The sequence below is a fragment of the Acinetobacter sp. YH12131 genome (genome assembly GCF_013418635.1).
GTDB classification, from domain to species: Bacteria; Pseudomonadota; Gammaproteobacteria; order Pseudomonadales; family Moraxellaceae; genus Acinetobacter; species Acinetobacter towneri.
The window spans coordinates 1-92,500 of record NZ_VPBQ01000012.1 but is presented as its reverse complement, the minus strand read 5'-3'; the positions used below and the strand labels follow the sequence as shown (position 1 = coordinate 92,500).

Genomic DNA, 92,500 nt, shown 5'->3' with positions numbered 1-92,500 from the left:
TCTCCAGTCAGTGCTTGTCCTGACTGGAGTTGTTTTAAGGCTGTTTCAAAATCAAATGTAGTTGCCATAATGCATCATTCCTGTTTTTAACAGTTTAAGGAAATGACACAGTTTTTTGAACACTACCTAGCTACAGGTAGGCTTGCTCATAGGACCAAACTTAGTCATTAAACAGTATAGTTTTGAAAACCAACTCATCTTGAGCTACATAATCTATGTTGATGAAATTTTTGATCTTCTATTTAGGTCTATAACTATAACTTTTATCGTATCAATACTAGGCCAATCCTTGGCAATTCCCTGCCAATATCTATCCAAAGCATCTTCAAGATCTTCTAAGTTGGTTAACTCTCCATTAATCTCCCATTTCTTATTCTTATTGCAATTTTGAGCAACCAACAAAAAAACTCCGCAGCCTGCACTAATTTCACGTAAATAATCACCAACTAGCTGATTTCTTAGACGTTCACATAAATCGGGACCGCTCCATCCTTTATCAAGAAGTTTTAATTCTATTGGTACAGGGGAAACCACATTATTATTTTCAAATCGAATATCTGTACGCTGAGCATTAGCTAGTTCGTTTTCTTGACTAATGACATACTTATGATTTGATTCCTGTCGTAACCACCCTGCGATTAAATTTCTAACAACCGTTTCACCCTGAGCTAATTTCCATACCTGATACGGGCTATCATCACCATTTTCTAGCCAATCCTTTAACTTCAAAATTTTTAAAAGTGCTAAGTCGAATAACATTTTATGAGACGTTGGAATAATATTTCGTGAGTTTTCTAACTCCAATACATTATCCAATTTAAATGGTTCTATATCTCCACAAGTCACAGCAATATGCGTAGCTAATTGGTTGAGCCATGACTTACGATTTAGGTCAACTTCAAGACTTTCTAGCTCTTTCAGAGCATAATAACTTTCAGAAGTTGGAGTATTTTGTAAAAGCTTAAAAAGCTGGTCTCTAGCATCTTGAGCATGATCTCTTAAGCCCGGACTATAAACACCAGTACCAGCTCTATGTATATCTTCTTCGTATTTTATATATCTATTAATCAATGAATACAGTGCTTTCAGATTCTTTATTTTTTTATACTCATCTTTACCGGCTCTACCATTAATCGAATCTCTTTCGCCTAATAAATGACATATAAATATTTGAGCAGCATACTTCCTATCTTCTAGGTCTAAACTGTTCAACCAAACTGCTAAATCATTGATACCAACTTCAGGGTTACTATCTACCAATAAAGCAAACCACCATGCCTTATCTCTGACACTTTTTGCTTCATTAATTTGCCTGTTAGCTAATTCAAAATAACTCTCTCTCTCCAACTCAGAATTTAATAGAATTTGTAATAAATACTTAACTGTATCATGATGGATATTTTTAGTATTACTGACTAACCATTGGTAAATTTTTGGTGCAATAGCATCATGAATCCATGGGGCATAAAAGAGAAGATCATGAACAATATGATTATAATTCTCCTTATTATCTGTGCTTGATTGCTGAAGCTCCCAATTTACCTCCTTCATGACTGCATCAATTACGTCATTAGGGAAAGCTTGATACATTTTCTCAAGCCATGTTGGAAAACCATTGAGTTCCCAATTTAGATAACGTAATGCATGTGACACTTCATCTCTAGTCAGATTGTGAGGAAAATTTTGTTCTTCGCTTGCTTCTATTTCTAGTCCAGCAAGACCAAAAATGACAGCATAAGGAGTAGAATTTTTTTCGATCTCCTCTTCAGAATATAAAGAAGGCTTATAAATTCTCCAAAATTTTATAGCTGATTCACGATATGCAGATGAAACCTCTTCTCCAAATTCTGGTGTCAGTTGCTTCCAATCTGCATAACCATCTCGTTTCGATGAAATCTCAGGATTTTTAAATTCTTGCATTAGCCAACAGATATCGTTAGTTAAATGTCCTTCAAGATAGTTAGAAGATGTGAAAAGGCGCTGTGGATCATGTTGTAAAGATTGCATCCATTGCTTTCTAGCAGTTGTTCGTTCAATTAATTCATTATCTATTTCAGTTTTTCTGTCTTGTTCCTCACGTTCATACTTTAAAACATCCTCATTTATAAATGGACTCACTAATTCCTTGAGTCGATTAGTAAGCACACTATTTCCCTCGATGGCTTGTTGTAGATTTCCAAACATCCAGCTAGGCTTATTCTCTCTTGTATAAATGTAATAAGCTCTGTTCAAAACAATAAGTTTCTCTGCATCTGTCTGCTTTAGAGGAATAAATTGGAGTAACCTTTCAAAATTTGCACTATCAAATTGCCAAAATTGACCATAATAACAATATTGCCAATCATCAGTTAATTCCTCATTTTTGCTCTGCTTATGATCTTTGCGCGCTATTTCTATTGTTTTGTAATAGAGTGCCTCATTTAACTCTTTCCACTGTGGAATTAATTTACTTAAATTATTTTTCTCTTCATTTTCATCATAATCGTTATAGTGAATTAATCGCTGTCCTTGTACTAATAGTTCAAGTACTGAAGTTTCCAACATGAATTGGCTACGCAATAGAATCAATTGCTCAATAATCTTGTAAGCTAACTTTAAACACCCACCATATTTCTCAGAAATTTTACAATTTTTCTTATCAATATAAGGCTGTATATGCAGAAGTCCAATTAACCCTAATAAAAAATCAAATTTTAACTGCTCATTACACTTTTCTATTAATTTTTGTAAAGCTCTACTCAGCCCACTATATTCATATTTCTGATATGTTTCTGAATTTTTCAATGAATCAATTACTAGACTTATAAATTCTACATCCGGTTGATCAATTTCACTAACTAGCTCTACTATGAGTCTACGCTCTAATATTTCTCCACTAGCATTCAAAGCCTTCCAAAGCTGCTTTCTTTGTTGTTCTGATCCACATGACATGACAGCTCTAGTTGCTATACGTCTAGCATACATACCATTAACTTGATCTAAAGCTATATCTATTAATGCAGGAACACATTTATCAAGTTGACCTTGCCAAACCATACGACCTAAAAAGAATATAGCATCCTCATTAGCTGAATATTTTTGTATAAGTTCCAGAACATTTTCTTCTAAATCTTTGTTTGATATTTTAGCTATTGAGTCATTATCCCTTACAGTTCTGTTATCTAAGTTATTTGTTATTCTTTCTACAAAATTTACAAATATTTTTTTTCTAGTATCAAGCGTTAACTGCGAAGGGTCTCCACCTTCAAAAGCGATTTCAGGTTGGTTCTTCAAAACATGATCACATGTTTGTTGATCTTCTAAAATTATCCAAGGTAGAACACATCTTAACGTGGGTGTTACTATTCTTTCCCCAAATTGTTCTCTAAAGAATAGAGATTCTATTTCCAATCGATTATCGCCTCTCAGCAATTTTATAAACCATTGAGCTGCTAAAAACTCCCTAATATCCCTATGTCTAAAACGAACTGCGTCATAGACAATATCATTAAAAATGCCACAGCCTAATAAAGCGAGAATTTCTTCACGAGTCCAGTCTGGGAGAATTTCAATTGGATCTATATTGTCAATATTCAGATGCGAGTTAGGTACATTAATGTTAGCTTTACGAGTCAATATTACTGCAGCAGCTAAACGTTGAGCTCCTTCTTGAAGTTTTTCTAGAGGTATATTTAAAGCTCTTCTACTTGTAGCATGTCTATCAGTTAGTCTTTGTTGAATATTATGCTTAATTATCTCAGTTCTAGAGCCTAAGACACTGTCTTTTCGCCATTTATCAATAATATTATCCAAATCAAAAGGTCTTTCTGCCAATCCAAGAAGATCATACCTTTCAATCTGATTAAGAAGACTTGGAATGTTCTCAACTGATCTAATTTCACAAAAAAATTTAATATCATCAAGATTCAAAGGAGAAAGAGAAAAAACTTTTAGCGCACTTTTTACTTTTTCTTCCTTATTAGATTCATCCTGATTATCTGTAATCCCGTAATATAACTCTTTATCTAAAAAGTTTTCATCACTTTCAAATCCCCAACTATAAGGACGACTCGAAATATAAATATGACATCTACGTGCAGCGGGCTTAACTTTCTTTGCAAATTTTCTAATTGCTTTCTCAAATTGTTTTGGATCCTTTAAACGTGCTTCATCTACCGAATCTAAAAAAAACCATGCTGGATCAGCAGAGTCGAGCCATTCATCAAGCAGAGATTCGTCTCCTACTTCAAATGCATCTACAAATTCACTATCAATATCTTCAATTCTGATAAAAAAAGAGAATTTACCTTGTGCTTGAATCCTTTTTGCACATTCTTCAAATTCTTTTGTTTTTCCTGCGCCTGCTTCGGCCAAAATTACACATCTATACTCAGCTAACAAGTCATCCCATGTTTTTTCTTCACCATATACTGTAGTCAACGAATAATCCAAGTTAGCTACATCTAGATTTTGTTTAGGTGTTATTGGGGAAAATTTACGGTTTAGTTGAATATATTGATTCATAATTTATTCAGAAATTATTCTTAAATTATCAGTAGTATACCTATTACTGTGAAAATTTTGATAAAGCCTGCTAGTTTTTGATTTAATTTCTCGACACTATTAAAAGAATTCTTATTCAAAATTCAGCTATAAAATTTTAAGCAATTTTTTCCTCAATTTTATACTTTTGGAATTGTCATTTTTTTTCTTTTGCTAAGCTCCTCTTCAAGCAATCTTGCTTAACTATAAAAAGAAGGAGTAGACAGACAATGTCTATTGCAAAACTTTATCGGGTGAAAGATCTCGTAAACTATCCAGCACGTGCTGGTAAGGTCTATGTAGACCGTTCTGGTCGCACACGAACTCTCTCCCATCGTAATGCAACCACTGGCTTACTCAACATTTCTGAGTCTATGCTTTGGAAGCTCATAAAACGTGGAGACTTTCCTGCTCCGACCTATATTACTGCAAGCATGCCAACATGGTCGGAAGATCAAATTAATCAATGGATAGCAAGCAAAAATAGAGCTGTGTAGCGACTATTTTATTTCCTTAAAGCCTGTCTCATGACAGGCTTAAATCTTTTTGGAATAGCGTTGTTTCAATCTTTCTATCATTTAAAAGGTCATACAAATAATCCGCCCATTTCTGCATCATTTCTCTGCGATCATCTAAGAACCGTGTCCTATTGTAAGCTGTACCGTTAGGATCTTTGACTCTATGGGCTAACTGATGCTCAATATGCTCTGCTGGTTGCTTAAAAATCTCAGCCAATAGTGTTCTTGCTGTAGCACGTGAACCATGTGCCGTATGCTTTCCTGCAAAGCCGATTCGCTCTAGTGCTTTATTCATTGTATTTTCTGAAATAAACCCTTTTCCCTCTCGTCCAACAAAAATATATTCGTTTTCTGGATAGAGATTAATAATGGAATCAAGTAGCTCAATTGCTTGACTTGAGAGTGGAACAATATGGTCTTGTTTAGTTTTACTCGCAATAAACTTTAGACAATGATTTTCTCGATCATAATGGGATTTTTTAAGTTGGCGAATCTCACCAGGTCGTTGGAAAATGAGCAGAGAGAGTTTTATTGCAATTTGGGTAGTAATTAAACTTCTAGGATGTAATTCACCGTAGCCCCATACAGCCTTAACAAGTAAAGCTAACTCACGTGGTTCAACAATTGCAGCATGATTTTTCTTTGGTGGTGATGGGAGTTCAATATCCTCAATCGGATTATAAGTAATGAGTTTTCTTTTTCGAGCAAATTTAAAGATTTGATTTAAGTCTGACTTTAACCTTTTTGCAACAGCGTATGCTTTCCTCTCGAGAATAGGCTGAAATACTCGATCTTCTAGCACCTCCAAAGTTAATTGATCAAAGGTTAAGTTTGCTATGTATGGTAGGACATCATGATTTAAACGACGAATCGTTTCACTATCTTCTTTCTTTTCTATCGCTCTTTTCTCAAGCCACTTTCCTGCGATCACTTGGAAAGTATGATCTAACTCATGCTTACGTTGATGTTTATGTTGTAAACGTTGTGCAGCAGGATCGATCCCCCTTTGAATAAGCACTTTGTATTCATCTCGAACTTTACGAGCTTCTTCCAAAGACATCTCAGGGTACGTAACAAGTGACATTTCATTACGCTTGCTCGTATATGGGCGAGTGTAATTAAATATCCAATACCGACTCCCATTCGAATCAACACGAAAGTATAGATTTCCGCCATCCCCTATTTTTATACTCTTTTGCGGATCAGCCTTAAGTTTTTTAATTTGTAATGCTGTGAGCTTATTTTGAGTACGTGCCATTATAAAAACCACGCAAAAAAAAATGTAGTAAGCTTTAACTTACTACATTTCTTACTACTTTATAACTGTCGATTTACGTCAAGTGTCAACGTGCGTCGTATCGTTATATTCCAACTTTAACCAATATAATCAATCGCTTATATTGCGTTAAGCAATGTTGGACAGTATTGTTTGGCGGAAGCGGTGAGATTCGAACTCACGGAGGACTCGCGCCCTCGTCGGTTTTCAAGACCGGTGCATTAAACCGCTCTGCCACGCTTCCATGTGGGCCATGATACGAAGCTTTTGATTTGATGACAAGTAAAAAATACCACTCAAGCACTCAAGTGAATATTGTTTCACCAAATCAGCGCTAAAGTTCATCAAAACAACAGCATAGCCACCTCACTTTTTAAAGTTTAGCAGCCAATTCAGCCCCTTCACGAATCGCACGTTTTGCATCTAACTCTGCAGCAAGCTTCGCCCCACCAATAATATGATAGTTAGCCAAAGTATTTTCATCTGCCGCAGGCATTAAATCTTTAACCGATTCCTGCCCTGCACAGACTACAATGCTATCTACACGTAACAATTGGTCTTGACCTGCCATTTCAATCCACAAGCCTTCATTGCTGATGGCTTTATATTGCACACCACGTAGCATACGCACCGCATGTTTTTTCAACTGTGCACGATGTACCCATCCTGAAGTTTTACCCAAACCTGCACCTAAAGCTGTCGTCTTACGTTGCAATAAATAAATTTCACGGACTGGGGGATGAACTTCTGGAGCAAGCATACCACCTTCAGTCACATAGTTAGGATTCGGATCGACTCCCCACTCACGCTGCCAATCTGCCAAAGGCTGCGGTTGTGGCTGATGTTCAGGTTTCAGTAAAAACTCCGACACATCAAAACCGATACCGCCTGCACCAATCACAGCGACTTTTTGTCCAACAGGTGCACCACGTAATACTTCTGCATAAGACAATACTTGCGGTGCATCGCTGCCTTCAATTTTTAAAGCACGTGGTACTACACCTGTTGCAATGACCACTTCATCAAAACCTTCACGTTCGAGTTGCTCGCGGTTGACTTTGGTATTTAAACGCAAATCGACCCCAGTTTTTTCAATTTGCACTTTAAAGTAGCGAATGGTTTCGTGAAATTCTTCTTTGCCCGGCACGACTTTTGCCAAGTTGAATTGACCGCCCACTTCGTTGCTGGCTTCAAATAAAGTCACATGGTGCCCACGACTAGCAGCAACTGTAGCAGCAGACATTCCCGCAACACCACCACCGACAACTGCAATACGCTTCGGTTGCTTGGTTTTTTCATAGACCAATTCAGTTTCATAGGCTGCACGCGGATTGACCAAACAAGTCGCACGCTGATTTTTAAAGGTATGATCTAAACACGCTTGGTTACAGGCAATACAGGTGTTAATTTCATTGACACGATTGGTCGCAGTTTTATTGACCCAAAACGCATCTGCCAACAATGGTCGTGCCATTTGAATCATATCAGCTTTACCCGCTGCCAATATTTCTTCTGCAGTATCAGGCATATTAATACGGTTGGATGCAATTACAGGAATCTCAACGTGTTTTTTCACTTCTGCGGTGTAATCAACAAAAGCTGCGCGTGGCACAGAAGTCACGATGGTTGGAATGCGCGCTTCATGCCAGCCAATCCCTGTATTGAGCAAGTTCACACCCGCATGCTCTAAGGCTTTGGCAACGGTAATCACTTCGTGCATGGTATTGCCATCGTGGACTAAATCCAGCATCGACAAGCGGAAGCAGATAATAAATTTTTCACCCACTTCGGCGCGAATGGCTTTGACTACTTCTAAAGCAAAACGCATACGGTTTTCAATCGTACCGCCCCATTGGTCTTCACGCTGATTCACATGACGGCTTAAAAACTGATTCAGTAAATAGCCTTCCGAACCCATAATTTCGACACCATCGTAGCCTGCCATTTTGGCTAAACTAGCTGTTTTCGCATAATCTTCAATGGTATTTAAAATTTGTCTTTCACTCATTTTACGTGGTTTAAATGGTGAAATTGGAGATTTAATCGGACTTGCAGACACCACAAATGGTTGATAACCATAGCGTCCTGAATGCAGAATTTGCATTAAAATTTTCGCACCATGCTTATGTACGGCATGTGTCACTAATCGATGTGGTGCAACATCGCCCAATGTATTCATAGTACCGCCCGCAGGCAATAACCAGCCTTGACGGTTAGGTGAAATACCACCTGTAATAATTAAACCCACGCCACCTTTGGCACGTTCGCCAAAATAAGCAGCCAGTTTTGGATAATTATAAAAACGATCTTCCAAACCCGTGTGCATTGAACCCATCACGACACGGTTTTTAATGGTGGTAAATCCTAAATGTAATGGTTTTAGAATATTTGCATAGCGAGTTGTCATGATGAGTCCTTATATAATGAGCTTTGCAACTTGTTGCATGAATACTTTAACCGATTTTTATAAACTGTTTATGACTCTAAAGTTCGACTGTGTGGCGCAAACGTCAATTTATAGGGTCTGTTGACACTTCTTCTATGTTTGCGACGTGAGAGATATATCTCGCAAGGTTTTTTAGCTGATATAAGGCATGAGGCAGGAAATTTAATCATTCTAAATGACTGACTCATAACGCAATAGCAGCAAAAAATATGCTTGTCCCCTTGCGCAGCAAACAAAGCAGTGCTTTGTTCTTGCTCATGTGGCTAAAACTTTCTCAGATTGCGTTATGAAACTTGGCAATAGACCCTAACTATTCTTGATATAAACTTGATATAAAACCGCCCAAAAGTAAAAGTGATTTTATTCTGCACCATCCCAATTGCAGGTTTTGATCTTCAACATCTATACCAAGTTTGCCATTTCTAAATGAAAATTTAAGCCTGAACCTGATTTTTTTATCAAATGCGCTTTTTTAACGAAAACAAGCATTTTAAAGAGTGCTATAATTTGCAGTTTAGAATTCTCCTTGGCCACCAAATGTGGTGCCTATTTTAAAAAAGTTAGGACTAGCAATGACTGATAATGCAACTATCTTGCAGAATGTACCAGTAGGCAAAAAAGTCGGTATCGCCTTTTCTGGTGGTCTAGATACTTCAGCTGCTTTATTGTGGATGAAGCAAAAAGGCGCTGAACCATATGCGTATACCGCAAACTTGGGTCAGCCAGATGAAGATGACTATGATGCCATTCCAAAGAAAGCCGAAGAATACGGTGCGGTAAAAGCAGTCTTGGTTGACTGCCGTATGCAGTTGGCTTTGGAAGGTATTGCTGCCATCCAATGTGGTGCATTCCATATCAGCACAGGCGGTATACCTTACTTTAACACCACCCCGCTTGGTCGTGCAGTAACAGGTACAATGCTAGTGACTGCCATGAAAGAAGATGACGTAAACATCTGGGGTGATGGTTCAACCTATAAAGGTAACGATATTGAGCGTTTCTATCGTTATGGTTTATTGACTAATCCTGCGCTTAAAATTTATAAGCCGTGGTTAGACCAAACCTTTATTGATGAATTAGGCGGTCGTGCGGAAATGTCACAATTCCTTATCGACAATGGTTTTGACTATAAAATGTCAAAAGAAAAAGCTTATTCAACTGACTCAAACATGCTAGGTGCAACACACGAAGCGAAAGACCTTGAGTACCTAGATGCTGGCATCAAAATCGTTGATCCAATCATGGGCGTGGCGTTCTGGAAAGATGACGTTGAAGTTAAAGCCGAAGAAGTGTCGGTTACCTTTGAAGAAGGTATGCCAGTTGCATTAAACGGTCAGCGTTTTGAAAACCCTGTTGAGTTGATTCTTGAAGCGAACCGTATTGGTGGTCGTCATGGTTTGGGGATGTCTGACCAAATCGAAAACCGTATTATTGAAGCAAAATCTCGCGGTATTTATGAAGCACCAGGCATGGCGTTATTGCACATTGCTTATGAGCGTTTGGTTACGGGTATTCACAACGAAGATACTATTGAACAATACCGCATTAACGGTTTACGTTTAGGTCGTTTATTGTATCAAGGTCGTTGGTTCGATTCTCAAGCGTTAATGTTACGTGAAACTGCGCAGCGTTGGGTGGCTAAAGCAATTACTGGTACAGTGACTTTAGAATTACGTCGTGGTAATGACTATACCATTATGAACACTGAATCTCCGAACCTCACTTATGAAGCTGAGCGTTTAACTATGGAGAAAGGTGATTCAATGTTTACGCCAATGGATCGTATTGGTCAGTTAACTATGCGTAACCTAGACATTACCGATACACGCGCTAAATTGGGTCTTTATACCAATTCTGGCTTATTGTCGATTGGTTCAGGTTCTGCAGTGCCACAATTGAAAGACAAAAACAAATAATCACTTGGTGATGATTTTGTGAAATCGAAAGCCGCTCAAATTGAGCGGCTTTTTTATGTTTGTTTAAACATGAGGACTAAACAATTCATACTAAATGAAAGCTGCAATAGAAAAATTTACAGCACTTCTTCCACCTGCAAAGTGTGGTAATAAATTTGATTACGTCCCAACTGTTTCGCACGGTACAAGGCTTGGTCTGCACGTTGTAAGAAATCGCTTTTAAAAATGTCCGCCTCACCTTTATAGACGGTAAAGCCCAAACTGATGGTGACATTACTGTCAACCAAAGATTGACTATGTGGAATCGCTAAACGCTCAACCGCTTTAAAAATATTGGAAGCCACAGCATACGCACCATGCGCATCGGTTTCTGGCAATAACACCACAAATTCTTCACCACCATAACGCGCAACAAAATCCATGTGACGAATTGAGTCTTTAATGGATTTGGCAATCGCTGAAATGACTTCATCTCCCTTTTGATGCCCATAATGATCGTTATATTTTTTAAAAAAATCGACATCGATAAAAAGTAAAGACAATGGCACTTCATCATGCCGTGCCTGTTCGAAATAGCTGTCCAGCATTTCATCAAAAGTACGTCTGTTGGATACTTTAGTCAGCGCGTCATGCTGACTTAAATGCAACAATTCTTCAGCATGAATACGGTTAATTTTTTCACTAAGTCGGGCATGGTGCATGACCAAAAAAATCATCCGCTCACGGGTACACAGCATTTTACTGATTAAAAAACCCACTACCGTACTGCCAACCAACACCCGCCCCATCACCATCACATCAATTGGAATATACAAGGTTAATAGCATAATCATGGCAACCACAGCCGCCATTAACCCAGTCAGCAGCATGTGAAACGGCTTCACCCCCGTCAGTACAAAACCCATAATATAAATCATGCTGATGATCATCATGGCTTGGTGTCTAAACACTTCGGTATGCACCGTCATGGTCAGCCAGGTCATCGACACAATGGCCCAAAAAATCATAGCCATGGCGGCATAGGCATAATACGGGCGTAAAATTTTATAATGGGCAAAAAAGAACAGGGTCAGTAAGCAAAACGCGCCATTGACCAAGCCTAGTAAAGAGTGGATAAAATCGTGTTTAAAAAAATTACGATCAATAATCCAATAATCCCCAGTAATCATCAGCACGGTGATAATAAAGTAGATGAGTACGCCCGACCAAAAATATTGGTTAATGTTGTGCCGAGCTTGTTCAAGATGCTGTTGCCAAAACTCAACTTCCAGTTGTTTCGGAAAAACCTGCCCCGCACGTTTACGTTGACGTTTAATCAACTCTTCATTTTTTTCTTTGTCGTACTGTAGCTTGGCTAACTTATATTTGTATTCCATGGATGCTTTAAATTCCATTTAATCACGATTGTTGCACAGCAAAACTGTAACAACCTGAATATAATTTTTTTAGTGGTTTAAAAATAACACAATGTCGAAACAATTAATTCAGGCATTTCTATTTTTTATGGCTTTCGACGTTACCATTTTAACATTTATAGATTATCATCTGTTTTATTTTTCAGACTGGCAGCGCCTTGAATACGATTACTCTTATCCAGCCAGATGACTGGCATGCTCATTTACGTGATGGTTTAGCACTACAACGTACTGTTCCCGATCTTGCCAAGCAATTTTCACGCGCAATTTGTATGCCTAACCTTGTTCCACCAGTAAAAACGGTAGAAGAAGCGGAAGCGTATCGTGAACGCATCATGGCACACGTCCCTGAAGGTGTAAATTTTGATCCGCGTATGGTGTTGTATTTTACCGATCAAACCTCTCCCGAAGAAGTCAAGAAAATTAAAGCCTCTGCGCATGTGAATGCCATTAAACTTTACCCTGCTGGCGCGACCACCAATTCAGACAATGGGGTGAGCGACATTCGTAAAGTATATGCGGTGATTGAGCAACTTGAAGAACAACAAGTGCCATTATTACTGCACGGCGAAGTCACGCACAATCATGTCGATATTTTTGACCGTGAAAAACGTTTCTTAGATGAAGTGCTTTCACCATTATTACAACAATTTCCAAACTTAAAATTGGTGCTTGAACACATTACGACCTCTGAAGCAGCGCAATTTGTTTTAGAACAAGGCCGTAATGTCGCAGCAACCATTACCCCGCAACATTTATTATTTAACCGTAATGATATGTTGGTAGGTGGCGTAAAACCGCATTTCTATTGTTTGCCTATTTTAAAGCGTCAAACCCATCAACAAACTTTATTGGAAGTTGCGACTAGCGGAAATCCTAAGTTTTTCTTAGGGACAGATAGCGCACCGCACTCAAAAAATGCCAAAGAAAATGCATGTGGCTGTGCAGGCTGCTATAGTGCGCCTACGGCAATTGAGCTTTATGCACAAGCTTTTGATCAAGTTGGACGTATTGACCGCTTAGAAGGCTTTGCAAGCTTCTTTGGTGCAGATTTTTATGGTTTGCCGCGTAATACCAACACCATTACTTTGGTGAAAGAAGAGCAAATCATTCCAACCAGTTTAGACTACTTGGATGGTGAACAAATTATTCCGTTATATGCGGGTAAAACCATTCAATGGAGAAAAGTGTGACAGATACAACTTTGCCCGTGATGGGGCAACGTTTTCGTGGTTTTTTGCCTGTGGTGGTTGATGTGGAAACCGCAGGCTTTAATGCCCAAACCGATGCTTTGTTGGAAATTGCTGCCATTCCAATTATTTATGATGCGGATGGCAAATTTGTACCAGGTGAAGCGTATCATGCGCATATCAACCCGTTTGAAGGGGCAAATTTAGACCGTCGTTCGTTGGACTTTATTGGGATTGATCCTTTCAACCCTATGCGTATGGCTATGGCTGAAGATGAAAAAACCGCATTAAAACGGATTTTCAAATCAGTCAATGAAGTGCGTCGCCAACAGAATTGTACCCATGCCATTTTGGTCGGTCACAATGCGCATTTCGATTTAGGCTTTGTACAAGCAGCCATTGCCCGCACAGGCACGAAAAACCAAAACCCATTCCACAGCTTTTCAGTGTTTGATACAGTGACTTTAAGTGCGGTGATGTTTGGTCAAACGGTGCTGGCAAAATCATGCATTCAGGCAGGTATTGAGTTTGATGGCAAAGAAGCTCATTCAGCTTTATACGATACGCAAAAAACTGCAGAGCTGTTTTGTTTTATTCTAAATAAACTTGCGCCGCACATGGTAGAGAACTTACTCAACACAGATCAATAATACGATTTGTACTCGAACATTGAGATGTTTACAGGATGACAGACTGCGTTTGTCGTCCTGTTTTCTTTTTAGTGTTGTGGTTTTGATTCGTGCTTTTCAACCACAAGACTGAGCATCAAAATGATTTTTACTGCGAATCAGCTTTTATGCATGCAGTCTTTTGAGCTGGCTTTGGTTATAATGGCAATATTCCAATTTGTGTTATTGATTCTGCCATGTTGAAAAAAATTGTCTTGGTTTTGGTCATTCTCGCGCCTTCTGCGTTGTATCTTTATATTGTGAATCGTGAGCCTGCTCAACCTAAACCAAGCACTCAACCCGCAGCCACACAAACAACAACCACTGAAAAGCAATATCAAACCCCTGATCATTAAAATGATGCACCGTATTCAAATTTACATGCACTGATTTATTTTTAAAGATGTATTATTTTTTAAGCAAATAACAAATAGTGCGGCAGTTTTTTTAGATTCAGGTTTGACACTGTCGCTAAAAATTCATAATATACGCATCACCTCGCAACGTCCCTATCGTCTAGAGGCCTAGGACATCGCCCTTTCACGGCGGTAACCGGGGTTCGAATCCCCGTAGGGACGCCATTTATCGTGCTATACGATCATTTCTAATCCAAATTTATTATTTCAAGATTGCAGATTTGTAGTTTTTCTCTACAATACTTCGCTTCATTTCATTTTTTCTCCTATCACTTATGCCGTCATCGAATCATCAAAATGATGCTGTGCATCAAGGCAATACTATGCCTTTAAAACGTGCGATGAGCACTCGACATTTGGTTATGATTTCACTGGGCGGTGCTATTGGCACAGGTCTATTTTTAGGCTCAGGTGAAGTCATTGCACAAACAGGCCCCGTTGGCGCCATCATCGCTTATATTTTTGGTGGTTTAATTGCCTATATGGTGATGCTGTGTTTGGGCGAGCTTGCCGTACACATGCCTGTTTCAGGTTCATTTGGGGCATACGCCAAACAATATATTGGACCTGGCACGGGCTATACCATCACTTGGTTATATTGGCTCACGTGGTCGGTCACTTTAGGCACAGAATTTACCGCCGCTGCGTTGCTAATGCAGGAATGGTTCCCGCATATTTCCATGTGGATTTGGACACTGATTTTTGGTGGCGTTGTATTTGGTTTGAATATGATTTCCACGCGCTTGTTTGCAGAATCTGAGTTTTGGCTATCTTTGGTCAAAGTCGTGACTGTCATTGCCTTTATCGTTTTGGGTTTAATGGCAATTTTAGGTGCTGTGTCTTATCAAGGTTATACCTCTGCACCTTTATTTAGCAATTTAACCGCACAAGGTTGGTTTCCTGAAGGGCTATTCCCTATTTTTGCCACCATGTTAATTGTTAATTTCGCCTTTTCAGGTACAGAGTTGATTGGTGTTGCCGCAGGTGAAACCAAAGACCCTGCCAAAAACGTGCCTAAAGCAATCAATACCGCAATTTTCCGTCTGTTGATTTTCTTTGTAGGTACCATTGTGGTGATTAGTGCCTTGCTACCACATCAGGCTGCAGGTTTGGCTGCAGAAGGTGTAAGCAGCAGTCCTTTTGTAACGGTGTTTAATCAGATTGGTATTCCTTATGCGGAAGATATTATTCGTTTTGTGATTATCACAGCGTTACTCTCTGCAGCGAACTCAGGTTTATTTGCAGCTTCACGAATGATGTGGTCGCTCTCACACCAAAAGCAATTACCACAGATTTTTTCTAAGGTGAATGCGCGTGGTATTCCTTATATTGCAGTCATGGTCACCATGCTCGGTGCAATGCCAGGTTTATTGTCTGAACAATTTGCGCCTGAAACCATCTTTAAAAACCTCTTGGGTGTGGCTGCATTTACCATGGTCGTGGTCTGGATGAGCATTTGTTTAAGCCAGTTTAACTTCCGTCGCCAATGGTATAAACAAGGTAAAACCGTGCAGGACTTAGGTTTTGCTGCACCGCTATTTCCAATAGTGCCTATTTTAGGTTTTGTGTTCTGTTTTATTACTTGCTTAAGTATGGTGTTTGACCCTGAAATGCTGGCAGGTTTTATTGGCTGTATGATTTTTATTGTGTTGTGCTATCTCAGTTATTACATGATTTATCACAAAAAATCATAATGCTTTTTTAGCGATGATGTAAAACAATAGGGGCGATCTTCGGATTGCCTTGTTTTTTGAGTTGTGTTGATTAGCAATGAATACTGCAAAATACAAAGAAAATCATGCTGCTCTAATAAATGTGTCCATTTAAAAATAACTTGAAAAGCATGATTTTTACCGCTTCAAACGTATCACGACAGCAGAATAGTTTTAATTTTATTCAGTTGAACATTTTTTTCAGAATTATTGCAGAAAAGCGTTTGACACCCCCCCTTATACGCCCTATTATACGCCCACCTCTGAAACGTCCCTATCGTCTAGAGGCCTAGGACATCGCCCTTTCACGGCGGTAACCGGGGTTCGAATCCCCGTAGGGACGCCAATTTCAGAAGTAGATATTTTTTTAAGTCCCTATCGTCTAGAGGCCTAGGACATCGCCCTTTCACGGCGGTAACCGGGGTTCGAATCCCCGTAGGGACGCCATATTCTCAACAACTGCATTGGTTGTTACATGGTTTAAAAATATAAACTTCTATTTGTCCCTATCGTCTAGAGGCCTAGGACATCGCCCTTTCACGGCGGTAACCGGGGTTCGAATCCCCGTAGGGACGCCATATTCGAGATGTTTACATCTCAACAAAAAGCCCAATCAATATGACTTGGGCTTTTTGCTATCTAACGCATTAGTTTTATATTTCAATCTGTGCGGACTGATTCAAAAACCATAGTTTAAGCTTTGAATCCGTCCACTGAGGTTTGAAAAATACGAATCAAGCTGATTTACGTGAGTTGACCTGTCCTTTAATCACCGCAGTTAAATTGCCTTTTAAATATTTGAAAAAGACTTTTAAAGGCGAGAGTTTTGGGTTTGGACGCTTGCCTTGTGCAATTGCTTTGAACTGCGCGGCATACCAAATAATTTCCATAATTGCCATTTTATCAATCATCGGGATACCAGTTTTAATTTTATCGACCCCGTAACGTACATCTTGACCCGCCAACAAACGGTTGGCTAAATCGGTTTCTACCGCAAATGGTCGGGCGATCCCAATAAAGTCACATGCACCACTGTCCAAAGCAGCATTCATGGCAACTACCGTTCTAAAACCACCTGTCACCATTAAGTGGCATTTCACCTGACTGCGAATCAATTCCGCAAAAGATAAAAAATAGGCTTCACGGGCAATGGTACTTGGTTTACGTTTATCAGCTTTAGAGCCTGCCATCGCGGGTGCTTCATAAGTACCACCTGAAATTTCAATCATATCTATACCTGCTTCATCCATGGCTTTAAACACGCTAATCACTTCTTCTTCAGTGATGCCGCCACGTTGAAAATCTGCAGAGTTTAGTTTGACTGATACAATAAAATTGTCTGAGGTCGCTGCACGTACCGCTTGATAAATTTGCATCAAAAAGCGCATACGGTTTTCAATATTGCCGCCCCATTGGTCTTGGCGTTTATTGGTCAGTGGCGATAAAAACTGGCTGATCAAATAGCCATGCGCACCATGCAGTTGAATCCCTTCAAAGCCCGCTTGCTCACAAATCTGTGCAGCTTTGGCAAAACGCTGAATAATATCGAGGATTTCATCTTCATGTAGTTCACGTGGTGTACCAAAACTCAAAGCTAAACTTGGACTAAAAGGCACAGCCGAAGGTGCAACCGTTTCTTTATTCAAACCTTTCGGACATTGCCGCCCAGGATGTGACAACTGTACCAATTGCACCATGCCATAACGTTTACCAACTTCTGCCCACTGTTTGAGCTTTTCTATATCTCGGTCTGATTCAATTCCCACAACACCCGGTTCATTTTTGGCACGTAAATCGACCATTACGTTGCCAGTGATGGCACAGCCCAAACCACCTTTTGCCCATGCTTCATATAGACCTAAATGCAGGCTATTCGGCTGCCCTGCCGTGTTGGCAAGCGCCTCACTCATCGCGCCTTTAATGATGCGATTTTTAAACATGGTATTACGAATCTGAATTGTTTCGGCAAGATGGCTCATACACTGTTCCGTATTGTGTTTTATTGGTCTTTTTTACTCTAAAGATTTTTCGGAACAGGTCAATGCCATTTTGACAAATCTTATTGTCAAAATGGTAAAACAAGTCAGCCAGCCGAAATAGCTGTTTAAAAATATTGAAGGTTTAATACTCACTGGCAGCAATCAATTGACGGGTATATTCTGTTTGCGGATGGCTAAATAACTGTACAGTATCTTGAAATTCCATGACTTTCGCTTGATGCAGCACCAACACTTTTTGACACAGTGCTTTCACCACTTGCAAATCGTGGCTAATAAACAAATAGCTCATCTGTTCTTGCTGCTGCAAACGGCGTAACAGCTGCACGACAGCACGTTGCGTGGTACGGTCTAAGGCAGAAGTCGGCTCATCCATAATTAACAGTTTAGGACGCAGCACCAACGCGCGTGCTAATGCAATCCGTTGTCGTTGCCCACCCGACAATTCATGCGGATAGCGTTGTTTAAAACTCACAGGCAATTCCACTTTGCTTAGAGCTTCATCAATGCGCTGGATGATTTCAGGCTTGGACAATTGTTGCAATGCCAAACCCTCACCAATGGTTTGCTCCACATTTAAACGTGGATTTAAGCTGCTAAACGGGTCTTGAAATACAATTTGAAACTGCTGACGTAAGGGACGCAATTGGCGTTCATTCAGTTGATTCAGATCTTGCCCAAGTAGTTCAATTTTTCCCTCACTTTCAATCAATCGTGCAATTGCAAGTGCCAATGAACTTTTACCCGAACCACTTTCACCGACAATACCAATAGATTGACCTTGCGGAAGTTGCAAGCTTAACGGCTCAACCGCAACCACATAATCTTTAACCCGATTCAGCAAGCCTTGTTTAATCGGGAATTTCACAGCAACCTGCTCCAACTCCAAAATGGTCGGCAACTCATCAACCTGCAAAGCTTCACCAAAATCATGATTCAACAAGTTTTGGGTATAGGCTTGCTGCGGTCTATTAAAAATATCTGCCACACTGCCCTGTTCTTCGACCCGCCCCTGATTCATTACAATTACCCGATCTGCATAGTGTTTGACTAAATTCAAATCGTGGCTGATCAAAATCATGGCCATATTACGACGCACTTGCAGGCTTTTTAATAAATCCAAAATCTGCGCCTGCAAAGTCACATCTAAAGCCGTAGTTGGTTCATCAGCAATTAAAATATCGGGATCGAGTGCCAACGCCATTGCGATCATCACTCGCTGACGTTGCCCCCCAGATAATTCATGTGGATAACGCTTTAGTTTTTCTTCAGGCTGTGGAATGCCGACATCTGCAAGTAATTGCAGCACCCGAGCACGCGTTTTTTCTTTGCTCCAACCTTGGAGTAATAAACTTTCACCAATAATTTTTTCCACTCGATGCAACGGATTTAAAGCCGTCATTGGTTCCTGAAAAATCATGGCAATTTTTTGACCACGAACTTGTCGCAATTGTTGCGGTTTAAGGCGAAGTAAATCTTGTTCTGCAAAGACTGCCTGACCTTGCACCTGTAAATGTTCGGGCAATAAACCCAGCAATGCCAAACTACTAATAGATTTTCCAGAACCACTTTCACCAACCAAAGCAATGGTTTCGCCTGCATGCAGCTCAAAGTTTAATTCGTGCAATAAAACCTGTTGCTGCTGAATACGCAGATGACTGACTGTTAGCAATACTGCAGGCTGTGATGCAGTTGAAGAATTAACGTCTTGGATCGAATGCATCACGGGTCGCCTCCCCAATATAAATTAACAAGGACAGCACAATTGCTAAGGTAAAAAAGCCTGACAATGCCAACCACGGTGCATTTAAATTATTTTTACCTTGTAACAACAACTCCCCTAAAGATGCTGCATCGGGCGATAAGCCGTAACCTAAAAAATCCAGTGCGGTTAAAGCTGTAATATTGGCGGTTAGCATAAATGGCAACTGCGACAAACTCGAACTCATGGCATTGGGTAAAATATGCCGAAACATAATGGTACGATCGGTTACGCCTAAACTTCGCGCTGCACGGACATAGTCAAAATTTCGGGCGCGTAAAAATTCTGCTCGAACCAAGCCGACCAGTGTCGTCCAGCCAAATAACAGCATAATCACAAATAGCCAATACACACTTGGGGTAAACATGCTGACCAAAATCATCACCATGAACAGCATCGGTAAACCACCCCACACCTCTAAAACGCGCTGACCAATTAAATCGACCCAGCCGCCATAGTAGCCCTGAATTGCCCCGACCAAAATGCCCAAAGCTGCCGATGCAAAAGTCAATGCAAAGCCAAATAACAACGATACACGCAAGCCATATAAAATTCGCGCCAACACATCGCGCCCTTGGTCATCTGTACCTAGCCAATTTTGTGCAGTTGGTGCAGAAGGTACAGGAACGGCCAAATCTAAATTCGGGGTCTGGTAAGAAAACTCAATGAGCGGCCAAACTGCCCATCCTCGGTCTGCAATCAGTTGTTGCACCACTGGGTCTTTATAATCTGCTTCGGTTTCAAATACACCGCCAAAGGTCGTTTCAGGATAAGCCTTGAACACTGGCAGATATAAAGATTGCTCATATTTGACCAATAACGGTTTATCATTGGCAATCAGTTCTGCCGCCAAAGACAACACAAAAATAATGATAAAGACAATGAAACAACCCAAACCCAATTTATTCTGTTTAAAACGCTGCACACGCGCCTGCATGATCGGTGACATTATTTTGCCCCTCGCGATTCAAAACTAATACGTGGGTCAATCACCTGATATAACACATCGCTGATTAAGCGTAGAATTAAGCCCAATAAGGTAAAAATAAACAAAGTGCCAAAAATTACAGGATAATCACGCTGTACAATCGCCTCAAAACCAAGCAGGCCTAATCCATCTAAATTAAAAATAATTTCGATGAATAAATTCCCAACAAAGAAAATACTCACCAACGCTTCGGGTAAACCTGCAATCACAATCAGCATGGCATTACGAAACACATGCCCATATAACACACGCGATTCAGTAAGACCTTTAGAACGTGCCGCCAACACATATTGTTTGTTTAATTCTTCCATAAATGAATATTTGGTCAGATAGGTCAGCCCTGCAAAACCACCAATCACCATCGCCAATAAAGGCAAAGTCATGTGCCAAAAATAATCGGTGATTTTTCCCCACAGACTCAATTGAGCAAAGTTTTCAGACACCAAACCCTGTAAAGGAAACCACTGAAAATATGAACCGCCTGCAAAAAATACAATCAGTAAAATAGCAAAGGCAAACGCAGGAATGGCATAGCCAATCGCCAACAAAATAGAAGTGGCTTTATCAAACAACAAGCCATGCTGACGGGCTTTTTTAATGCCTAAAGGAATAGAAATTAAATAAATCAGCAAGGTGCTCCATAAACCTAAAGATAGCGATACAGGTAATTTTTCCCATAACAATTGGGTCACAGGTTTATCTTTAAAAAAGCTGGTGCCAAAATCGAACTGCACATAGCTGGTGAGCATTTGCCAAAAGCGTTCATGTGCAGGTTTATCGAATCCATATTGCGCTTCGATTTTTGCGACCATTTCATCACTTAAACCTTTAGCACCTTGATAATTGCTGCTATTGGAGGTTGCAGCAGTTTCACCGCCTGTCGCCCCCATGCCCTGAAAGGCTTCGGCTTGCTGAATCGCCTGTTCGACTGGACCGCCCGGTGCAATTTGAATCACCACAAAGTTAATCAATAAAATGAAAAACAAGGTTGGAATAATCAGGAGCAATCTTTTGAGTATGTATGTGCCCATGTACTTACCTTTTGGCAATGTTCTGGTTTATCGCAAACACTGTCATGCTTGAGTTTTAAAATCGTTATTGTTGACGTAAATAATGTGCAACTTTCTTGGCTTGGGCAGCATCACTCCACCAATAATCAATTCCTGCCGATAGTTTAGGTTTGATGGCGGGCTGACGATACATATTCCAATAGGCATACCAGTTTTCACCTTTGCCATAGGTTGGAATTTGATAATACCCCGCACGCAATAAACGATCCAAAACTTTGGTACGCACAATCAATTGTTCACGATTAGGCGCACGAATCAACTGTTGTACCACTTCATCAATTACTGGGTTTTTAATGCCTGCGTAATTATAGTTTCCTGGTTGATCTGCGGCAGCACTACTCCAAAGCTGTGCTTGCTCATTGCCTGGACTTAAAGATTGCGGCATGACACTGGTGGTCATATCAAAATCGGCACGGCGCATGCGTTCAATATATTGCGGCACATCGACATGCCGAATATTTACCGTAACGCCCAGACGTTTCATATTGCGCACAAAAGGCACTAATGTGCGTTGCAAACCATCCTGATGAATTAAAAATTCAATTTGAATGGCTTTGCCTTTGGCATCGACCAATTTACCTTGCTGAAAACGATAACCCGCTTTCAAAAGCAATTCACGGGCTTTAAGCAAGCCGTTACGGTTAAAGCCACTGGCATCAGTCACAGGATACTGCCAATTTTGCAATACGCCTTGGCGTTGAATAGGATGCAGCTTGGCCAAATAGGGTTTTAAAACAGACAATTCTGCGGCTGAAGGTGTGCCTTTGGCTTCTAATTCACTGTTAGAAAAATAACTTTGCAAACGGCGATATTGCCCATAGAACAAGGCTTTGTTTTGCCATTCAAAATCATAAGCGTAGGTTAAAGCCTGCCTAAAACGAATATCCTGAAACGCATGTCTGCGGGTATTAAAAACAAAACTTTGGGTCGGAATTGGGTTTTGGTGCTGAAATTTATGCTTGACCACCATGCCCGCATTCACAGCAGGAAAACGATATTCAGTGACCCATTTTCGTGCGGTATATTCTTCATGCAACGTGTATTGCCCCGACTTAAACCCTTCGAAGGCAATATCCAGATTGCGATAATAAACATACTTCAGGCGGTCAAAATTATAGCGCCCTTTATTTACGGGTAAATCTTTGCCCCAATAATTTGGATTACGCTTATAAGTAATGCTGCGCCCTGCATCAATCCGCTCAATAAGATACGGCCCTGAACCTAAAATCGGTTCTAGTGTGATGCGGGTAAAGTCACGCTTTTGCCAGTCTTTTTTAGAATAGATTGGCATTTGCGACAAAATCAGCGGCATTTCTGCATTGTTAGTGGATTTAAAACTGACTTTAACCTGATGCTTAGACAAGACCGTGGTTTTATCTAAATCGGATAAATACATTTGCAAACCTGGATTAGACTTGGTCTGAAAAGCATCAAAACTGAATTTCACATCATCTGCTGTAACTGGGCTGCCATCACTAAATTTAGCTTTAGGATTTAAATGAAAAATGACAAATGCAGTTTGCTTGGGGTCATAGCTGACTTTTTCTGCCAATAAGGGATACATCACCCCCGGCTCATCTAAAGAACTGCTCATGAGTGAATCGAATATAAAACTCACCCCATCGGTTGAGCTGCCCTTGCCATTCATGTCATTTAAATTATCAAAAGTGCCATTACTGGCACGAATTAAATCGCCACCTTTGGGCGCTTGCGGGTTGGCATAAGGCATAGCCGAGCGCCCCACATACTGAGGCTGGCTATGTACGGCAATATAGGGCGTGGTTTGTAACGCAGCCCATCCAAACTGCGGCAAGACCACACAACCTAAAATACAGCCCAGATATTGATGTGTCTTTTTTATGGCAAATGACATGCACACAGCTCCTTGTGCAGTATTCCTGAGGATGCCGTCAAAACATGACATCCTCAGGATTAAACTTTACAGATTCGGGACTTTAATCACATCGCCAATACGCAATTGAGTATTTGGCTGCATATCATTTAAATCTGCCAATGCTTTGGTGTCGATGCCATAACGACTGGATAAGCCAATCAGCGTATCCCCACGTTTCACTTTATATTCAGTTACGGTTTTGGGAACTTGAATATTTTGTCCAATGCGTAAACCTGAACGTGGCGTTAAGTTATTTAAACTCGCCAATTCTGCAACCGACACACCCACACGGCTGGCAATCGAATTTAAAGACTCACCACTTTTAACGGTATAAGTTTCGGTGGCTTTACTACTGCTGCTTTTCGCAGCACTTACGACCTCTGTTTTTACTTCATTTTTTGCAGCGCTGGCATCGACTTTTAAGCGTTGTCCAATGCGGACATTGGCAGTACGTGAAAGGTCATTCAGCTCTGCCAAATAATTCAATTGCAATTTATATTGGCGCGCAATACTGCTTAAAGTTTCCCCTGCTTTGACCACGTGAATATCATTGGTGGTTTCAGCCACAGCTTCAACTTGGGCTTTTTTCTCAGGAACATCACCCGTGAGTTTAAGAATTTGTCCTGCTCTTAAACCACTGTTACGGCTTAGATTGTTTAAGTCTGCAATATAGTCTTGGCTGAGATTATATTTTGTCGAAATCGCCGATAAGGTATCGCCACGTTGTACCGTATAACGCTCAGGCACATTGACACCTGCAGGCACTTTGAGGGTTTGACCAATGCGCACACCGCTTTGCGTGCTTATATTATTTAAACTGGCGAGCTCTGCCAAAGAAATTTTGGCTTGGTTGGCAATGCTCGATAAAGTATCACCACGCTGTACTTGGTAGTTTTCAGTCGGATAGTTTGGCTCTGCTGCTTTTGTTTCTGACTTACTGGCTTCAGCTTTGCTCGCTTCCGTTTTTTGTGCAGTCACTTCATTTACAGGCACATTAATGCGTTGCCCAACCAATAAGCTACTGTTCGCGTTTAAACCTGGAGTTAAATCAGCCAATTCCTGATTTGACAAGGCATAACGGTCTGCAATCAGTTTTAAGTATTCGCCACGCTTCACTACGTAAGTTTTGGTTGCGATTTTTGCAGCCTGTTCTGCGGCTTTTTTGTCGGCTTCTGCTTTGGCTTTAGATGCAGCCGTTTCTTTTAAACTTAGACGCTGCCCTACAAATAAGCCACTGGTGGTGCTTAAGTTATTAAAATCTGCCAATTGTTTTACAGTTAAACCAAACTGACTGGCGACACCTGTTAAGGTATCATTGGCTTGCACCACGTATTGCTCAGGCATGGTTTTTGGCTTAGCAGGCTCTGCCTGTACTTGTGGCTTGGCGTCGTATAAATAAATACTGGTGCCCACATACAAAGTTGCATCTGGAGCAATTTGGTTCCACTTGGCAATATCACGCCAGTTCAAGCCATTTTTCATGGCAATACTGGCCAAGGTGTCCCCCGCTAACACGGTGTACGTGGTACGTTTGCCTTTTGGTGGTACGACCACCACTTCAGACTCCGTACGCACATAATTCTTACCTTGGTTACGCTTTGCTTCTTCTGAATCTAGGCGCGTATTTTCTGCCACACTTTTCGGGTAAGCAAAACCTTTGGTTAATTCTTTACCTTGCTGCTCTGCAACAGACAGACTGGTTTGAATAGCGGTCAGCTTAATTTTTCCATCGTATGGATCAACAATTTCAGTGCCTTGAGGCGCAATTTGTTTTAACTCAGCCACAAGTTGTTCTTGTTCTGCTTTAGAAGCCACAGGCTGCAACACTTCTTCTACAGTTTTATTGCTACCTTCTGCCTGCACTGCTGCAAGAATTTGCTCACGCTCAGTATTGGAAATTGGTGGTTCAATCCGCACAGGCTGAATATTGGCAGCAGGTGTAACAGCAACAGGAATTCGCGGCGCACTTGGAATATCGCTACCCGCAGCAAATGCTGCCAAAGCGTCCGAACCTTGTGGCGTACGTGACAAACGTGTAGGCGTAGTCGTTGCTGGTTTTGAAACACTGGCTGTAGTCGATGCTGTGCTTGGTGTAGTGGTAGTTGTGACTGCCGTAGAGGCAGCAGGCTTGCCTATAGTCGTTCTGGTTGTTGTACTGGTCGTTAACGCAGGTGGCTCAGATTTAGATGGTGTAATGGTCACACCAGAAGATGAAAACGATGGTGTGTTGCTGCTATTGCTTGCCCATAAACCGCCACCACCTTGTAGTTTTTTCAATCGTGCATCGACTGTTGGGCTTAAATCTGCAGGAATCAAAATACGCATTGGACTTTGGGTGTCAATCCGATCCCCACGATGTCCAGGGTTAAGCGAATACAGTTCGGCACGGCTGAGACCGGTAATATTGGCCACATCATTTAAATTCACCGCGCCTACATTAATTTCACGGAAGTGTGGACGGTTGGCAATTGGGGGTAAAGACACGCCATAAGCATGCGGGCTTTTAATAATTTGTGCTACCGCCAAGAAACGCGGCACATAGTTCATGGTTTCTTGCGGCAGTTTTAAAGACCAATAATCGGTTGGTAAACCTGCAGCTTTATTGCGGTTAATGGCTTGTTGAATACGACCCGGGCCTGCGTTATAAGCCGCCAATGCCAATTCCCAAGAACCAAACTGATTATACAAACTGCCCAAAAACTCATAGGCAGCACGAGTCGACTCCACGACATCTCGGCGACCATCGTACATCGAAGTTTGTTTTAAGCCGTAAATACGCCCTGTACTTGGAATGAACTGCCATAAACCTGCGGCAGCTGCGCTACTGGTTGCTGCAGGGTCATAGGAACTTTCAATCACAGGTAACAACGCCAATTCAGTTGGCATACCACGACGTTCAGCTTCTTTAACCGTGTGATACAAATAACGTGACGCACGCGCACTTAAACGATCCAAATACGGTTGACGTGAAATAAACCAGCCTCGCTGCGCTTCAATACGTGGGTTCCAATGGTTTAAATCCATTTTGAAACCAACGGTCATACGCTTCCAGACATCACCGTGTTTTAAAATTAATAAACGGTCACCTTCTACCGCGCGCATATCGGTTGCAGAGAGTAAATCTTCCAGACCATCTAAAGTACTGGCATCTAAATAACCCGAACCGACCTGACTTGAAGTGAGTGGCTTGCTCGCACCCTGCGTCGAGCTACAGCCCGTCATCAAGCCAAGGGCAGCCAATGCTGAACCTAAAACTGTAATTTTTAAAAATGAAGGTAAAGTCGGCTGCCACATGCGCGTGGTTGGTTTATACATAAAAAAATCCAAACAACTCGTATATAAATTATTTTTTAGACTTGCCATTGTAGTAGAGCTAGACAACGACACAAGGCATTAATTTAGCGCGTTTCGTCTATAAATGTTACAAGAAATTAAAAAATAGACAGGATTTACACGTCTAAACCGAATTTGCGATATACAATAGCTTTTCATTTTGATTTATTTTGCACAACCTGCGGATCTGATTTATGTCTCAAACAATCACTTTATATGTTGATGGTGCTTGTCGTGGTAATCCTGGCTTGGGTGGCTGGGGTGCGTATATTGTTACCGAACAAGAAGAACATAAATTATATGGTGGCGAAGCTCAAACCACCAATAACCGTATGGAATTGACTGCAGCGATTGAAGGCATTTTATTTTGCCCAATGGATGCCAAGCTGATTATTTGGACTGACTCCAATTACGTCAAACAAGGCATTACCGAGTGGATTCACGGCTGGAAAAAGAAAAACTGGAAAGATGTCAAAAACCCTGACCTTTGGCAAAAATTAGATGCGGTCTGTCAAGGTCGTGAAATTGAATGGCACTGGATTAAAGGTCACGCAGGACATGCAGGTAATGAAATGGCAGATCAACTCGCCAATGTGGGTGCAGATCAAGTCAGCAAAATGTTAAAAACCGCAGACTCAAACCCAACCCTCAATGCAACCTTAATCACATCGGCAGTAGACATAGCAGAACATGATAAAAAAAAAGCGGAATCTGACTGGTTGCTCGATGACCCGTTTGGTTTTGATTTAATGGGCGATGATGCCGAGGTTGAAACAGAAGATATGCAAAATACGCTTCAGGAAGCTCATCAGGCAACCGACACGGAACTCGAAATCAGCGCATCTGTTCATGTCATTGAAGCAGAAACCAACGTGCCTGCAACTGAATCAACCATTACAGATGAAACTGAAACAGAAAAAACCAATCCATCAGCTCGCGTTGACGCAGTGAACACAACTCAATTGCATCCGCATATTGTGGTCACCCCTGCCACAATGGAGCTACACGGCCCGCGCCAACTGATTCTAGATACTGAAACCACAGGTTTTTACTATCAAGATGGTGACCGAATTATTGAAGTCGGTGCGCTGGAAATGATTAACCGTAAACTCACGGGCAGTTCCATCCACATTTATATTCAGCCTGAAAAACTGGTCGGTGAATCAGAAAACATTCACGGTATTTCAGATGAGTTCTTAAAAGACAAACCCAAGTTTGCCGAAATTGCCGATGTGCTGTATCAATATCTTAAAGGTGCAGAAATTATTGCGCATAACGCCACCTTCGATATGAACTTCTTAGATATGGAGTTCAGTCGTGCGGGGTTGGGCAATTTGTCCGAAGTATGCGAAGTGACCGACTCACTGCTCATGGCAAAAAGTAAGCATCCTGGGCAAAAAAACTCACTCGATGCGCTCGTCAGACGCTATGAAATTCCTGCGCGTGACCGTACGTTCCACGGCGCATTACTAGATGCTGAAATTCTAGCCGATGTTTACTTGGCAATGACTGGCGGACAAGTCGCCTTTGATATGGATGCTCTGTCTGCAAGCGAAGAACAGCAACGTCAAAGTGATCGTTTAAGTATTGATATTGATCTTGCTGTGATTCTGCCATCAGAAGAAGAATTGGCTGCACATGAGAATTGGGTCAAACAATTTGAAGAAAAACACGGTAAACCTTGCTTTTTTGCCAAATAAAATCTACGAGTTTTGTAATTTTATGTATTTAAAGATTTGCCAGTTCAGTTATAGTTAAAGCAAATAGGACTTTGTGTATTTTGCAAAGAACCAACAAACAGATAAAACACTAGGAAAGGTGCAGATCCATGTCTTACCAAACCTCTATACATTTTGATCCAACTGCCTTACTGATAATAAAAAATGAGGTTGATAATTCTATCAAACTGGTTGAATCCGCAGTAAGCACCTTAGCAGAAGATCAAACTTTGCCTTTTGGGATTGATGATGCACTGAATCAGTTTGAACAGTGTGCTCAGGTTTTAGCCTTAATTGATATGGAAAGCTTGGCAAAAATTGCGCAATACTCAGCAGAGCTGATGCGTAAAATTATGGGGAATCCAAGCAATATCAACACGCTGGAAGTCATTGCACTTAGCGAAGGCACCACCATGCTCAAGCGTTATATTGAGTTTATTTGCCTACGTGAAGTTAAAATTCCACAATTCCTACTCGACACTTTAAACCGTTTAGAATTGGCATTGGGTAAACCATTGACTCAAGAAGGTCAGCATATTGAAACTTTATTGGACTGCATCACTCCAAGTTTCCAATTGCCGCAAGTGCCTTCTTTAGAAAAGTCGGCTTATGTGCATCGCTTATATAAACTGTCATTACATAAGCTGCTCAAGCAAGAAGAATCTGCCATGGATCTTCAAGCGATTAAACTGGTAGGAACGTATTTGGCAGGTTTGGCAGAACAACATCCGAGTCAGCAATATTGGGGCTTAGTACACGTTGCCTTTAACCATATTGATAACTTGTTGTTGAATGAGCCACGTTTGCGTACTTTTATTAGTATTGAGCACAATATGCGTCAATACTTTGCTACGCCAGAAAGCTTTACCGCCAGCTTGTCTGATCTTGCGAATGTGTTGAGCCTGTGTATTAGTCAAGAAGATGAAATTTCTCAACATATTCGCAGTCAAATGAATATTGGTGAAGACTTACTCACCGACATGCAGCTCCAAGTATTCAGCCGTCATTTATATGGTCCAGATTTTGACACCATGCATACCATTAGCGATTTGGTCACCACAGAAATGACACAAATTCGCAATGATATTGAATACAACTATCAAAACATGAGTCCTGAAAAAACGCTGGAATTACAAGGCAAATTAACAGAGTTAGCAAACTTGTTTAAAGTCTTGAACTTAAATGAAGCGCATTTGGACTTACAACGCCAAGCTGAATCATTAAGCCGTCCTGAATTACTCAAAGATGAAAACTTTGCCCAGCAATTAATGAACGTGATTTTATCGGCCATGAACTCAATCGGTGTGCTTGAACGTCACCACACCTCTAGCCGTTTGCAGTTACGTGTGAATAACATGAACATTTCGCTAGATCGTTTAGATGAAGCACACGAAGCCTTGCTGACTGAAACCAAGTTACTGATTGACTTAATCACGCAAACACTGACACAGCACCTACAAACTCAAAGTGTTGCAGATTTAGAGCATACTTCAGCGCAAATTCGTGAAGTTGCAGGGGCAATGTTGTTCTTGAATGCTGAAAGTGGTCAAAAAGCACTGAAAGTATCTGCAGATTTTGTGCATGCACAAGTCGAAGCAGGACAAAACTTAACTGCTGAACAAGTCAACAATATCTTAGATACGCTTGCCAGTGCAGACATGCTGATTGACAATTTAAAGAACAAACAACCTGTTCTACAAAGCATGTTTAAGGTAGCATTGGACAGTAGTGAAAAATTGAAAACTGTAGCCTAATGACTGAACTCTCACTTGCATATATTTTTCAGCAACAACAACTTTTGGTCGATGAAAACTTCCAATTACCACGTGTGGAAAAGTTGGCAAGTGATTTAAGTTTTAGCTCGGGTGATCAAGTGATTGCCCGAGATCTGCTTGAAGATGAATCCATTCCTGAAGGCTTTCAACTGGTGCCTATCCGACAACTTTTACAAGTCTGGAACACCCAACAGTTTGAACAAGCCAGCCGTGCTATTCAGTTACTCGAATGGCGTCGCAACCACAAATTCTGCAGCCATTGCGGTCATAAAACCGAAGTCCATGCGACTCAATATGCCATGGTCTGCCCGGCTTGTGGCTATCACCAATATCCGCGCGTAAATCCATGTGTCATTACCGTGATTACTCGTGGTGAAGATGAAGTCTTATTGGCGCGTAATGCACGCAATAAACTGCCCATTTACGGTTTAATCGCAGGCTTTGTTGAAGTGGGTGAAACACTCGAAGAAGCAGTACGTCGTGAAACTTTTGAAGAAGTTGGCGTACAACTTAAAAATATTCAGTATCTTGCCAGCCAGCCGTGGCCTTTTCCAAGTAACTTAATGATCGCCTTTAAAGCTGAATATGCAGGCGGTGAAATTCAGTTACAGGAAGAAGAAATTCGTGATGCACAGTTCTTTAAGTTTGATCAACTGCCTGATATTCCATTTAAAGGCAGTATCGCCCATGCCATGATTATGCATGTGACCCAAGGCACGCCTGTGGCAGATGACACCAAAGCTTGGCTATAAGTCTAATTCGCAATCTTGCATTTAAAAAACCGTTGCACCCCATAAGCTGCAACGGTTTTTTTAATTACCATTTTCCACAGAAGATCAATCAACATCACGCATCTTTAAGTGCCTGATCTAAAGCTCGCATAATTTGGCGTTTGGTCGCAAAGAAACGACTAAACAAACTCGACACCGATGCCATAACACTGACATGCCCTGTTTTTGGAATGACAATAATTTCACTATGATTGCCATATTTCTTTAATACGTGGTCGAAGTCTGTGGCATTACTTGCCCCCACAATTTGATCTTTTTCTGCCACCAATAAATAGTGTTTGACTGAATTCGGCTCCACAAAATAATACGGCATCACATCCTGATACGGCACCTCTTGATCAAAGGCATCGGCACATAGCGGATCATCCTTATAATCAAAATGATAAGGCCCTGCCAAACCAATAATCGCACGAATGTGATCTTTACAGCTTAAAGCATAGGGCTGGGGATGGTACAACAAGGACATCACATTAAATGCCCCAGCCGAATGTCCCATCAATACCACCTGTGCCGTAGAAATACCCAGTTTGTGTTGCTGCTGAGTCAAGTAATTCAGTGCAAGAGTTAAATCATCAATATAGGTGGGAAAAATATGCTGTGGCGCGAGTTGATAGTTCATCACCGCAACATCAAAGCCTTCTTTTGCAAAAGCTTCGCCCACAAAACGATAATCCTGCTTATCGCCACGTGACCATGCCCCACCATGCACAAACACCATGAGTGGACACTGCGGGCGTGGTGTTATGGTGCGGTACAAATCCAAACGATGCCGTGCGCGTAAACCATATGCAATATTGCTTTGAACGGTATAACCCTGACGTGGCGTTAAACGGTTCAGCGCATAGCTGCCCAAATCATACAGGCGAAATTCTTCATAAATACGTTTCGCCTGTTCTAAAGTTTTATTCAGTTGTTTAAACCAGTGTTCCACATTATTGAACATGTGTCGGTTCAACCTGATCTGGGTCAATCGCGACTGGCGTTTGTGTTTCAGGCGCAACCATTGGGCTGACAAAGTTCGCATTGTTGCTCGGTTGTAGCTCAATATTATCAATCAGGGTAATAATTTTAGTGACATTGCCCACTTGTTGTAGCACTTGGTTTAAATCCTGCAATTCTGCATTGTTTAAACGTCCCATCACATACAACACACCATCTTCGGTATGAATACGCACTTTGCTGTCTGACACCACAGGTGCTTTCATAATCAAACCACGGGTATTTGCAGTAACCGTGGTGTCCTGCATAATGGTGCTATAGCTGATTTGATTACCCACTGTAATATAATTGTGGATGGTTTTTACATCACTCATGGCACGCACATTGTCTTCTGCCAACTGTTTTAAATGCGCGTCAGGCACTTGCCCTGTCAACAACACATTGCCATGAAAACTTTCTATATTGACACGTGATTGTTTAAAACGTGAATCCAGTTTATATAAATTAATTTTTGCAGTACGTTCAATAGAGTTATCTATAAACACTTGCCCAAGTGAGCGTGCACCACTTTCTGTACCCACTGGCGCAGTGCCTGTGCCACTTGAAATAAAACTTGCACAACCCGATAAACTTGCTGCACACAGCAAGGTCACTGCAATACGCTTGAACACTCAGCAAGACTCCTATTATTTTCTTTCAATTCTGGCTTGTGCTGTGCATTTCATCCTTAGATTTGCACGATCAACAATACACCGACTGATGCTTTTGCTTTAAATTTCACTCAAAGATTAATCAAGTCTGCATCAAAAGTAAAAGCATTTTCAATCCATTGCAAATCATACGGGAATTTGGAAAAGTCTTGCTGTACTGTTTTTGCAAATTGCTGAGAAAAATCAAAGCAAATCACATCAAAACGACAATAATATTCTGAATAGTGTGGATATTCTGTTAAAAACTGCAGAGCGGTTTTCATAATTTTACGCTGCTTGGATGCAGACACCACTTCATAGGCTTTGCCATAGCCAGTTTGCGAACGCGCTTTAACTTCTACAAAAATCAGTTGTTCTGCTTGAATAAAAATACCATCTATTTCACCAAAAACACTGTGATAATTCTGCTTCAGCTTTCGCCAGCCGTGTTGTTGTAAATAGTGCCAAGCCGTCTGCTCTGCCCATGTGCCGATACTTTGCTGCAGTGTTTTTTGATTCATGCTATATCCAATTTTTTATTTTGTTATGGTGCTCAATCTTAGTATTCGCTGAAGTGCGATGACGTGAGTTTCACACGTCAGACTGCAATTCAGGTAGAATAAGCGCTTGGTCTGTAACTTGTATCAGACGCAAGCCAATACTGCTGTTGTTTCGTGTTCCATCATTTTTATTTTAGTTTGCTATTTCCCACGGAGAAAACTCAATGAGTGCCCAGTTATTTGTTGTTGCTACCCCAATTGGTCACTTAGATGATATGAGCTACCGTTCAATTGATGTGCTCAAATCGGTCAGCCTAATTGCCGCTGAAGATACCCGCACCTCTGCACAATTAATGAAACATTTTAATATTTCAACTCCGCTTACAGCCTGCCATGAACACAACGAAAGCAACAAGATTGATATTTTAGTCCAAAAATTACTCAATGGCGAAGATATTGCGCTCATTAGCGATGCAGGTACACCACTGATTAGCGACCCAGGTTTTAAACTGGTTCGTGCAGCACAAGCCAATGGTATTCGTGTGATTCCTGTGCCGGGTGCATGTGCAGCCATTGCAGCGCTCAGTGCGGTTGGCTTACCAAGTGATCGCTTTAGTTTTCAGGGATTTCTCGCTTCTAAACAGTCACAGCGATTACAACAACTTGAAAAGCTAAAAGATGAAACCCAAACCCTGATTTTTTATGAAGCACCACATCGAATTTTAGATTCAGTCAAAGATATGGCTGCCGTGTTTGGTGCAGATCGCCCTGTTGGCTTTGCCCGTGAAATCACCAAAACCTTTGAAACCATTAAAAAAATGACTTTAGGTGAATTGGCTGAATTTATCGCAGCAGATCATCATCAACAAAAAGGTGAAATTGTATTGGTGGTGGGGGGAGCGAGCGAAGAAAAAGACATGGAACAAGAAAAATTAGATCAATTATTGCAGCGTTTGTTGCAAGATTTATCGGTAAAAGCAGCATCACAATTGGCGGCTGATCTAACAGGGATTAAAAAGAAAATTGCCTATCAACGTGCGTTGGAATTAAGCCAAGCAGCTGAATAAGCCGATTGAGCAATAACAGTGATGACGATCATCGCGCATAAAAAAAAGCATCACCCTTTATACAAGGTGATGCTTTTTTATGTTGAAGGTATAAGCATTAGAGCAGCCTGCATAGTAAGCATCCCGCCCTAACTCACTCAACAGTTCAACGAATAAATTCAATCAACAAGTTCAGCAAGCACGTTCAACAGATTAGTCGCGCGCAGACTCATCTGGTGGCACTTCGGTAATTTTTCCGCCACGCGCCAAGAATGCAGCCACTTCATCTTCCAATGCCTGACGCTGTTTTAGTTTGGCAGTTACAGTGAGAGTTTCTGCTTCTGCAAGATCACCATCTACAGCACCTTCTTCTGATTCTGCTGCACCTTTTTCAGCCGCTTTCGCTTCATCTTCGTCTACAGTTGAATCTTCTACATCATCGTAATCGTTCATGTCCGTCATCTTAATCTCCCCACAAATGACTTCAATTTAGTCCAAGTGAAAACTGGTTATGAATTACGATGAAATTTAGCAATCTCTTGGCCTTTCGCATAGAGTCTAGATTAAAAAAAACGTATCTTTTTTAACCAAATTCGTAATCAGGTATGTATGACCGTACAAAAAACGACTGTTTTGCTTTAAACCGCGTAGCGTGTGTCTTTAAGCAGGCTTAATCCACTGGCTTGTGACATAAAGGCATCTTTTAACGCAGGCAGCTGCTCCACCTGTTTTAAACCAAAGTTACGTGCCCACACCACAGGGAATAAAGTGGTGGTTTCCATCCAGCCAATCGCAGACATACTATGCATCATGGCATCATTTTGTCCTTTACGACGATGCTCGTAACGCTTTAAAGTTTGCTCATGCGCCCAAACACCACGTTTGAAATCATGCAACAACACATCGCACAGTACGGCTGCATCCAGACAACCAATATTCACGCCCTGCCCTGCAAGCGGATGAATTACATGCGCGGCATCACCAATAAGTGCCAAACCATCTTGCACATAACGCTGCGCTGCACGTGCTTTCAGTGGGAAAATAGCACGTGGGGTTGCCTCTAAGACTTCCCCAAGCATGTGATGACTTTCACGAGTCAAAAGTTGGGTAAAGTCGTCATCATTCAGTTTGGCATATTCTTCGGCATAGTCATCAGGCAAAGTCCAAACAATCGACTGCCAATGCCCTTCCTGCTCGGCGTGTAAACTTGCCATCGGTAAATAGGCCAAAGGACCAGTTTCTAAGAAAATTTGACGTGCAACATGCTGATGCGGCTGCGCAGTACGAATTGCACAGGTTAGACCTGCCTGACGATAATCCAACACATCAAAATCAATAAAGGCTTGTTCGCGCACAAAGGAGTTAGCACCATCTGCGCCAATGACTAGCTTAGTCTGTAATTGTGTACCATCGGCCAAATAAATGTGCCAAACGCCAACACCACGCTCTAAACGGGTCACTTTGACTTGCGTTCGATAATCTTGCACTTGTTGCAACATTTGCTGCTGAATCGCTAGATTTAAAATGCTTGGCTCGACCATTGAACCCAGAGCCTGCTCAATAGCGGGTGTACGTTCGTTACTTGCCCCAAAGTTAATTTCGCCATAGCCATTTTTATTCCAAACCTGCATGCCGCTATACGGCATATGTCGCGCCAGTTTAGACCAGACATTGACTGTTTTTAACAGGTGGATGGTGGCCTGACTTAAAGCCAATACACGCGGATTGGCAACTGCAAGGGTTTTCTCTGCATCTAAAATAGGTGCGGCATCTAAAACTGTAGCCTGCACACCCCCTTGTGCCAATAAAAGTGCAGTTAAGCCTCCCACCAAGCCGCCACCAATAATGACGACATCTAACACTTGCGTTTGTTGATTTGCTGTGATCATGCTTTTAACCCCATGGCATAATTGGCGACCAAAGGTTTAATGCCTGGAATGGTATCAAACGCGACTAAGCCTGTATTACGCATAAATTTCAGGATTGGGTTTTGATTGCTAAATCCACGTACCACGCTGTCACAGAATTTAATGACTCGCTGTTGATCTTTCAAACGCGATTGTTCATAGTCACGCAGCATTGCAGCATCGCCTAAATCTGCTGACTGTGCCGCCTGTTCGGTGAGATAACGCAATAATACGTAAGCATCTCGCATACACAAGTTAAAGCCCTGCCCTGCGACTGGGTGAATGGTATGCGCTGCATTACCCATCAGTACAACGCGACCAACCGCCTGTTTTTCTGCTAAAACTTGTGACAATGGAAAACTAAAACGACGTCCTGTTTTTTCAAATTTTCCTGCGCGGTCGCCATAAGCTTGTTGCAGGGCATCTAAAAAGTGTTGGTCGTTTTCATCGCCAATCCATTCATGCTCTGTTCCCTTTGGTACAGGCCACACCACAGAACGACGATATTCACCTGGCAATGGCAGCAACGCCAAAGGCCCTAAATGACTAAAACGCTCAAAACCCACATGCGCATGCGGCTTGGAGGTTTGCACTGTGGTCACAATCGCTACTTGGTCATAATCATGTTCCGATGCACCAATGCCCAAGGCTTTACGGCAGAAAGAATCACGACCATCGGCAGCAATCAGTAGTTTGGCAGCAAGCTGTAATTGTTCCTGACCACGTACCGCTTCAATATAGGCAAAATCTGCATCTTGTTTAAGACTGGTGACCTGCACACCATCAATCAATTCAATCAAAGGTTGTTTACGTACTTCGGTCAACAACACTCGACCTAACCATGCATTTTCAATCACCTGACCAAAGCTTTCGACTTTTTCTTGTTCGGCCAATAAACGTGCCTTGCCAAAACTATCTTGTTCGGTAATTTGAACTTCTAAAATAGGCGTAGCATGTTCTTGCAAGGCATCCCATAAACCTAGCTCTTGGTAAATTTGTACGCTGCGACGCGACAAGGCACTGTTACGTGCATCAAAACTGGAATGATACGGCGCAAGGCTGGCATCGTCATAATTGGGGTATTGAATCGCTTCTAGCAACTTCACTGCAATGTTTGACTTAGCCAACATCAAGGCTAAGCTTAGCCCGACCATACCACCGCCTACAATGATCACTTCTTGTTGCATGCCTTGATCCTTTTTATGAGGTATTCGACTTCAAAAGATTCAATCGAAATACGTATAATCTGTAATGGATTTTATCTTACCGCAAAGTCATTTATTTTTATAATGAATTAGTGTTGAAGCTATGGAAGATGATTAGACTTCTTGCAAATGTCCGATTCAAACTATAATTATTAATCCCCCATCTTCTTGCTCCGAGCCATGCATGACACAAGAGAAGATATATTCCACACTTAGTACTATTGATGGCTGATGATCAATTTTGAAATAAGCTCAATGATAAAAATGATCTCACATAATGATTATTATACAAACTATATTTGTAATGCATATTGCATTACAATATTTCCATACATTCAATAACTGAGAAAAGTGATGGCTACTGTTAATTTCAGGGTCGATGAAGCCCTTAAAGAAAAATCTTATTCTATTCTTAAAGAACAAGGTATTTCACCTACCGATTTCTTCACCAATATTCTTGAATATGTGGCAACGACTGGAAAACTTCCTGTACAAAAAGTATTGCTTTCAGAAGAAGATGCAGAACTATTGGCACTCGTCCGTAAACGCATGAATGATCCTAAAGAGATGTTCGAGGAAGTCACATTAGATGACTTATAAACTTTTACGTCACAAGGACTTCACTGCAGAATGGGAAAAGCTTCCGAGTGCTATCCGCGACCAATTCAAGAAAAAATTAGCCAAAGTCATTGAGCAGCCACATATTCCAAAGAACATGCTTAAAGGTGATCTTGCTGGCTGCTATAAAATCAAATTATTAAAAGCGGGTGTCCGACTTATTTATCAGGTCAAGGATGATCAGGTCGTTATTTTGCTCATTACCGTTGGAAAGCGTGCTGATAACATTGTTTATGATGAAGCAAAAAAGCGGATCAAAGACTAAAAATTATTTACATACTCAAAATTTACACGCGCTTTCTAATAAAAAAGCTGATCACTTGACCAGCTTTGATTAGACCCAATTAAGCAGATTTAGCTTTTGCCATCAATGCTTCAATCTCTTCTACGGTTTTCACCACTTTTGAAGTCAGATTCAATGGCCCGTTCGCAGTCGCAACAATATCATCTTCAATACGGATACCTATACCACGCCATTTAGCATCTACCGTTTCATCATCGGGTGCAATGTATAGACCCGGTTCAACGGTCACCACCATACCTTCTTCATAAACACGCCAGTCTTCACCGTGTTTATAGCTGCCGACATCATGCACATCCATGCCCAACCAATGCCCTGTACCGTGCATATAAAACTGGCGATAACTTTCCGAAGCAATAATTTCTTCTAAATTGCCCTGCATAATGCCTAGATCAAGCAAACCTTGCACCAAAATACGCACCGCAACATGGTGTGGTTCTTTATAGGAGTTACCAATTTGTACAGCTTCAATTGCTGCAATTTGCGCATCCAATACAATGTTATACAGTGCTTTTTGTTCTGGACTGAATTGACCATTCACGGGAAAAGTACGGGTAATATCTGAGGCATAGCACTGATATTCACAGGCTGCATCAATCAGGACTAAATCGCCATCTTTAAGCACTTTGTCATTTTCGACATAATGCAAAATGCAGGCATTTTCACCACCACCGACAATACTGTTATAGGCAGGTACGCAGCCATTTTTACCAAAAATATAATTCAGTTCAGCTTCTAGCTCATATTCCATCATGCCTGCTTTTACTGTTTGCATGGCACGAGTATGTGCTTCTGCACTAATATTTGAAGCAATTTGCATCAGTTCCAATTCAGACTCAGTTTTATGCAAACGCATTTCATCCAGCAAACGATCTAACTGAACAATTTTGGCAGGTGCAGTATTGCCTTGACGATGTTGTGCATCAGCTTGTTGGTTCCATGCCGCAACACGTACATCAAATTCAGTCTGATGCCCCAAGCGATAGTACAACGTGTCTTTATTGACAATTTTGGCGATGATTTCTGCATCTAATTGCGCAATTGCAAAAGACTCATCTGCCTCAAACAGCTCAATTGCACCTTCTAAACCTGCGCGATAACCATTCCAGATTTCCATTTCACGGTTACGTTCACGGCAGAACAACGTGTAGGTATAACCTTCATCAATTGATTCATAGGTTTCAATCACCGCAACTGCTTCAGGTTCAGCAAAACCTGTTAAATAGAAAAAACTGCTGTCGGCACGATATTTATAATCTGCATCACGATTACGCATTGCCACAGGACTGGTTGCAATAATTGCGACACTATTGGGCCCCATCAGTTCTGCAAGTTGATCACGACGTTCTTTAAATTCGACTTGAGTCAGTTTTTTCATAAATACGGTCTACATATATAAAATGATGAAAATATGATTGTTGTAATGACTTAAAGCACCTTACACCGACACACTTAGGCACACAACGCCCGATTAACTCGGACGGTGTGGCGTAAACATTTCAACAACAGCACTTGCGTTTTGTGTGGTTTGTGCAGTTTGTTGACGCGACTTAGCATGTAAGTTTTGCAATAAAGAGCTTTCTTCTACTGGTACTTTTTTACGCCCAACAGATAAACTCACAGGAATCAAACGTACAAATTCATACAATTCCTGATAGCTTTCTTCGCCTTCTTCGTCATTGTCTGAATCTTCAAATTCAACCGCAGCAACATCTTGTAAATGCTCAATCAGTTCGATTTCATCTGAACGAATATGCCCAGAAGCCAAACCAAAACCAAGCACAACGCCTGCACACCAATCTGCCAAAGCTTGCACACGTTCTTGTAAAAGATGTTCATCATCTGGCAATAACGGCAGATAATCTAACTCATCTTCAGACAAAGCATGTGCGACATCTTCCGATTCATCGGTTAAAAGTGACAGTGCGGCTGGCTCTAATTCTGGCACATTGAGGGTTTCTAAAATCTGCTGCCACTCGGTTTCAGTTGGTGCATTTGTCACACAAACTATACCTGTCAGCAAGCCATGTAACTCACTTGGGCTTGAAATTTCTTCAATGTTAGAAAAATTGCGGAACCATTCCGACCAACCTGAAATATCGTCTTGCATTCGTTTATCCAATCTCTATACTTCGTATATATTACCTTTGTTTGCAATACTGTGCGACCACGATATGTTAGAAGAATTACAGCGTCTACAAGCGCATATTGGTGTTTTAAAAACACGAATTGATCATTATGAAAGTGAAAATACCGCCCTCAGCACAGCCAAGCAAACTGCTGAGGAACAGCATCATGCACAAATTGTGCAAAGAAACGGCATCATTACTGCCAAGCAAGATGAAATTGAGAATCTGACTGAGCAATTAAGCAGCACTCAGGCGCAATTTCAGCAGTTAAACCAAGATGCGACAGCACTGGCAGACCGTTACAGTCGTTTGGAAAAAAGCTGTACTGATTTGAAAAACCGCTTTCAGGAAATTTTGGCTGAGCGCAATGAATTACGCATTCTGAAAGAAAAAATGCTGAATGATCAACGTATGAATCAGCATGAAATTCAGACACTCAAACAAGAACGTGAAAGATTGTTACAAAAAAATGAGCATGCCAAAGCCAAAGTTGAAGCTATTATTCAGCGTCTTGCAATTTTAGGTACAGCTCAAGATCATCATGCGCAAGAAATTCAACAACTTGCCCACCCTGCCGAAGTGAGCGAGGAAGGTTAATATGTCAGTTCAAATTCCAATTGATTTACGTGTTTTAGGACATAGTTTCCGTTTAGCCACAACTGAAGAAAAAAGAGAAGATTTAGAGCGTGCAGCACAATTATTGAATGAACGCTATGATGAGTTTCGTCGTAAAGCGCCCAATATGGAACCGAGCAAACTGATTATTGTGGTGGCTTTAGAGTTGATGCAAGAGGTTCTTTCTATGAATAAATCTTTGCAGCATTATGAGCATTGTGAGCGTTTACTCAGCACCATTTTGCAAGAAGTTGAAGCCCTTACTTAAGTGTCGTTTTTTTGACTTAAGTTTGCATAAAGGCTATGCAAACAAGCTCTATCTTTACAGTTAATTCGTGAACATGAGTTGCCAAGCAACTGAGATGGGTTATACTAATTCTAACTCTGAGGTGTTCGCCAGCGAGTCTATATCCCTGCCGATACTTAAATCTTAGGATTGTGTTCTGCATATTTAGAGCGTATGCCCATCTCGTATGGGAAACCCAGCAAGTATGCGTCGCGTCCGCCTTGAACTTTTTCGGGTTCAGGGTAACGACATGCAGCGGCATCTTCGGAGCTATTTATTTTTAAATATCTAAAAATAAAATGTCTAAAAAATATAAAATCGTTTAGAAAAATGTATCAGCAGAAACCTTAAACCGCTCAGACAGCGCTTTAATATGACGAATATTCAACTGGCGTTTGCCGCTTAAAATCTCCGAAATCACAGATTGAGTTGCAACCTCTGCCAAGTCAGATTGACCTAATCCATGTTGCGCCATCAAAAAAGCTAAAGCAGCACGACCATCTCCATGAGGAATAGGCAGGTGTTCATTTTCATAAACAGAAACCAAGTCACCGAGTTGATGAATCAGCCCCATTAAAGGATGCGTTTCATCATCACCAACAATATCTAAAAGCTCATCTAAAGCCTCGACAAGTGCATGAAAATCTTTTTCATTTTCTGGTTTACTCAGCAAAGGAGCAACGTAGTGCCAGTGATCTACAGCCTGTTTAATCATTGCGTTCATACTAATCCTCCTTCCAATGACCTTTGTCATATTCTTTATGGGATAACACATGACGAATATACACACGCTTTGCCTGATACATCACAACAGCAATAAGTCGAATCTTATTCCCACCAATATCGAATACATGAAACTTTCCAACTTTATCAACTGCTGGAAATAACTGCTTCATTTCGGCAAAGTCTTTCGGATCATTTGCCTTAATAATTCGATACCAACCATCGAGTGCTGTTTCAGCCTGTGGCCACTTGTGCATTGCCTCTATAATTCTAGCGTGGGTGATCACATGCATAATATTTTATCGCATTTTGCTATAAATCAAGTATAAACTGATTATCGCATATTGCAATATTTTATAGCGAATTAAACAAACTCAGTTTCACCAACTTGATGATAGTGACGATTAAAATAAACCAACGCCTGATCTTGTTGATTTTTTTGAATAGCAACAATTGGGCAAATAAAAATAGTATGCGTCCCCACTTCTTGAATTTGTGAAATTTCACAATCAAAACTGACCAATGCATTTTTTAATATAGGAGCACCTGTTTCCAAAGCTGCCCATTCAGCCTGCTTAAAACGCTCATCGGAACTCAATTTTGATGAGGCAAATGCATTAGAAAGATGTTCTTGTTCTGCATTTAGCACATTCACACACAGCACTTTATTCTCTAAAAAACTGAGATGAGAACGCGATGATTTGTTCATACACACCAATAATGTTGGCGGTGTATCTGTCACGCTACATACCGCAGATGCAGTAAAACCATGACGTCCTGCATCTCCCATTGTCGTCACTACATTGACTGCACTTGATAAGAAAGACATTGCATTTTTGAAGTCTGTTGCTTTAACCATCACCGTATTCCAACACTCAACTTTTTTAGAAAGTTCAAAGGATGCTTTTTGCCTGAAAAAGCATCCCTGATTCACTTAACTTAAATTCACTTGGCTTGAATTCACTTCGCCTGATCGAACGCTTAACTAGATAATTCTTGGCGAATAATCTTCGTACCAGCAGCCAAAGCCTGTAACTTGCCTCGTGCAACCTGACGACTCAATGGTGCCATTCCACAGTTAGTCGATGGGTACAACTTGTCAGCATCGACAAATTGCAATGCTTTGCGCAATGTATCTGCAACTTCATCGGCTGTTTCAATCGTATTCGTTGCGACATCAATCGCACCCACCATCACCTTTTTACCACGGATAAGTTCAAGCAAATCCATCGGAACACGTGAGTTGTGACATTCCAGTGAGATAATATCCAAATTAGACTGCTGTAGTTTTGGGAAAACTGCTTCGTATTGACGCCATTCTGAGCCGAGTGTTTTTTTCCAATCGGTATTGGCTTTAATGCCATAGCCATAGCAAATATGCACGGCTGTTTCACATTTCAAACCTTCTAACGCGCGCTCTAATGTTGCCACGCCCCAGTCATTCACCTCATCAAAAAACACATTAAACGCAGGTTCATCAAACTGGATGATATCCACGCCTGCCGCTTCAAGTTCACGCGCTTCCTGATTCAGGATTTTGGCAAATTCCCACGCCAGTTTTTCACGGCTCTTGTAGTGCGCATCGTATAAAGTATCAATCATGGTCATAGGACCAGGCAGCGCCCATTTGATGGGTTGATCTGTCAGTGAACGCAGGAATTTGGCATCTTCAACAAAGACTGGTTTTTGCCTAGAAACTGCACCCACCACAGAAGGGACACTGGCATCATAACGATCACGAATTTTGACTGTTTCACGTTTTTCAAAATCGACACCTTCAAGGTGTTCAATAAAGGTGGTGACAAAATGCTGACGGGTTTGCTCCCCATCACTCACAATATCAATCTCTGCTTGCTGTTGTTCATGCAGTGATAGACGTAGCGCATCTTGTTTTGCGTCCAGTAATTCTTGCCCTGTTAATTTCCAAGCTGACCAAAGCTTTTCAGGTTCTGCGAGCCACGAAGGTTTAGGTAAACTGCCAGCCGTTGAGGTCGGTAATAAAATAGCCATTTTGAATCTTCTATCTGTATTTTAAGTTAAGCAACACGTTCTTGATTGGCAGCATGTAGCGGCACGAACTTGGCAGCCCATTGTTCAAGAATATCTTGATAAGGCTTGATAAAGTTTTCTTCAGTCCATTTGCCCTGCTTGACTGCCAACTGACCTCGCTCAACACGGTCATATACAACTTGGGTTAATGAATAATCCTGATAATTCAAACTTGGCTGATAGACCTCGCCTGCAGGTGAGTTGGTGTTATAAATTTCAGGACGATAAATTTTCTGGAAACTTTCCATAGTACTGATGGCACTGATCAACTCAAAATCTGTGTAATCATGCAGTAAATCGCCAGAAAAATAGAACGCAAGCGGTGCATTGCTATTTTCAGGTTTGAAGTAACGCACGGTTAAACCCATTTTTTCAAAATAGTCATCGGTTCTTGAATATTCATCATTTTTATATTCTGTACCTAAGACAGGATGCACATTGGTCGTACGATAATAAGTTTTTGTGGTTGATACGCTCAGGCAAATCACAGGTTGTTTTTGAAACTCAGCTTGGAACACTGCTGAACTGACCAAATGCTGATAAAGCTTGCCATGTAAATCACCAAAACTTTCAGGCTTTTCATTTACTTTGCAGCCTAATGCTGGCAAGACCACACTAAAATCATAATCACGAACATACGATGAAAAACTGTTGCCAATCATGCCTTCAATACGTTCATTTGTTTGATGATCTGTGATCGTACTTTTTAGCATTTCAATGAATGGAAAAGTTTTGCCATTTCCTTCAATATCAATTTCTGCAGAAATAATGTCGATTTCAAGCGAATAACGATCACCTTTTGGGTTATCGCAAGATGCCAGCGAGTTAAAACGATTATTGATCATCGCTAAAGTTCTGCGTAAATTTTCCTGACGGCTTTCACCACGCGCCAAATTTGCAAAATTGGTGGTTAAACGCGTGTTGTTAGCAGGTTCATAGTTTTCGTCAAAACGAATACGTTTAATTGAACAGGTGAATGGCTTTGTCATGATGATCTACTACCCAAATTTAAAAAGTTAAAATTTCTGAATGAGGGTATTTATACTGGAACGACAAAGTGAATAAAAATGATTTAACCTCAGTCCAAAGTGAATTTTATTCACCTTAATTTAAAATATGCAGCAAAACATCTAAAAATGATGGTTTTTCTGTTATCCCTTAAATTTAAAAATTAAAATAAATATTTCAATAACAACAAGTTAAAACCAAAAAATATTTTTATTCCGATAAATATTGAAGAGTATATTTTAGAGGACAGCACATAGTTCATTCAGTAGATTTCAGCCCTGAATGAATGAAACTCAGCTTGAAGTTAGAAAATCTCAGCTTCTGATTGGCTTGGTTTAGCATCTTCGTGATCAAAATGTATTCAGTTGGTCACATCAAAAAACAACGAGAAAAAATCGGCAGGCAAAAAAATAGGTCAATTCGTCAGTTGACCAATTGACCTTACGATAAGCTCACACATTGGAGCTTCTTAGATGATGCAGTTTTATTGAACTTGTGCAGGAAAATCATCTTCTGCCAATGCAGCCGTAATTTGATCTACAGTTGCAGTGCTTTCCACGGTCACAATTTTAGTCGCTAAATCGACTTCAACTTTTGCAGCAGGATCAACATCTTGAATGGTTGCCGTGACACCACGTGCACAACCGCCACAAGTCATATTTTCAATCAATAGTTTCATTGCGAACTCCACACTTCTGCCTTTGTTGAACTGTAGTTTAAAGCTTACCATGCTGGCAAGGTCAAGCCTATTTTGGGCTAAAATTTACTTGACCTTACCATCGTGTCAATCTATATGCTAAACACATCCTCCAAATTATAGAGACGACCATGGACGCAAAACACCCAAATGCCTCTCCCTATCAGGAAACTTTGTCTATAGAAGGCATGACCTGTGCCTCATGTGTCGGGCGTGTCGAAAAAGCCTTAAAAAAAGTCGATGGTGTAGAAAAAGCTGAAGTGAATCTTGCAACAGAAAAAGCACTGATTCATGCATCGCAACCTTTAGACCGTGCACTGCTCATTAAGGCAGTGCAACGTGCAGGTTTTGATGTAGCTGCCATTCAACCAATCGAACTGTCTATTGATGGCATGACTTGTGCTTCGTGTGTAACACGTGTCGAAAAAGCCTTAAAGAAAGTGCCTGGTGTAGAACAAGCCAATGTCAATTTGGCGACTGAACATGCATGGATTCAGCCGAATGCCACTGTTCCTAGCCAAGACCTGATTCGAGCGATTCAAAAAGCAGGTTATGACGCCAAACTGCTGCAACACGACTCTAACGAACAACACGATAAAAAGAATCTGGAACAGCAACAACTGAAACGTGATTTAGTAATTTCACTGATTTTAGCCTTGCCTGTGTTTATTCTGGAAATGGGATCACACATGATTCCTGCCTTTCACATGTGGGTGATGCACAATATTGGGCAACAACAAAGTTGGTTGATTCAATTTGCTTTAACCACATTGGTGCTGCTGTTACCAGGACGTCGTTTTTATCAAAAAGGGATTCCAGCGCTGTTACATTTTGCGCCTGATATGAACTCTTTGGTGGCGGTAGGAACTTTGGCTGCATACAGTTTTTCATTGGTGGCAACGTTTATGCCGCAGCTTTTACCCGAAGGCACAGTGCATGTTTATTATGAAGCTGCGGCAGTGATTGTCAGTTTGATTTTGCTGGGTCGTTATTTTGAAGCCAAAGCCAAAGGTCGCACCTCGCAAGCCATTCAGCATTTAATTGGCATGCAAGCTAAAACTGCACGTATTCATCGGGATGGTCAAATCATTGAAGTGCCAGTGGCGGAAGTCAGCTCCAATACCATTGTCGAAATCCGCCCAGGTGAGCGCATTCCTGTAGATGGTGAAGTGATCGAAGGTCATAGTTATATAGATGAGTCAATGATTACAGGTGAGCCTGTTCCTGTAGCCAAACAAATAGGCAATCAAGTCGTAGGTGGCACCATCAACCAAAATGGCACACTAAATATTCGTGCCACTGCCATTGGTGAAGCTTCGGTGTTGGCGCAAATTATTCGCATGGTCGAGCAGGCGCAAGGGTCTAAATTACCCATTCAAGCCTTGGTGGATAAAGTAACCATGTGGTTTGTACCTGCCGTGATGTTATTGGCTGCACTTACTTTTATTGTGTGGTTTATTTTTGGCCCAGAACCTGCCCTGACCTTTGGTTTGGTCAATGCAGTCGCTGTTCTAATTATTGCCTGCCCATGTGCGATGGGTTTAGCCACACCGACTTCAATTATGGTGGGAACAGGTCGTGGCGCTGAAATGGGCGTGCTGTTTCGTAAAGGCGAAGCTTTGCAGCTTTTGCAAGATGTTAAAGTGGTCGCGGTGGATAAAACAGGAACGCTCACCGAAGGCAAACCGATATTAACCGATTTTCATGTGCAATCGGGTTTTGATGCAGATCAGGTCTTTGTACTTTTAGCATCGGTAGAAGCGAAATCTGAGCATCCCATTGCATTGGCGATTGTGCAAGCTGCAACAGAAAAGCAAGTCAGTTTACTGCCTGTTACCGAATTTGACAGCATCACAGGTTCAGGTATTGAAGCACTGGTGAATGGTCAACGTATTCAGATTGGTGCAGACCGTTATATGCAACAAATTGGGCTAGATGTTAGCGCTTTTAATGCAGAAGCTGCACGTTTAGGACAAGAAGGCAAAACACCAATTTATATGGCGATTGATCAACAACTGGCAGCCATTGTTGCCGTTGCAGACCCAATTAAAGACACGACTTTTGCTGCTATTGCAGCGTTGCATCAACTGGGTTTAAAAGTGGCGATGATTACGGGAGATAACGGACATACGGCTCAGGCAATTGCTGCACGTTTACAGATTGATCATGTGGTGGCCGAGGTTTTACCTGAAGGCAAGGTCGATGTTGTACGTGAATTACAACAGCAATTTGGACGTGTGGCTTTTGTGGGTGATGGTATTAATGATGCCCCTGCTTTGGCACAAGCCGATGTTGGAATTGCGATTGGGACAGGTACAGATGTTGCGATTGAAGCAGCCGAAGTTGTATTGATGTCGGGCAATTTACAAGGTGTGCCCAATGCAATTGCTTTGAGTAAAGCCACCATCCGCAATATTCGTCAAAATCTATTTTGGGCATTTATTTATAATATTGCCTTGATTCCAATTGCTGCAGGCGTGCTATACCCGTTTGCAGGTATTTTGCTCTCGCCTATTTTTGCTGCAGGCGCGATGGCATTATCTTCAGTGTTTGTATTGGGTAATGCGCTCCGCTTAAAATATTTCCAAGCAGCACAGGTTTAAATGCAACACACAAAGGGTTTAGAAGATTGTTCTACGCCCTTTTTATGAGAGAAGTCACATGAATATTGGTCAAGCCTCTAAGCTATCGGGTATTTCCAGCAAAATGATTCGTTATTATGAGCAAATTGGTTTGCTGGATAGCGCCAAACGCTCTGCTTCGGGTTATCGGATTTATTCTGAGCAAGATTTAAAAACTTTGTCTTTTATTAAGCATGCACGGGATTTGGGTTTCTCTTCTGAGCAAATGAAAGAATTGCTAGGTTTATGGAAAAATGCTGACCGACAAAGTGCAGAAGTAAAGCAGCTCACACTTAAACATATTGAAACCTTAAAACAGAAGATTGCGCAATTACAGGAAATGGCGAACTGGCTACAAAGCTCTGCAGATCATTGCTCTGGGGATGAGCAGGCAGATTGTGTGATTTTGAAGGATATTGAGTTGGGGAAGTGATTTGGAATTAAGCCTCCCCCCATTCAAACAAGACCTGACAGTTATCCACTTGTTAGAAACCATTGTTGTATCTGTCAGCTTAAATTTGACTTAGGAAATCTACATCCCTATCTTTTTTAATACATAGCATAAAAAAAATCACACTTTGGGGAAGTGTGGGGGGAAACTTTGAATATCTGTTACTTTATGGGAGCGTATTATATATAAAAACAATTTGAATTAGTGAGCATTCTATATAATTTACGAGATAAATTTAACACTTTTTAAGAATCTCTCCAATAAACTGCACAACAATCAAGTTTTAGCACTATTCATTACGCATATTTTAGCGCGGTAATTCATACCCTTTTTCATTAATTAAACGAACCGCAGCATCACAGACTTCTGCATCATAAATTGTACCGTGTCCACGTATGACTTCTGCAAGTGCGACATCTACCCCTAATGCGAGGAGAAATAAATGACTTTAAGTCAAATACGTCTGGCGATACTAAGTCACGAGATAATTTAGGCATACTTTACCCTGCACCCAACCGATGAATGGTTTTTAGACTGACTTCGCTCACTACAGGTACGACAATATTCTGAAAAGACATCACGATATTTCCTATTTACTTGCAAGCCTGATTGAATCAATCTCTTTTATCATCTTACAAGCTATTGATCATTTTTTAAGGCGCTCAAAGGTTGAAATTTAAGGAAATTTTATAAAAAACTCCAAGCTCAAACTCAAAAACCACATTACGACTTCATCTATTTTGTGAAATACCTCTCATTTTTAAACGATAAATTTTTTAGAATGATTTATGCTATATCACACATCAATAAACGAAAATTGAATAACAAGAGAGTTTGATCTATGCCACATTCTTACCACCTCGAAAAACACTATATTGAACGGTCTGGATGGTTACGTGCTGCAGTATTGGGTGCGAACGATGGGATCATTTCTGTGACCAGTTTGGTCGTGGGGATGGCAGCCAGTGGTGCATCTTCTCAAACATTGTTAATTACCTGTATTGCAGGCTTAATTTCGGGCGCTGCTTCTATGGCAGCAGGTGAATATATTTCGGTGAAATCTCAACAAGACATTGAACAAAATGACCTTGCGATGGAAGCACGCGAATTAAAACTCAATCCAGAGCATGAACTAAAAGAACTCGCCAATATTTATATGATTCGTGGTTTAGATGCCGAATTGGCAGAACAAGTTGCCATACAACTGACTGCTCACAATGCTCTAGATGCCCATGCCCGTGACGAAATTGGTATTTTAGAACACACCTCAGCGCAGCCATTTATGGCAGCTTTTTCATCGGCATTGGCATTTACTGTAGGTTCATTATTCCCGTTGGTGTCTATTTTACTCTTACCTGAACATCTGTTAGACAAAGGCGTGATGTTGGTCGGTGTAATCAGTCTAGGGGTTATGGGTGCGCTTGCCAGCTATGTCGGTGGCGCAAGTATGTGGAAAGGTGCATTGCGTGTCATGATCTGGGGTATTGTCGCCATGGTATTCAGTGCGTGGATTGGTTCAATGTTCCATGTCGCTGTGGCTTAAAATCTAGAAAACTCAGTATAAAAATCTGCCCTATCTTTGGATAAAAATATGTTCAGAGATAGGGCAAGCTTCAGAAATAACATGAATGAACAGCTTATCCATGCAAAGTTTATATCTCTAAAACTTCTATCTTCAAAGTTAATCAAATAAAACTACAACAGATTCAGCCCACAATTTTAAGTCAGTTTTAAGTTTCAAATTTTAAACTAAAGCATCTTAAAGTCTTTTGAATCATTGACAATGTCTAAGCAGCCCGAATCACCACTTGCTCCATCTATCTTTGCCCGACTACGCTTTTGGCAAAAACCGATTTCTTTATTCTATTTCAATCTACTGCTTGCCCTATGGTTAGGCTTGGTATTGAACTATGGATTTTATGAGAAAATTCAACAATTCACACCTTATCAGGGCATTAAAGCCATAGGCTTATTGATTGCAACTGTGATCGTCATCGTATCGGAGTATCATCTGTTGCTGCAATGGCTAAACTGGCGTTGGAATGCCAAAATATTAGCCAGTATTTTGATTGTAGTCGGTGGATTCAGCGCTTATTTTGTTAATAGCTTGGGCGTAGTGATTACCGCAGACCAAATTCAAAATATGCTGCAAACCGATGTACGTGAAGTACGTGATCTTTTGTCTGTACGCTTAGTGGTTTGGAGTGTGCTGTTTGTACTATTGCCATTGGTCTTGGTGTGGTCTGTTAAAATTCAGCCGACTCATTTTGCCCGTCAATTACTGCAAAAGACTTTAGGCAGTGTAGTTTCGATTGTGCTGATTTTGGGTTTATTGTTCTGTTTTTATGTGGATTATGCTGCAATCTTCCGCGAGCATCGTGATTTAAAAGGCATGCTTTCTCCACAAAATGCGATTGCCTCTAGTCTATCGTATTATAAAAAGAAAGCACCCAAACAGAATTTGCCGCTGCTGCGCTATGGTGAAGATGCACATTTAATTCAACGTGCGCAAACAGGCACAGCACCCAAAATTATGCTGTTGGTGGTTGGTGAAACTGCACGTGCCGAAAGCTTCTCGCTGAATGGCTACGCAAAAAATACCAACCCTGAACTCTCTAAGCTGCCTGTGATTAATTTCACTCAAGTCAGCTCTTGTGGTACAGCCACGGCTGTTTCTGTGCCGTGCATGTTCTCGGGGATGCCACGCCAAAATTATGATGAACAACTGGCAAGTCACCGTGAAGGATTACTGGATATTGCTCAGCGTGCAGGTTATCAAGTCACTTGGATTGATAACAATTCAGGCTGTAAAGGTGCCTGTGATCGGGTGCAGCAATATCAAATTCCTGCAGCGCTAAAACAAAAATGGTGTGATGCCAGCGGTGAATGTTTAGATGAAATTTTAGTGGACAGTTTGCAGGCTTATCTGGCTCAACTTGACCCGAAAGACACGCGCTCACATTTAGTTGTATTGCACCAAATGGGCAGTCATGGACCTGCTTATTTCAAACGCTCAACCGCAGCTTATCAACCTTTCCAACCCACGTGTAACAGCAATGCGATTCAGGGTTGCAGTGCCGATGCCTTACGCAATACCTATGACAACTCGATTGTCTATACCGACCATGTTTTAAGTCAGTTGATTCAAACTTTAGAGCAACAAAAAAACTATCAAACAAGTTTTTGGTATTTGTCTGATCATGGAGAATCGACAGGCGAACATGGTTTATATTTACACGGCGCACCGTATTCTATGGCACCCACTCAACAAACTCATGTACCGATGCTGATGTGGTTTTCAGAAACTTGGCAACAACAAAATGCTGCGCAAGTGAATTGCTTAAAAGCACAACGCCAAACAGCATTGAGTCAGGACAATCTTTTCCCAAGTTTATTGAGCTTACTAGATGTAAAAAGCCAAGTGATTGATCCGAAAAATGATATGCTGAATCAATGTTCTGCCCCATCTACCACTCAACCGCAGCACGAGTCGTAACATGCCTAAAATATTAATCATTGAAGATGATTTTATGATTGCCGAATCGACCCAAACCTTGCTCAAGTTACAGCAATTTGATGTTACTTGGGTGAACAACGGGATTGATGGCTTAAAGCAATTAGAGCAGCAAGATATCCAGTTGGTGTTGCTGGACTTAGGCTTACCCATGATGGACGGCATGCAGGTATTAAAAAATATTCGCCAGTTACATCCACAATTGCCCGTGCTGATTATTTCTGCGCGTGATCAATTGCAACAACGGGTGGATGGTTTAAATCAGGGTGCAGATGATTATTTAATTAAACCCTATGAATTTGATGAATTACTGGCGCGAATTTATGCCCTGCTCAGACGTAGCGGCGCACAAAATCCTGTAAACGATACCGCACATATTTTAAGTTATGGCGATTTAGTCTTAGATACCGAACAACATTTGGCAAAATTCAAAGGTGAATATATCGAATTGTCGAATCGTGAATGGGCAATTTTAATGGCTTTGGTCAGCCACCCTAATAAAATTTTCTCTAAAAGTAATTTAGAAGATAAATTATATGATTTTGACAGTGAAGTCAGCAGCAACACCATTGAAGTCTATATTCACCATTTACGCGCCAAACTTGGCAAGGACTTTATTCGTACCATTCGTGGTTTGGGCTACCGTTTAGGGCAAATTTAATGCAATCCTACTCTTTGCAAAAACGTCTGATTGTTTATGTTTCTATCTTTAGTGTCATGTTGGGCTGCGTTTTGGTATTTGCAGCGTATCGAATTGCCCTAGAAGAAATGAATGAAATTTTAGATGCACAAATGCAAAGTTTGGCGGAACGCATTGCAGCAAACCATCCAGAACCTACACAAAGCCAAATCAATTTAAATCAGAGATATAGTGAAGAAGACTTATTTGTCGATATTTGGTCTTATACCGATGCAACACCACAATTACACCCTCAAGGTGTGTTGCTACAACCCGTAGAAAAACCAGGGTTTTATAATCATCAAACTGAATCTGGACTGTGGCATACATATATTTTGCCGCAGGAAAATCTACAAATTCAAATTAGCCAGCAAAACTCTGTGCGCCAATATTTAGCTTTAGAGTTAGCGGCAAATATGTTTATTCCTTACGCACTATTTTTACCCTTTGCCCTTTTGGCTTTGGGTTGGCTGATTCGTCATAATTTTCAACCACTAAATAACTTTAAAAGCGAATTGGCACGTCGTAAAGCGCAGGATCTCAGCCCGATTCACATGTTGGATTATCCTGTCGAGCTTGCACCCACGATTCAGGAAATGAATCAGTTATTTACGCGAATTTCTGCCGCACAGCAGGAACAGCGCCAGTTCGTTGCCGATGCTGCACATGAGTTACGTACCCCGCTCACCGCACTTAATTTACAAGTACAAATTTTATTGCAGCAATTTCCACATAGTGATGCTCTCAATAATTTAAGCCAAGGGGTTTTGCGTTTACAGCATTTGGTCAATCAGTTATTAAGCTTAGCCAAGCAAGATGCCTCAGATAGTCTAATTGAAAGCGATCAAGCTCTATCTTTAAATCAAATGACCATTGCCTGTGTGGAACAGCTCATTCAATTGGCATTGCAAAAAGATATTGATTTAGGTGTCGAACAACGCCAAGAGTTGAATATTCATGGACAAAGTTCTGCTTTGCATTCCATTATTTATAATTTAATTGATAATGCGATTAAATATACCCCCAAACAAGGCGTGATTAATGTGACTATTTTTCAGCAAGAACAACATGCAATTTTGCAAATTGAAGACAGTGGTGCAGGCATTGACCCCGCACTATTCAATCAAATTCGACAGCGTTTTTACCGTATTCATAACCATGCGGAAATTGGTAGTGGTTTAGGTTTATCTATTGTAGATAAAGCCACCCAACGCTTAGGTGCAAGTTTAGAGTTTTCTAAAAGTGCCAGTTTAGGTGGTTTATGTGTGCAGGTTAAATTTCCGATGCGTTAAGATCGGGTTTTAATTTAGATTTTGATTGTGGCAATTTATGCGCCAAGAACGCATAAGCGACTACGTTCAAACACCAAGTAATCCAGCCTGTCCAAAGATTATGACTAAAAAAATGTGCCCCGCGCATCATTTGCGCCCAGCCCATCCCCATGCCTAAAATGCAAGCCGCAATCAAGAAAAAATAAGCACGTTTAGGTTGAGCAGCCCGATAAACAAAATATCCTACCAATAAAGCAAAACCACTTGAGGCATGCCCCCCTGGAAAACAATGCCCTGCCGTTGCACTTAAATCCCGCCGAACACCATGCGCTGTGGCAATGCTCATATCCCACGGGCAAGCATGTGCCGACTGTGATTTAAGTATTGCAATCACACTGGTCGAAATCACCACCATCCAAAAGAAATAGCCAAACTCCCAACGACGAGCACGTAATTTTTGAAATTTGAAAGACAGCAACCAAGCCAGTAAATAACTCAGATATACCGCAATGAGGATATATTTGACATACCGATGATTTAATACAGCCAATGCCCAGTCTTGTCGAAGTGGAAATTCTGCATGAGCATCCACAAAGGGTTGAATGAGGTATAAATCTAGCCTGCCTGCAACGATAAAGAAATTGAGCAATATCAGCAAACTCAGAAGGAGTAAAATTGCTTGAAGAAGTAAAAATTTTGAATGCTGATGCCGCATGAGGAATACTCAACTCACTATCTATCTTAAAGTCTGTTTTATGCTTGTTTTTTAAGGAATTAAGCAGAAATCAGGCATGCACCCCAAGTCAATGCGATAATTGCCAAAGCAACAAATTGCGCTGCACTGCCCATATCTTTGGCATTTTTAGACAAGGGATGTTGCTCAATTGAAACACGATCGACCACAGCTTCAATGGCTGAATTAATCAGTTCGACAATGATGGCAAGTAAACACACCACTATCATGATCACTTGTTCGACACGACTAACAGGCATGAAAAAACTGAGTGGAATCAGCAGTGAATTAATCAGAATGATTTGCCGAAATGCCGCTTCATTTTGAAAGGCGGCTTTAAACCCTGCCAAAGAATAGCTTGTGGCATTCAAAATCCTTTGTAAACCAGAAGTGCCTTTGTAAGGAGAGCGTGGAAGCATAGTGAATCTGATTTGAAATAAATCCGATGTTAAGTCACTTAGCTTAAAATTGGCTTAAATATAACCTTTTGAGACTATTAAATTAAATCTGTGTAATATGTAACATTATGAATGCCTATTGAATAATAAGACTCCATCTAAAGTAAGCTGTAAATACCATCAATTTCTTATTGTTGAATCTAAGGTTGTATCAATTGCTCGGCTTCAACTTGCTTAATATCAAAATCAGGACTTTCTTTGGCTTGAATAATTTGCACAGGAATAAAGCGCACTTGAACCACACTTGGTTTTCCACGTGGGTCTTGTGCTAATTTTTGATTCAATGCAGAAATCTGTTGAGGTTTTGGCGCTATATCTCCACGCAAGACTACGCGAATTAAAGTCATCTCTTTACGCCGATCAAACTGCACCGTATCAATCAAATTATTATGTTGATTAAATTGACTTTCAATCAAGCTTTCTACCTGATGTTCATACATCTGTTTATTTAACATCATCATAAAGTTAAAGCTTAAATAGATACCCAGCGCAAAAAGTACTAAAAGACTCACGATATTTCTTTTAATAAATTCAATTACTGTGCTATTTACTTCTTCATCTGAACCGCGTCTAAAACCAGCTGCCCATAACACCAGTGAAGAACTAATTTGAATAGCAACAATATTGGTCAGTGCCAACAGCAGAGCATTTGCTGCATGTTTCCATTCCAGATGCGCAATTAATATGCCACTTGCAACCAGCGGCGGTACCAAAGCAGTCGCAACTGCAACGCCAACAACAGCCACAGACAATCGCGGCGAAACGGCTGCAAATGCCCCTGCTGCACCACCCGCAAGTGCAATCATTAAATCCATAATGGTGGGCTGAGTTCTAGACAGAATTTCATGGGTGATGGGCAAGTTAAAATTGATCAGACCTAAAATGATGCCAATACTGACAATCATCGACACACCAAGCAGCAAGGTGCTTAAGGCCGTTTTAAACAGTAACCAACGATTATCAATAAAGGCGAGTGCAATACCTGAAATAGGACCTAGCATCATCGCAACTAGCATTGCACCAATCACCACTGCGGCTGAATTTGACAATAAACCGTAGCCCGCAATAATTGCTGCCAAAGCATTCATAATAAAGAAGGTTTTGCTTGGTAAGGCATCCGCCTGAATGTTCAACCGTACTTGTTTATGATCAATTTTTTTAGAATTTTCGCGCTCCGCCTGTTTGTATTTCAGCTTTTCTTTCAAAAGTTCATATTTTTCTTGTTCAGGACTGTCTTCAACCACTATCGTGGGATCTTGATCTTTTTCCAAAGCATACCTCCGTGTCAGCTAAAGAAGAATCTTTCCAAATCCTCATACAGCCGTAGACTTTGTGCAATTACGTCCATCATGTTTAGCTTCATACAATTTATTATCTGCAAGTTTCAGTACATCAGACACATCTTCTGCATCTTGAGGCCAAAAAGCGATGCCAATAGAGATGGTGATTTGACCCATCTGATTAATCGTAGTTTCCTGCATGGTTTTTCTAAGCCGCTCTGCAGCTTTATACGCCACATTTGCATCTGCAGTCGTCATTAAAACCAAAAATTCTTCACCGCCACTACGACAGCAAATATCCTGTTCCCTAAAATTAGTTAGCATTAGTTGCGCGAGCGTTTTAAGTACCACGTCACCTTGATCATGTCCATACTGATCATTAATTTTCTTAAAAAAATCAATATCAATGGCTAATACTGCAAATTCGGTACGAGTGTCTAGCAGTTCATTTAAAAATAATTGCATACCACGACGGTTATATAAACCTGTCAACGGGTCCGTATTGACATGATGTTTTAACTCCGCAATCCGATGACTAAAGGTTTCTGAACTCATTAATAATGAGGTTCTAAACTTTAAAACCTCGAAATACCATGGATCAACTTCTTTAATTTTATTTTCAATGTCCGCATGATTGAGCATACTTGCCATACGTGCCAAGCGGTTCAAAGGTGAAGAAATAAAGCTTGAGATATACCAAATCAATAAAAAAATAAAAAAGTAGAAAATGAAGATTCCAATCGATACTTTTAAAATCAGGGTATTGGCTTGTGCAAGTAAATCCTCTGTCGGTTGTTGAGAAACAACAATCCAATTTACACTTGGAATATGTGCAAAACCTGCAAAATTATCTATACCTAAACTATTTTTTAAACGGATTGAGCCATCTTTATGCTGATTAATATAGTCTAAACCCGTATTGTTGATAATTTTTTCACCAATGCGATTTTTATCTGGATGAAAAATAATACGATTATGTTGATCAATCACATACATATAACTTTTTTTATAATCATACTGAGTATTGAGCATGGTATTAATCAAGTTCTGCTCCTGTAAATAAATCGTACCACTGATTAAGCCTAAATATTGATGTGTTTTGTCATAAATAGGTTGTGACATCATGACGATTAAATTATTACTTATAGACCAATAGGGAGATGAAATATAAGTTTTCTTTTTTTCAATAGATCCATCAATACCAATGGTACTATAAGCCTGATTAAAATTAAGTTTTAATGTATTAGGTGCATAAGCTAAAATATGTTTATTCTGCTCTACCAATAAAACACTATTAAAATTATTCGATTGATTTTTTAAGCGTTTTACTTCTTCTTTTCTAACTTGTGTATTATAAAAATTTTTTTCTAATAAACGTGCACTATAATCCAACTCTTGCAGCATATCTGAAAAATGTTGATTGGCGCTGGTGGCAATTTTTTCTGCATATTTTTCATTGATCAAAAGTGAATTTTGAATTAATTGTTGTTTAATTACATAATTTAAAATAAAAATACTTACGACAAATAAGCCTGATACACTTAAAATTGTGGAAATTAAAATAAGTTTACGCAGATCCAATCCGAGTCGTAGTAAAAAATGTTTCAACAGCTCCTACCCCAAAAAATTAAACAACTGCGACAAGTGTCGATTTTAACACATAATTTTACAACTCAATCACATATTTGAAAGCAATACAGTTGAATTTTAGTTGTGAATTTTTGATGTTCAATTCCACAAATTAGATAGTTCGTTTATTGCTGACCACCAACTAAATCAGAAATATATCCTCTAAATACAATTTCTACCACACACTTCCTATGAATGCACCGACTAATAACAAATAATGACAACTTAAATTTTTCGTTCTTATTTTTTGCTGAAAACCTTGTCTATTCGATAAATTTTTTGGGTCAATGACTCATAAAATTACAAAAAACTATTATCTTTTTTTGCTTTAAATTTACATAACCACTTAATAAATAGGTTTTTTCTTATATTTAAGCAATATTTTAATTTAAGCGGTTGCTCATTTTTAACAGTCTTTTTTGTTGTGGACGCATTAGCATCAGGGCAAATTCCCATGATCATAACTCAACCTCAAACTCTACCCAGTACACCTATAGAATGCGCTGCTCAACAAACCCTTTATGTGCCAATACCTTGGTCTTATCCTGCACAAACATAGTAACAAAAATTTCAATATTAAAACCTAAAATGTTCGTTGTGTCGATTTTAGTCATAGAAATAAACTTAGCTTTCAGACTTCGCATTGTCATGATGCTACTGATCCGCATTTTATTTTCCACCCTGATCAAAACATTACCGTGCAAGGCATATGCCTAAATATGGCAGAAAAACAGAAACATGGTGATGCTGAAGTTATTGCTTATAACTTTAATGGACAAAGTAACCTAAATGGTATCTCGATAGTCAGTGTATTCGTAGTGCTGATACAGGCGAATGTTTAGATATTTATAATGGAAAAATGAAAATGTATAGCTGCAATCAAAATCGTGGGCAGAAATTTAGTTTTATTGCCTTATAAAAAAGAATCACTAATTCCCTCAGCCTAGCCTGCTCTTTTGAAGATGAGGGAATTAGCGAATGATAATTTAAAAAATTATAAAAATTTTACTTTAAATACGATTAATTAAGGATGCTGACTAAACAAATCAAAAATCACTTTTCTTAACCACTGATGACTGGTTTGGTGATGACAAGACGTATGCCAATATTGTCGTACAGGATAGGTTGGAAAATTCAAAGGCGCACTCACTACTTGTAAATTCCCGCGTGCCAATAACACCTCACTTAAATAATAAGGCACTGTCGCAATCATATCGGTTTCTTGCACAATTAAACCGACCCCTAAATAACTTGGGATACTCATTAGAATATTACGTCTTAAACCACGATTGCTTAATTCATTTTCAATATGGTAGTGACCTATACTGGTATCTACATCGACATGCGATTCACGAATATAAGCTTCAACATCTAAACTTTTTTCACAAATACGTGGATGATCTTTACGACTAATCACCACATAATATTGTAGAAATAATTGCTGCTGATAAAAACCCTGCTCTAACTCAGGTAAAAAACCAATCGCAAAATCAATTTCACCATTTGCCATTTGATAACTGGTTTCACGGGTAATAGGACGAATTTTAATCCGCACTGAAGGTGCATATTTTTTTAAAAACTTGGTCAGTTTTGGCAATAAAACCAAATGCGAAACATCGGTCATTGCCAAGGTAAATAATTGATCGGAATGTGTCGGATCAAAATCGACTTTAAAATTATTGACCGTTTCAATTTTATTAATAATTTCACTAATCGGTGAAAAAATCTGTTTCGCCAACTCTGTAGGCAACATTTCATTGCCAACCCTTAAAAATAATGGGTCATTAAAATGCTGACGAATTTTATTTAAACAGTTACTAACCGCAGGCTGACTCATGCCCAATGCATCTGCTGCTGCAGACACATTTTTTAATTTATATACATAGTAAAAAATCTGTAGCAGTTTGCTATCTAACTTAAACATATCCATCTTTCCTTAGAATCAGTTTCACTGCTCAGTTTTCATCCTTATTTAACGCCAAGCTTTTAATTTAGAGCTATGCCCAATGCCCACATTAAAACAATTGGTCGGATCCAATTTTTGATAATGCTGCTTTAAGGCAGGCTTCGCCACATATAAATGCCCAACATTATGCTCTGCAGGATACTCTGCCCCACGTGCATCAAGCAATGACCACATTTGATGTTCCATCGCCAACGGGTCTACGCCTTTTTTAATAATATAGTCCTGATGAAAGACATGACATAAAAAATGACCATAATACAACTTATGTATAATCGCCTGCTCCAACTCTTCGGGCAAGGTTTCAACCCATTGCTGATCATTACGTCTTAACGCAATATCTAAAGCAACAATGTCTTCCACTTCATTTCGATGTGTATCACGATAACGAATTGCAGCACCTGCCACTGCAAAGCGATGCAGAAAAGCCTTGCGGCCTTCATCTTCATTACATAGAAAAAAACTGCCGGAATTGCGCGTGATAAAATAATCCATTAAAAACTGCTGTACTGCCGCAACATCTTGCTGCTCAATGCGCAAAATTAAATGATGTTCATACAAATCACGAAATTGGTTCATGCGTTCTGGTAAATGATTTGGCAGTAGTTTCGTGAACATTTGCAAAACTTTATCTGACAAGCCACGCATACCCCAACGTGTCAGAAAACCATCGACTTTGTCTTTCATGGCAAAAGCGGCAGGTACTTTACTGGTGCCAAACTTCTCGATAAACAAGAAGCTGTCTTTGCCATATTCTGCACCAATGTCATAGGCATCTCGATGGATATACTCGCCAGCAATCGGTACACGCGGCAAATCACGTAATAAAAAACGGCGAATCGCGGTTAAATCATCCTGCTGATTGCTGCCGATATAAAACACCTGACTCGGAATTTTCTCAAACGTATCCAAACGCACTGCAAACACACAGACTTTACCTGCCGAACCCGAAGCTTCAAACAAACGGCTCGGGTCGGCATTAAACCGTGCAGGCGTATCGGCATCGACTTGGGCAACATCATGCACGTAACGCTGATCTGAAGCACAACAATGTTCCGAATATTCAATATCTTCAGGGCGATATTGTTGTTGCTCAAGTTTGGTTAAAATTTCTTCTGGCGAGTTCCCTAAATTCACCCCCAAATGATTGATGAGTTGCAACTCGCCCAGTGCATCGACTTGTGCATATAAGGCCAACTCAGTATAGGCAGGACCACGTCTGACCAATGCACCACCTGAATTATTACATACCCCGCCCAACACTGAAGCGCCAATACAAGATGAACCAATGACTGAGTGTGGCTCACGCTGATGCGGCGCCAATTGCTGTTCCAAAGCATCCAATGTTGCACCAGGCAAGCAAATCACTTGCTTGGCATCGTTGATGAGCTGAATACCTTTTAAACGTTGGGTGTTGATCAAAATTACAGGACGATCATAGTCATCACCAAAAGGGGTAGAACCACCCGTGAGTCCAGTATTGGCGGCTTGCATAATAATAATGCAATCTGCTGCCACAGCCACTTGTAACACTTGCCACTGCTGCAATAAAGAACCTGGCGTGACCACCGCAAAAACCTGTCCTTCGCCAAAACGTCGCCCTTGACGATATAAACGAGTATCTGATTCATGGGTCAATACATGCGCTTTTCCCACAATATCGACCAAGTTTTTGAGGGTTGCTGCAGCATCAAATTGTGTTGCAGAAGAAATTGTCTGTGGCATAGTGTACAAGTCCTGAAACAAGGTGAAAAATACAATTAAGCGATTCAGCCAAATGCATCGGTTGATGGATTGATCGCTCCTGTTGGCAATTTAGCCTTTCAGTTCACGCTCAAGTTGTACCAAGCAATCTGAGTTAATCGCTTGAATGTTTTTAGCACCCGTTAAGGTCATTGCGACTCGCATTTCTTTATCAATCAATTCGAGTAAATTACTCACACCCGCCCCACCTGCTGCACCTAGTGCATAAATAAAGGCACGTCCGAGCATACAAGTATCCGCACCCATCGCCAACATGCGCACCACATCTAGGCCATTACGAATACCTGAATCCACTAGAATTTTTAGATCTCCTTTTACTGCATCGGCTATTGGCGGTAAAGCACGTGCAGTCGAGAGCACACCATCTAACTGACGACCACCGTGATTGGACACCACAATTCCATCAGCCCCAAAACGAACAGCATCCTTAGCATCTTCTGGGTCTAAAATGCCTTTAATGACCATTGGGCCATCCCAGAATTCACGAATCCACTCCAAGTCTTTCCATGAAATAGATGGGTCAAAGTTATTGCCTAACCAGCCAATATAATCTTCAAGTCCTGTTGGTTTGCCTAAGTATTTAGAGATATTGCCCAAGTCATGCGGACGACCTAGTAAGCCAACATCCCATGCCCAGTTTGGATGCATCACTGCCTGCATATAGCGGCGCATAGCAGCATTTGGACCACTCATGCCCGAATGTGCATCCCGATAACGTGCGCCAGGCACAGGCATATCTACTGTAAAGACCAAAGTTGAACAGCCTGCTGCTTTAGCACGTTCCAAAGCATTACGCATAAAACCACGGTCACGCAATACATATAATTGAAACCACATTGGGCGTGAAATGGCAGGCACCACTTCTTCAATTGGGCACACCGACACGGTAGATAAAGTAAACGGAATACCTTTTTTGTCAGCTGCAACTGCAGCCTGCACTTCACCACGGCGCGCATACATGCCCGTTAAACCCACAGGTGCCAAAGCCACAGGCATTGACAAGGTTTCATTAAATAAGGTGGTTTCTAAACTCAAAGCCGACATGTCATTCAAAACACGTTGGCGCAAGGCAATCTGTGAAAGGTCTTCCACATTTCTTTTCAGCGTTTGTTCCGCGTACGCACCTCCATCAATATAGTGAAATAAAAATGGCGGTAAACGGCGTTTGGCTGCTTCGCGGTAATCATTCGCAGAAGAAATAATCATGGCGCTATCCTGTTTAATCGACTCGCACGCTGACGACGCGCATCTTCCTCGTCTATCATGCGTACTTGTTGAACTACAAATTCAATATGTCCACACACTGCCGAACGGGCAGCTTCTGGATCCTGGCGTTCAATTGCATCCATCACTTGAAAGTGTTGATCGTGCAACTGATCGAAACGGTGGGCTTCGGTATAGACTTTGCGTCTGCCCAAAACTACGTTGTATTGCAACAAATCAAATAAGCCGCGCATCATTTGAATGAGCACCAAATTGTGCGATGCTTCGGCAATTGCCAAATGAAACTTGGCATCGGCAATTGCTGCCTGATCGTCATCACCTAAAATTTGAAAATGGGCGATTTGCTCATAACAGGCACGGATGTTTTTCAAATCCTCAGCAGTTGCCCGCTGTGCGGCATACCATGCCGTACCACCTTCAAGCACCATTCGTGCTTCCTGCACATCAAAACGATAAGCAGGGTCTTCATCAATCAGGTTACTTAAAGGCTGCACAATTTGATATTGCGACCAATTGGTAGGCAGTTGTTGCAAAAAAGTACCCGCTCCAACTTTGCTGACCAGCATGCCCTGACTGGTCAATTGCTGAATAGCCTCACGCAAAGAGGAACGGGAAACCCCGAGTTGTTCACATAACTTTCTTTCGGCAGGCAATCGGTCTCCGACTTGCATCTGATTTTTTTCAACCAGTGTGCGCAGGTCTTGAACAACTTTGTCGGAAACTTTCATGCGGCTATCCTCTTGTGCATGTGGTTATGGAATCATCCATGGGAACACATAAGCTTGTAGAGTGATAATAATACCGATCATTACGGTGAACGTGATACTGTGTTTCACGGTAAAGCGGAATAAATCCGATTCTTTACCGACTAAACCAACAGCCGCACAGGCAATTGCAATAGATTGCGGTGAAATCATTTTGCCTGTTACCCCACCACTGGTATTGGCAGCAACCAACAGAACTTCTGGTACACCAATTTGCTGTGCGGTTGTGGCTTGCAAGGCAGCAAACAAGGCGTTGGCTGAAGTATCTGAACCTGTCAAGAACACCCCAATCCAGCCTAAAAATGGCGAGAAGAATGTGAAAGCATTGCCTGTGTGTGACAAAGCCAGTGCCAAAGTCGCAGACATACCTGAATAATTGGCAATAAATGCAAACGCCAACACCATCCCAATAGAATAAATTGGTGTTTTTAGCTCGTTGATGGTTTCAGCAAAAGTTTTAACAGCTTCACGCGGTTTCATTTTTAAATAAATGATGGTGATGATGGCCGCAATCATAATCGCAGTCCCAGTTGCGCTAAGCCAATCGAACTTAAAGATCGCATCATAGTCTTTAACATCAGCGACCACAGGCGGCATCTTTTGCACCAGTTGGTGTAAAAATGGCACTTTGATGGAAATTACCCAGTCGTGCATTGCGCCATCTTTGGCAAATAAATCTTTAAACGGCTTGATGCTCCAAATAGTGACCATCACCGTTAACACTGCAAAAGGTGACCATGCTTTAACAATCTGCCCGATGCTGTATTTTTGCTGTTGTTCTGCAACTAAGTTGGCATCCACTTTGGTGTCTGCATCGCTAAAACGGAAAATGTGTTTTGGCTGCCAGAATTTAAATAAGACCGTTAAACTAATCAAAGAGGCAATTGCGGCTGTAATGTCAGGTAACTCAGGTCCAACAAAGTTAGAGGTCAAGTATTGTGCAATCGCAAAAGCACCACCACCCACCAACACTGCAGGCCAAGTTTCTTTCACACCGCGCCAGCCATCCATAATTGCCATAATCCAGAACAGCACAATAGGCACCATAAATGGCAACTGACGCCCAACCATCTGGCTAATTTCCATGGTTTCTACACCCGAAACCTGACCCGCCACAATAATTGGAATCCCCATTGCGCCAAACGCAACAGGTGCGGTGTTCACAATCAAACATAAACCCGCAGCGTATAAAGGTTTAAAACCCAAACCTACCAACAAAGCTGCAGTAATTGCCACTGGCGCCCCAAAGCCCGCTGCACCTTCTAAAAATGTGCCAAATGCGAAGCCCACCAGTAGCATCTGGAGACGCTGATCTTCTGTAATCGACAGAATAGATGAGCGAATAATGTTAAATTGCCCTGTTTTTACAGAGATTTTATATAAAAATAATGCGCCTATAATAATCCATGCGATTGGCCATAAACCGTAGAAAAAGCCATAGATCAATGAAGCAAAAGCCATTGGTGCAGGCATGCCATAGGCAAATAACGACACCAATAACGCCAAAATAACCGTAATTGTTCCCGCAACACTTCCTTTTAAGCGAAATACAGCCAATGCCAGAAAGAAAAAGATAATCGGGATTAATGCAATAAGACTCGAAATCCAAATATTTGCCATTGGATCGTAGATCTGTTGCCAATGTTGAAGCATTGTCATCTCCTTGAAATGCTCACTCAAACGTAAACATAGGTCTAAGCATATAGATAAAATTCTAATTTTGGTCTGACCAATATTAAGATAAAAATCAAAATACTCTTAATATTTGCAACAAATAATAGTTTTATACAAATAAATGTCAACATTGGTCTGGTTATTTATTTAAATGGTCATACCAATTTAAATAAAGATGATCTTTGTTCGCAGCATAAAAAATACGGTGAAGAAAAATTTAAACTTTGTTTTTTCTGTAGTTTTTAAAAGGAAGGAAAAACCAAATTTATTCGGCACAGCCTTATACAACTTTCGTCTAATACAGTAAAATACGTGTGCTTTCTTCTAAGATGAATTGAACGCTTGATCAAAGGAATCATGGATAAATTCAGCTCAAGTGGCCGCTATTCGGCTTAAAAACATGTGGATTAAAAGAATTTTTTAGACAAAAAAATAACGCCATTATTGACTGCAACAATGGCGTCATCGTGTATTTATAACAGCAACTCACACCTTACTGTGGCTTAACCTGTCACCACGTTCAGGCGCTTTAAACGCGAAATATGCAAATCAATTTGCCCTGCAATTTCAGGTAAAATTTGCTTTAAAAACTGGCTATAGTTCATTGCATCTTCTGCTCTTAATACGCCTGCTTGTACCAATTGTTCCTGCTGTAGCAACATACTTTGTACACGGTTTAAATCAGGCTTTTGCCCTTGGCTTAAACCTGTACTAATTTGCTTAAAGCCTAAATACAACTGATCACGTTGCTGGATTAATTGCTGCATTTCAACTGCAGATACCGCAGCACGCTCTAGCATAGCGTTTGTTTCCAGTACATTTTCAGATTCATCTGAATATAGACTTTGCGTTGTTTCTATCTCTGTGGAAGCCGTGTTCGGTTTCACCCACACTGTTTCCGAAACAGTCTTATTCGGTGGTTGAAATACATACACCACGGTAAACAACACCGCGACCGCCAAAACAAAAAAGCCTATACCGAGCCATCGAGTCCCATTCATGTGCATGCTCCATAAGCAAACCATCCTAAAATGCGCTCAATTCAAATATCGTCTTGAGCGCCTTAGCATGCTTTGCCTGTTATGATCGGCTTAAAAATTACGGCGTCGACCAATCGCTTGGTGCATAACCCAAACGCACTCGCTGTGGGTGATTCCCCACTGGCACACTGCGGACTTTTTCTCCCGTAGCAAAGTCAATCACCGTTACCACATCGGTTTCACTTTCTGAAATCACACAGCTTTTTCCATCTGGGCTACGGGTTGCCCAATATGGTTTACCTGCAGGAATCAGTTTGCCTGCTTTTAAACTCTGACGGTCTACAATGGTCGCGTAATCATCCATCGTGCCTGCCACACAGAGTTTTTCGCCATCTGCGCTGATGGATAAACCATGATGACGTGAATCATTTACCCATTTGCTGCGGTCTTTTGGAATTGTACTGCTGCCCGGTAATTGTCCAATACGCGTGACTTTATCGGTTTTTAAGTCGTATTCCACCAAACCATTAAAAAATGAAACCTGCGCATAAAGTTTGCTTTCATCTTTACTTAGCACCATAGGACGCACTGAGTTGGATAAATCTTTACGTCCAAAGGCATCTAACGCAGGTCGGAAATCAATTTTTTTCAGAACTTTATAATTATTGGCATCGGCAATGGTAATAAAGCGCTTACCTTTGGTAAAATCTTGCCACTGTGCATCCATCGAAGTTTCTACGTTACCAATCGCAGAGTTTAAGATTTTCGTTCCACCTGCAAAGTAAATATTTTCGTGCGGCTTATCCCCTGTTGCAAAACGCCCCAATTCTTTACCTGTATGAATATCTAAAACATGCACCACATTACCTGACGATGCCGACACAGCAACACGTTGTCCATCTGGTGAAACCGCCATGTGGTCTGCGCGGAAACCTTCGACTGGCGTACGCCAATTAATTTTGCCCGTTTTAATGTTGATGGATACCACATCGGCAAAACTTGGACGTGAAGCCACAATCGACTGTCCATCTGGCGTGGAATACATATCATCCACCAACTGGTCATTGCCCTCACCTGCAGTTTGTTGAATGTAAGTGTAGGCAATCAATTTCACTGGATTTAAATGAATTTCTAATAAACGCTCTTTGCGGTCAGGAATCATATTGACCACACCCACTTTGCCAAAGTCTTGTGAAGGGTGAATCACCGTCACTGTGCCATCCCAGTTATTGCCGACAAAAAAGACTTGTTGGGTATTCGGTGGCTGCGGTAAATAGGTCGAATCTGCATAACTTTGTGCGCTGACACAACTTCCTAAAGCCAGCACGCCTTGAAGTAGATGTTTAAACACCTTGTTGGAATAATTCATGTTCTTGTTCTCCCTGAACAGCAAAATGAAAGTGTTGTTTTTGTTTTGGCTTGTGTTTTTACATATTTGTTGTTTTTAACTGAAGCCTGCCTAATCCATCTTGAAGCGATCTTGAAGCGATCTTGAAGCGATCTTGAAGATTGTTGGCGTGGCATTGATTGGGCAATAGCATAAGAGTTTTTGTAATTTTGCGTCTAGGGTTCGAGCTAGACTATCCGATAGCAGGTCAATTTTCAGATAAACAGAAATACAGCATCACATCCTGTTAAAATGCCAAGTATGATAAAAGCTTGTTTTTGTCGATGAAATGACAGTAATCCCATACCCATTCAAGCATTTAAACTCAAGAATATAAGGATGTGCCGAGATGCAGTTGTTGGAACTTAAAACCTTGCGTAAACAGCTTCGACAACAGCGCAGAGCGGTCACGCGCACCCAACAGCAACACGCACAGCAAGCTGTTTTGCAGCGGCTAATACGACTGCCAAAATTTCAGTACGCAAAAAAAGTGGGTATGTATTTACATGCTTTTGGTGAAATTCATACACACCGCATCATTGAATATTGCTTCGCGCATAGCAAACAAGTGTATTTGCCCATGATTTGCAATATGAATCAACACTTGGTGTGGGTACAAATCACCCCACAACAATATCGTCAGCGTCGCTTTGCCCATCATCGTTTGGGGATGCAAGAACCAAGAACAAGTCGCGGAAAACACATCTCCCATTTAGATTTAGTCTTGATGCCCTTATTGGCTTGCGATACGCATGGCACCCGCATTGGAATGGGCGGTGGTTATTATGACCGCACTTTAGCCTCTGCCCCGCAGCATCCTTATCGCTTAGGGATTGCACATGATTTTCAGCTAATTCATACACGCTTGCCACGTGAAAATTGGGATCAACCTGTAGATGCCTTACTAACTCCACAACATTTTTTACAGTTTAAACGCACCTTGAAACGCTAAATTGATCATTTTGACTGAATAGATCAATTTAAAATCACATATTTAGCTACTTTTTAAACAATTTGTGTTGACCTACCCTTGTATTTTAAAAAATACCCATCACTATAAAAAACATGGCAACACCGTTGTCACTCATTAGGAGTGCCCATGTCTGAAATTATTATGAATCAAGAAACCTTAGAGCCTCAGGTTCCAAGTGTATTACCGCTTTTAGCGCTACGTGATGTGGTGGTTTATCCACACATGCAAATCGCGCTATTTGTAGGTCGTGAAAAATCGATCAATGCAGTTGATGTGGCTCGTAACAGTGACAATCTAGTATTTGTAGTTGCGCAAAAAGATTCGCTTACAGAAGAAATTGATCACGACAATTTATATCAATACGGTACTGTCGCGAAGATTGTGCAAGTTGTGAATCACGAAAATGATGAAAACTGTATCAAAGTTCTGATTGAAGGCTTATACCGCGCCAAACTCGAAAAAATTATTGATGAAGACGCGTATTTGACTGCAGAACACAGCTTGAGCCCAATGACTGTTGCGATGGATGAAAATACCCAAGCAACACGTTTGCAAGAATTACGTGCCTTATTTGCGCAATATGCAGAAGCAAAATTACGCAATGCACGTGAACTGATTGCTGCTGCCAATAAAATTGAAGATTTATTGCAGTTGTTGTTCTTTGTTGCAACCCGTGTGCCATTGAATATTGATGTCAAACAAAAATTCCTTGAGCACGATGAGTTTGAAGCTCACTTGACCGAGTTAATGACTTATTTATTGCAACAGTCTGAAGAACAGCAGATTGAGCAAACCTTGCATGACTCTGTTAAACGCCAGATGGAAAAAAATCAGCGTGAATACTTCTTGAATGAGAAGATGAAAGTCATTCAACGCGAACTGTCCGATATGAACGGCGGTGCGGAAGATGATGTCGCTGAAATTGAAAAACGTCTGGCCGAAGCAGACTTGCCAGAACATGTCCGCAAAAAAGCAGAAGCTGAGTTCCGTAAGCTAAAAGCCATGCAACCTGCATCTAGCGAAGCGGCTGTGGTACGTAACTATCTGGAAGTAATTTTAGATACGCCATGGAACAAAGCCAGCAAAGTCAGCATTAACTTGGCGAAAGCACAAGAAATTTTAGATGCCGACCATTACGGTTTAGATGAAGTCAAAGACCGTATTGTGGAATACCTTGCTGTGCAGTCGCGCGTGAAAAAACTCAAAGGTCCAATTCTGTGCTTAGTCGGTCCTCCGGGTGTAGGTAAAACCTCACTGGGTGAATCGGTTGCAAAAGCCACTGGACGTGAGTTCGTGCGCATGGCGCTAGGCGGCGTACGTGATGAAGCGGAAATTCGCGGTCACCGCCGTACCTATATTGGTGCGATGCCGGGTAAAATTGTGCAGTCATTGACTAAAGTTGGTGTGAAGAACCCACTGTTCTTGCTCGATGAAATTGACAAAATGGCACAGGATTACCGTGGCGACCCTGCATCTGCTTTGTTAGAAGTACTTGATCCATCACAAAACAACAAGTTTAATGATCACTATTTAGATCTAGACTTAGACTTGTCTGAAGTGATGTTCATTTGTACTGCCAACAGCATGAATATTCCAGAAGCTCTGTTAGATCGTATGGAAGTAATTCGTCTACCGGGTTATACCGAAGATGAAAAAGTGAATATTGCAGAACGCTATCTTGTCCCTAAAGCCATCAAAAATAATGGCTTGCGTGCTAAAGAATTGACGGTTCATGAAGAAGCGATTCGTGACATTGTGCAGCGCTATACACGTGAAGCAGGTGTGCGTAGTCTGGAACGTGAAGTGTCAAAAATTGCCCGTAAGGTGGTGAAAGAAGCAGTCAGCAAAAAAGCCAAAAACCTACAGGTAGATGTGACTTCACAAAACTTGCCTGACTACCTTGGTCCACACAAATTTGACTATGGTATGGCAGAAGAAGAAGCCGAAGTGGGTCGTGTAAATGGCTTGGCTTGGACTTCAGTGGGTGGTGAATTACTCACCATTGAAGTGGCAACCATGAAAGGCAAAGGTAATTTCATCACCACAGGTTCATTGGGTGATGTGATGCAAGAGTCAATCAAAGCCGCGATGACCGTTGTGCGTACCCGTGCCGACAGTTTAGGCATTGAAGCCAATGTATTTGCCGAAACCGATGTACACGTACACTTGCCAGAAGGTGCAACACCTAAAGATGGTCCATCTGCAGGTTTGGCATTGACTACGGCATTGGTATCTGCATTTACAGATATTCCAATTCGTCCTGATATTGCCATGACAGGCGAAACCAGCTTACGTGGTCGTGCAATGCGCATTGGTGGCTTGAAAGAGAAACTTCTTGCGGCACATCGTGGTGGTATCAAACTGGTATTTATCCCACAGGAAAACGTGCGTGACTTGTCTGAAATTCCAGACAATGTCAAAGAAGGTTTGGAAATCAAGGCTGTGAAAAGCATTGATGAAATCTTGCCTTTGGCACTGACCAGTATGCCTAAGCCTTTAACCAAGGCACCGATTGTGAAGCCAGTAGCAGCAGGCAAAGCCGCACGTCATTAAGCAAGTTACTCTGCTTTAAGCATAGAACATCTCAAAAGAGCACTTCGGTGCTCTTTTGTTGTATTTAGATTCTGGATTTAAAATAATTGAATAATTTTTTAATTATTTTTAAAATGGATAGTCTGTTTTTAATTCAATTTCCTTGAAAAATAGGCAAACCATCCACATATATAAATTTAAGATACATCGCGCTGTATGTTTCTTGTTTGGTCTATTTAGACCGATAAATTGATCAGACGCTTTTGATTGAAGCGTGCTTCATGGTCTGGTCATCCATATCTCCAGGTGGATGACCTTTTAACCGCAGTCCTATTTCAATTCAGGGCTGCGTTTTTTATGCGCTGCGATCAATCATCAAGGTGATAAAATCTGTGCAACCAAGCCATTCACGACATGTGCCATTTTTTCAAAATTTACTGTTTTTAAAGTATCACCTGTGGTGTGGCGAAGTGAGCTGCGATAACTGCCCGTATCGGTAATTAAAATAGCTGGAATATCATATTTCCAATAATTTAAATGATCTGAAAAATCCATGCCCTTGACGAAAGTCGGTGCGACCACACGCTCACATTGCAATTGATTCAAACGCTGCATCGCATTGCAATAGCTTGCACTCATTTCACGTGACTGCATATTGCTCAATGCCGCAATAAAATTGCCATGACTTGGGTAAATCCACTTTAAACCGATTGGGTAATTTTGCACCAAGTTTTTGTCGTAATAACCAATCATATCCAGCACATACACCGCACGGATTTTTTCTTTTTCAGCCTGCACAGATTTGGCATGTACAAAACTGCCCATCGACTCAGTTTTAAATAATGGTGGTTCTGCCAAGGTATAAAATACAAATTCTACATTTTGACTAAGTTTATTCTTTTCCTGCGCCAAAATTCGTGCTGTTTCGATTACACCTGCAACGCCAGAAGCGTTGTCATTTGCCCCCTGCTGCTGCCCATAAACATCGTAATGCGCACCAAAAATCGTTTTTTGCGCAGCACCGATATTCAATTTGCACACCACATTGCGGTAGCTTTGCTGATTGACCACATAATTTTGAAATTGACACGGAATTCCAAATACTCGCATTTGTTCCCGAATCCATGCCGAAACCCGATTCAGTTCAATCACATTTTTATAATGACGATACTGTTCGGAATTACCCAAACCCTGCTGCCCAATCACTTGCTGCATATAGACTTGCAAATTGTTTGGTTCTGCCCATTGAGCCTCAGGCACAGCAAATGTAGCAGTGGTCATCAATCCCATACCCGCGCCCAATATCCATGAATATAACTGCTGACTTTGAAACGCGCGCATGCTGATAATTCCAAGACAAAAAAGACCAATAAGATTGCTGAGTATTAAAGCAACAGCCTGTTGGCAAATTCAATTGCAAATTGTGTCGTTACACAGCGCTTGTGTTGAATCATGGTTATAATGCGAGATTCTGATTGATCGCTACATGAACTCGCCTATGAAAATTCGCATTCTGACCATTGGACAAAAAATGCCTGCTTGGGTGCTGACTGGTTTTGAAGATTATTTCAAACGGATTCAGCCTTTTGTGCAGACTCAAATTGTCGAACTGCCAATGGCGAAACGTGGCAAAAATGATTCTGAGGCCGATATTCTAAAATATCGCCAAATTGAAGGTGATAGCATTTTAAATGCCATGAAAAACAATGAGCTGTTAATTGCCTTGGAAGTGGGCGGCAAAGAGTTCAGCACCGAAAAACTTGCAGAAACCATGAAAGGCTGGATGCTAGAAGGCAATGATGTCGTGCTTGCGATTGGTGGACCAGATGGTCACTCTGAAGCAGTACGTAAAGCAGCAGCATGGCATTGGTCATTATCCAAACTAACTTTGCCACACCCTTTAGTTCGCGTGATGCTGATTGAGCAGCTATACCGTGCTATGAGCATCAACCACAACCATCCTTATCATCGTGCAGGTTAAATCAACTTATTCAATTTGTAAGTTGAGTTATCAAAATATCTTCAACTCAAACGACGTTGCAAAGCTGCAACATAGCGTTGAACAAAAGTACATTTCGCTATACACACTTTTTTGCGATGCTGTAGAACAGCAGGCTTTAGGGATCTAGGCATGAACTTACAGACATTACCCGGTTTATTTATCTCACATGGTTCGCCCATGTTGGCACTCAATCCTGAACAGGTCGGGCCTGCACTCAGCCGTTTAAGTGAAAATTTGCCAACACCGCAAGCCATTGTGGTGATGTCGGCGCATTGGGAAAGTAATGCACTGGAGGTCAACACAGGTATTCGCCCTGAAACATGGCATGACTTCCGTGGTTTTCCTGAAGCCTTGTACGCCCTGCGCTACCCTGCACCTGGCTTACCTGAACTGGCAGAAGATATTTTGCAGCGTTTGGCTGATGCGGGCTTTGCTGCCCATGCCAACAGCACACGCCCGCATGATCATGGCGTATGGATGCCATTACTACACATGTATCCCGATGCCAATATTCCAGTGATTACCATTTCTTTGCCCATGAATATGAGCGCCGAACAGATTTATCACATTGGGCAAAGTTTAGCGCCATTACGTGAACAGCAAATTTTACTGATTGGCTCAGGCAGTATCACCCATAACTTACGTGAATTATCATGGAATACACCCAATGCGGCTGTGCCTGAATGGGCATCTAGTTTCCGTAATCGTGTGGTGCAGCATTTAAGTCATCGCAATTATGATGCAGTACTAGATTGGCAACAATTGCCACATGTAGCACGTAATCACCCAACCCTAGAACACTTTGCACCGCTGTTTTTTGCAATGGGTACGGGAGATCGATTTAACATTGTACATAGCAGCTTTAGCATGGGTTCACTCGGTATGGATATTTATCGTTTTGACTAACCGATAGCTCCGCTTATTTAAAATCTGACTTTTTAATTTGGATACATTTTGTTAGCAAAAGCTACGATTTGTATCCATATTTTTTGTTAATCTCTTGATTATAATCACGTTGAAACTTTAGCACATAGAATATAAACCAATGAAATTCAGTATTTTTGCGCTTGCCCTGCTCCCTTTGGCTTTAACTGCATGTCAATCTTCACATCTTCCTGCCACTTCAGGAGATCCGGCTATTTCTACTCTATCCACCACATTAAAAACGCCTACACAAATTTTGCCCGCTTATACCTGGGAACTTGATCGTGGGCTGCAACGCCCGATTGTTCTGAGCTTTGATCAACGAGGCAGACTAAGTGTAGCTTCTGGCTGTAATGGCCTTGGCACGAGCTGGACTGTTAAAGATAATACCCTGAGTACGGGTGACATGATGGGCACCATGATGGCATGTGATGCACCATTAATGGAACAGGAACGTTTTATCAGCCAGCTTCTGCAAAAGCGTAATATTCCGTTTAGTCTGGATCTAAATGATGCCAATCAGCCAAAACTGAGTATTACTGCAGCTGATGGTCAAAAATATGTCTTTACCGGAAAAATGACACCGGAAACCAAATACCAAGGTCAGGCAGAAACCATTTTCCTGGAAGTTTCGTCACAGACTAAAGCCTGTACGGGTGTAGCTCAGCAAACCTGCTTACAGGTGAAAGAAATCAAATATGATGAAAAAGGCTTAAAGACTCAGGTCGATAAAGACTGGACTTTATTTTACGATCAGATCGAAGGTTTTCAGCATTCATCGAATGAGCGTCAGATTATTCGGGTAAAACGTTATGAAATTAAAAATCCGGCAGCTGACCAGTCTAAATATGCCTATGTATTCGACATGACCGTAGAGCGTGAAGCAGTCAAAGGCACTCTATAACGATAAAATCGCAATATAAAAAAACCGAGGCATTCACCTCGGTTTTTTTTCAAGCTTAAACTCAGTCAGACTTAGAATACGCCTTGAGAAAGCATTGCATCAGCAACTTTTACGAAGCCAGCGATGTTTGCGCCGTCTACATAGTTCACGGTACCGTCTTCTTTCGTACCGAATTTTACGCAGTTGCGGTGAATTTCTTTCATGATTGCGTGTAAGCGCTCGTCAACTTCTTCGAAAGTCCAGCCTAAACGCAATGCGTTTTGAGACATTTCCAGACCAGAAGTTGCTACACCACCGGCGTTAGATGCTTTACCTGGCGCATAAAGAATTTTCGCTTCAACGAATTTCTCAACCGCTTCAAGTGTAGAAGGCATGTTCGCACCTTCAGCAACACAGATTACGCCGTTTGCAAGAAGCGCTGCTGCATCATTCGCATCAAGTTCGTTTTGAGTCGCACACGGAAGCGCGATATCACATTTAATACCCCAAGGACGTTGACCTTCAAGGTATTCAAAACCGTGCTTAGACGCAAATTCAGAAATACGACCACGTTTTACGTTTTTAAGTTCCATCACTTCAGCAAGTAATTCTGGCGTGAAACCTTCTTTCACGTACACAGTACCATTCGAGTCAGAAAGTGAAACTACTTTCGCACCCAAGTACATTGCTTTGTCTGCAGCAAATTGTGCAACGTTGCCTGAACCAGAAATCGCAACGACTTTATCTTTAAAGCAATCGCCACGAGTCTTGAGCATTTCCTCAGCGAAATACACAGTACCGTAACCTGTAGCTTCTGGACGCGCCAAAGAACCACCGAAAGATAAGCCTTTACCTGTGAATACACATGAAGTGTCATTGCTGAGCTTCTTCATCATACCCGCCATGTAACCCACTTCACGACCGCCTACACCAATATCACCCGCAGGAATATCCGTGTTAGAACCTAAATGACGATATAACTCGATCATTAAGGCTTGGCAGAAACGCATAATTTCGCCTTCAGACTTACCTTTAGGGTCAAAGTCTGAACCACCTTTACCACCGCCCATTGGCAATGTGGTCAAAGCATTTTTAAAGGTTTGTTCAAAACCTAAGAATTTTAAAATTGAAAGGTTCACTGATGGGTGGAAACGCATACCACCTTTAAATGGACCAATTGCTGAGTTGTACTGTACACGGAATGCACGGTTTACGTGGGTTTGACCTTGGTCATCTACCCAAGAAACGCGGAACTGAATTGCACGCTCAGGCTCAACCAAACGCTCAAGCAAACCATGTGCTGCATATTGAGGGTTCTTTTCAATGAACGGCCAAAGGCTGGTCATTACTTCTTCTACAGCTTGTAGAAACTCTGGTTGATGTGCATCACGTGTTTTAACGTAATCTAGGAATTCGTTAAGGCTGTTGTATTTCAACGCTTAATCCTCAGCAGAAAATGGATCAAAATTGGTCAAAATTTCAATCAATGATATATTTTGGCGCAAAATATTAAATATCTTTTGTTAACAATCTACAATAGTTTTTTTCAAAAAACTTTAAAACATTTGTATTTTCATAAATTTAACTTATTTTTTAGCGTGTTAAGCCCATAAGTTAATGTAACAAATTAATTCATAGTTTTGAGCATTTTTGCCCAAAAAGCTAGCAATTGTTGTTCTTAATTTGCGCACAAGCCTAAAAGCAAAAATCGTGCTAAAATCATCGACCTAGAATTTTCCCCTAGCCTTATCTTCCGTTTTTCTGCTGCTGTTAAAGTGGCATTGGTTTGTCCATGAATTCGCAAATTGCTCTGATTCAAAATATTGATGCGCTGCTCCCTCAAACTCAATGTGGCTTATGTGGTCACCGCGATGGCTGTTTACCCTATGCCAAAGCGATTGCGGAAGGCGAAGCAGCCAATAAATGCGTACCCGGTGGACAACCTGTTGCAGATGCACTAGCAAACTTACTGCAACGCCCTGTATTGACCGCAGAAGCCAGTGTTTGGCCTGTGCAGGCAGATGGACGCCCACAGCGTATGAAAGCGCTAATTCGTGAAGATGAGTGCATTGGTTGTACCAAATGTATTAATGCCTGCCCTGTCGATGCCATTTTAGGCTCAGGCAAACTCATGCACAGCATTTTGACTGATTTATGTACTGGCTGTGAATTGTGTATTCCACCTTGCCCTGTCGATTGCATTGACTTGGTAGAAGATACACAACCCCTGCTTTCTGATAGCGCACGAGTGGCAGAACAGAATGATTTACGCCAACGCTACTACGCCCACATACAACGTGAAGAACAACGTCGTCTGCACCGTAAAGGCCCTGTGGTACGTGCAGAAATTGATACCGAACTGTTTGCTCAATTTTCTGCACAAGCCGATGCTGCTGTGCCTGTGATTGAATTGCCTGTGCAAAAAAATGAACAGATTTCCACTGCCGATGCACAAACCACCATCGAACTGGCAAAATTACGCACACAAATTAAAAAACTCGAAAAACAACTCAGTGTGCGTGACGATGAGAAAAAACGGCTATTACTAACCAATTTACAACAACAGTTACGTGAATTAGGAGCATAAACATGCCCGAAAGAAAGACACGTCTGACCAATAAAGCGGTTAAAACAACGACTGCCAAAAGCACCACGCTCAAAGAAAAGCCGTCTAAAAATATGACCAAAAAGCAAATTCAGACTTTTTTTGAGCGCTTACGTGAACAACGCCCAAATCCGACCACTGAACTGAATTTTTCCAATCCATTTGAATTGCTGATTGCGGTGACCTTATCTGCACAAGCGACCGATGTCAGCGTCAATAAAGCCACCGACAAACTGTTTCCTGTTGCCAATACGCCCGAAGCGATTTATGCCTTAGGTGTGGAAGGTTTAAAGGAATATATTAAAACCATCGGGTTGTATAATTCCAAAGCAGAAAATGTCATTAAAACCTGCAAAATTCTCATCGAAAAACACGGCAGCATCGTGCCTGATAATCGTGCCGATTTAGAAGCCTTGCCTGGCGTGGGACGTAAAACTGCCAATGTGGTCTTAAATACCGCGTTTGGACAGCCAACCATGGCGGTCGATACGCATATTTTCCGCTTAGGTAACCGCACAGGTTTAGCTGTAGGTAAAAATGTTTTAGAAGTCGAACACCGTTTGATTAAAGTCATTCCTAAAGAATTTTTAATTGACTCGCATCACTGGCTAATTTTACATGGCCGTTATTGTTGTATTGCGCGTAAGCCTAAATGCGCTGAATGTGTGGTGTCAGATGTGTGTAACTGGCCTGATCGCTTTGAATTTGGTGCACATCGTCATACTACGCTGCATGAAATTCATCACGCGCCCATATCTAAGTAAGTGCTTCGGTAGACTTTTGCAAAGTGATCTAAACTTATTGATGACAAGCTAGATCATCAAAGCAATGTGGATCATCCAAAATCGTGTGGATAACTGTGCAATCTATGCACAAGATTGTACAGAGATGAACTTGTTTCTTCATGGTTGGTATTTTCACCGTTACCTAATCTTTTTGTCTCTGTAACTGCTTGAGATTTTATAAAAATTACAATACCTAAAGTAATAATACCAACCACAAGAATTATTAATAGAATTTTATTCTTTTTCATAAGGTTTTATAAAAACTGCCCAAATTTAAAATTGCAATCTTTTGCAGATGTGTGATGGTTTATTTATCCTGAGAATCTTCAGACTGACGTTGTTGCTCTTGCTGTTGTTTAAGTTTCGGATGCAATTGATAGTGCTTGCCTGATTTTTTTTCAGCCGAATTCTGAGCTTGTGTGTTGCGCAACAACTTATAGCTCACAAAAACAAGAAAGCCTAAAACGGCAATACTTGCCAATAACATGATGATCACAGCAGCATGTTGCAAAGCACTCTCCCAAACTGAAACAAATAAAAAGAGCCCTAATATGAATCAGGACTCTTTTAAAGTCAAAACAAGCAGCCTGTTTAAACGATTTTATTTTCTTTTAAACAGACTTGGTCTAAGACCTAGACTTATTTTGCTTGGTCTAAAATAGCAAACAAATCTGCTTGAACTTCTTCAATTGGACGAAGACCATTCAATTTGTTATAGCTTGGTGCATTTTCACCAGAAGCAGCACGACCTTGATAGAAGCCAACCAATTGCTCAGTTTCTGAGTGATACGCTTTTAAACGCTTACGAATGGTTTCTTCTTGGTCATCTGGACGTTGAACCAAATCTTCGCCAGTTTCGTCATCTTTACCTTCCACTTTTGGTGGATTGTAAACAAGGTGATAAATACGACCAGATGCAGGGTGCTGACGACGACCAGACAAACGTTGTACGATTTCTTCGTCTGCAACATCAATTTCAATCACGTGGTCGATATTGATGCCTTCGCTTTCCAAGGCTTCAGCTTGTGGAATAGTGCGAGGGAAACCATCAAAAATACAACCATTCACGCAATCTGGCTGCGCAATACGCTCTTTCACTAAGCCAATGATCAGTTCATCAGATACCAAACCGCCACCGTCCATGACGCTTTTGGCTTGTAGACCTAATTCAGTACCTTCACGAATTGCAGCACGGAGCATATCACCGGTTGAAATTTGTGGGATATTGTAGCGCTTACAGATCAACTGAGCTTGTGTACCTTTGCCTGCTCCAGGTGGTCCGAGTAAGATAATGCGCATAAAAAAACATCCTCATTTTAACAATGTATTTGACACTCGTTGCATATCAGAGCCATCGCCCTTTACGCAGCCAGCATCCTCTTATAAGAAAGCGACAAACAAATGTATTAAACCAGCAATAAAACCAGTTACACCACCCAAGACAATTAAAATCCACTCATCTTCCTGAAAGGCAGGACGCAAGAGATTCTGGAATTCTTTTGGCGTCAGTTCACGAATACGATCTCTGAACATTTGATAAATTTTCTGTGCACGGCTCGCATTAAAGGCAGGGTCGCATACAGGCACCATCGTAATTTCAATCGAACGATCAATCAAGTCAGTCTTGAGTTTGGCATACTCTTTTGGCCCCAAAGACAACTGTAAAGAGGTACGAACCAATGGTGTTTCCATAATTTCGTTGATGTGGCGTTTGACAATACGGCGGGTTTTGTCTTTTTTACTGCCATACATCATTTCAGTCATAATCGATTTTAACGTAATCAGATCTTCTGTGACTACCGTTGCAAACACATCCGAGACTTCTTCTTGGCGTTTCATGAACGCACCCTGAATATTATAAGTCCCAATGCGTGGAATCACTGGCTTAATCCATGGAAATTGACGATTTTCAGTCAATTTAAAGAACTGCGGATATTTCACGTAATGTGGTTCGACTGGGTTAAATACCATCCAAATCGCAATCCAGTTGGTCAAGAAGCCCCAAATTGCCGCCCAAAATGGAACCGTCCAGTGCCATGGTACAAGAAACCAAACAATCATTTGGAAAATACCAAAGAACATCCCAATCAATGCACTGATATGCCAAATAAAGTTAATTTCTTTTTGACCGACTTTTAGGAACATACGCACCATTAAGCGGCGATCACCTTCCATTTGGCTGACCACCATTTCACGCATATCCACCAAGGATTCAACATTCAAGGTCAGTTCAGTCACCAATTCACGCAGCACACCTGGCAATTGTTTATGCGCCTGTGCGTAAATACGGCGTTTAATCGAATACGGTAGGTTTTCCCAAAGCACAGCATTGCGGTCTAACATGACCTCATCAATTAAGTGCTCAAGTTCAAAACCCACTTGCTCACCAATAATACGCGCCATATCTTCAGGGTCCATAGCATTGAGAAACTCACGCAATGAACCTAATTTTGACAATGTGTTATCGGTAATGATGCCTGAAATACGCCCTGCTTTACGCGGTACAATCCCCTGCCATCCCACAGGAATAGGCCCAAGGTGAAAGCCCCAAAAGCTAATTGGATAGAACACCATTTTTAGTGCCATCCACACGTGCGCCCAAGTCACAAAAGCAGTCACAGGAATAATACTGAGCACGGCCCAAAAATCTGGACGATTCAAAAAGGTTTGCCACAACTGATTGACGTACTCAAGCATGCATTTTTTCCATATTTAGTTCTAATTACAAGATTCTAAAGTAGTTAAAAGTCACTATTCTGACTACAAACCCATACTGAGCGTATAGGAAAATTGTAGTCTAGGCTCAGTTTCCGCAATCACTCGCCCTTGTCGATCTTCCAATTTTTCACCTGCGCCAATGCCAACACTAAAGCTACTGATGCGTTCAGGGCTCAGTAATACATAAGCCAGATCAATGCCTGCACCTAAACGCGCTTTTTCTTCACCATCCACCCATTTAGATTCTAGGTGTCCTGCGTAAGCGCCAATATAATAACCATTTTTGTCTTTACCTGTGAGGTGGTATGGGTAACGAAAACCTGTTTGCCCACCGACTTCATGGTCACCATTTAAAAAAGCCCCCGCTTTTAGATAGGCAATGCCATAAGGATTGACCCATTCACCATTCAAATGCAGTAATTTTTGGGTAATACCCGCCCCTACATTCCAGGTTTTTGCGCTATCTGCGCTAATTTTTGCTTCAGGTAAAAAAGTAGTGTTCCCAGCAAAGCTAAAACTTGAAAAGGCAAGTAATGCCACGAAAGAATAGACTTTTGTCATTATTGTCACCAGTGTCCATTTGTTTTAATTTTAAAAACAGTCCTGTTTTCGTGTTTTGACTCTAGCAGAATTGTCAGGATTCTTATATACAGCAAATTACAATTTTGATGTCGCTAAAGTCAAAAATTAAGATTGCGCCCATCTTCTAGGTTAAATCGGGCAATTCAGTCAAACATGGTTACTCAAAATTGCCAATAGATGCGTTAGAATAGTCCAAATTCGTTCTCCCTCATTTTTGTTAAGCCAATTTTTGTATGAAACAACACTATCCGTTAAAAAATGCTCAGCAAGAGAAGCGTATTTTTCGCAATCGCATCTTTTTTTCGGTGGGTGTTGTGGTTTTTTTCTTGCTGCTGTTGGTGGCTCGTTATGCCTTTTTACAAATTAGCGGCTACGATGAATTTGCGACTGCATCAGATAAAAACCGAATTCGGCTACAACCACTCGCACCTGCACGTGGTTATATTTATGACCGCAATGGTGTGTTATTGGCAGATAACTACCCTGTGTTCTCAGCCACTTTAAGCCGTGCAGATGTTGAAGATATTGACGATACCATTGCGCGACTGACACCTGTTTTACAACTGACAGAAGAAGATATCGATCGCTTTAAAAGTCGGATTAAAACTTCACGTAAAACTGAACGTGTATCGATCAAGCTGAATTTAAATGAATCGGATATTGCCCGTTTTAGTGAAGTTAAATTTCAGTTCCCTGGGGTCAATATTGAAACCCAGATGACACGTTACTATCCGCATGGTGACTTATTTGCGCACGTGATTGGTTATGTCGGGCGCATTAACGACAAAGAACTGAAAGAAATTGACAAAGATGCTTATGCAGGCACCAACTTGATTGGCAAAATTGGGGTGGAGAAATCGTATGAGCACTTGCTACATGGCGTACCCGGCAACGAATCTGTAGAAGCCGATGCACATGGTAATGTGCTGCGCAATTTAGGACGTAAAGACCCTGTACGTGGCAATGATTTGTTTTTGTCATTGGATTATGGCTTGCAAGTGGTCGCCTCTGAACAACTGGCAGAACGCCGTGGTGCAATTGTGGCACTTGACCCACGTACAGGTGAAATTTTAGCTTTAGTCTCCAGTCCGAGTTTTAACCCTAACTTATTTGTCACAGGTATTAGCCATACCGACTACTCTGCCTTACGCGATAATTTAGATCAACCACTCTATAACCGTGCAGTACAAGGTGTTTATCCACCGGGTTCTACCATTAAGCCGATGTTTGGTTTAGGCGGTATTCATTATGGCTATGTCGACTGGAAAACCGCCATTCAGGATTATGGTTATTTCACTTTACCAGGCGACAGCCACCGTTTCCGTGACCATAAAAAAACTGGGCATGGCATTGTCGATATGCACAAAGCTCAAGTCGTGTCGTGTGATACCTACTTCTATGTATTGTCGTATCGCATGGGCATTGAAAAAATGAACGACTGGATGCGTCAATTTGGCTTTAGTGAAAAAACTGGGGTCGATTTACCAAGTGAAAGCACAGGACTCTACCCAAACCCGGACTGGAAAATGCGTACGCGCAAAGCCAAATGGATGAAAGGTGAAACAATTTCCGTCAGTATTGGTCAGGGTGCATTTACCTCGACACCATTGCAATTAGCAATGGCCACCGCCATCACCGCCAACAAAGGATTTAAAGTCACACCGCACGTGTTACGTGAAAGTCGTGGCGCGAAACCATTTAAAGTTCACAATGGTACCAACGGAAAAATTGACTTTAACGGCACAGAAGAAGACTGGATTAAAATGCGTGATGCCATGGTTGATGTGATTCAATCAGGTACAGGTAAAGGGATTAAAGGCGGCTTGCAATATTCAGTTGCAGGTAAAACAGGTACAGCACAGGTTAAAAGTATTGCGCAAGGTAAACGCTATAACGAAGCCTTATTGACCGACCGTCAGCTTGACCACGGTTTATTTGTTGGCTTCGCTCCTGCCGAAAACCCTGAAATCGCAATTGCCATCATTCTAGAAAATGGTCGCGGTGGTTCTGCAGCAACGGCTTTGGCGCGTCCAATTTTAGACTATTGGTTACTGAATAAAAATAAAAAGCCAATTCGTCCATCTGCCGCACAAGTGAGTGGTGGCTTAATGACTGCAGGTTTAAAACCAAGTGAATTGCCAAGTGGTGAAGTCCCTTCATCTACTGCACCAAATACGAATAACGTGAATAATCCGAATACAGCAACCAATCACCCTGCGCTCAACCCAAATCCTTCGCAAACTACTCCGAGTTCAGCTCCAACCAATCCACCTGCAACTGCGCCAACAGCAGTTGTACCCACTAACCCAATTGAGAGCGACTAAGCCATGAAAAATCAACTACGCATTATTGGTGGAGAATGGAAACGTCGTCAGTTGGCTTTTGCTTCAATTGAGGGATTACGCCCTACGCCCGACCGAGTGCGCGAAACCTTATTCAACTGGTTAATGTGGGATGTGCAAAACGCCAAAGTGTTAGACCTCTGTTCAGGTTCGGGCGCTTTAGCTTTTGAAGCCCTGTCTCGCGGTGCGGCACACGTGGTCATGATTGAGCCAAACCGTACACAAGCACAGTTTTTACAGCAAAATTTAGAATTATTACGCGTCAATAAAAGCAAAGCACAATTAAAAGTTTCTACCGCACAACATGCTTTGGCGACACTAAAAGATCAGTTTGATTTGGTATTTTTAGACCCGCCTTATAGTTTAGATTTATGGGAAGAATTGGCAGGGTTGGCTGATCCACTCATTGCGGCACAAGGTCTGATTTATGTTGAAGCAGATCGTGATTTAAACCTGTTAAAATTACCGCAGACTTGGCAAAAAGTTAAAGAGAGCAAAGCGGGAACTGTACGTGCGAGCTTATACCAAAAGATTGTTGTTTAAATTTTCTCCTTAAAAGATACGCGGTAATTTTATGACTATCGACACTTTTCAAGAGTCATCTATTAATGTAATATTATAACATTACATATTGTAGTGTTTATCTTCATGAAAGTTCGTTCATCTTTAAAAAGTGCAAAATCGCGTGCCGATTGTCAAATTGTGAAACGTCGTGGCAAATTATTTGTGATTTGCAAATCCAATCCACGTTTTAAAGCAAGACAGGGATAATCCCCTGTCTTTTAGTTTTGATAGATTATTACACTGAAATAGTGTGCTTATTCTGAATAGTAACGTGTATCGACACAAAAACTTTCAGGAAATTTTGCTTGAACCTGCGCATAAAATGCCATGATTTCAGCCATATCTTTTTCAAAATCACCGGTTGGATGCACAATTTTTCCCACACCCGTTTTCTTTTTTGCGTAATCCATATACGCCAAAGCAATTGGCACACCTGCATTTAACGCAACATGATAAAAACCTGTTTTCCATTGTTCTTGACGCGCACGTGTGGCTTCAGGCGTCACCAACATCACCAATTTAGGATGGTTTTTAAATAAGTCCGTCATGAGCTGAACCATACTAGGTCGTGCTTCGCCTGGTGCTTTCGGACGACGGTCTATACCAATACCTCCCATCGCACGGACAAATGGTCCAAACGGCAATTTCATATAGCTGTCTTTAATGGTCAAGCGAACATTAACGCCCAAAGCTTTAAGCCCTAAGCGTGCATATAAGGCATCCCAATTACTGGTATGCGGTGCAGCAATCATCACATATTGGTCTAATTCCAACGGACAATGATTGTCGATTTCCCAACCCATTAAATTTAAGCTTCGCTCAGCTAACTTTTCAAACACAACCGCATACCCCAAATAAAGTGTGCGAATTTTAGCAAGCATCGACAAATACAAAAGTCTAAAACGACGAATAAATAAACAAATACTTTATAAATGTATAAAAATTTCCTGCACTCATCTTATTTTTGTCATTCCATGCAAAATCATACTGTTTTTGCGCTTATTCATTGCTAGATTCAAGCAAGTTTAAAATGGTAAATATATAAATTTACGCACAGTTTGCTGAGTTATTTACGGTCTAATCCGATGTAATCCTTGAAGTGAAACTTAAAACTTTAAAACATCTGGCTTGTTATGATTTGCTACAAATCTTCATTAAAAATAAGGCAAATTGGCTTTTCAGATACAAGGTGAAAGTTTAAGGTGGCAGCAAGACAAGTTTGAAGTTCAGAACATTTATGCTGAATCGTTAACCGATTGCACTCAGTACACTTAGCTTATTTTTAGTAGCTTGCGGATCAACTGATCCAAGCAGGGAATATCAATCCGCTTTGCCTTCTGAGCCACAAATTACGCCCAAAACTGAAGTTCAAAATTCAGCAACTTCATGGACAGGACAAGCTACAGGTAACTTTAGAGCCTTATTGCCTTGTGACAACTGTGAACAGCATGTGATTCATTTACGCCTGAATGATGATCAAACCTTTCAACTCATCGACATTAAACGCTCGAAACAGCGGCAGCGCGAAAACCAAGTGGCGGGAACGATTCAAGCTGCTCAGGACAACAATCAGCAAGACAAACAGAACCAACACCCATCGCAAAACACGGCAAATGAATGGTTGCTCAATACAGAAAATGGGCAAGCCTATGCACGTATTCAACTCACAGCTCACGGTCTTAAATTCAGCTTATACAATCAGAAAAAGACACAAAATCAGCAGAAAAATGAAACTCAGGTTTTCTTACATCCTGTAGAAAATATGCAAGTCAGTAATGCCCTGAAGCATGTCGATATTCAGGCTGAACACGTACAAAATGTTGAGGTCAAAGAATTAAACGACCCTGTGATGGCACACGATTATTTTCTGGCAATTCACAATCAATCTGATCAAGCATTACAATTACATGCCAATGACTTGGTTTTGGTCGATCAGCAATATCAAGAATATGCAGCCGTAGTCGATCCGCATTTTTTAGAACCAATTCCTGCACAACAAAAACAATGGATTAAGGTGTCTTTCCATTACCCTGCTTCTGTAGAGGCAGATGTGATCAAAATTAAATAGGTTACAGCTGCTGCATTTCATAAATGAAGGAACATCAATTTAAGGATGTTTCAAAGTTCTTTGACTATTTTAAATAGCCATAAAAAAACCCTGCATCAGCAGGGTTTTCTTTTAAACCATCAAGCGATTACGCGTTGAATTGGTTCATTGTGTTTTTAGCTTCGTCCGCTGCTTTAAGCGCGTTGTCACCAGAGAAAATTTCTTTGTGATCGTCACCGATGTCAGAACCAGCCATTGCTTGGTGTTTAACACAAGCGATACCACCGCGGATTTCTTTACGTTGTACGCCAGCAACATAAGCCAACATACCTTCAGAACCGAAGTAACCTTGAGCAAGCTCGTGAGTAGAAAGAGCAGCTGTGTGGTAAGTAGGCAGAGTGATCAAGTGGTGGAACACGCCTGCTTCACGAGAAGCGTCTGCTTGGAATGTACGTACTTTTTCATCAGCTTCAGCAGCCAATTCAGAATCGTCGTACTCAGCGCTCATTAATTTAGCGCGGTCGTATGCAGATACGTCTTTACCTTCAGCAACCCAACGGTCGTACGCTTGTTGACGGAAGTTCAGTGTCCAGTTGAATGATGGAGAGTTGTTGTAAACAAGTTTCGCATTTGGCACAACTTCACGTACACGGTTAACCATGTGAGCGATTTCTTCTACGTTTGGAGTCGCAGTTTCGATCCAAAGAAGGTCAGCACCGTTTTGTAAGCTAGTTACACAGTCAAGTACAACGCGGTCAATTTGAGTGCCTTCACGGAACTGGTACAAGCCAGAAGCTAAACGCTTAGGACGGTGTAATTTACCATCACGCTTGATTAGGATTTCGTCTTCTTTCGCTTCAGAGATGTCAATTTCTTGAGTGTCTAAGTAGCTGATGTATTGAGAAGCGATGTCGCCTGGCTCTTTAACTACTGGGATTTTTTGAGTTAAGTCAGCGCCTTCAGAGTCAGTACGTGCAACGATGATACCGTCGTCAAGACCCATTTCTAAGAACGCATAACGTAACGCGTGGATTTTAGCGATGAAGTCTTCGTGTGGAACAGTTACTTTACCAGCTTGGTGACCACATTGTTTCGCGTCAGAAACTTGGTTTTCGATTTGAAGTGCACATGCACCCGCTTCGATCATTTTCTTAGCTAATAAGTAAGTTGCTTCTTCGTTACCGAAACCAGCGTCGATGTCCGCAATGATTGGCACAACGTGAGTTTCAAAGTTGTCGATTTGAGCAGTGATTTCAGCAGCTTTAGCAGTATCACCAGCGTCTTGTGCTTTTTTAAGTGCGCGGAACAAATCGTTTAATTCTTTCGCGTCAGCTTGACGTAAGAATGTGTAGATTTCTTCGATCAATGCAGGAACAGAAGTTTTTTCGTGCATAGATTGGTCAGGAAGTGGACCGAATTCTGAACGAAGTGCAGCAACCATCCAACCAGAAAGGTAGATATAACGGCGTTCAGTAGTACCGAAGTATTTTTTGTTCGCAATCATTTTTTGTTGCGCAACAAAACCGTGCCAGCAACCTAAAGATTGAGTGTATTTGCTTGAATCAGCATCATAAGCAGCCATATCACGACGCATAATCGCAGCTGTATATTTAGCAATATCTAAACCAGTTTTGAAACGGTTTTGCATTTGCATACGCGCAGCATCTTCAGGACTGATGTCTGCCCAAGTGTTGCCGAATTTTGCTTTTAATTCGCGGATTGCATCAATCGCTGTTTGGTATGTAGTCATGATATTGTACCCTGTAATATTATTTAGGATTTATCAATCGAAGGCTAAATCGCGCTTATGCTTGATTGCTCAGATTTAGAGCACTTCGTTACGATGAATACAGAGTAGAGTGACTGAATGAATTAATCCAATATTCTCGTGTAATTCTCGGTATTTTTTAAAAAAATGTATAGATCAAAGTCTTAATTCACAAAAACAATAAAAACACAACATATTGATTTTAAAAACCTTATTTAGAAAATCAATCAAATATCTTTGCTTACAAATTCATCTCTGTGCCGATATTTTCTGCATTAGACTTAAGTCTTGCATTTCATAAAAAATGCTTGCATTGGCGATTTCTGCCATTTTTTAGCAAAATTTTGCTGCTTTTCAGCGCAATGTAAGTGCATAAGTTTCATACAAAATAGAATCTGCTATCAGTTCTGCCAATGCTTTTAAGTGTTTTTGCATTTAAGATTAAAAAGTATAGATGCAGTACTAGGCAACCTACATTTCTTTAGGAAATAATGATGGGGCTGGCTGTTTTTATTCAGATTTTTTGCTGTTTATCTCGTCGATTTTTTCATCATAATTTATACACAAGCCTTACGGCTTATGGCATAATTCCAATAATTTAGTGATTTTATTTTCGGTATTTATTTTATGAATCTGGAGCGGGTTGATCTTAATCTATTAATTTATCTTGACGTCTTACTTCGTGAAAAAAATGTAACCCGTGCTGCAGAACAATTGGGCGTTACCCAACCTGCGATGAGTAACATTTTACGTCGTTTGCGCAATTTATTTAATGATCCCCTGCTGATTCGTTCTTCTGAAGGCATGACGCCAACTGAACGTGCCTTAGAATTACAACCGCGTATCCGCGATGCCTTATCTGACCTTTCTATGATTTTGGAGCCGCGTACTGAGTTCCGCCCTTATACTTCAAATCGTGTATTTCGGATTATGACCTCCGATTACGCAGAAGCCACATTAGTCCCACGCTTGGTTAAAGCTTTACGCTCTGAAGCACCTAATGTGGTATTAGACTTTTTAACCCCGAGTGATGTGTCTTATCGCGACATGGAACAAGGTAAAGTCGATTTGGCGATTAACCGTTTTAATGAAATTCCACAAAGTTTCCATCAGGTTTTAGTTTGGCGTGATAGTTTTTCTTGCCTGCTCAATCACAAACACCCTGCTGCCAATAACCTGAATTTAAAAAGCTACTTAGATGCACAACATATTTGGGTTTCTAAAACAGGTATGGGCGTTGGTTTTGGTGTGAATCCAGAGAAACAAGCGGGACTGGGTTGGATTGATCAAGCTTTAGAGCGTATTGGACAAAAACGTAAAATTTCGGTGTTTACCCGTCATTATCAAATGCCTGCACTACTCGCGTCTAATGTAGATTTAGTCGCAACCTTACCTACACGTATTGCGCGCTTACAAGCCAAAAGCCAAAGCTTACTGATTAAAGACCCACCATTTTATATTCCAGAATTTGAATTAAAGATGGCATGGTGTCCGTTGTTACATCATCACCCTGCACACCGTTGGTTACGCCAATTGATTTTATATGTAGCGCGCCAAATGATTGAAGAAGAAAACCGTGAGTTTTTACTGAATAACTCTCAATTTTCAGCCTATTAATTAAAAATTCACTGAACTTATTGGCACAAACGCTTATACTCAGATGAGGAATATTTCGATATTCCTCATTGTTTAATCATGATTTAATAAAGATTCAAATTGTTATATTTAAAATAATATAATCCACAGGTGGATTCGTGAGCCTCTTCCAGAATATTGTTATTATCCTCATCCTCATTGTCGGAGCTGGTTTTTTATCGCTGACTGAAATTGCGTTGGCTGGTGCACGTAAAGTTAAACTGAAAATTCTAGCCGAATCAGGCGATGAACGTGCCCAAAAAGTTTTAGACCTACAAGAAAACTCAGCTGATTTTTTTGCTGCCTCACAAATTGGCTTAAACGCAGTTGCCATTTTAGGTGGTATTTTAGGTGAAGGCGCATTCCGTCCTTATTTTTACAACTTAGTTGTGCGCTTCTATCAAGGACCATGGGCTGAAACGCTTAGTTTTGCCTTGTCATTTACCTTAGTGACTTCGCTGTTTATTTTATTTGCCGACCTAATGCCTAAGCGTTTGGCAATGATCGCCCCTGAAAAAATTGCGGTATCGGTGATTAATCCGATTCAAATTTTTATTCGGATATGCAAGCCTTTGGCATGGATGATTAATGCGATTGCCAACGTGCTGTTCCGTTTATTCAAAGTAAACACCACGCGCGAAGACAATATTACATTTGATGATATTTCTGCAGTCATGGATGCAGGCGCTCAAGCAGGTGTTTTACAAAAGCAGGAACATCACTTTATTGAAAACGTGTTTGAACTTGAAGAACGTAACGTGCCTTCGAGTATGACTACACGTGAAAATGTGGTGTTTTTTACCCTAAAGGAATCTGAAGCCAGTATTCGTCAAAAACTTGCAGAATATCCTTATTCCAAATTTTTGGTCTGTAGCGAAAATATTGATGATGTGATTGGTTATGTTGATGCCAAAGATATTTTGGTCAGAATCCTCAATAATCAATCTTTACTACAACTAAATGAAAGCACCATCCGTAATGTATTAACCATTCCAGATACACTCACGCTGTCTGAAGTCTTAGACCGTTTCCGCTCTACCAAAGAAAAATTTGCCGTAGTCATTAATGAATATGCTTTGGTTGTGGGCGTAATTACCCTGTCTGATATTATGATTACTGTGATGGGCGATTGGGTGACACCCATTGAAGAAGATCAGCAAATTATTAAACGTGACAATAACTCATGGTTGATTGATGGCAGCACCCCAATTGAAGACATTAAACATGCACTGCAAATTGATGAAATGCCCGATGATGAAAACTATGAAACTATTGCAGGTTTTATGATGTACAAATTGCGAAAAATTCCACGACCTGCAGACTCAGTGTTATTTGATGGTTATAAATTTGAAGTGGTCGATGTCGATCATTTTAAAATTGACCAACTCTTGGTAACGCGCATTGTAGAACCTTTGGACAACGCAAATGCTGTAGCAACAGAAGAATAACCATGTGCTAAACACGATAATAAAAAAGCACTACATCTTAAATGATGTAGTGCTTGGTAGTGTTCAAAAAACTGTGTCATTTCCTTAAACTGTTAAAAACAGGAATGATGCATTATGGCAACTACATTTGATTTTGAAACAGCCTTAAAACAACTCCAGTCAGGACAAGCACTGACTGGAGA

The 92,500-nt window shown here is 41.0% G+C and carries 76 protein-coding genes, 5 tRNA genes and 1 other RNA gene; 38 read left to right on the top strand and 44 right to left on the bottom strand.

Annotated elements, in window-relative coordinates; genetic code table 11:
• Positions 1-213: 213 nt before the first annotated feature.
• Entirely contained in the window at positions 214-4,503 is a 4,290-nt protein-coding gene (locus tag FTU66_RS09840) for an NACHT domain-containing NTPase (protein WP_180112752.1), read from the bottom strand.
• Positions 4,504-4,751: 248 nt separating this feature from the next.
• On the opposite strand from FTU66_RS09840, the gene FTU66_RS09835 reads away from it, so the two are divergent.
• Positions 4,752-5,018, top strand: coding sequence for an AlpA family transcriptional regulator (locus FTU66_RS09835; RefSeq protein WP_004782829.1), 267 nt, complete (start codon positions 4,752-4,754; stop codon positions 5,016-5,018).
• A 28-nt stretch (positions 5,019-5,046) separates the two neighbouring features.
• On the opposite strand, the gene FTU66_RS09830 is transcribed toward FTU66_RS09835, so the two are convergent.
• The 3 genes from FTU66_RS09830 to FTU66_RS09820 form a co-directional block, all read right to left on the bottom strand.
• A complete protein-coding gene (locus FTU66_RS09830) occupies positions 5,047-6,300 on the bottom strand; it encodes a tyrosine-type recombinase/integrase (RefSeq protein ID WP_373684824.1) in 1,254 nt (417 codons plus the stop codon).
• Positions 6,301-6,469: 169 nt separating this feature from the next.
• Positions 6,470-6,559: transfer RNA gene (locus FTU66_RS09825), tRNA-Ser, on the bottom strand.
• Positions 6,560-6,688: 129 nt separating this feature from the next.
• Positions 6,689-8,722, bottom strand: a complete 2,034-nt coding sequence (locus FTU66_RS09820) for an NADPH-dependent 2,4-dienoyl-CoA reductase (protein ID WP_004972684.1) — start codon at positions 8,720-8,722, stop codon at positions 6,689-6,691.
• A gap of 611 nt (positions 8,723-9,333) precedes the next feature.
• Between FTU66_RS09820 and argG the strand changes: the two genes are divergently transcribed.
• On the top strand, positions 9,334-10,677 hold the full coding sequence (gene argG / locus FTU66_RS09815; RefSeq protein WP_004972682.1) for an argininosuccinate synthase: 1,344 nt from the start codon (positions 9,334-9,336) through the stop codon (positions 10,675-10,677).
• Between the two features lie 116 nt (positions 10,678-10,793).
• On the opposite strand, the gene FTU66_RS09810 is transcribed toward argG, so the two are convergent.
• On the bottom strand, positions 10,794-12,053 hold the full coding sequence (locus FTU66_RS09810) for a GGDEF domain-containing protein (protein ID WP_180112750.1): 1,260 nt from the start codon (positions 12,051-12,053) through the stop codon (positions 10,794-10,796).
• A gap of 197 nt (positions 12,054-12,250) precedes the next feature.
• On the opposite strand from FTU66_RS09810, the gene pyrC reads away from it, so the two are divergent.
• From pyrC to FTU66_RS09770, 8 genes are all read left to right on the top strand, one after another.
• Complete coding sequence (pyrC, locus tag FTU66_RS09805) at positions 12,251-13,285, top strand: dihydroorotase (protein ID WP_004972678.1); 1,035 nt, start codon at positions 12,251-12,253, stop codon at positions 13,283-13,285.
• Positions 13,270-13,932 (top strand): ribonuclease T, encoded by a 663-nt coding sequence (gene rnt / locus FTU66_RS09800; protein ID WP_096902181.1) that lies wholly within the window; start codon positions 13,270-13,272, stop codon positions 13,930-13,932. Before pyrC ends, rnt begins: the two co-directional genes overlap by 16 nt.
• A 215-nt stretch (positions 13,933-14,147) precedes the next feature.
• Positions 14,148-14,306 carry a hypothetical protein gene (locus FTU66_RS09795; protein ID WP_004972674.1) on the top strand — a complete coding sequence of 53 codons (159 nt, stop codon included), beginning with the start codon at positions 14,148-14,150 and terminating at the stop codon, positions 14,304-14,306.
• A gap of 149 nt (positions 14,307-14,455) precedes the next feature.
• Positions 14,456-14,531 (top strand) — tRNA-Glu (locus FTU66_RS09790).
• Between the two features lie 110 nt (positions 14,532-14,641).
• Positions 14,642-16,060 carry an amino acid permease gene (locus tag FTU66_RS09785; RefSeq protein WP_026438458.1) on the top strand — a complete coding sequence of 473 codons (1,419 nt, stop codon included), beginning with the start codon at positions 14,642-14,644 and terminating at the stop codon, positions 16,058-16,060.
• A gap of 288 nt (positions 16,061-16,348) precedes the next feature.
• A tRNA-Glu gene (locus tag FTU66_RS09780) sits at positions 16,349-16,424 on the top strand.
• 25 nt (positions 16,425-16,449) lie between these two features.
• A tRNA-Glu gene (locus tag FTU66_RS09775) sits at positions 16,450-16,525 on the top strand.
• A 55-nt stretch (positions 16,526-16,580) separates the two neighbouring features.
• Positions 16,581-16,656 (top strand) — tRNA-Glu (locus FTU66_RS09770).
• A 156-nt stretch (positions 16,657-16,812) separates the two neighbouring features.
• On the opposite strand, the gene FTU66_RS09765 is transcribed toward FTU66_RS09770, so the two are convergent.
• The 6 genes from FTU66_RS09765 to FTU66_RS09740 form a co-directional block, all read right to left on the bottom strand.
• Positions 16,813-18,057 carry an NADH:flavin oxidoreductase/NADH oxidase family protein gene (locus tag FTU66_RS09765; RefSeq protein WP_004972669.1) on the bottom strand — a complete coding sequence of 415 codons (1,245 nt, stop codon included), beginning with the start codon at positions 18,055-18,057 and terminating at the stop codon, positions 16,813-16,815.
• Between the two features lie 142 nt (positions 18,058-18,199).
• A complete protein-coding gene (locus tag FTU66_RS09760; RefSeq protein WP_180112754.1) occupies positions 18,200-19,798 on the bottom strand; it encodes an ABC transporter ATP-binding protein in 1,599 nt (532 codons plus the stop codon).
• The gene (locus FTU66_RS09755) at positions 19,776-20,786 is read right to left on the bottom strand and encodes an ABC transporter permease (RefSeq protein ID WP_179988923.1); all 1,011 of its coding nucleotides are present in this window, start codon (positions 20,784-20,786) and stop codon (positions 19,776-19,778) included. The genes FTU66_RS09760 and FTU66_RS09755 overlap by 23 nt, the downstream gene beginning before the upstream one ends.
• Positions 20,786-21,856 carry a microcin C ABC transporter permease YejB gene (locus tag FTU66_RS09750; RefSeq protein ID WP_004972662.1) on the bottom strand — a complete coding sequence of 357 codons (1,071 nt, stop codon included), beginning with the start codon at positions 21,854-21,856 and terminating at the stop codon, positions 20,786-20,788. The genes FTU66_RS09755 and FTU66_RS09750 overlap by 1 nt, the downstream gene beginning before the upstream one ends.
• A 64-nt stretch (positions 21,857-21,920) precedes the next feature.
• Entirely contained in the window at positions 21,921-23,768 is a 1,848-nt protein-coding gene (locus tag FTU66_RS09745; protein ID WP_004972660.1) for an extracellular solute-binding protein, read from the bottom strand.
• A gap of 66 nt (positions 23,769-23,834) precedes the next feature.
• Positions 23,835-27,104 carry a LysM peptidoglycan-binding domain-containing protein gene (locus tag FTU66_RS09740; protein ID WP_167846131.1) on the bottom strand — a complete coding sequence of 1,090 codons (3,270 nt, stop codon included), beginning with the start codon at positions 27,102-27,104 and terminating at the stop codon, positions 23,835-23,837.
• A 212-nt stretch (positions 27,105-27,316) separates the two neighbouring features.
• On the opposite strand from FTU66_RS09740, the gene dnaQ reads away from it, so the two are divergent.
• From dnaQ to nudC, 3 genes are all read left to right on the top strand, one after another.
• The gene (gene dnaQ / locus FTU66_RS09735) at positions 27,317-28,822 is read left to right on the top strand and encodes a DNA polymerase III subunit epsilon (protein WP_004972656.1); all 1,506 of its coding nucleotides are present in this window, start codon (positions 27,317-27,319) and stop codon (positions 28,820-28,822) included.
• Positions 28,823-28,950: 128 nt separating this feature from the next.
• Positions 28,951-30,594, top strand: a complete 1,644-nt coding sequence (locus FTU66_RS09730) for a chemotaxis protein (protein WP_096902171.1) — start codon at positions 28,951-28,953, stop codon at positions 30,592-30,594.
• On the top strand, positions 30,594-31,367 hold the full coding sequence (gene nudC / locus FTU66_RS09725) for an NAD(+) diphosphatase (protein WP_096902169.1): 774 nt from the start codon (positions 30,594-30,596) through the stop codon (positions 31,365-31,367). Before FTU66_RS09730 ends, nudC begins: the two co-directional genes overlap by 1 nt.
• 94 nt (positions 31,368-31,461) lie before the next feature.
• Here the strand turns inward: nudC and FTU66_RS09720 are convergent, their stop codons facing one another.
• The 3 genes from FTU66_RS09720 to FTU66_RS09710 all read right to left on the bottom strand — a co-directional run bounded on the left by FTU66_RS09720 (position 31,462) and on the right by FTU66_RS09710 (position 33,555).
• Positions 31,462-32,349 carry an alpha/beta hydrolase gene (locus tag FTU66_RS09720; protein WP_180112749.1) on the bottom strand — a complete coding sequence of 296 codons (888 nt, stop codon included), beginning with the start codon at positions 32,347-32,349 and terminating at the stop codon, positions 31,462-31,464.
• Entirely contained in the window at positions 32,339-33,016 is a 678-nt protein-coding gene (locus FTU66_RS09715; RefSeq protein WP_180112748.1) for a BON domain-containing protein, read from the bottom strand. The genes FTU66_RS09720 and FTU66_RS09715 overlap by 11 nt, the downstream gene beginning before the upstream one ends.
• 110 nt (positions 33,017-33,126) lie before the next feature.
• Complete coding sequence (locus FTU66_RS09710) at positions 33,127-33,555, bottom strand: YraN family protein (RefSeq protein WP_180112747.1); 429 nt, start codon at positions 33,553-33,555, stop codon at positions 33,127-33,129.
• A 203-nt stretch (positions 33,556-33,758) separates the two neighbouring features.
• On the opposite strand from FTU66_RS09710, the gene rsmI reads away from it, so the two are divergent.
• Complete coding sequence (gene rsmI, locus FTU66_RS09705) at positions 33,759-34,601, top strand: 16S rRNA (cytidine(1402)-2'-O)-methyltransferase (RefSeq protein ID WP_179991266.1); 843 nt, start codon at positions 33,759-33,761, stop codon at positions 34,599-34,601.
• A gap of 192 nt (positions 34,602-34,793) precedes the next feature.
• Here rsmI and FTU66_RS09700 read toward each other — a convergent pair whose 3' ends face one another.
• From FTU66_RS09700 to ubiH, 3 genes are all read right to left on the bottom strand, one after another.
• Positions 34,794-35,042 carry a hypothetical protein gene (locus tag FTU66_RS09700; RefSeq protein ID WP_004972644.1) on the bottom strand — a complete coding sequence of 83 codons (249 nt, stop codon included), beginning with the start codon at positions 35,040-35,042 and terminating at the stop codon, positions 34,794-34,796.
• 176 nt (positions 35,043-35,218) lie between these two features.
• On the bottom strand, positions 35,219-36,469 hold the full coding sequence (locus FTU66_RS09695; protein ID WP_154320491.1) for an FAD-dependent monooxygenase: 1,251 nt from the start codon (positions 36,467-36,469) through the stop codon (positions 35,219-35,221).
• Positions 36,466-37,674 (bottom strand): 2-octaprenyl-6-methoxyphenyl hydroxylase, encoded by a 1,209-nt coding sequence (gene ubiH / locus FTU66_RS09690; protein ID WP_180112746.1) that lies wholly within the window; start codon positions 37,672-37,674, stop codon positions 36,466-36,468. Before ubiH ends, FTU66_RS09695 begins: the two co-directional genes overlap by 4 nt.
• Positions 37,675-38,046: 372 nt before the next feature.
• Here ubiH and FTU66_RS09685 point away from each other — a divergent pair, with 372 nt between their 5' ends.
• The gene (locus FTU66_RS09685; protein WP_167846138.1) at positions 38,047-38,292 is read left to right on the top strand and encodes a type II toxin-antitoxin system RelB/DinJ family antitoxin; all 246 of its coding nucleotides are present in this window, start codon (positions 38,047-38,049) and stop codon (positions 38,290-38,292) included.
• Positions 38,282-38,575 carry a type II toxin-antitoxin system RelE/ParE family toxin gene (locus FTU66_RS09680; RefSeq protein ID WP_154320489.1) on the top strand — a complete coding sequence of 98 codons (294 nt, stop codon included), beginning with the start codon at positions 38,282-38,284 and terminating at the stop codon, positions 38,573-38,575. The genes FTU66_RS09685 and FTU66_RS09680 overlap by 11 nt, the downstream gene beginning before the upstream one ends.
• A 79-nt stretch (positions 38,576-38,654) precedes the next feature.
• On the opposite strand, the gene pepP is transcribed toward FTU66_RS09680, so the two are convergent.
• Together pepP and FTU66_RS09670 are read right to left on the bottom strand one after the other, a co-directional pair.
• A complete protein-coding gene (pepP, locus tag FTU66_RS09675; protein WP_154320488.1) occupies positions 38,655-39,989 on the bottom strand; it encodes a Xaa-Pro aminopeptidase in 1,335 nt (444 codons plus the stop codon).
• 93 nt (positions 39,990-40,082) lie between these two features.
• Positions 40,083-40,721, bottom strand: a complete 639-nt coding sequence (locus FTU66_RS09670; RefSeq protein ID WP_004970514.1) for a UPF0149 family protein — start codon at positions 40,719-40,721, stop codon at positions 40,083-40,085.
• A gap of 64 nt (positions 40,722-40,785) precedes the next feature.
• Between FTU66_RS09670 and FTU66_RS09665 the strand changes: the two genes are divergently transcribed.
• The 3 genes from FTU66_RS09665 (at position 40,786) to ssrS (ending at position 41,916) form a co-directional block, all read left to right on the top strand.
• Entirely contained in the window at positions 40,786-41,337 is a 552-nt protein-coding gene (locus FTU66_RS09665) for a hypothetical protein (protein WP_104852303.1), read from the top strand.
• Position 41,338: 1 nt separating this feature from the next.
• On the top strand, positions 41,339-41,623 hold the full coding sequence (locus FTU66_RS09660) for a cell division protein ZapA (RefSeq protein WP_004970518.1): 285 nt from the start codon (positions 41,339-41,341) through the stop codon (positions 41,621-41,623).
• 110 nt (positions 41,624-41,733) lie between these two features.
• Positions 41,734-41,916: non-coding RNA, 6S RNA (gene ssrS, locus FTU66_RS09655), on the top strand.
• A gap of 47 nt (positions 41,917-41,963) precedes the next feature.
• On the opposite strand, the gene FTU66_RS09650 is transcribed toward ssrS, so the two are convergent.
• The 6 genes from FTU66_RS09650 to FTU66_RS09625 all read right to left on the bottom strand — a co-directional run bounded on the left by FTU66_RS09650 (position 41,964) and on the right by FTU66_RS09625 (position 46,100).
• On the bottom strand, positions 41,964-42,365 hold the full coding sequence (locus tag FTU66_RS09650; protein WP_004970519.1) for a type II toxin-antitoxin system HigA family antitoxin: 402 nt from the start codon (positions 42,363-42,365) through the stop codon (positions 41,964-41,966).
• Between the two features lies 1 nt (position 42,366).
• A complete protein-coding gene (locus tag FTU66_RS09645) occupies positions 42,367-42,657 on the bottom strand; it encodes a type II toxin-antitoxin system HigB family toxin (RefSeq protein ID WP_019836372.1) in 291 nt (96 codons plus the stop codon).
• A gap of 71 nt (positions 42,658-42,728) precedes the next feature.
• The gene (locus FTU66_RS09640) at positions 42,729-43,223 is read right to left on the bottom strand and encodes a flavin reductase (RefSeq protein ID WP_004970523.1); all 495 of its coding nucleotides are present in this window, start codon (positions 43,221-43,223) and stop codon (positions 42,729-42,731) included.
• Between the two features lie 122 nt (positions 43,224-43,345).
• Positions 43,346-44,374, bottom strand: coding sequence for a methionine synthase (locus tag FTU66_RS09635; RefSeq protein ID WP_004970525.1), 1,029 nt, complete (start codon positions 44,372-44,374; stop codon positions 43,346-43,348).
• 26 nt (positions 44,375-44,400) lie between these two features.
• Entirely contained in the window at positions 44,401-45,402 is a 1,002-nt protein-coding gene (locus FTU66_RS09630) for a putative oxygenase MesX (RefSeq protein ID WP_154320486.1), read from the bottom strand.
• A 503-nt stretch (positions 45,403-45,905) separates the two neighbouring features.
• Positions 45,906-46,100, bottom strand: coding sequence for a heavy-metal-associated domain-containing protein (locus FTU66_RS09625; protein ID WP_004970528.1), 195 nt, complete (start codon positions 46,098-46,100; stop codon positions 45,906-45,908).
• A 149-nt stretch (positions 46,101-46,249) separates the two neighbouring features.
• Here FTU66_RS09625 and FTU66_RS09620 point away from each other — a divergent pair, with 149 nt between their 5' ends.
• The 6 genes from FTU66_RS09620 (at position 46,250) to FTU66_RS09595 (ending at position 54,675) form a co-directional block, all read left to right on the top strand.
• Positions 46,250-48,721 (top strand): heavy metal translocating P-type ATPase, encoded by a 2,472-nt coding sequence (locus tag FTU66_RS09620; protein ID WP_180112745.1) that lies wholly within the window; start codon positions 46,250-46,252, stop codon positions 48,719-48,721.
• Between the two features lie 58 nt (positions 48,722-48,779).
• Positions 48,780-49,172, top strand: a complete 393-nt coding sequence (gene cueR, locus FTU66_RS09615) for a Cu(I)-responsive transcriptional regulator (protein ID WP_179991269.1) — start codon at positions 48,780-48,782, stop codon at positions 49,170-49,172.
• 859 nt (positions 49,173-50,031) lie between these two features.
• Positions 50,032-50,733, top strand: coding sequence for a VIT family protein (locus FTU66_RS09610; protein ID WP_180112744.1), 702 nt, complete (start codon positions 50,032-50,034; stop codon positions 50,731-50,733).
• A 240-nt stretch (positions 50,734-50,973) separates the two neighbouring features.
• Positions 50,974-52,686 carry a phosphoethanolamine transferase gene (locus FTU66_RS09605; RefSeq protein WP_180112743.1) on the top strand — a complete coding sequence of 571 codons (1,713 nt, stop codon included), beginning with the start codon at positions 50,974-50,976 and terminating at the stop codon, positions 52,684-52,686.
• A gap of 1 nt (position 52,687) precedes the next feature.
• Positions 52,688-53,365, top strand: a complete 678-nt coding sequence (locus FTU66_RS09600) for a response regulator transcription factor (protein ID WP_096902721.1) — start codon at positions 52,688-52,690, stop codon at positions 53,363-53,365.
• Complete coding sequence (locus FTU66_RS09595) at positions 53,365-54,675, top strand: ATP-binding protein (RefSeq protein WP_180112742.1); 1,311 nt, start codon at positions 53,365-53,367, stop codon at positions 54,673-54,675. Before FTU66_RS09600 ends, FTU66_RS09595 begins: the two co-directional genes overlap by 1 nt.
• On the opposite strand, the gene FTU66_RS09590 is transcribed toward FTU66_RS09595, so the two are convergent.
• The 11 genes from FTU66_RS09590 to FTU66_RS09540 all read right to left on the bottom strand — a co-directional run bounded on the left by FTU66_RS09590 (position 54,656) and on the right by FTU66_RS09540 (position 68,492).
• Complete coding sequence (locus FTU66_RS09590) at positions 54,656-55,369, bottom strand: phosphatase PAP2 family protein (RefSeq protein WP_180112741.1); 714 nt, start codon at positions 55,367-55,369, stop codon at positions 54,656-54,658. The genes FTU66_RS09595 and FTU66_RS09590 overlap by 20 nt on opposite strands.
• A 59-nt stretch (positions 55,370-55,428) precedes the next feature.
• The gene (locus tag FTU66_RS09585; protein WP_179988910.1) at positions 55,429-55,806 is read right to left on the bottom strand and encodes a diacylglycerol kinase; all 378 of its coding nucleotides are present in this window, start codon (positions 55,804-55,806) and stop codon (positions 55,429-55,431) included.
• A 179-nt stretch (positions 55,807-55,985) separates the two neighbouring features.
• The gene (locus FTU66_RS09580; RefSeq protein ID WP_180112740.1) at positions 55,986-57,116 is read right to left on the bottom strand and encodes a DUF389 domain-containing protein; all 1,131 of its coding nucleotides are present in this window, start codon (positions 57,114-57,116) and stop codon (positions 55,986-55,988) included.
• A gap of 42 nt (positions 57,117-57,158) precedes the next feature.
• Positions 57,159-58,733: a sensor domain-containing diguanylate cyclase gene (locus FTU66_RS09575; protein ID WP_180112739.1), complete on the bottom strand. Its 1,575-nt coding sequence runs from the start codon at positions 58,731-58,733 to the stop codon at positions 57,159-57,161.
• A 1,045-nt stretch (positions 58,734-59,778) separates the two neighbouring features.
• A complete protein-coding gene (locus FTU66_RS09570; protein WP_004970549.1) occupies positions 59,779-60,678 on the bottom strand; it encodes a LysR family transcriptional regulator in 900 nt (299 codons plus the stop codon).
• A gap of 48 nt (positions 60,679-60,726) precedes the next feature.
• Positions 60,727-62,442, bottom strand: coding sequence for a D-lactate dehydrogenase (gene dld, locus FTU66_RS09565; RefSeq protein WP_035311162.1), 1,716 nt, complete (start codon positions 62,440-62,442; stop codon positions 60,727-60,729).
• A gap of 90 nt (positions 62,443-62,532) precedes the next feature.
• Complete coding sequence (lldD, locus tag FTU66_RS09560) at positions 62,533-63,687, bottom strand: FMN-dependent L-lactate dehydrogenase LldD (protein WP_016659249.1); 1,155 nt, start codon at positions 63,685-63,687, stop codon at positions 62,533-62,535.
• Positions 63,684-64,433, bottom strand: a complete 750-nt coding sequence (gene lldR / locus FTU66_RS09555; protein WP_004970689.1) for a transcriptional regulator LldR — start codon at positions 64,431-64,433, stop codon at positions 63,684-63,686. Before lldR ends, lldD begins: the two co-directional genes overlap by 4 nt.
• A gap of 24 nt (positions 64,434-64,457) precedes the next feature.
• Positions 64,458-66,128 (bottom strand): L-lactate permease, encoded by a 1,671-nt coding sequence (gene lldP, locus FTU66_RS09550; protein WP_179988566.1) that lies wholly within the window; start codon positions 66,126-66,128, stop codon positions 64,458-64,460.
• A gap of 518 nt (positions 66,129-66,646) precedes the next feature.
• A complete protein-coding gene (locus FTU66_RS09545) occupies positions 66,647-67,144 on the bottom strand; it encodes a hypothetical protein (protein ID WP_004970693.1) in 498 nt (165 codons plus the stop codon).
• A 97-nt stretch (positions 67,145-67,241) separates the two neighbouring features.
• The gene (locus tag FTU66_RS09540) at positions 67,242-68,492 is read right to left on the bottom strand and encodes a YncE family protein (RefSeq protein ID WP_096902747.1); all 1,251 of its coding nucleotides are present in this window, start codon (positions 68,490-68,492) and stop codon (positions 67,242-67,244) included.
• A gap of 373 nt (positions 68,493-68,865) precedes the next feature.
• Here FTU66_RS09540 and FTU66_RS09535 point away from each other — a divergent pair, with 373 nt between their 5' ends.
• Both FTU66_RS09535 and lon read left to right on the top strand, forming a co-directional pair.
• The gene (locus tag FTU66_RS09535) at positions 68,866-69,462 is read left to right on the top strand and encodes a 5-formyltetrahydrofolate cyclo-ligase (protein WP_026438444.1); all 597 of its coding nucleotides are present in this window, start codon (positions 68,866-68,868) and stop codon (positions 69,460-69,462) included.
• Between the two features lie 147 nt (positions 69,463-69,609).
• A complete protein-coding gene (gene lon, locus FTU66_RS09530; protein WP_131260796.1) occupies positions 69,610-72,036 on the top strand; it encodes an endopeptidase La in 2,427 nt (808 codons plus the stop codon).
• Between the two features lie 354 nt (positions 72,037-72,390).
• On the opposite strand, the gene FTU66_RS09525 is transcribed toward lon, so the two are convergent.
• Positions 72,391-73,356, bottom strand: a complete 966-nt coding sequence (locus FTU66_RS09525; RefSeq protein ID WP_373684823.1) for a M28 family peptidase — start codon at positions 73,354-73,356, stop codon at positions 72,391-72,393.
• A gap of 157 nt (positions 73,357-73,513) precedes the next feature.
• On the opposite strand from FTU66_RS09525, the gene rlmH reads away from it, so the two are divergent.
• The 3 genes from rlmH to FTU66_RS09510 all read left to right on the top strand — a co-directional run bounded on the left by rlmH (position 73,514) and on the right by FTU66_RS09510 (position 75,845).
• Complete coding sequence (gene rlmH / locus FTU66_RS09520; protein ID WP_026438445.1) at positions 73,514-73,996, top strand: 23S rRNA (pseudouridine(1915)-N(3))-methyltransferase RlmH; 483 nt, start codon at positions 73,514-73,516, stop codon at positions 73,994-73,996.
• A 150-nt stretch (positions 73,997-74,146) separates the two neighbouring features.
• On the top strand, positions 74,147-74,923 hold the full coding sequence (locus FTU66_RS09515; protein ID WP_096901485.1) for a dioxygenase: 777 nt from the start codon (positions 74,147-74,149) through the stop codon (positions 74,921-74,923).
• 139 nt (positions 74,924-75,062) lie between these two features.
• On the top strand, positions 75,063-75,845 hold the full coding sequence (locus FTU66_RS09510) for an META and DUF4377 domain-containing protein (RefSeq protein ID WP_004970709.1): 783 nt from the start codon (positions 75,063-75,065) through the stop codon (positions 75,843-75,845).
• A 71-nt stretch (positions 75,846-75,916) separates the two neighbouring features.
• Here FTU66_RS09510 and gdhA read toward each other — a convergent pair whose 3' ends face one another.
• On the bottom strand, positions 75,917-77,260 hold the full coding sequence (gdhA, locus tag FTU66_RS09505) for an NADP-specific glutamate dehydrogenase (RefSeq protein WP_004970711.1): 1,344 nt from the start codon (positions 77,258-77,260) through the stop codon (positions 75,917-75,919).
• A 356-nt stretch (positions 77,261-77,616) separates the two neighbouring features.
• On the opposite strand from gdhA, the gene FTU66_RS09500 reads away from it, so the two are divergent.
• Together FTU66_RS09500 and nth are read left to right on the top strand one after the other, a co-directional pair.
• Positions 77,617-78,411, top strand: coding sequence for an RnfABCDGE type electron transport complex subunit B (locus FTU66_RS09500; RefSeq protein WP_004970712.1), 795 nt, complete (start codon positions 77,617-77,619; stop codon positions 78,409-78,411).
• Positions 78,412-78,503: 92 nt separating this feature from the next.
• Positions 78,504-79,193, top strand: coding sequence for an endonuclease III (gene nth, locus FTU66_RS09495; protein ID WP_178867175.1), 690 nt, complete (start codon positions 78,504-78,506; stop codon positions 79,191-79,193).
• Between the two features lie 328 nt (positions 79,194-79,521).
• Here nth and FTU66_RS09490 read toward each other — a convergent pair whose 3' ends face one another.
• The 4 genes from FTU66_RS09490 to FTU66_RS09475 form a co-directional block, all read right to left on the bottom strand.
• Positions 79,522-79,725 carry a hypothetical protein gene (locus tag FTU66_RS09490; protein ID WP_004970716.1) on the bottom strand — a complete coding sequence of 68 codons (204 nt, stop codon included), beginning with the start codon at positions 79,723-79,725 and terminating at the stop codon, positions 79,522-79,524.
• 128 nt (positions 79,726-79,853) lie between these two features.
• Positions 79,854-80,513: an adenylate kinase gene (gene adk / locus FTU66_RS09485; protein ID WP_004970717.1), complete on the bottom strand. Its 660-nt coding sequence runs from the start codon at positions 80,511-80,513 to the stop codon at positions 79,854-79,856.
• Positions 80,514-80,594: 81 nt separating this feature from the next.
• A complete protein-coding gene (locus tag FTU66_RS09480) occupies positions 80,595-81,911 on the bottom strand; it encodes a hypothetical protein (protein ID WP_004970719.1) in 1,317 nt (438 codons plus the stop codon).
• Positions 81,912-81,974: 63 nt separating this feature from the next.
• On the bottom strand, positions 81,975-82,493 hold the full coding sequence (locus FTU66_RS09475) for a hypothetical protein (protein ID WP_004970721.1): 519 nt from the start codon (positions 82,491-82,493) through the stop codon (positions 81,975-81,977).
• Between the two features lie 254 nt (positions 82,494-82,747).
• Between FTU66_RS09475 and mrdA the strand changes: the two genes are divergently transcribed.
• The 3 genes from mrdA to ykgO all read left to right on the top strand — a co-directional run bounded on the left by mrdA (position 82,748) and on the right by ykgO (position 85,627).
• Complete coding sequence (gene mrdA, locus FTU66_RS09470; RefSeq protein ID WP_096901482.1) at positions 82,748-84,838, top strand: penicillin-binding protein 2; 2,091 nt, start codon at positions 82,748-82,750, stop codon at positions 84,836-84,838.
• A gap of 3 nt (positions 84,839-84,841) precedes the next feature.
• On the top strand, positions 84,842-85,399 hold the full coding sequence (gene rsmD, locus FTU66_RS09465; RefSeq protein WP_180112738.1) for a 16S rRNA (guanine(966)-N(2))-methyltransferase RsmD: 558 nt from the start codon (positions 84,842-84,844) through the stop codon (positions 85,397-85,399).
• 105 nt (positions 85,400-85,504) lie between these two features.
• Positions 85,505-85,627, top strand: coding sequence for a type B 50S ribosomal protein L36 (gene ykgO, locus FTU66_RS09460; protein ID WP_026438469.1), 123 nt, complete (start codon positions 85,505-85,507; stop codon positions 85,625-85,627).
• Between the two features lie 47 nt (positions 85,628-85,674).
• On the opposite strand, the gene FTU66_RS09455 is transcribed toward ykgO, so the two are convergent.
• Positions 85,675-86,301: a 1-acyl-sn-glycerol-3-phosphate acyltransferase gene (locus FTU66_RS09455; RefSeq protein ID WP_154320477.1), complete on the bottom strand. Its 627-nt coding sequence runs from the start codon at positions 86,299-86,301 to the stop codon at positions 85,675-85,677.
• Between the two features lie 449 nt (positions 86,302-86,750).
• On the opposite strand from FTU66_RS09455, the gene FTU66_RS09450 reads away from it, so the two are divergent.
• Positions 86,751-87,488: a copper resistance protein NlpE N-terminal domain-containing protein gene (locus tag FTU66_RS09450; protein WP_257222082.1), complete on the top strand. Its 738-nt coding sequence runs from the start codon at positions 86,751-86,753 to the stop codon at positions 87,486-87,488.
• Between the two features lie 127 nt (positions 87,489-87,615).
• Here FTU66_RS09450 and FTU66_RS09445 read toward each other — a convergent pair whose 3' ends face one another.
• Complete coding sequence (locus FTU66_RS09445) at positions 87,616-89,217, bottom strand: isocitrate lyase (protein WP_004977281.1); 1,602 nt, start codon at positions 89,215-89,217, stop codon at positions 87,616-87,618.
• Between the two features lie 645 nt (positions 89,218-89,862).
• Here FTU66_RS09445 and FTU66_RS09440 point away from each other — a divergent pair.
• Both FTU66_RS09440 and FTU66_RS09435 read left to right on the top strand, forming a co-directional pair.
• Positions 89,863-90,852 carry a LysR family transcriptional regulator gene (locus FTU66_RS09440; RefSeq protein ID WP_004977282.1) on the top strand — a complete coding sequence of 330 codons (990 nt, stop codon included), beginning with the start codon at positions 89,863-89,865 and terminating at the stop codon, positions 90,850-90,852.
• Between the two features lie 137 nt (positions 90,853-90,989).
• Positions 90,990-92,318, top strand: a complete 1,329-nt coding sequence (locus tag FTU66_RS09435; protein ID WP_180112737.1) for a hemolysin family protein — start codon at positions 90,990-90,992, stop codon at positions 92,316-92,318.
• Positions 92,319-92,500: the final 182 nt, after the last annotated feature.

Coding starts and splice junctions, on each gene's coding strand:
- FTU66_RS09840 (WP_180112752.1), bottom strand. CDS start 4,503: ATGAATCAATATATTCAACTAAACCGTAAATTTTCCCCAATAACACCT.
- FTU66_RS09835 (WP_004782829.1), top strand. CDS start 4,752: ATGTCTATTGCAAAACTTTATCGGGTGAAAGATCTCGTAAACTATCCA.
- FTU66_RS09820 (WP_004972684.1), bottom strand. CDS start 8,722: ATGACAACTCGCTATGCAAATATTCTAAAACCATTACATTTAGGATTT.
- argG (WP_004972682.1), top strand. CDS start 9,334: ATGACTGATAATGCAACTATCTTGCAGAATGTACCAGTAGGCAAAAAA.
- FTU66_RS09810 (WP_180112750.1), bottom strand. CDS start 12,053: ATGGAATACAAATATAAGTTAGCCAAGCTACAGTACGACAAAGAAAAA.
- rnt (WP_096902181.1), top strand. CDS start 13,270: ATGGAGAAAAGTGTGACAGATACAACTTTGCCCGTGATGGGGCAACGT.
- FTU66_RS09795 (WP_004972674.1), top strand. CDS start 14,148: ATGTTGAAAAAAATTGTCTTGGTTTTGGTCATTCTCGCGCCTTCTGCG.
- FTU66_RS09785 (WP_026438458.1), top strand. CDS start 14,642: ATGCCGTCATCGAATCATCAAAATGATGCTGTGCATCAAGGCAATACT.
- FTU66_RS09765 (WP_004972669.1), bottom strand. CDS start 18,057: ATGAGCCATCTTGCCGAAACAATTCAGATTCGTAATACCATGTTTAAA.
- FTU66_RS09760 (WP_180112754.1), bottom strand. CDS start 19,798: ATGCATTCGATCCAAGACGTTAATTCTTCAACTGCATCACAGCCTGCA.
- FTU66_RS09755 (WP_179988923.1), bottom strand. CDS start 20,786: ATGTCACCGATCATGCAGGCGCGTGTGCAGCGTTTTAAACAGAATAAA.
- FTU66_RS09750 (WP_004972662.1), bottom strand. CDS start 21,856: ATGGGCACATACATACTCAAAAGATTGCTCCTGATTATTCCAACCTTG.
- FTU66_RS09745 (WP_004972660.1), bottom strand. CDS start 23,768: ATGTCATTTGCCATAAAAAAGACACATCAATATCTGGGCTGTATTTTA.
- FTU66_RS09740 (WP_167846131.1), bottom strand. CDS start 27,104: ATGTATAAACCAACCACGCGCATGTGGCAGCCGACTTTACCTTCATTT.
- dnaQ (WP_004972656.1), top strand. CDS start 27,317: ATGTCTCAAACAATCACTTTATATGTTGATGGTGCTTGTCGTGGTAAT.
- FTU66_RS09730 (WP_096902171.1), top strand. CDS start 28,951: ATGTCTTACCAAACCTCTATACATTTTGATCCAACTGCCTTACTGATA.
- nudC (WP_096902169.1), top strand. CDS start 30,594: ATGACTGAACTCTCACTTGCATATATTTTTCAGCAACAACAACTTTTG.
- FTU66_RS09720 (WP_180112749.1), bottom strand. CDS start 32,349: ATGTTCAATAATGTGGAACACTGGTTTAAACAACTGAATAAAACTTTA.
- FTU66_RS09710 (WP_180112747.1), bottom strand. CDS start 33,555: ATGAATCAAAAAACACTGCAGCAAAGTATCGGCACATGGGCAGAGCAG.
- rsmI (WP_179991266.1), top strand. CDS start 33,759: ATGAGTGCCCAGTTATTTGTTGTTGCTACCCCAATTGGTCACTTAGAT.
- FTU66_RS09700 (WP_004972644.1), bottom strand. CDS start 35,042: ATGACGGACATGAACGATTACGATGATGTAGAAGATTCAACTGTAGAC.
- FTU66_RS09695 (WP_154320491.1), bottom strand. CDS start 36,469: ATGATCACAGCAAATCAACAAACGCAAGTGTTAGATGTCGTCATTATT.
- ubiH (WP_180112746.1), bottom strand. CDS start 37,674: ATGCAACAAGAAGTGATCATTGTAGGCGGTGGTATGGTCGGGCTAAGC.
- FTU66_RS09685 (WP_167846138.1), top strand. CDS start 38,047: ATGGCTACTGTTAATTTCAGGGTCGATGAAGCCCTTAAAGAAAAATCT.
- FTU66_RS09680 (WP_154320489.1), top strand. CDS start 38,282: ATGACTTATAAACTTTTACGTCACAAGGACTTCACTGCAGAATGGGAA.
- pepP (WP_154320488.1), bottom strand. CDS start 39,989: ATGAAAAAACTGACTCAAGTCGAATTTAAAGAACGTCGTGATCAACTT.
- FTU66_RS09670 (WP_004970514.1), bottom strand. CDS start 40,721: ATGCAAGACGATATTTCAGGTTGGTCGGAATGGTTCCGCAATTTTTCT.
- FTU66_RS09665 (WP_104852303.1), top strand. CDS start 40,786: ATGTTAGAAGAATTACAGCGTCTACAAGCGCATATTGGTGTTTTAAAA.
- FTU66_RS09660 (WP_004970518.1), top strand. CDS start 41,339: ATGTCAGTTCAAATTCCAATTGATTTACGTGTTTTAGGACATAGTTTC.
- FTU66_RS09650 (WP_004970519.1), bottom strand. CDS start 42,365: ATGAACGCAATGATTAAACAGGCTGTAGATCACTGGCACTACGTTGCT.
- FTU66_RS09645 (WP_019836372.1), bottom strand. CDS start 42,657: ATGCATGTGATCACCCACGCTAGAATTATAGAGGCAATGCACAAGTGG.
- FTU66_RS09640 (WP_004970523.1), bottom strand. CDS start 43,223: ATGGTTAAAGCAACAGACTTCAAAAATGCAATGTCTTTCTTATCAAGT.
- FTU66_RS09635 (WP_004970525.1), bottom strand. CDS start 44,374: ATGGCTATTTTATTACCGACCTCAACGGCTGGCAGTTTACCTAAACCT.
- FTU66_RS09630 (WP_154320486.1), bottom strand. CDS start 45,402: ATGACAAAGCCATTCACCTGTTCAATTAAACGTATTCGTTTTGACGAA.
- FTU66_RS09625 (WP_004970528.1), bottom strand. CDS start 46,100: ATGAAACTATTGATTGAAAATATGACTTGTGGCGGTTGTGCACGTGGT.
- FTU66_RS09620 (WP_180112745.1), top strand. CDS start 46,250: ATGGACGCAAAACACCCAAATGCCTCTCCCTATCAGGAAACTTTGTCT.
- cueR (WP_179991269.1), top strand. CDS start 48,780: ATGAATATTGGTCAAGCCTCTAAGCTATCGGGTATTTCCAGCAAAATG.
- FTU66_RS09610 (WP_180112744.1), top strand. CDS start 50,032: ATGCCACATTCTTACCACCTCGAAAAACACTATATTGAACGGTCTGGA.
- FTU66_RS09605 (WP_180112743.1), top strand. CDS start 50,974: ATGTCTAAGCAGCCCGAATCACCACTTGCTCCATCTATCTTTGCCCGA.
- FTU66_RS09600 (WP_096902721.1), top strand. CDS start 52,688: ATGCCTAAAATATTAATCATTGAAGATGATTTTATGATTGCCGAATCG.
- FTU66_RS09595 (WP_180112742.1), top strand. CDS start 53,365: ATGCAATCCTACTCTTTGCAAAAACGTCTGATTGTTTATGTTTCTATC.
- FTU66_RS09590 (WP_180112741.1), bottom strand. CDS start 55,369: ATGCGGCATCAGCATTCAAAATTTTTACTTCTTCAAGCAATTTTACTC.
- FTU66_RS09585 (WP_179988910.1), bottom strand. CDS start 55,806: ATGCTTCCACGCTCTCCTTACAAAGGCACTTCTGGTTTACAAAGGATT.
- FTU66_RS09570 (WP_004970549.1), bottom strand. CDS start 60,678: ATGTTTAAGTTAGATAGCAAACTGCTACAGATTTTTTACTATGTATAT.
- dld (WP_035311162.1), bottom strand. CDS start 62,442: ATGCCACAGACAATTTCTTCTGCAACACAATTTGATGCTGCAGCAACC.
- lldD (WP_016659249.1), bottom strand. CDS start 63,687: ATGATTATTTCTTCTGCGAATGATTACCGCGAAGCAGCCAAACGCCGT.
- lldR (WP_004970689.1), bottom strand. CDS start 64,433: ATGAAAGTTTCCGACAAAGTTGTTCAAGACCTGCGCACACTGGTTGAA.
- lldP (WP_179988566.1), bottom strand. CDS start 66,128: ATGACAATGCTTCAACATTGGCAACAGATCTACGATCCAATGGCAAAT.
- FTU66_RS09545 (WP_004970693.1), bottom strand. CDS start 67,144: ATGAATGGGACTCGATGGCTCGGTATAGGCTTTTTTGTTTTGGCGGTC.
- FTU66_RS09540 (WP_096902747.1), bottom strand. CDS start 68,492: ATGAATTATTCCAACAAGGTGTTTAAACATCTACTTCAAGGCGTGCTG.
- lon (WP_131260796.1), top strand. CDS start 69,610: ATGTCTGAAATTATTATGAATCAAGAAACCTTAGAGCCTCAGGTTCCA.
- FTU66_RS09525 (WP_373684823.1), bottom strand. CDS start 73,356: ATGCGCGCGTTTCAAAGTCAGCAGTTATATTCATGGATATTGGGCGCG.
- rlmH (WP_026438445.1), top strand. CDS start 73,514: ATGAAAATTCGCATTCTGACCATTGGACAAAAAATGCCTGCTTGGGTG.
- FTU66_RS09515 (WP_096901485.1), top strand. CDS start 74,147: ATGAACTTACAGACATTACCCGGTTTATTTATCTCACATGGTTCGCCC.
- FTU66_RS09510 (WP_004970709.1), top strand. CDS start 75,063: ATGAAATTCAGTATTTTTGCGCTTGCCCTGCTCCCTTTGGCTTTAACT.
- FTU66_RS09500 (WP_004970712.1), top strand. CDS start 77,617: ATGAATTCGCAAATTGCTCTGATTCAAAATATTGATGCGCTGCTCCCT.
- nth (WP_178867175.1), top strand. CDS start 78,504: ATGACCAAAAAGCAAATTCAGACTTTTTTTGAGCGCTTACGTGAACAA.
- adk (WP_004970717.1), bottom strand. CDS start 80,513: ATGCGCATTATCTTACTCGGACCACCTGGAGCAGGCAAAGGTACACAA.
- FTU66_RS09480 (WP_004970719.1), bottom strand. CDS start 81,911: ATGCTTGAGTACGTCAATCAGTTGTGGCAAACCTTTTTGAATCGTCCA.
- FTU66_RS09475 (WP_004970721.1), bottom strand. CDS start 82,493: ATGACAAAAGTCTATTCTTTCGTGGCATTACTTGCCTTTTCAAGTTTT.
- mrdA (WP_096901482.1), top strand. CDS start 82,748: ATGAAACAACACTATCCGTTAAAAAATGCTCAGCAAGAGAAGCGTATT.
- rsmD (WP_180112738.1), top strand. CDS start 84,842: ATGAAAAATCAACTACGCATTATTGGTGGAGAATGGAAACGTCGTCAG.
- ykgO (WP_026438469.1), top strand. CDS start 85,505: ATGAAAGTTCGTTCATCTTTAAAAAGTGCAAAATCGCGTGCCGATTGT.
- FTU66_RS09455 (WP_154320477.1), bottom strand. CDS start 86,301: ATGCTTGCTAAAATTCGCACACTTTATTTGGGGTATGCGGTTGTGTTT.
- FTU66_RS09445 (WP_004977281.1), bottom strand. CDS start 89,217: ATGACTACATACCAAACAGCGATTGATGCAATCCGCGAATTAAAAGCA.
- FTU66_RS09440 (WP_004977282.1), top strand. CDS start 89,863: ATGAATCTGGAGCGGGTTGATCTTAATCTATTAATTTATCTTGACGTC.